The sequence below is a fragment of the Mesobacillus zeae genome (assembly GCF_003570705.1).
Classification (GTDB): domain Bacteria; phylum Bacillota; class Bacilli; order Bacillales; family Cytobacillaceae; genus Mesobacillus_C; species Mesobacillus_C zeae.
On sequence record NZ_QWVT01000012.1, the window covers coordinates 1 to 81,868 of the forward strand.

Annotated in this window: 72 protein-coding genes, 3 tRNA genes and 4 pseudogenes; 60 read left to right on the top strand and 19 right to left on the bottom strand. The window is 41.3% G+C overall.

The genetic code is table 11. From position 1 onward, the window contains the following. Nucleotides 1–225 precede the first annotated feature (225 nt). The 8 genes from D1970_RS06505 to dnaA form a co-directional block, all read right to left on the bottom strand. Nucleotides 226–1,329, bottom strand: coding sequence for an HD-GYP domain-containing protein (locus tag D1970_RS06505; RefSeq protein WP_181213445.1), 1,104 nt, complete (start codon nucleotides 1,327–1,329; stop codon nucleotides 226–228). Nucleotides 1,330–1,460: 131 nt separating this feature from the next. After that, nucleotides 1,461–4,025: a DNA gyrase subunit A gene (gene gyrA, locus D1970_RS06510; RefSeq protein ID WP_119112086.1), complete on the bottom strand. Its 2,565-nt coding sequence runs from the start codon at nucleotides 4,023–4,025 to the stop codon at nucleotides 1,461–1,463. Between the two features lie 100 nt (nucleotides 4,026–4,125). Further along, nucleotides 4,126–6,048 (bottom strand): DNA topoisomerase (ATP-hydrolyzing) subunit B, encoded by a 1,923-nt coding sequence (gene gyrB / locus D1970_RS06515; protein ID WP_119112154.1) that lies wholly within the window; start codon nucleotides 6,046–6,048, stop codon nucleotides 4,126–4,128. 88 nt (nucleotides 6,049–6,136) lie between these two features. Then, on the bottom strand, nucleotides 6,137–6,379 hold the full coding sequence (gene remB, locus D1970_RS06520; protein WP_119112087.1) for an extracellular matrix regulator RemB: 243 nt from the start codon (nucleotides 6,377–6,379) through the stop codon (nucleotides 6,137–6,139). Between the two features lie 9 nt (nucleotides 6,380–6,388). Then, the gene (recF, locus tag D1970_RS06525) at nucleotides 6,389–7,507 is read right to left on the bottom strand and encodes a DNA replication/repair protein RecF (RefSeq protein ID WP_119112088.1); all 1,119 of its coding nucleotides are present in this window, start codon (nucleotides 7,505–7,507) and stop codon (nucleotides 6,389–6,391) included. Nucleotides 7,508–7,572: 65 nt separating this feature from the next. Continuing rightward, a complete protein-coding gene (gene rlbA / locus D1970_RS06530) occupies nucleotides 7,573–7,788 on the bottom strand; it encodes a ribosome maturation protein RlbA (RefSeq protein WP_119112089.1) in 216 nt (71 codons plus the stop codon). Between the two features lie 220 nt (nucleotides 7,789–8,008). Continuing rightward, entirely contained in the window at nucleotides 8,009–9,145 is a 1,137-nt protein-coding gene (dnaN, locus tag D1970_RS06535; RefSeq protein ID WP_119112090.1) for a DNA polymerase III subunit beta, read from the bottom strand. A 184-nt stretch (nucleotides 9,146–9,329) separates the two neighbouring features. Beyond that, a complete protein-coding gene (dnaA, locus tag D1970_RS06540; RefSeq protein WP_119112091.1) occupies nucleotides 9,330–10,673 on the bottom strand; it encodes a chromosomal replication initiator protein DnaA in 1,344 nt (447 codons plus the stop codon). A 631-nt stretch (nucleotides 10,674–11,304) separates the two neighbouring features. Between dnaA and rpmH the strand changes: the two genes are divergently transcribed. The 11 genes from rpmH (at nucleotide 11,305) to D1970_RS06595 (ending at nucleotide 21,794) form a co-directional block, all read left to right on the top strand. Then, nucleotides 11,305–11,439 (top strand): 50S ribosomal protein L34, encoded by a 135-nt coding sequence (rpmH, locus tag D1970_RS06545; protein WP_066059809.1) that lies wholly within the window; start codon nucleotides 11,305–11,307, stop codon nucleotides 11,437–11,439. 136 nt (nucleotides 11,440–11,575) lie between these two features. Continuing rightward, a complete protein-coding gene (gene rnpA / locus D1970_RS06550) occupies nucleotides 11,576–11,920 on the top strand; it encodes a ribonuclease P protein component (RefSeq protein ID WP_119112092.1) in 345 nt (114 codons plus the stop codon). A 289-nt stretch (nucleotides 11,921–12,209) separates the two neighbouring features. Further along, nucleotides 12,210–12,989, top strand: coding sequence for a YidC family membrane integrase SpoIIIJ (spoIIIJ, locus tag D1970_RS06555; RefSeq protein ID WP_119112093.1), 780 nt, complete (start codon nucleotides 12,210–12,212; stop codon nucleotides 12,987–12,989). After that, nucleotides 12,986–13,609 carry an RNA-binding cell elongation regulator Jag/EloR gene (gene jag, locus D1970_RS06560; protein WP_119112094.1) on the top strand — a complete coding sequence of 208 codons (624 nt, stop codon included), beginning with the start codon at nucleotides 12,986–12,988 and terminating at the stop codon, nucleotides 13,607–13,609. Before spoIIIJ ends, jag begins: the two co-directional genes overlap by 4 nt. A gap of 449 nt (nucleotides 13,610–14,058) precedes the next feature. Continuing rightward, nucleotides 14,059–15,444 carry a tRNA uridine-5-carboxymethylaminomethyl(34) synthesis GTPase MnmE gene (mnmE, locus tag D1970_RS06565; protein ID WP_119112095.1) on the top strand — a complete coding sequence of 462 codons (1,386 nt, stop codon included), beginning with the start codon at nucleotides 14,059–14,061 and terminating at the stop codon, nucleotides 15,442–15,444. 75 nt (nucleotides 15,445–15,519) lie between these two features. Continuing rightward, a complete protein-coding gene (gene mnmG, locus D1970_RS06570) occupies nucleotides 15,520–17,409 on the top strand; it encodes a tRNA uridine-5-carboxymethylaminomethyl(34) synthesis enzyme MnmG (RefSeq protein WP_119112096.1) in 1,890 nt (629 codons plus the stop codon). 28 nt (nucleotides 17,410–17,437) lie between these two features. Beyond that, complete coding sequence (gene rsmG / locus D1970_RS06575) at nucleotides 17,438–18,154, top strand: 16S rRNA (guanine(527)-N(7))-methyltransferase RsmG (RefSeq protein ID WP_119112097.1); 717 nt, start codon at nucleotides 17,438–17,440, stop codon at nucleotides 18,152–18,154. 107 nt (nucleotides 18,155–18,261) lie between these two features. Next, nucleotides 18,262–19,113 carry a nucleoid occlusion protein gene (gene noc / locus D1970_RS06580; RefSeq protein WP_119112098.1) on the top strand — a complete coding sequence of 284 codons (852 nt, stop codon included), beginning with the start codon at nucleotides 18,262–18,264 and terminating at the stop codon, nucleotides 19,111–19,113. Nucleotides 19,114–19,365: 252 nt separating this feature from the next. After that, nucleotides 19,366–20,127, top strand: coding sequence for a ParA family protein (locus tag D1970_RS06585; protein ID WP_119112099.1), 762 nt, complete (start codon nucleotides 19,366–19,368; stop codon nucleotides 20,125–20,127). After that, complete coding sequence (locus tag D1970_RS06590) at nucleotides 20,120–20,968, top strand: ParB/RepB/Spo0J family partition protein (RefSeq protein ID WP_119112100.1); 849 nt, start codon at nucleotides 20,120–20,122, stop codon at nucleotides 20,966–20,968. Before D1970_RS06585 ends, D1970_RS06590 begins: the two co-directional genes overlap by 8 nt. A 112-nt stretch (nucleotides 20,969–21,080) precedes the next feature. Then, nucleotides 21,081–21,794 (top strand): DUF554 domain-containing protein, encoded by a 714-nt coding sequence (locus D1970_RS06595; RefSeq protein ID WP_119112101.1) that lies wholly within the window; start codon nucleotides 21,081–21,083, stop codon nucleotides 21,792–21,794. 150 nt (nucleotides 21,795–21,944) lie between these two features. On the opposite strand, the gene yyaC is transcribed toward D1970_RS06595, so the two are convergent. After that, complete coding sequence (yyaC, locus tag D1970_RS06600; protein WP_119112102.1) at nucleotides 21,945–22,568, bottom strand: spore protease YyaC; 624 nt, start codon at nucleotides 22,566–22,568, stop codon at nucleotides 21,945–21,947. Between the two features lie 277 nt (nucleotides 22,569–22,845). On the opposite strand from yyaC, the gene D1970_RS06605 reads away from it, so the two are divergent. The 24 genes and pseudogenes from D1970_RS06605 to rlmH all read left to right on the top strand — a co-directional run bounded on the left by D1970_RS06605 (nucleotide 22,846) and on the right by rlmH (nucleotide 45,946). Continuing rightward, entirely contained in the window at nucleotides 22,846–23,727 is an 882-nt protein-coding gene (locus D1970_RS06605) for a mechanosensitive ion channel family protein (RefSeq protein WP_119112103.1), read from the top strand. Nucleotides 23,728–23,757: 30 nt separating this feature from the next. Next, nucleotides 23,758–23,955: a DUF951 domain-containing protein gene (locus tag D1970_RS06610; protein WP_119112104.1), complete on the top strand. Its 198-nt coding sequence runs from the start codon at nucleotides 23,758–23,760 to the stop codon at nucleotides 23,953–23,955. 66 nt (nucleotides 23,956–24,021) lie between these two features. Continuing rightward, a pseudogene (locus tag D1970_RS06615) lies at nucleotides 24,022–26,008 on the top strand (molybdopterin-dependent oxidoreductase). A gap of 165 nt (nucleotides 26,009–26,173) precedes the next feature. Beyond that, the gene (ychF, locus tag D1970_RS06620) at nucleotides 26,174–27,274 is read left to right on the top strand and encodes a redox-regulated ATPase YchF (protein ID WP_119112105.1); all 1,101 of its coding nucleotides are present in this window, start codon (nucleotides 26,174–26,176) and stop codon (nucleotides 27,272–27,274) included. A 241-nt stretch (nucleotides 27,275–27,515) separates the two neighbouring features. Continuing rightward, nucleotides 27,516–27,803 carry a 30S ribosomal protein S6 gene (rpsF, locus tag D1970_RS06625; protein WP_119112106.1) on the top strand — a complete coding sequence of 96 codons (288 nt, stop codon included), beginning with the start codon at nucleotides 27,516–27,518 and terminating at the stop codon, nucleotides 27,801–27,803. A 73-nt stretch (nucleotides 27,804–27,876) separates the two neighbouring features. Continuing rightward, entirely contained in the window at nucleotides 27,877–28,389 is a 513-nt protein-coding gene (gene ssb / locus D1970_RS06630; protein WP_119112107.1) for a single-stranded DNA-binding protein, read from the top strand. 54 nt (nucleotides 28,390–28,443) lie between these two features. Next, nucleotides 28,444–28,686 (top strand): 30S ribosomal protein S18, encoded by a 243-nt coding sequence (gene rpsR / locus D1970_RS06635; protein ID WP_119112108.1) that lies wholly within the window; start codon nucleotides 28,444–28,446, stop codon nucleotides 28,684–28,686. A 164-nt stretch (nucleotides 28,687–28,850) separates the two neighbouring features. Continuing rightward, complete coding sequence (locus D1970_RS06645; protein WP_119112110.1) at nucleotides 28,851–29,798, top strand: YybS family protein; 948 nt, start codon at nucleotides 28,851–28,853, stop codon at nucleotides 29,796–29,798. A gap of 20 nt (nucleotides 29,799–29,818) precedes the next feature. Then, nucleotides 29,819–31,792, top strand: a complete 1,974-nt coding sequence (locus D1970_RS06650; RefSeq protein WP_119112111.1) for a DHH family phosphoesterase — start codon at nucleotides 29,819–29,821, stop codon at nucleotides 31,790–31,792. Then, a complete protein-coding gene (rplI, locus tag D1970_RS06655; RefSeq protein WP_119112112.1) occupies nucleotides 31,789–32,238 on the top strand; it encodes a 50S ribosomal protein L9 in 450 nt (149 codons plus the stop codon). Before D1970_RS06650 ends, rplI begins: the two co-directional genes overlap by 4 nt. Before the next feature lie 160 nt (nucleotides 32,239–32,398). Further along, entirely contained in the window at nucleotides 32,399–33,763 is a 1,365-nt protein-coding gene (gene dnaB / locus D1970_RS06660) for a replicative DNA helicase (protein WP_119112113.1), read from the top strand. A 243-nt stretch (nucleotides 33,764–34,006) separates the two neighbouring features. Continuing rightward, nucleotides 34,007–35,299, top strand: a complete 1,293-nt coding sequence (locus D1970_RS06665; RefSeq protein WP_119112114.1) for an adenylosuccinate synthase — start codon at nucleotides 34,007–34,009, stop codon at nucleotides 35,297–35,299. Nucleotides 35,300–35,898: 599 nt separating this feature from the next. Beyond that, nucleotides 35,899–35,974, top strand: a tRNA-Lys gene (locus tag D1970_RS06670). An 11-nt stretch (nucleotides 35,975–35,985) separates the two neighbouring features. Then, nucleotides 35,986–36,057 (top strand) — tRNA-Glu (locus D1970_RS06675). 65 nt (nucleotides 36,058–36,122) lie between these two features. Further along, nucleotides 36,123–36,195: transfer RNA gene (locus D1970_RS06680), tRNA-Phe, on the top strand. A gap of 386 nt (nucleotides 36,196–36,581) precedes the next feature. Further along, nucleotides 36,582–38,054, top strand: a complete 1,473-nt coding sequence (locus tag D1970_RS06685) for a M23 family metallopeptidase (protein ID WP_119112115.1) — start codon at nucleotides 36,582–36,584, stop codon at nucleotides 38,052–38,054. Nucleotides 38,055–38,259: 205 nt separating this feature from the next. Next, the gene (yycF, locus tag D1970_RS06690) at nucleotides 38,260–38,970 is read left to right on the top strand and encodes a response regulator YycF (protein ID WP_119112116.1); all 711 of its coding nucleotides are present in this window, start codon (nucleotides 38,260–38,262) and stop codon (nucleotides 38,968–38,970) included. A gap of 3 nt (nucleotides 38,971–38,973) precedes the next feature. Continuing rightward, entirely contained in the window at nucleotides 38,974–40,800 is a 1,827-nt protein-coding gene (gene walK / locus D1970_RS06695; RefSeq protein WP_119112117.1) for a cell wall metabolism sensor histidine kinase WalK, read from the top strand. Next, on the top strand, nucleotides 40,797–42,122 hold the full coding sequence (locus tag D1970_RS06700; protein WP_119112118.1) for a YycH family regulatory protein: 1,326 nt from the start codon (nucleotides 40,797–40,799) through the stop codon (nucleotides 42,120–42,122). The genes walK and D1970_RS06700 overlap by 4 nt, the downstream gene beginning before the upstream one ends. Next, nucleotides 42,103–42,891: a two-component system regulatory protein YycI gene (locus tag D1970_RS06705; protein ID WP_119112119.1), complete on the top strand. Its 789-nt coding sequence runs from the start codon at nucleotides 42,103–42,105 to the stop codon at nucleotides 42,889–42,891. Before D1970_RS06700 ends, D1970_RS06705 begins: the two co-directional genes overlap by 20 nt. A gap of 6 nt (nucleotides 42,892–42,897) precedes the next feature. After that, nucleotides 42,898–43,692: an MBL fold metallo-hydrolase gene (locus D1970_RS06710; protein WP_119112120.1), complete on the top strand. Its 795-nt coding sequence runs from the start codon at nucleotides 42,898–42,900 to the stop codon at nucleotides 43,690–43,692. Between the two features lie 116 nt (nucleotides 43,693–43,808). Continuing rightward, the gene (locus tag D1970_RS06715; protein WP_119112121.1) at nucleotides 43,809–45,032 is read left to right on the top strand and encodes a S1C family serine protease; all 1,224 of its coding nucleotides are present in this window, start codon (nucleotides 43,809–43,811) and stop codon (nucleotides 45,030–45,032) included. Between the two features lie 182 nt (nucleotides 45,033–45,214). Beyond that, nucleotides 45,215–45,376 (top strand): CxxH/CxxC protein, encoded by a 162-nt coding sequence (locus D1970_RS06720; RefSeq protein ID WP_119112122.1) that lies wholly within the window; start codon nucleotides 45,215–45,217, stop codon nucleotides 45,374–45,376. Nucleotides 45,377–45,466: 90 nt separating this feature from the next. Further along, the gene (rlmH, locus tag D1970_RS06725; RefSeq protein WP_119112123.1) at nucleotides 45,467–45,946 is read left to right on the top strand and encodes a 23S rRNA (pseudouridine(1915)-N(3))-methyltransferase RlmH; all 480 of its coding nucleotides are present in this window, start codon (nucleotides 45,467–45,469) and stop codon (nucleotides 45,944–45,946) included. Nucleotides 45,947–46,170: 224 nt separating this feature from the next. Here rlmH and D1970_RS06730 read toward each other — a convergent pair whose 3' ends face one another. Both D1970_RS06730 and D1970_RS06735 read right to left on the bottom strand, forming a co-directional pair. Then, nucleotides 46,171–46,635 carry a DUF8821 family protein gene (locus tag D1970_RS06730; protein WP_119112124.1) on the bottom strand — a complete coding sequence of 155 codons (465 nt, stop codon included), beginning with the start codon at nucleotides 46,633–46,635 and terminating at the stop codon, nucleotides 46,171–46,173. A 22-nt stretch (nucleotides 46,636–46,657) separates the two neighbouring features. Beyond that, entirely contained in the window at nucleotides 46,658–47,137 is a 480-nt protein-coding gene (locus D1970_RS06735; protein ID WP_119112125.1) for a GyrI-like domain-containing protein, read from the bottom strand. Between the two features lie 110 nt (nucleotides 47,138–47,247). Between D1970_RS06735 and D1970_RS06740 the strand changes: the two genes are divergently transcribed. The 3 genes and pseudogenes from D1970_RS06740 to D1970_RS06750 all read left to right on the top strand — a co-directional run bounded on the left by D1970_RS06740 (nucleotide 47,248) and on the right by D1970_RS06750 (nucleotide 51,457). Continuing rightward, the gene (locus D1970_RS06740) at nucleotides 47,248–48,210 is read left to right on the top strand and encodes a helix-turn-helix transcriptional regulator (RefSeq protein WP_119112126.1); all 963 of its coding nucleotides are present in this window, start codon (nucleotides 47,248–47,250) and stop codon (nucleotides 48,208–48,210) included. A 657-nt stretch (nucleotides 48,211–48,867) separates the two neighbouring features. Further along, nucleotides 48,868–50,484 (top strand): lactate permease LctP family transporter, encoded by a 1,617-nt coding sequence (locus D1970_RS06745; RefSeq protein WP_119112127.1) that lies wholly within the window; start codon nucleotides 48,868–48,870, stop codon nucleotides 50,482–50,484. A gap of 31 nt (nucleotides 50,485–50,515) precedes the next feature. Beyond that, a pseudogene (locus D1970_RS06750) lies at nucleotides 50,516–51,457 on the top strand (L-lactate dehydrogenase). 218 nt (nucleotides 51,458–51,675) lie between these two features. Here D1970_RS06750 and brnQ read toward each other — a convergent pair. Next, entirely contained in the window at nucleotides 51,676–53,028 is a 1,353-nt protein-coding gene (brnQ, locus tag D1970_RS06755) for a branched-chain amino acid transport system II carrier protein (protein WP_119112128.1), read from the bottom strand. Nucleotides 53,029–53,219: 191 nt separating this feature from the next. Between brnQ and helD the strand changes: the two genes are divergently transcribed. The 6 genes from helD (at nucleotide 53,220) to D1970_RS06785 (ending at nucleotide 58,650) form a co-directional block, all read left to right on the top strand. After that, nucleotides 53,220–55,568 (top strand): RNA polymerase recycling motor HelD, encoded by a 2,349-nt coding sequence (gene helD, locus D1970_RS06760; RefSeq protein WP_119112129.1) that lies wholly within the window; start codon nucleotides 53,220–53,222, stop codon nucleotides 55,566–55,568. An 11-nt stretch (nucleotides 55,569–55,579) separates the two neighbouring features. Next, nucleotides 55,580–55,771: a hypothetical protein gene (locus tag D1970_RS06765; RefSeq protein WP_142920997.1), complete on the top strand. Its 192-nt coding sequence runs from the start codon at nucleotides 55,580–55,582 to the stop codon at nucleotides 55,769–55,771. Between the two features lie 133 nt (nucleotides 55,772–55,904). Further along, entirely contained in the window at nucleotides 55,905–56,675 is a 771-nt protein-coding gene (locus tag D1970_RS06770) for an isocitrate lyase/PEP mutase family protein (protein WP_119112131.1), read from the top strand. A gap of 29 nt (nucleotides 56,676–56,704) precedes the next feature. Next, complete coding sequence (locus tag D1970_RS06775) at nucleotides 56,705–57,274, top strand: bifunctional transcriptional activator/DNA repair enzyme AdaA (protein WP_119112132.1); 570 nt, start codon at nucleotides 56,705–56,707, stop codon at nucleotides 57,272–57,274. After that, nucleotides 57,261–58,178 (top strand): DNA-3-methyladenine glycosylase family protein, encoded by a 918-nt coding sequence (locus tag D1970_RS06780; RefSeq protein ID WP_119112133.1) that lies wholly within the window; start codon nucleotides 57,261–57,263, stop codon nucleotides 58,176–58,178. The genes D1970_RS06775 and D1970_RS06780 overlap by 14 nt, the downstream gene beginning before the upstream one ends. Beyond that, the gene (locus tag D1970_RS06785) at nucleotides 58,162–58,650 is read left to right on the top strand and encodes a methylated-DNA--[protein]-cysteine S-methyltransferase (RefSeq protein WP_119112134.1); all 489 of its coding nucleotides are present in this window, start codon (nucleotides 58,162–58,164) and stop codon (nucleotides 58,648–58,650) included. Before D1970_RS06780 ends, D1970_RS06785 begins: the two co-directional genes overlap by 17 nt. A gap of 179 nt (nucleotides 58,651–58,829) precedes the next feature. Here the strand turns inward: D1970_RS06785 and D1970_RS06790 are convergent. After that, a pseudogene (locus D1970_RS06790) lies at nucleotides 58,830–59,321 on the bottom strand (GntT/GntP/DsdX family permease); the annotation flags it as partial. Between D1970_RS06790 and D1970_RS06795 the strand changes: the two are divergent. Continuing rightward, nucleotides 59,230–59,679 carry an FCD domain-containing protein gene (locus D1970_RS06795; protein ID WP_246370290.1) on the top strand — a complete coding sequence of 150 codons (450 nt, stop codon included), beginning with the start codon at nucleotides 59,230–59,232 and terminating at the stop codon, nucleotides 59,677–59,679. The pseudogene D1970_RS06790 and the gene D1970_RS06795 overlap by 92 nt on opposite strands. A 56-nt stretch (nucleotides 59,680–59,735) precedes the next feature. On the opposite strand, the gene D1970_RS06800 is transcribed toward D1970_RS06795, so the two are convergent. Then, nucleotides 59,736–59,900 carry a class II fructose-bisphosphate aldolase gene (locus D1970_RS06800; RefSeq protein WP_259339588.1) on the bottom strand — a complete coding sequence of 55 codons (165 nt, stop codon included), beginning with the start codon at nucleotides 59,898–59,900 and terminating at the stop codon, nucleotides 59,736–59,738. 342 nt (nucleotides 59,901–60,242) lie between these two features. Here D1970_RS06800 and D1970_RS06805 point away from each other — a divergent pair, with 342 nt between their 5' ends. The 5 genes from D1970_RS06805 (at nucleotide 60,243) to D1970_RS06825 (ending at nucleotide 65,614) form a co-directional block, all read left to right on the top strand. Further along, the gene (locus D1970_RS06805; RefSeq protein WP_119112135.1) at nucleotides 60,243–60,890 is read left to right on the top strand and encodes a TetR/AcrR family transcriptional regulator; all 648 of its coding nucleotides are present in this window, start codon (nucleotides 60,243–60,245) and stop codon (nucleotides 60,888–60,890) included. Nucleotides 60,891–61,013: 123 nt separating this feature from the next. Further along, nucleotides 61,014–62,270, top strand: coding sequence for an MFS transporter (locus tag D1970_RS06810; protein ID WP_119112136.1), 1,257 nt, complete (start codon nucleotides 61,014–61,016; stop codon nucleotides 62,268–62,270). 1 nt (nucleotide 62,271) lies between these two features. Next, nucleotides 62,272–64,611 (top strand): ABC transporter permease, encoded by a 2,340-nt coding sequence (locus D1970_RS06815; protein ID WP_119112137.1) that lies wholly within the window; start codon nucleotides 62,272–62,274, stop codon nucleotides 64,609–64,611. A 10-nt stretch (nucleotides 64,612–64,621) separates the two neighbouring features. After that, nucleotides 64,622–65,389 (top strand): ABC transporter ATP-binding protein, encoded by a 768-nt coding sequence (locus D1970_RS06820; protein ID WP_119112138.1) that lies wholly within the window; start codon nucleotides 64,622–64,624, stop codon nucleotides 65,387–65,389. A 24-nt stretch (nucleotides 65,390–65,413) separates the two neighbouring features. After that, entirely contained in the window at nucleotides 65,414–65,614 is a 201-nt protein-coding gene (locus D1970_RS06825) for a hypothetical protein (protein ID WP_119112139.1), read from the top strand. 1,416 nt (nucleotides 65,615–67,030) lie between these two features. Here the strand turns inward: D1970_RS06825 and D1970_RS06830 are convergent. From D1970_RS06830 to D1970_RS06840, 3 genes are all read right to left on the bottom strand, one after another. Further along, nucleotides 67,031–68,419, bottom strand: coding sequence for an MFS transporter (locus D1970_RS06830; RefSeq protein ID WP_119112140.1), 1,389 nt, complete (start codon nucleotides 68,417–68,419; stop codon nucleotides 67,031–67,033). 98 nt (nucleotides 68,420–68,517) lie between these two features. Then, nucleotides 68,518–69,234 (bottom strand): purine-nucleoside phosphorylase, encoded by a 717-nt coding sequence (gene deoD, locus D1970_RS06835; protein WP_119112141.1) that lies wholly within the window; start codon nucleotides 69,232–69,234, stop codon nucleotides 68,518–68,520. A 287-nt stretch (nucleotides 69,235–69,521) separates the two neighbouring features. Then, a complete protein-coding gene (locus tag D1970_RS06840; protein WP_119112142.1) occupies nucleotides 69,522–70,262 on the bottom strand; it encodes a GntR family transcriptional regulator in 741 nt (246 codons plus the stop codon). A gap of 928 nt (nucleotides 70,263–71,190) precedes the next feature. Between D1970_RS06840 and D1970_RS06845 the strand changes: the two genes are divergently transcribed. Further along, nucleotides 71,191–72,387: a class I SAM-dependent rRNA methyltransferase gene (locus D1970_RS06845; protein WP_119112143.1), complete on the top strand. Its 1,197-nt coding sequence runs from the start codon at nucleotides 71,191–71,193 to the stop codon at nucleotides 72,385–72,387. Here D1970_RS06845 and D1970_RS22830 read toward each other — a convergent pair. Next, nucleotides 72,368–72,496 (bottom strand): hypothetical protein, encoded by a 129-nt coding sequence (locus D1970_RS22830; RefSeq protein WP_259339589.1) that lies wholly within the window; start codon nucleotides 72,494–72,496, stop codon nucleotides 72,368–72,370. The two genes, D1970_RS06845 and D1970_RS22830, sit on opposite strands and share 20 nt — an antisense overlap. Before the next feature lie 120 nt (nucleotides 72,497–72,616). Between D1970_RS22830 and D1970_RS06850 the strand changes: the two genes are divergently transcribed. From D1970_RS06850 to D1970_RS06880, 7 genes and pseudogenes are all read left to right on the top strand, one after another. Further along, complete coding sequence (locus D1970_RS06850) at nucleotides 72,617–72,808, top strand: hypothetical protein (protein WP_119112144.1); 192 nt, start codon at nucleotides 72,617–72,619, stop codon at nucleotides 72,806–72,808. A 371-nt stretch (nucleotides 72,809–73,179) separates the two neighbouring features. Next, complete coding sequence (locus D1970_RS06855; RefSeq protein WP_119112145.1) at nucleotides 73,180–74,409, top strand: FprA family A-type flavoprotein; 1,230 nt, start codon at nucleotides 73,180–73,182, stop codon at nucleotides 74,407–74,409. Nucleotides 74,410–74,432: 23 nt separating this feature from the next. After that, nucleotides 74,433–75,655 (top strand): annotated as a pseudogene (locus D1970_RS06860) (NAD(P)/FAD-dependent oxidoreductase). 22 nt (nucleotides 75,656–75,677) lie between these two features. Then, nucleotides 75,678–75,842, top strand: a complete 165-nt coding sequence (gene rd / locus D1970_RS06865) for a rubredoxin (RefSeq protein WP_119112146.1) — start codon at nucleotides 75,678–75,680, stop codon at nucleotides 75,840–75,842. A gap of 263 nt (nucleotides 75,843–76,105) precedes the next feature. Then, nucleotides 76,106–76,825, top strand: a complete 720-nt coding sequence (locus D1970_RS06870; RefSeq protein ID WP_119112147.1) for a Crp/Fnr family transcriptional regulator — start codon at nucleotides 76,106–76,108, stop codon at nucleotides 76,823–76,825. A gap of 389 nt (nucleotides 76,826–77,214) precedes the next feature. Beyond that, nucleotides 77,215–78,096 (top strand): hypothetical protein, encoded by an 882-nt coding sequence (locus D1970_RS06875; RefSeq protein WP_119112148.1) that lies wholly within the window; start codon nucleotides 77,215–77,217, stop codon nucleotides 78,094–78,096. 242 nt (nucleotides 78,097–78,338) lie between these two features. Next, a complete protein-coding gene (locus D1970_RS06880) occupies nucleotides 78,339–79,577 on the top strand; it encodes an MFS transporter (RefSeq protein WP_119112149.1) in 1,239 nt (412 codons plus the stop codon). 5 nt (nucleotides 79,578–79,582) lie between these two features. Here the strand turns inward: D1970_RS06880 and D1970_RS06885 are convergent, their stop codons facing one another. Beyond that, complete coding sequence (locus D1970_RS06885; protein ID WP_246370289.1) at nucleotides 79,583–80,422, bottom strand: AraC family transcriptional regulator; 840 nt, start codon at nucleotides 80,420–80,422, stop codon at nucleotides 79,583–79,585. A 638-nt stretch (nucleotides 80,423–81,060) separates the two neighbouring features. Between D1970_RS06885 and D1970_RS06890 the strand changes: the two genes are divergently transcribed. Together D1970_RS06890 and D1970_RS06895 are read left to right on the top strand one after the other, a co-directional pair. After that, the gene (locus D1970_RS06890) at nucleotides 81,061–81,492 is read left to right on the top strand and encodes a hypothetical protein (RefSeq protein WP_142920998.1); all 432 of its coding nucleotides are present in this window, start codon (nucleotides 81,061–81,063) and stop codon (nucleotides 81,490–81,492) included. A 93-nt stretch (nucleotides 81,493–81,585) separates the two neighbouring features. Next, the gene (locus D1970_RS06895) at nucleotides 81,586–81,846 is read left to right on the top strand and encodes a hypothetical protein (RefSeq protein WP_142920999.1); all 261 of its coding nucleotides are present in this window, start codon (nucleotides 81,586–81,588) and stop codon (nucleotides 81,844–81,846) included. Nucleotides 81,847–81,868 lie beyond the last annotated feature (22 nt).

The following is an 81,868-nucleotide window of genomic DNA, read 5'->3' on the forward strand; positions in this document are numbered from 1 at the left end:
ACGCTTGTTTGTTTAGTTTTCAAAGAGCAATTTACTCTGTCGCCCGTAAGCGACTTTAATAATATAACATTTTCATAGTGCCTAGTCAACAACTTTTTTAGCATTCCCTTAAATCGTGTTGATTTAAGCAGCTGACTTTGAAGATTATAACAGTCATTTCTATATTCGGCAATAGTTCTTGCCAACTTTTTAACCGTCCAGCGGATTTTTTTAGGAAAAGACTGGTCAATGACCAGCCTGATAAATGATATCCTCAATAAAAAGGTGGCGGTTCTTCTCAAGAGAGAGAATTGTGTTTGTTTCCGAAAGCTTCACAAGCGGCCTGGCAGGACTTTTTTCTTCTACGAACAAGATCTCTGCTTCCTGGCCATCAGAAAGCCTGACAATGCTTCCCGTTGTATAGTTCAGAAGGGCTGAATTCAATGCTTTTACGGCACAGATGTCAAACTCCCCGAAATGGTCCTCATTAATGATTTCAAGCACTCTGAATGGTGACAGTCTGGACTTGAAGGTCCTGTCCGAAGTCATTGCATGGTAAGCGTCAGCCACAGCAATGATTTTTGAGAAAGCGTGGATTCTCGCATCCTTTTCGCCAAATGGATATCCGCTTCCGTTCAGCCGCTCATGATGCTGGATAATCGCAATTTTCGCAGAATCCTTCAGCAAAGGACTGTTCCGAACCATTTGATAGCTGTAGGTTGGATGTTTTTTAATTTCTTCATAATCTTCCACAGAAAGAGTTGTTCGCTTGTTCAGTAACCGGCTGCTGACCTTTGCCATTCCGCAATCAGCCAGGCTCCCGGCAAGCCCCACCTGGATGGTGTCACCTTTGCTGTAGTTCATCTTCCTGGCAATATAGCCTGAGAGAATGCCAACTGCAAGCGAATGGTGGAATAAGTAATCATCATTTGTTGAGAAGTGGTGCAGGCGGAATATATTCGATGAGTCTTTTTCAAGCATGTCCATCAGTGGCAAAAGGAGACTCCTTATTGCCGATATATCGACAGGCAATCCGGACTGCCATGAAAAAAATTCTTTTTCAAATGATTTCTTCGCCCTTAAAAACAAGTCAACGAAGTTCAGTTCTTCTTTATCAGTATCTTTATCAGCGTCTTTTTCTTTTTCTTGAATCACCGTGACTGGAATAAAAGGCATTCCGGTTACAAGCGTCTTTTCCACTTCCGCTTCCTTGACCACGAATGCTTTCAGGACGTCGATCAGTTCTTTTGTCAGGACCGTCTGTTTACCGACAATTGGCCGGCTTGTCTTGCTGAAAACATCCTCTGCGAGAATGCAGCCCTCTTGAAGCTCATCAATATGTACACGCACGATTCCCACCCCGGATTAAAAAATTCTTATACAGAATATTTTACTTCATGGAATAAAAAAAAAGGAGCACAATTTTGTGCCCCTCAGATCATTTCAGAATAAAGGAGGTTGAAACCTTCATTTTCTCTCTTTTATGCTTCTCCGTCATCCGAATCCTTCGCTTCAGCACTTTCGGTTAAAGGCTGTCCTGCCTCTTCCTCGGCACCTGCAGCTGCGTCTGTTCCGCTTTCCGGAAGTTCTTCAAGCTCATCCTCTTTGATATCCTCTTTATCAACCTTGGCGACAGTTGCGACATATTCGTCTTCTGCCTTATTCAGGCTGATCAGTTTGACACCCTGAGTGTTCCGGCCAGTGACAGAAATTCCGCTGACTGGAATCCTGATAAGGACACCGCCAGTTGTGATCAGCATTAAGTCTTCTTCTCCCTGAACAACCTTCACCGTAACAAGGCTGCCATTCTTTTCGGTAATATTGCAGGTTTTGATTCCTTTTCCACCGCGGCCCTGCCTTCTGTACTCTAATGCAGGTGTGCGCTTGCCAAAGCCGTTTTTCGTAACGACAAGGATTTCAGCGGTTTCATCCAGGACTTCCATGCTGATTACTTCATCATCACGATCAAGGGAAATTCCTTTAACACCTGTTGCTGTCCGTCCCATTGAGCGGACATCCGTCTCTGGGAAACGGATCAAAAGGCCGTTTTTCGTTCCGATGATAATTTCCTTGCTACCGTCGGTAAGGCGGACGGAAATCAATTCGTCGCCTTCACGGAGGTTAAGGGCAATCAGTCCGTTGTTGCGGATGTTAGCAAACGAAGTGAGCGGCGAGCGCTTCGAAACGCCTTCCTTCGTTGTAAAGAAGAGACTGCACTCTTCAGTAAATTCTTCGATTGGAATGATTGCATTGACCCATTCACCTTTTTCCACGCCAAGAAGATTGATGATTGGAATCCCTTTTGCCGTACGGCTGAATTCAGGGATCTTATACCCCTTTGTCCTGTATACTTTTCCTTTATTCGTAAAGAACAGGATCGTATCATGCGTGGAGGTCGTAATCAAGTGTTCGACGAAGTCATCTTCGTTCGTCCCCATACCCTGAATTCCGCGTCCGCCCCGTTTCTGGGCACGGTACGTAGACACAGGCAGGCGCTTGATATAGCCATTGTGTGTAAGCGTTAAGACAATGTTTTCTCTTGGAATCAAGTCTTCATCCTCGATCATTTCAAGGCCGCCTGCCATAATCTCAGTACGCCTTTTGTCATTGAAACGCTCTTTAATTTCCACGAGCTCTTCTCTGATGATTTCAAGGATTTTTTCTTCATCTGCAAGAATTGCCTTCAGTTCAGCAATCAGATTCATCAGGTTTTGGTATTCTTCCTCGATTTTCTCCCGCTCAAGTCCTGTTAGGCGCTGGAGGCGCATATCGAGAATAGCCTGAGCCTGTTTCTCGGACAAACTGAATTCCGTCATCAGGCCTTCGCGGGCGATGTCGGCTGTCTGCGAGTTACGGATCAAGGCAATGACCCTGTCAAGATGATCCAGTGCGATTCTCAAACCCTCAAGGATATGTGCCCTGGCTTCAGCCTTCCGCAATTCAAACTCTGTCCTGCGGCGGATGACAACCTTCTGGTGGTCAAGATAATACTGCAGACATTGCTTTAGGTTGAGAACCTTTGGCTGCCCGTCAACAAGCGCAAGCGTGTTGATCCCAAAGCTTGTCTGAAGGGCAGTATGCTTGTAGAGATTGTTTAACAGGACGTTTGCATTCGCATCCTTGCGCACTTCAATGACAATCCTGAGCCCATCGCGGTCTGATTCATCACGAAGGTCCGTGATTCCGTCAATCTTTTTATCGCGGACAAGTTCGGCAATTTTTTCAATCAGCCTGGCCTTATTTACCTGGTACGGAATTTCGTTGACAATGATGACTTCCTTGCCGTTTGATTTTTGCTCTATGTTAACCTTTGCACGGAGGATAATCGAGCCGCGCCCTGTTTCGTAAGCTTTCCTGATTCCGCTTCGTCCGAGAATCATTCCGCCAGTCGGGAAGTCCGGCCCTGGTATAACATCCATTAGTTCCTGGATCGTCATATCAGGATCCTTGCTGATTGCCAGCACGCCGTCAATCACTTCACCAAGCTGGTGGGGCGGAATGTTTGTTGCCATTCCGACTGCGATACCAGATGTTCCGTTTACAAGCAGATTAGGGAATCTGGCTGGAAGTACCACTGGCTCTCTTTCCGAACCGTCATAGTTGTCTTGGTAAGTAATCGTGTCTTTATTGATATCACGAAGCAGTTCCATCGAAATCTTGGACATTCTGGCCTCTGTGTAACGCATAGCTGCCGCAGAATCTCCATCAATCGAACCGAAGTTTCCGTGTCCATCAACAAGCATGTAGCGGTAGTTGAAATCCTGTGCCATACGAACCATTGTTTCATAGACAGCAGAATCACCATGAGGGTGATACTTGCCTATTACTTCGCCGACGATACGCGCCGACTTTTTAAAAGGTTTGTCGGAATGCATGCCAAGGTCATGCATGGCATACAGGATCCGGCGGTGTACTGGTTTTAAGCCATCGCGGACGTCGGGCAATGCCCGGGCAACAATGACACTCATCGCGTAGTCCAGGAAAGATGTGCGCATCTCCTGGCTAATATTGATCTCTTTCACGCGGGGATTAGGCGTCTCAGCCATATGGAAGAAACCTCCTCTAGGTGGCCGATGTCAATACCGGCCTGTTAGTTTAAAATCGGTAACAAAAAAGTAAAGCAGGATAGACTATCCATCTATCCTGTTAAATATCAAGGTTTTTGACGTACACGGCATTTTCTTCGATAAACTGCCGTCTTGGCTCTACCTTGTCGCCCATCAGCATTTCGAAGGTTTCATCCGCTTCGATCGCATCTTCAAGGCTAACTTGTAAAAGGAGACGGTTATCCGGATCCATCGTGGTTTCCCAAAGCTGGGTCGGATTCATCTCGCCAAGACCTTTGTAACGCTGTAAGCCTGGCTTGGGATGTGACGGCATTTCCGCGAGCATCTGTTCAAGCTCCCGGTCATTATACGCATATTCAATCCTTTTTCCCTGCTGGATCTTGAACAATGGCGGCTGAGCAATATAGATAAAGCCGGCTTCAATGATCTGTCTCATATATCGGTACAGGAAAGTCAATAATAAGGTCCGGATATGAGCGCCGTCGACATCGGCATCCGTCATGATGACAACCTTATGGTAACGGGCTTTCGAAAGGTCGAAATCCTCTCCGATTCCCGTTCCGATAGCAGTAATCAGCGCCCTTACCTCATTGTTTGAGAGAATGCGGTCAAGCCTTGCTTTCTCGACATTCAGGATCTTACCTCTCAGCGGAAGGATCGCTTGGAAGTGACGGTCTCTGCCCTGTTTTGCCGAACCGCCCGCAGAGTCACCCTCAACGATGTACAGTTCGCTGATCGAAGGGTCTTTTGAAGAGCAGTCCGCCAGTTTACCCGGAAGACTTGATACCTCAAGGGCACTTTTCCTTCGCGTCAATTCGCGTGCCTTTTTAGCTGCGAGCCTTGCACGCGCCGCCATCAAGCCTTTTTCAACAATCTTTCTTGCAACGGAAGGGTTTTCCATCAAATACTTTTCAAAGTGTTCCGAGAATGATGTATCAGCGACATTCCGGACTTCCGAATTGCCGAGCTTTGTTTTCGTCTGGCCTTCGAACTGGGGATCCGGGTGCTTGACAGATACAATGGCTGTCAAACCTTCACGGACATCTTCTCCGGACAGGTTATCATCACTCTCTTTAAAAATGCGGTTCTTCCTCGCATAATCATTAATCACCCTCGTAAGGGCTGTCTTGAATCCGGATTCATGTGTTCCGCCTTCATAGGTGTGGATATTGTTCGCAAAGGAATAAATATTGCTGGCAAAGCCGTCGTTGTACTGAATGGCGACTTCAATCGTAATTCCGTCTTTTTCACCCTCGATAAAAATTGGTTCATCGTGAAGAACTTCACGAGTACGGTTTAAGTGTTCTACATAAGACTTAATTCCGCCTTCGTAATGATATTCGTTCTTTTTATCTTCAATCCGCTTATCCTCAATCGTAATCTTAATGCCCCTGTTGAGGAATGCAAGCTCACGGAGCCTTGTTGCGAGTATATCGAATTCATATTCCCGTGTTTCAGTAAAAATTTCGCTGTCAGGGACAAAATGGACAGTCGTTCCAGTCCTGTCTGATTCCCCGATGATTTCAAGATCCGCCGCCGGTACGCCTCGCTCGAATTTCTGGTAATAAATATGTCCGTCACGGTGGACAAACACTTCCAGAATGGTAGAAAGCGCGTTTACGACTGATGCGCCCACGCCGTGCAAACCTCCGGAAACCTTATAGCCTCCGCCGCCGAACTTTCCTCCGGCATGGAGGACCGTCATAATGACCTCAACTGCCGGCCTTCCCATTTTCTCGTGGATCCCGACAGGTATTCCGCGCCCATTATCTATTACGGTAATGCTGTTATCACTTTCGATGATGACATTGATTTCATCACAAAATCCTGCCAGTGCCTCATCGATACTATTATCAACAATCTCCCAGACAAGATGGTGCAAGCCTTTCGCACTCGTTGAACCGATATACATTCCGGGACGTTTGCGGACAGCTTCCAAACCTTCAAGGACCTGTATTTGATTTTCATCATACGCTTGGCCTTGCATATTTTGCTGTTCCATTGCCACACCGATCACCTACACTTTCCTTTTTGCAAATCTTTTAAAATCAGCGGCCATTCCTGCGCCGGTAATTGAACCAGTTGATCTATTAAAATTCCTGTGAGGATATTTTTTTTGAACGTTTTTTTAATGTTCCAGAAGCAAGAGGGGAATAGTAAATCTTATCACACGTCACAACGATGGATTTGTACTCGGCTTTGGAAAGGTTGACCGCTTCCTGGCCTCGAAGAAACTCTTCCAAAATAGGGGAGGAGCTTGCGCTTTCTTTATCCAGAATGGCAATGACATCTCTGGTCCTGACGAGAGTATCTTCTCCTACATGCAAATACATGGATTCACCTCATTGGATTCTTTCCATTGTGCCTGTTTCGACCCGGTAGGCTGCTGCCTCTTTGAGGGTTTGATGATCAATTCCATCTACGCTCGTCGTTGTGACGAATGTCTGCACTTTTCCCTGTATGGTATTCAGCAAATGGGACTGGCGATAGTCATCCAATTCCGACAGGACATCGTCCAGCAGAAGGATAGGGTATTCGCCAATCTCTTTGTTGATCAGTTCAAGTTCGGCAAGTTTGACTGACAGGGCGGTTGTCCGCTGCTGTCCCTGTGACCCATATGTCTGCACATCCCGTCCATTAACGAAAAAGACAAGGTCATCCCGGTGCGGCCCAAACATAGTGGTTCCCCGTTCAATCTCCCTGTTTTTTATTTTATCAAACTTTTCTTCATAAACTTTAATCATTTTCGACAAATCTTGCCCTTCTGATACATCAGCGGATGGCCTGTATCGTATTTCCAGTGTTTCAAGCCCCCTTGAGATCCCATTATGGATAGGTTCAGCCCATTGCTGGAGCAGTCGAAGGAATTCAAACCTTTTCGCAGCAATCTTGGCAGATGCTCCGATGAATTGTTCCGTCAGGATATCAAGCATGGCCATATCAGTTTGTTTCCTCACTTGCAGCTGTTTAAGGTAATGATTCCGCTGCTGAAGGATTTTCTGGTACTGGCTGATATCATGCAAATAGACAGGGGAGACCTGGCCGATTTCCATGTCAATGAAGCGGCGCCTCACTTGGGGGCTACCTTTGACAAGATGGAGGTCTTCGGGTGCGAACATGACAACATTCATATTGCCGACATACTGGCTGAGCCTGCGCTGTTCGATATGGTTGCATTTCGCGCGTTTTCCCTTTTTCGAAATAACGAGCTGCATCGGCAAGGGACCCCGGCTTTTTATTACCCGTCCTTCTATTTTAGCATAATCATCGTCCCAGCGAATAAGTTCTTTATCGTTTGATGTCCGATGCGATTTGGCCATCGCCAGCACAAAGATCGATTCCATCACATTTGTTTTGCCCTGGGCATTTTCCCCGAGGATCACATTGACTTTATTTTCAAAGTGAGCCTCGAGCTGCCCGTAGTTACGGTAATTTTTCAATAACAGTTCTTCAATATACATTGAACGGACCATCCTCTGGTTAAAGCCGTCAGCAAAATCGCCAGGCTTTTTTGCTTATCAGGCCTTCAGGATGAAACAAGGAATTCACCGAAACCTGGAATTCTCACAGTGTCTCCGCCGCGAAGCTTCCTGCCTCTTCTCTGATCCTGCTCTCCATTGACATACACTTCGTGTTCACTTAAAAACCATTTAGCCATCCCGCCGGACTGGATGATTTCGGCGAGTTTAAGGAACTGGCCCATTGTAATGAATTCTGTATTAATTTTAATTTCATTTTGCACATGCTCACCCTCTTCCAATAAGCATCCAATACTTTATTTTACTAAATAATAACGTTCTGACAAAGTAAAACCTTACCAGTTTGTTTATTATGCCCTTGTAGCCGCGTAAAAATTTACCAAGATTTCGCCCGGGAAAGGGGAGATTGGAAAAAATGCCGCCAGTTCTTCTGGCGGCGGTTTTAAAACAGCTGGGTGTCTGACTCTTTGTTATTTGCGGTGTTTAATAAGTTCTCACAGGCACAATCAGCTGAAGTGTAGTTTCGTCATTGATTGGACGGATGACGAATGGCCTCATGGCTCCAGTGAAACTGATTTTGATTTCACTGCCCTCAAGCGCCTTTAGTGCATCCATCATATATTTGGCATTAAAAGAAATGCTTAGTTCTCCGCCATTAACCAACTGGCATTGGACTTCTTCGGTAACCTTTCCGATTTCCGGTGTATTGGAAGAGATTTCAACGGCTTTTTCCTCAATGGTTGAAAGCTTAACCACATTATTTCGTCCTTCTTTTGCAAGGAGCGATGCACGGTCAATCGAATGCAGGAATTCTTTTGTATTGAGAATCACATCCGTTTTGCTTTCAGCCGGAATCAGCTTACCTGTATCAGGATAGTTTCCTTCCAGAAGCCTTGAGAAAAACAGCAGATGTTTTGCTTTAAATAGCACCTGATTCTCAGTGATGACAATTTCAACCGTTTCTGTTGAATCATCCAGAATCTTGCTAAGCTCTGTAAGGCTTTTGCCTGGAATGACCACATTATAGGTACCTGTGCCCGATGTTTGGACTGCAGCTTTCCTTAACGCTAGGCGGTGACTGTCTGTTGCAATACAGATTAACTGCTCATCTTCGACCTTCCAGTTTACACCTGTCAAGATAGGGCGTGTTTCTGAGGTGGACACTGCGAATACCGTCTGGCGGACCAAGGCTTTTAACAGATCTGTCGGAATCCGGAATACATTTTCTTCAGCAAGTTGCGGAAGATGCGGGTATTCATCGGCATCAAGGCCATTTAGGTTGAATTCTGATTTTCCAGAGCGAATGACAGTTTGTAAATTATCCCCTGCATCGATTTCAACTGTATCTGTAGGCAGTTTCTTAACGATTTCGCTAAAAAAGCGGGCTTGAAGCACGATGCTTCCAGCTCTTTTGACTTCAACGATTTCATCGCCTTGCTCTTCTTTCGGGATGAAAGATTCTATGGATATATCGGAATCGCTTCCTGTTAAGGTGACACCATCTTCAGTTGCGACAATTTTAATCCCTGTAAGAATTGGAATGGTTGTCCTGCTTGTGACTGCTTTCATGACATCCTGGACGCTTTGCAATAGATGGTCCCGCTGGATGATAAATCTCATTTTTTCATCCTCCGTTTAGGTATATTTTTTGCTTAAAAGCATATTTATTATTTTTTAAAAAGAATAGTACAAGTACTAGTAGGCCCTGTGAATATGTGGATAAGTGAGAAAAAGAATGGAAACACAGCCTATCCACATGTGGACAGACTGTGTGTAAGCTCTGACAAGTTATTCACACTATCCCCTAACGCAATTGTTCATGGATATCCTTCAGCTGCTTCTGGAGCTGTGAATCGCTCGCAAGCAGCTTTGAAATCTTTTCATGCGCATGGATGACAGTCGTATGGTCTCTGCCTCCGAATTCTTCACCGATTTTCGGAAGTGAAAAATCAGTAAGCTCTCTCGAAAGGTACATCGCGATCTGCCTCGGAAAGGCAATCGACTTTGTCCGTTTTTTTGCTTTGAAGTCTTCAAGCTTTATATTATAGTTCTGGCCTACCACCCGCTGGATATCAAGGATGGTGATGACCTTTGGTTTTGAGCTTGGGATGATATCCTTCAATGCTTCTGCTGCAAGGTCTGCGTTGATATCTTTGTTGGTGAGGGAAGAGTACGCCACTACCCGGATCAATGCACCTTCAAGTTCACGGATATTCGTGTCAATTTGGTTCGCTATGTAAAGCATCACCTCATTTGGAATATCAAGACCTTCTGCTTTTGCTTTTTTCCTAAGAATTGCAATCCTTGTTTCAAGGTCAGGAGGAGTGATGTCAGTGATCAAACCCCATTCAAACCGTGATCTAAGCCGATCTTCGAGTGTTGGTATTTCCTTTGGAGGTCGGTCACTGGAAATAATGATCTGCTTGCTTTCTTCATGCAGCGTATTGAAAGTATGGAAAAATTCTTCCTGGGTTGATTCTTTTCCAGCAAGGAATTGAATATCATCAATCAGGAGCACATCCACTTTCCTGTACTTGTTCCGGAATTCTACCGCTTTGTTGTCACGGATGCTATTGATGAATTCATTCGTAAATTTCTCGGAAGACAAATAGACCACTTTTGCCGAAGGGTTATGTTCCTTTACATAATGACCGATGGCATGCATAAGATGCGTCTTTCCGAGTCCGACTCCTCCATAGATAAACAGGGGATTATAGGCCTTTGCCGGCGCCTCGGCCACTGCAAGCGATGCTGCATGGGCAAACCGGTTGCCGGAACCAATTACGAATGTATCAAAGGTATACTTCGGATTTAGCATGTTGATCGGAAGCTCTTGATGTTCTTCGTCTTTTCTGTTCCTTTTAGGAGGCAGGGGCAAGTCGAGTTCCTCGTCCTTTTGGTTTTGCGGAATGATAAATTTTACAACCAGGTCCTCACCGGTAATATCGTAAAGTATTTCGGTGATCAGCTGGGAATATCGTTCTTCAAGCCAGTCGCGTGCAAATTCATTGGGTGCAGTAACCGTCAGCGTATCTCTTTGCAGCGAATGTGCTTTTGTCGATTTTAGCCATGTATCGTAACTTGGCTTGCTGATTTTTTTTTCTATTTTGGACAAGGCTTTATTCCAAAGATCCGCAATATTTTCCAATCGTTTTCCCTCCTTTTTCTGAAAATTGCCATGGCAGCCCGGGGTTATACAAGCTGTACAACCCTGAATTTATAATTATACGAAACTATAAATGTGGAAAAATATATAATAAGGAAGAATAGGGGATGTTCGACAATATCCACCTACTGTGGACAAACTTTTTATACAGGGCTGAATAACCTGTCCACAGGTTATCCACAAATTGTGGGTAACTAAGAAATGCTATGATTGTTATCAAGAGTGAAAACACAAATATAATATCAAAAAACCGTGCATGGTGCAACGGTTTTTCCTACTTTATCCACAATAGTGTAACAGTGTGGAGGAAAATTGTCCACAGGGGTTGGTTGTGTGAAAAAGCTGTCAATAAGCTCTGTGGATAATAAAAAGGTTGTCGTTTTTTGTCCACAGGCACTTTCTGAACAGCCATGTATAAAGCTTTCCAGTTAAAAACAGGTCCATTCCAAAAGCTTCTCCAGTGGATCGGGACATACACACTTAGGGAGAGATGTAAAAGTTCCCAGCGTGGTAATCGCGGTTTTCTCGCTGTTGCTATTGACAATTTCCCGGGCACATCCTTATAATTAGTAAGACTGTCTGAAACAGCTATTCCTCAGGGAGGTGTCATATAATGAAAAGAACTTATCAACCAAATAAACGTAAGCACAGCAAAGTTCATGGCTTCCGTAGCCGCATGAGCAGCGCAAACGGCCGCAAGGTTCTTGCACGCCGCCGTCGCAAAGGAAGAAAAGTATTATCAGCTTAGACCACTGAACTGTCAGTGGTCTTTTTTCTCTTTGGTCAATACAGCATGGATATCGCCAGCCGCTTTAGCAGCGGATGGCGGTATCCCTTTTTAACAAAATGATTGAAGCAAGAGCTGGATACGAAGGTGGATCGAGATGAGAAAAGAGCTCCGCATAAAGAAAAACAAAGAATTTCAGGAAGCTTTCAAAAAAGGGAAGTCTTTTGCAAACCGTCAGTTTGTCGTTTATGTTTTGAAAAAAGAAGGGCAGGAAACCTTCCGAATCGGCCTGTCTGTCAGCAAGAAAATTGGAAATGCGGTCGTAAGGAACCAGGTTAAAAGGTATATCCGCCAAACTTTCCATGAACTGCAGGACAGGATACATACAGGTAACGATTATGTCATCATTGCCAGGAAGCCAGCGGCTGCTATGGATATGCATGAAGTCAAGAAAAGCCTTGAACATGTTCTTAAAATAGCCAAAGTGATAAAAAAAGCGTAGAAACCTTGAACAGCCCCAGGGGTAGAAGCTGGAGCTGGACAGTTTATCGAAAATAAAATAAATTTGTACTATTATCTTTCAGGAAAAGGGCCATAATGAGTAACGGTTATGAGATGGGAAACCGTATTTATTTTAAAGCGCTTTCGGCAAAAAAATGATAAAATACATTTGAATTAGCAAAATAATGCCTAATTAAAGGCCAAGCCTTCAGACTTGGTCAAGTTTGCCTTTTTGAAAGAGAAAAATATGCTATCAACGTGAACATTTCACGGTCAGGAGGAATAAAAGCTTGAAAAGAAGACTATTTTTAATAGCCGGCCTGTTTTTTCTCATGGCGGTACTGACGGGATGTACTGAATACAACAAACCGATCACTGCCGAGAGCTCAGGTTTTTGGAACGAGTACATCGTTTATCCGCTTTCCATGCTGATTACGAAAATGGCTGATGTGCTTTGGGGAAGCTTCGGGCTTTCCATCATTGTCGTTACGATCGTTATCCGGTTAGCCATCCTGCCATTGATGATCAAGCAGACTAGAAGCTCTAAGGCAATGCAGGCGTTGCAGCCGGAAATGCAAAGGCTGAAAGAGAAGTACAGTTCAAAAGACCAGAAAACACAGCAAAAACTCCAGCAGGAAACTATGGGCCTTTTCCAAAAGCATGGTGTCAATCCGCTTGCTGGCTGCTTTCCAATCTTTATCCAAATGCCGATACTGATCGGTTTTTACCATGCAATTTCCCGGACGAGAGAAATTGCCGAACATAGTTTCCTTTGGTTTGACCTTGGCGAGAAGGATCCATATTATATTCTGCCGATTGTTGCGGGGATCACAACCTTCATTCAGCAGAAAATGATGATGGCCGGAACGGCAAACCAGAATCCGCAAATGGCGATGATGCTATGGCTCATGCCGATCATGATTGTTGTCTTTGCGATTAACTTCCCGGCCGCCTTGTCATTGTACTGGGTAGTAGGAAATCTCTTTATGATTGTCCAGACTTATTTCATTAAAGGTCCGGATCTGAAAACACAAACTTCATCCGGCAGCTCGGGGGGAGCAAAGAAGTGAAACAGGTAACTGCTACAGGACAAACTGTCGAAAAAGCAGTAATATCAGCACTATCTCAATTAGAAACAAGCCAGGACCGCATTGAAACCCAAGTTATTGACGAAGGAAAGCGGGGGATTTTCGGAATTTTTGGTTCCCGGCCGGCCATCGTTAAAGTTACGGTGAAAATAGATCCTTTCGAGGAAGCGATTCAGTACTTGAAATCCATTGGCGAACAGCTTGGCGCTCCAGTTGAGGTCGAAGTAAAAAAAGAAGGAAAGCTTGTTCAGTTTATTTTAACCGGTGATAAGATCGCACTTTTAATCGGAAAAAGAGGACAGACGCTCAACTCCCTTCAATATTTGACTCAGCTTGTGATGAATCGGCATTCCAGCCAGTTTTATACTGTTCTTGTTGATGCCGAGGATTATCGGAATCGCCGTAACGATACATTGATCCAGCTTGCAGGCCGCCTTGCCCAGAAAGCAGTGAAGACCGGCCGCGATGTTGCGCTGGAACCGATGCCTTCCTATGAACGGAAAGTGATCCACACGGCATTAATGGGGAATAAGCAAATTAAAACCTATTCAGATGGCAGCGAGCCGCACCGCCATATCGTTATTTCCCCTGTGAAAAAATAGCCATAACATCCTTTAGTTCTATAAACTTGTTCCTTTGAATCGGTCCAGGCTATCAAGGGCGAACAAATAAATAAAGTAAGAAATTCAAGGCAGCCCTCTTTGAGAAGGCTGCTGTTTTTTTTGAGGAATTTTATCTTGATTTGGTCTTTTAGTTTGCATATAGTTACAATTTGGATTCAAAAACAGCTGCTGGGGATATATTGGCGCTAATCAGGAATAGATGTTTTCATTTCGTTTTATTGTTATTCACATGTGGATAAGTTAAAATGAACTATGTTTGTTCTCAATGTTTGTGGATAAATCGGGCCAAAGAAAGCTGTCTTTTTAGAGAACGATGTGGTATCCTGTAAATTTGTAAAATCCACAGAGCAACAGAGGATGATAACGGGAAATCCAGGGATGCTGGATTTACATAGAGTGAGACTTTAACTTGAAACGGGGTGAAATAAATGGAATTCGATACAATAGCAGCTATCTCCACGCCGATGGGGGAAGGGGCAATCGCCATCGTCAGGCTGAGCGGGGACGAAGCGATCTCTATCTCTGACAGGCTCTTCAGGGGTGTTGGAGGGAAGAAGCTGTCAGATATGCCGTCGCATACGATTCATTATGGGCATATTATGGATCCCGCAACAGATCAAGTCGCCGAGGAAGTCATGGTGTCATTGATGAAAGGGCCAAAAACATTTACGAAGGAAGATGTGGTAGAAATCAACTGTCACGGCGGACTTGTTTCCGTGAACAGGGTTCTCCAGTTAGTGCTGGTTCAAGGGGCTAGATTGGCTGAACCGGGAGAATTCACTAAAAGGGCGTTCCTTAACGGACGGATTGATTTGTCCCAGGCTGAGGCGGTAATTGATTTGATCAGGGCCAAAACAGACAGGGCCATGAATGTGGCGCTCGGCCAAATGGAAGGGCGGCTGTCGAGGCTGATTAGAAAACTTCGACAGGAAATACTTGAAACGCTTGCCCATATTGAAGTGAATATCGATTACCCTGAATATGACGATGTGGAAGAGATGACTCATCAAATGCTTCTTGAAAAAGCAGGCTACGTTCAGAAGGAAATTGAGAAGCTCCTTCAGACATCGCAGCAGGGAAAAATTCTCCGTGAGGGATTGGCGACCGTGATTGTGGGCCGTCCAAATGTCGGTAAATCATCTCTCCTTAACAGCCTCGTTCAGGAAAATAAAGCGATTGTTACGGATATTCCCGGAACGACAAGGGATGTCATCGAAGAGTACGTCAATGTAAGAGGCGTTCCTCTAAGGCTTCTGGATACTGCAGGAATCCGTGAAACTGAGGATATTGTCGAAAAAATCGGGGTTGAACGTTCCCGGCAGGTATTAAAAGAAGCCGATTTAATCCTGCTCGTTCTGAATTATTCGGAAGAACTTATGGAAGAAGACCGGAATATTTTCAAGGCAGCGGAGGGCATGGATGTCATTGTGATCGTCAATAAAACGGACTTGCCGCAGAAACTGGATCTTGATGAAGTGAAGCAGCTTATTCATTCCTATAAAATGGTGACAACATCCCTTAAAGAGGACAAGGGTGTTGATGAGCTTGAAGAAGCCATTGCTTCCCTGTTTTTTTCCGGTGAAGTCGAAGCAGGGGACATGACCTACGTTTCGAATAGCCGTCATATTGCTTTATTAACACAAGCCAAGAACAGCATTGAAGAAGCAGTCAGGGGAGTGGAAGCAGGTACGCCGATTGACATTGTCCAAATCGACCTGACCCGTTCATGGGAGCTGTTGGGTGAAGTCATTGGCGATAGTGTCAATGAAAGCTTGATCGACCAGCTGTTTTCGCAATTTTGCCTTGGAAAATAATCATTTATGGTCATCTAAACAAAGCTTTGGAAAGAAAAGACGATTTATATATTGAGTTAAAAGGAGGCAGCCAGTATGCAATATAATGCGGGAAGCTATGACGTCATTGTCATTGGAGCAGGCCACGCAGGCTGCGAATCAAGTCTTGCGGCCGCACGCATGGGAGCAAAAACACTCATGATTACCATCAACCTGGATATGGTTGCATTCATGCCATGCAATCCTTCTGTCGGAGGCCCGGCAAAAGGAATAGTGGTAAGAGAAATTGACGCGCTCGGCGGTGAAATGGGACGGAATATTGATAAAACATATATCCAAATGAGGATGCTGAATACAGGGAAAGGTCCTGCAGTAAGGGCGCTGCGTGCACAGGCAGACAAGTTCAGCTATCAGCATGAAATGAAAAAGACAATGGAGGATGAACCGAATCTGACATTGATCCAGGGAATGGCAGAAAGACTTTTGGTTGAGGATGGAACCGTAAAGGGAATCATCACCAACACGGGTGCTGTTTACCATGCCAAAACTGTCGTCATTACAACGGGAACTTTCCTGCGGGGAGAAATTATCCTTGGCGAGTTGAAATATTCGAGCGGCCCGAACAACCAGCAGCCTTCAATCAGGCTATCGGAGCATCTGGAAGAGCTTGGATTTGATCTGGTTCGCTTTAAAACCGGGACACCGCCGCGTGTCCACGGCAATACGATCGACTATTCAAAGACGGAAATCCAGCCAGGCGATAAAGTGCCTCGGGCTTTTTCCTACGAAACAACGAAATTTATCACTGACCAGCTTCCGTGCTGGCTGACATATACGAATGAACGAACGCATGAATTGATCGACAACAATCTCCACCGTTCGCCGATGTATTCAGGCATGATCAAGGGGACAGGCCCGCGTTACTGTCCATCAATTGAGGACAAGGTCGTCCGTTTCAATGACAAACCGCGGCACCAGATTTTCCTTGAGCCGGAAGGCCGGAATACACAGGAGGTCTACGTGCAGGGGCTTTCAACAAGTTTGCCTGAAGAAGTCCAGCAGCAAATCCTCAAAACAGTACCGGGCCTTGAAAATGTCGTCATGATGCGACCAGGCTATGCAATTGAGTACGATGCGATTGTGCCGACACAGCTATGGCCGACGCTTGAAACAAAGCGGATCAAAAACCTGTATACGGCCGGCCAGATCAACGGCACATCTGGATACGAGGAGGCTGCAGGCCAGGGTCTTATGGCAGGCATTAATGCTGGAAGAAGGGCGCTGGGAAGAGAAGAAGTCATCCTGGGCCGTTCCGACGCCTATATTGGTGTCCTTATTGACGACCTTGTGACAAAAGGGACAAATGAACCTTACCGCCTTCTTACTTCAAGAGCGGAGTATAGGCTTCTTCTCCGCCATGACAATGCTGATTTAAGGCTGACAGAAATGGGCCATGACATTGGATTGATTTCCGATGAACGGTTTGCACGGTACCTTCAGAAAAAAGAAGAAATCGAAGCAGAGAAAAAACGATTGCATGCAATCATCTTAAAGCCTACCAAAGAGATTCAGGAGCTGATCCGTTCCCTTGGTGGAAGCGAGCTGAAGGATGGCGTAAGGGCTACGGACTTCTTAAAGCGTCCAGAAGTGTCATATACTGATCTGATTCAATTCGCACCGCTGGAGGTTCCTCTTGATTCGGAAGTATCCGAGCAGGTTGAAATCCAGGTGAAATACGAGGGTTATATTGAAAAATCTCTTCAGCAAGTCGATCGCCTGAAGAAACTTGAGAACAAGAAAATCCCGGAAAATATTGATTATGATGCTATAACAGGGATTGCGACAGAAGCGAAACAAAAGCTGAAAAAAGTGCGCCCGCTTTCCATTGCCCAAGCATCAAGGATTTCAGGGGTCAACCCGGCAGATATCTCCATTTTGCTTGTCTATATTGAGCAGGGGAGAGTCGCCCGCATTTCGAACGAATAAGTGCAGACCATGCAGAAAGGAACAGCAGATGAATCCAGATCAATTCCAGGCCATGCTTGCCGAAAAAGGGCTTTTGCTTTCCGGGGAACAGATGGACCAATACCGGACCTACTACCACACCCTGATTGAGTGGAATGAAAAAATGAATCTGACAGCGATTACGGATGAAGAAGATGTGTATTTAAAACATTTTTACGATTCCATATCGGCAGCGTTTTACTTTGATTTCAGCAAACCGGTTTCAATTTGTGATGTCGGGGCTGGTGCCGGTTTCCCGAGCATCCCCTTAAAGATTGCTTTTCCTCACTTGAACGTAACGATTGTTGATTCACTTAATAAGCGGATTTCTTTCCTTGAGCACCTATCCGGTAAGCTGGGGCTTTCAGGCACCCGTTTTATCCATGACCGCGCGGAAACATTTGGGCAGAAGGCTGAGCATCGGGAACAGTATGATGTGGTTATGGCAAGGGCTGTAGCCAGGCTGTCTGTCCTAAGCGAACTTTGTCTGCCGCTGGCCAAAATCGGCGGTTCATTCATCGCAATGAAAGGCGCCCAGGCAGAAGAAGAACTTGAGGCAGGAAAGAAGGCTGTTTTTGTTCTTGGCGGAAGCTTGTCCTCAGTGTATCCATTTACCCTGCCTGTTGAAGACAGTGAGCGGAATATTGTTTTGATAGCGAAAGACAAGAAAACACCAAAGCAATATCCGAGGAAGCCTGGGACTCCAAACAAAACACCAATTGAATAGGGTTACTTTGATTGTGCGAATTAGGTTATAATGGGAACTGCAGGCAGGAAATTGCCATTCATATAGAGAATATGTTACAGGGAGTTTCATAAAGGTGGTGCAGGGGAATGAAGCCTTCTTTTTCGCGTTTTTTTGGCCTTGGAGAAAAGGAAGAACCGCTACAGGCAGACAGACCGACTGAAAATGAAGAAATTAGGAAAATCCCAATAAATGATATCGTCCCAAACCGATTCCAGCCAAGATCGGTATTTGACGATGAAAAAATTGATGAACTTGCCAGGACAATCCGTACGCATGGAATCATCCAGCCGATTGTCATCAGGGAATATGAACAGGGCAAGTACGAAATCATTGCCGGAGAACGCCGCTGGAGAGCAATGAAATCGCTAGGCTGGGAAGAAGCGCCGGCAATCATTAAAAATTTAAATGATACGGAAACAGCATCCGTTGCCTTGATTGAAAATCTTCAGAGGGAAGAGCTATCCCCGATTGAAGAGGCAATTGCTTACGGAAAGCTGCTTGAAATCCATGACCTTACACAGGAAGCACTTGCACAGCGCCTTGGTAAAGGGCAATCCACGGTTGCCAATAAGCTTCGGCTGCTCAAGCTTCCGCAGGAAGTGCAAGAGGCTTTATTGAATAAATTAATCACAGAGCGCCATGCCCGTTCCTTGATTGCCCTGAAGGACAATGAGAAACAGGTGACGCTTCTTGGCGAAATCATCGAGAAGTCCCTGAACGTCAAACAGACGGAAGACAGGGTCAATAAAATGCTGAATGCATCTGACCAGAAACCAAAGCCAAAGCGTAAAGCGTTCAGCAAGGATATGCGGATAGCCGTGAATACCATCCGCCAGTCTTTATCAATGGTTTCGGATTCTGGAATCAATCTTGATGCGGAAGAAGAAGATCTTGAGGATTTCTATCAATTTACCATTCGGATTCCTAAGAAAAAATAACGGTAGGGGAGCAGAACATTCTGTTCCCTATTTTTTTGCATAAGAAAAAAGCTAGATTGCTAGTTTATGTCTTTTTGCGAAAAACTCCTACCTATTTTAAAATTTCTGCTAAAATAGAATACATGATTGTATTTTTCGTTCCGTCATTGTTTTATTTCCTATAAACATCAGGAAAATGCTCCAATTAGATTAAGATTCGGCATGGGCTTACACCTATGCTTATTAACAGAGGGTTCGAAGGTAGGTGGTATTGTGGGCAAAATTATTGCAATTGCAAACCAGAAAGGCGGTGTCGGCAAGACTACGACATCGGTTAACCTGGGCGCCTGCTTGGCATACATAGGAAAAAAAGTACTGTTGGTCGATATTGACCCTCAAGGCAATGCAACGAGCGGGGTAGGGATTGAAAAAGCGGATGTGGACCAGTGCATTTACGATGTGCTTGTGGATGATGTAGAAGCAAAAAAAGTCATTCATCCAGCTTCCGTAGAGAATTTGTATACAATCCCGGCTACCATTCAGCTTGCCGGAGCGGAGATTGAACTCGTCCCGACTATTTCCCGGGAAGTAAGGCTGAAGAGAGCGCTTGAGGAAGTGAAAGCCGATTTTGATTACATCCTGATCGACTGTCCTCCTTCGCTTGGCCTTCTGACTATCAATGCTCTTACCGCTTCAGATGCAGTCCTGATTCCTGTGCAATGCGAGTATTACGCCCTTGAGGGCTTGAGCCAGCTTTTGAATACGGTCAGGCTTGTGCAAAAACACTTGAACCATGATTTGAAAATTGAAGGTGTCCTCTTAACCATGCTGGATGCACGGACAAACCTAGGCATCCAGGTTATTGAGGAAGTGAAGAAGTATTTCCAGGACAAGGTGTACAGGACCATTATTCCGCGCAATATCCGCCTTAGTGAAGCCCCAAGCCATGGAGAACCGATCATCATTTATGATCCAAAGTCCCGTGGAGCAGAGGTTTATCTAGATCTTGCAAAGGAAGTGGCTGCAAATGGCTAAAGGCTTAGGAAAAGGATTAAACGCTTTTTTTAATATGGAAGCGGAGAAGGAAGAAACTGTACAGGAAATCAGCATCAAAGAAATCCGTCCGAATCCTTACCAGCCGCGAAAAGTATTCCAGAAAGAATCGATAGAAGAATTGAAGCTGTCCATCATGGAACACGGAATTCTGCAGCCAATCATTCTCAGAAAAAGCATCAAGGGTTATGAGATTTTGGCAGGGGAGCGCCGTTTCCGGGCTGCAAAGGAAGCGGGGCTTGAAAGAGTGCCGGCAGTTGTCCGCAATTTCACCGAGCAGCAAATGATGGAATTGGCCTTGCTGGAAAATCTTCAGAGGGAAGACCTGAACCCGATTGAAGAAGGAACAGCCTACCAGACGCTGATGGAAAAACTCAAGCTTACACAGGAAGAACTGGCGAAGCGCCTTGGGAAGAGCAGGCCGCACCTTGCCAACCATATCAGGCTGCTTTCACTTCCGCCGAAGATACAGGAATTGATTTCCGAAGGGAAAATCACGATGGGACATGGACGTGCCCTGCTTGGATTAAGGCAAAAGGACAGGCTCCCTGCGCTTGCAGAGAAAACGGTAAAAGAAGGCCTGAACGTCCGCGAGCTTGAGCAGCTCATCCAACATTACAATGAAGTTGTTCCACGTGAAACAAAAAAGTCAAAGGCAGTGAAGGACGTCTTTATCAGAGACCGTGAATTTTCGCTGCGTGAGCGGTTCGGAACAACAGTAAATATCAAAACTTCAAAAAACAAAGGCAAGATCGAGATTGAATTTTTCTCCAATGATGACCTTGAACGGATTCTGGAAATTCTCGATCAACAGAAACCTTAAGCTATCAGCATATGATGGCTTATTTTTTTGCTGGCAAAAGCGTCGTAATTCATGGTAATTTAGGAGTATTGAATTTTCACAATTCTAAATAAATAGCCAGTGGGTGAACATCATGTTTTTGTTAGGCACGCTTGTGAACGGACTCCTGATTATCATTGGTGCAATTCTCGGAAGATTTCTTCACCGGATTCCGGAAAGCATGCGGACAACAGTCATGTATGGAATCGGGCTTTCCGTCATTGTCCTTGGCCTCCAGATGGGCTTTAAAAGCGCTAATTTCCTCATTGTCATCCTCAGCCTTGTAGCAGGGTCGGCAATTGGTGAATACTTCAAGCTTGAGGACAAGCTGAACTCCGTCGGAAACTGGCTCGAAAATAAATTCGGTTCGGATGGAAATGGAAGCATTTCGCAAGGGTTTGTGACTGCAACGCTTATTTTTGTCATTGGAGCGATGGCGATCATTGGCGCTCTTGACAGCGGTATCCGGGGCGACCACGATGTCCTTTATACAAAAGCCATCATTGACGGCTTTACGGCACTGGTATTAGCAACGACGCTTGGTATTGGCGTCATTTTCTCGGCAGCTCCCGTTATCCTGTACGAAGGATCCATCGCCTTATTTGCCACCCAAATCGACAAATTCATTCCGAAAGAGCTGATGGACAGTTTTATCCTTGAGTTAACGGCGACAGGCGGCCTGATGATTTTTGCCCTCGGTCTGAACCTGACAGGACTGACAAAGATCCGCGTTGCCAATATGCTTCCAGGGATTCTGGTCACAGCCTTCCTTGTCCTCATTCTGTATGGCTACCGGATGTATTTCTAGGCAGAAGGTGTTTATTAATAGTCCCTGGACATGCTTTTGCAACAGATTATAATATGTATTTAAATTCTATATGTGTAAAAATATACTTAGTAAACAATGAAAAACCGGCTGCACGATGAGGAGTACAGCCGGTGTATGGGTGCTATTTTTTTAGTGCATTTGTTCCTTTTCGATCTCCCATTTAAGAGCAGTAAAAGAAGGCTTTACAGGGAGTTGGCGGCTCGCTGTATGTATACCCCCGGCAATTGCTTTTGCCATATTCATGACAAGGTTGAGGCGGGTATTCTGCAGTACGAAGAACTCCATAAATCCGCTGACATTGACTATCCCGGTTATATGCATTTCGCCAACCTCCGGCAAGTCTTTATTCACACCGGCTCCAGGTTTGACCGGACCTCCAGAAACATGAATGCTCCCGACACTTTTCAGCCTTCCAAGGCAGGCATCAATTCCGATCATATAGGGATTGAAGTGCTTTTTCTTTATTTCCTCAAGCTTATCAGCAAGGTTTACTGCATGAATGGGATCGTCCAATGTTCCGTATACATGGAAGGGGGAAATCTCTTTTTCTTTCAGCAGAGTGCCGACGAGCGGACCCAATGAATCGCCTGTTGACCTGTCCGTCCCAATACAGACAAATACAATCGGGCGTGTCGTAAAGGCAGGTATACGTGAGAGGAGCCCTTCCGCGAGTTTTTCCGCTGATTGCTCTTCCTCATGTCCGACTTTGGCTACAGGGCCTTTTTTGTCAAAAAACTGGGGTTTGAGATTCATTGGCTCCACTCCTTCATATTCGTAGTATCAGTATACGGAAAATTTTTGTAATCTATACATACCTGAAATGAGAAAGATTGAAACGGGTATTTTTTGCCTTTCCCAGGAAACAGCCGGTTTTTCCGAAGCAGGCAAATTCCGCGCGGATAGGAATAGTCTGGTGATACAATGAGATTTAATCATGGAATAAAAGGGAATGGTAAATTCAATGCCTTTTATCTCATTATAAAACTTGTTAAAATAAATTTGTTTTAATTGAATTATGGTAGGTGAGTCTATGAAAAAAACAGAAATCCTTGTTCAAAACACAACAGATACTATTCTCGATGAACGTTTATGGCTGGCCTTAGGTAAAGGGACCTTGAAAATCGTTCTGATTCTATTGCTCGCAGGGCTCGTCATCAAGGTTGGAAAGCTGGCAATCCAGAATTTCTTTAAAATGAGGATAAAAGCTCCGTTGGCCCTCGTTTCCGAACGCCGTGAGGCAACGCTGGTCAAGTTGCTGGAAAATATCCTCACATATGTCGTTTATTTCATTGTCATCATGACGGTGTTATCCATATTAACGATTGATGTTAAAGCAATGCTGGCAGGTGCAGGGATTGTCGGCTTGGCTGTCGGCTTTGGAGCACAGAGTCTTGTAAAGGATGTTATTACAGGTTTCTTTATTATCTTCGAGGATCAGTTTTCTGTAGGCGACTTTGTCAGGATTGGCCAATTTGAAGGCACTGTGGAAGAAATTGGTCTGAGAACGACGAAGATTAAGAGCTTTACAGGTGAATTAAACATCCTGCCGAACGGCAGCATCGTTGAAGTTACTAACTTCTCCCTATATAACAGCGTTGTAGTTCTTGATATTGGTGTATCGTATAACAGTGATATTCAATACACAGAAAGAGTTTTACAGGAATTGCTCGATAAGCTTCCCGAGAAATACGAAGAATTGGTGAAGCCTCCTGAATTGCTTGGAGTCCAGAACTTTGGCGCATCCGAGGTAGTATTGAGAATTGTGGCAGAGACGGTTCCAATGAAGCACTGGTACATTGGAAGGGAACTGCGAAAGGAAATAAAGCTCGTCCTAGACGAGCATGGCATTGAGATTCCGTACCCGCATATGGTCATGTATTCAAAGCAGGAAAAGAGTACTGGAAAACAGTAATATCAATGATGGCAACTGGAGGTAAAGAATTTGGAGCAGAAGGAATTCCAGCTGAACGATGTGGTCGAAATGAAAAAATCCCATCCATGCGGGGCCAACAGGTGGAAGATTATCAGGATGGGAATGGATTTCCGCATTAAATGTGAAGGATGCGGACACAGCGTCATGATTCCTAGAAAAGAGTTTACCCGAAAGGTAAAAAAGATTCTCGAGAGGCAGGGAGATTAATCCTGCTTCTTTTTTTAACAGTTACCGGAGAAAATGAAAGAAGAGGCAGAAAAAGGAGGGGTGGAGATGGCTGAGGTATATCATTCAGCCTGTCCGCTGAACTGCTGGGACAGCTGTGGATTTAATGTAACGGTCGAGGACGGAAAAGTCACCAAAGTGGAAGGCGATCCTGAACACCCGATCACGAAAGGGAAAATATGCGGCCGGGGAAGAATGCTTGAACAAAGAGCAAACTCAGATACACGGCTTTTATATCCATTAAAAAAAATAAACGGGAAGTTCGAGCGGATTTCATGGGAAGCAGCACTTGATGAGATTGCAGCAACAATGAAGCAGAATAAAGAGAAGTACGGTTCAGCCTCCATCCTGCACAGCCATGATTATGCCAATGGCGGATTGCCTGTCCAACCTTAACAGCCGCTTCTTCAACTGTTTTGGAGGTGTGACAGAACTGACCGGTTCGATTTGCTGGGGGGCGGGGGTCGAAGCACAGTGCCGGGATTTTGGCGATGCTTACAGCCATGCACCCAGTGATCTTGCCTATAGCAGGAACATAGTGATTTGGGGCAGGAATGTCGCCAGGACGAATATGCATCTCTATGAAAATCTTCGAAAAGCAAAAGCAGACGGCGCAAGACTGTTGGTGATCGACCCAATTTTCAACAGCACGGCCAAAATGGCCGATGAATATATCTCAGTCAAGCCGGGGTATGATGGATTACTGGCGGCAGGAATCCTGAAGGAACTGCTGCGCCTTGGCCTTGAAGACCGGGAATTCATCGAAAACCATATGAAAGGGTCTACGGATCTCTTTGAGCTGATTAACAGCATTTCGCTTGAACGAATCAGTGAAATGGCCGAAGTCCCTATGGAATCCATCACCATGCTCGCAAAAGTATACGGGCAGCCTCCCGTGTCAACCATGCTTGGTCTTGGTATGCAGCGTTACCGCAACGGGGGGAGCACCATCTCCCTAATTAGTGCCCTTGCTGCAGTAAGCGGAAATGTCGGCATACAGGGCGGAGGAGCGAACTATGCAAACAGGCAGGTAGGGCAGAGTTTTGATTATGAACCGCTCACCATGCCGCATCGGAATACCGGAGGGCGGAGCTTCACGATGATGAAGCAGGCCGAAGGGATACTCACGGCAAAAGACCCGGAGATCAAAATGGCGTTTGTGACATGCGGGAATCCGCTGACCCAGCTTCCAGACACAAACAAAGCGGCCAAGGCATTCTCGTCGATTAAAACGCTCGTTGTTGTGGACCAGTTCATGACCGATACGGCAGAGCTGGCGGATTATGTCCTTCCGGCAGCTGCACCCTTTGAGATGGAAGATATATATTATTCCTCGATGTACCACCATTATGTTAACCATGGACCAAAGCTTGCCGACCCGCCGGGGGAGGCTAAACCGGATGCATGGATATGGACTGAACTCGCTGCAAGGCTTGGTATGCGGGATGACTTTTCTTTTTCAAGGGAAGAAATGCTGAAGCTTGGGATGTCATCCATGGAGAAGCATGGAATCAATCTGGATCAACTAAGATTGGAGAAATATGCGGAGCTGCCTGTTGATGTTGTTCCTTGGCATGACCGTAAATTTAAAACAAGGAGCGGTAAGTATGAGTTCAGCTACTCAGGAAAAAGTATTTCTTTATTACTCCCAAATGAGACGATATGGAGTAATCCCGTTCTGGCTGAAAAATACCCTTACTCTTTGCTAAGCATCCACCCGCTACGTTCCAACCATTCGCAGCATTATCACTTATTTTCACCAGAGCCATCCGTCAAGGTAGAGGTCTCAGCAGATGTGGCGGCTGAAAAGGGGATTTCAGAAGGGGATAGAGTGCGAGTGTGGAATGGTCGCGGGGAGCTTGAGGGAAAAGCATCCATCATGAAAAAAGCCCACCGCGGAACAATCAATGTGGATGAAGGCCTCAGCAGAAGGTTTGGAGGCCCTGTCAATGTTCTTACTCCCGATCTTGAGAGTGATAATGGAATGGGAAGCACACTGTACGATTGCCTCGTCAATATTGAAAAAATCGGCTAGTCTATACAGGGCAGCCTCAAGCTGGATTCGGTCTGCTCCAGTCCATATGCTGCTAGACGGGCGCTTGTCTTTTTGACAGGGACTCTCTATAATTGTGAGAGGCAAAATTGTTCCGAGCTATTACCAGGTTATAATAGATAAACTTTTACTAGAGGAGTGACAAGGATGGCCTTGACAGCAGGTATTGTTGGACTTCCAAATGTAGGGAAGTCCACATTGTTCAACGCAATAACTCAGGCAGGTGCGGAGTCTGCTAACTATCCGTTCTGTACGATTGACCCAAATGTAGGGATTGTTGAAGTTCCCGACCACCGATTGAATAAACTGACGGAGCTAGTCCAGCCAAAGAAGACGGTTCCAACAGCATTTGAATTCACTGACATCGCCGGTATTGTAAAAGGCGCGAGCAAAGGAGAAGGGCTAGGAAACAAATTCCTATCCCACATCCGTGAAGTGGATGCTATCTGCCAGGTTGTCCGCTGCTTTGCGGACGATAATATTACCCATGTCTCTGGAAAAGTGAATCCGATTGATGATATAGAAGTAATCAATTTGGAGCTGATCCTTGCAGACCTTGAATCCGTTGAAAAGCGGATTGGCCGGGTTGGAAAAATGGCGAAACAAAAAGACAAGGATGCAATGGTAGAGTTTCCTCTTTTGACAAGGCTGCAGGAAGCACTTGAAAACGAGAAGCCTGCCCGCACAGTTGAATTTACCGAAGAAGAGGCAAAAGTCATCAAACATCTTCACTTGCTCACAACAAAGCCGATGCTTTATGTAGCAAATGTCGGTGAAGATGATATTGCGGATCCTTCTGAGAATGAGTACGTGAGCCAGGTGCGCGAGTTTGCCCAAAAAGACAACGCCGAAGTGATTGTCGTCTGTGCCAAGATCGAAGAAGAGATTTCAGAATTGGAAGGCGAAGAAAAAGAGATGTTCCTATCAGAACTCGGCATTGAAGAGTCAGGGCTTGACCAGCTGATCAGGGCGACATATAGCCTGCTTGGCCTTGCAACATACTTTACTGCAGGTGTGCAGGAAGTCCGCGCCTGGACATTCCGCCGCGGCATGAAGGCTCCTCAATGCGCAGGGGTTATCCATTCTGACTTCGAGAGAGGTTTTATCCGCGCAGAGACTGTTTCTTATGATGACCTTTTGGCAGCCGGCTCAATGGGCGCTGCAAAAGAAGCTGGAAAAGTCAGACTCGAAGGAAAAGAATATGAAGTGAAGGATGGAGACATCATCCATTTCCGCTTCAACGTATAATCTATGCCGCACTCGCCCCTGAATTGGGGCGTTTTATTTTTTGATTCATACGATGATGAAATGGACAAAAAAGCGAACGTATGTTAGTGTTTTAGGTGAGGGTAGAAGAGGAAATCTTTCATTTTGCATCCTTTAGTAGATTGCTTTCCCGGAAAACGTATGATATAATTTCAAATTGTGAGTAATGTACAATTGCTCCTTGCCCTTAAGTGGGCCGTCAGACCAAAAGGAGGTGACAGTGATGAGAAAGTACGAAGTTATGTACATCATCCGACCAAATATTGAAGATGAGGCTAAAAAGGCTCTAGTTGAGCGCTTTGCCGGAATCCTTACAGATAATGGTGCGGAGATTACAGAAGCGAAAGACTGGGGCAAGCGCCGTCTTGCATACGAAATCAATGATTTCCGCGATGGCTATTACCAACTAGTTCGCATCAGTTCTGAACCAGCAGCGGTTGAAGAATTCTCCCGTCTTGCTAAAATCAGCGAAGATATCATTCGCCATATTGTTGTTAAAGAAGAAGAATAAAACTATTTTCAAATATAACTTTCAGCTTTGAATGTTTCACGTGAAACATTGCTGGAGGAAGGAGTTGATTCTGATGATGAACCGTGTAATTCTTGTCGGCCGCTTGACGAAGGATCCGGATTTGCGCTATACACCCAATGGCGTTGCTGTCGCATCCTTCACCCTTGCCGTAAACCGCCCGTTTACGAACCAGCAGGGAGAAAGGGAAGCAGACTTTATTAACTGTGTTGTTTGGCGTAGACCAGCTGAAAACGTTGCGAACTTCCTTAAAAAAGGAAATCTCGCAGGCGTTGATGGCCGTGTCCAGACTCGCAGCTACGAAGGACAGGACGGAAAACGTGTATATGTGACGGAAGTGCTCGCCGAGAGCGTCCAATTCCTTGAGCCAAAAGGCCAGGGTCAGGGGACAGACCGGGGATCGCAGCAGCAGCCATCTCGCCAGGGAGGGCAGGATTTCCCGTTTGGAAATCAGAATCAACGCCAAAACCAGAATCAAAACCAAAACCAGGGTTATACCCGGGTAGATGAGGATCCATTCGCAGGTGGCGGACAAATCGACATCTCGGATGATGATCTCCCATTTTAAAACGTTTTTAATGAGCGTAAGTATATAATCATTTCATAAAGGAGGGAATCTATCATGGCAGGTGGAGGACGCAGAGGCGGACGTGCAAAACGCCGCAAGGTTTGCTATTTTACAGCAAACGGAATCACTCGCATCGATTATAAAGATCTAGATCTTCTTAAAAAGTTTATCTCTGAGCGTGGTAAAATTTTACCACGTCGTGTAACTGGCACAAACGCGAAGTATCAGCGCAGACTGACAGTAGCAATCAAACGTGCCCGTCAAATGGCATTGTTACCATACGTTTCAGGTGAATAGTTCATCAATGGCTATAAAAAGGCAGTGGGAGACCCCGCTGCCTTTTGTCATATTCTTTTGGTCAGGTTCCCTGTTGAATGTATGGAGAGGACTCGTTAAAATAACGTTATGGGCATCCGGAACAGTGCCCTTTTGCATGAAAGCTTGATAAAAGAGGTGAAGTCTTGAAAAATACATACAAATTGACTGAAGGGGCGGCCCTGCTGGCAGTTTTTTCGGTGCTGCTGTTAATGACCCTGTACATCCCGGTGGTTGGATCGATAACCTCACTTTTCCTTCCGCTCCCATTTATCATGTACGCTGCTAAAAGCGGCTGGAAGAGCTCGGCTGTTTTTATGATAGCTGCAATCCTGCTCTCCCTTATTATCGGGTCATGGCTCGCTATTCCATTTACATTGTCGCTTGGACTGACAGGTATTGTCATGGGTTTGGCCATAAGGGAAAAGAAAAGCCGCCAAATGGTATATGTGGCAGGCTCGCTCGTTTTCCTCGTCAACATTGTCGCAATATATGGCATCTCCGTCAAGTTCTTTGATATCAATTTCATTAAAGAAATGATGGATGCACTCAGACGGTCAATAGACATGTCTATCGGTATGCTTAAAGGGATGGGGCAGCCTGCCGATGAGAAAATGATTCAGCAGTGGACTGATTCAATCGATTTATTGGAAGTCCTGCTGCCAAGCCTATTCGTCATTTTTGCATTCGTAAATGTGCTCATCACCCAGCTCGTCTCCTTTCCAATCCTCAAGAGATTTGGGATCCAGATTGCAGGCTGGAAGCCATTCAGGGAAATTACGGTTCCCAAAAGCGTGCTCTGGTATTATTTACTGACACTTTTAGCTTCGATGCTATTCAAACCTGAAGAGGGAACATACTGGTATATTGCACTTGCCAATCTTGTATTTATCCTGCAGTTCCTCATGGTTATTCAGGGTCTGTCATTCCTGTTCTATGTCGCCTATTTTAAAGGGTATTCGAAAGCATGGGCTGTTGCCGCAGCTTTCCTTGCTTTTCTGATTCCGATTGTTTTTTATATCATTAGGATATTAGGTATAATTGATATAGGTTTTGACTTGAGAAAAAGGCTGGGGAGAAATGATCAGAAATAACTGCACTGGGAGCTGAGCAAATGCCTTCATATTTGGAAAGGCGGCAAATACGCTATCCCATGTACGGATTAATGGCTGTTACCCTGTTTATTCTGGGAGGACTGTCTTACTATAATCTCGCGCTTGGGGCAATAGGATTCGTTATTACCGCCATCCTGATTTACTTTTTGTTTCAGGTTAATTTTAAATTCAGGAAAGAAACGGAAGAGTATATTTCAACCTTGTCCTACCGCGTCAAAAAGGTAGGGGAAGAAGCTTTAATGGAGATGCCGATTGGAATCATGCTGATCAATGATGATTATTTCGTTGAATGGACCAATCCGTTTATGGCTTCATGCTTTCAGGAGGATACTCTTGTCGGCAGGTCGCTGTATGATGTAGCTGAAGCTGTTGTTCCATTAATCAAGCAGGAAGTGGAAACGGAAATCATTTCACTTCATGACCGCAAATTCCGGGTGATCCATAAAACGGAAGAGCGCCTCCTGTACTTTTTCGATGTAACGGAACAGACAGAAATTGAAAAAATGTATAATGATGAACGGACCGTCATATCCATCATTTATCTTGATAACTATGATGAACTCACGCAGGGTATGGATGACCAGACACGAAGCAATTTGAATAATATTGTCACATCCATTCTCAATAAATGGGCCACGAATAATGGCGTTTTCCTTAAACGTATTTCCTCTGAACGCTATATTGGCGTCTTCAATGAGAGCATTCTCCATTTGCTTGAAAAGGGAAAATTCACCATACTGGATGAGGTAAGGGAGACCACTTCCAAGCAGAATGTGCCGCTGACGCTTAGCATAGGTGTTGGCACAGGCGTCTCGTCGCTGCCAGAACTGGGAACGCAGGCGCAATCCAGCCTTGATTTGGCTCTTGGCAGGGGCGGAGACCAGGTGTCCATCAAGCAGCCAAACGGGAAAGTCAAGTTCTACGGCGGGAAGACCAACCCGGTTGAAAAACGGACCAGGGTAAGGGCAAGGGTGATTTCCCATGCGCTGAAGGAACTGATTACCGAAAGTGACAAAGTGCTGATCATGGGCCATAAGAACCCTGATATGGACGCAATCGGGTCCTGCATCGGGATATTAAAAGTAGCGCAAATGAATAAGCGTGATGGCTATATTGTCTATAACAAAAATGAAGCGGAATCAGGCGTACGGAGAATGATGGATGAGATCAGGAATAACGAAGCTTTGTACGCTCGCTTTATAACGCCTGAACAGGCTTATGAGCTTTCCACGGACGATACGCTTCTCGTTGTTGTCGATACGCATAAGCCATCTCTTGTGATGGACGAAAGGCTGCTTAACAGGCTGGAAAAAGTGATTGTCATTGACCATCACCGCAGGGGAGAGGAATTCATCAAAAACCCGATGCTGGTTTATATGGAACCTTATGCCTCCTCGACTGCGGAACTGGTAACTGAACTGCTCGAATACCAGCCGAAAAACGGTAAAATTCAAATGCTTGAAGCAACGGCGCTGCTTGCCGGCATCATTGTGGATACAAAGAGCTTTACGCTGAGGACCGGTTCGAGGACGTTCGATGCCGCTTCCTATTTACGGAGCCATGGAGCTGACACTGTCCTAGTGCAAAAGTTTTTAAAAGAGGATATCAAAACGTACATCAAACGTGCTAAAATCATCGAAAATGTGTATTTTCACCGTGATGGAATTGTCATCGCAAGAGCTGACGACGATCAGATATGCGATCAGGTACTGATTGCCCAGTCAGCAGATACGCTCCTGACAATGGATAGTGTAACCGCATCCTTTGTCATCTCGAGGAGAGCTGACCAATTGGTTGGGATTAGCGCGCGCTCACTGGGAGAGGTCAATGTCCAGGTCATCATGGAACATTTGAATGGCGGCGGCCATTTAACCAATGCGGCGACACAGCTTGCCGATATGTCGATGGACGAGGCTGAGGAAATGCTGAAAACGGCCATTGATGAATATATAGAAGGAGGAACAAAAGAATGAGAGTCATTTTCTTGAAAGACGTAAAGGGAAAAGGTAAAAAAGGGGAAGTTAAAAATGTAGCGGACGGCTATGCGCAAAATTTCCTGCTCAAGCAAGGCCTTGCTTCCGAAGCAACAAACTCTGCAATGAGCTCATTGCAAGCGCAAAAGAAAAAAGAGGAAAAGTTGGCTGAGGAAGAACTTCAGCAAGCAAAAGCGCTTAAAGAGAAGATTGAAAACCTTACAGTGGAGCTTTCGGCTAAATCTGGTGAAGGCGGCCGCTTGTTTGGGTCAATCACAAGCAAGCAGATTGCCGAAGAACTGCAGAAAAAGCACGGAATCAAGCTCGACAAGCGGAAAATCGAGCTAGAGGATGCCATCCGTTCACTAGGCGTGACAAAGGTTCCTGTTAAGCTGCACACAGAAGTGACAGCAATAATGAATGTTCATGTAAAAGAAACCCACTAAAATTGGCAGTTCATTTCAAACATAAACATGATAAAATAAAATAAGCACGGGAAACGCGTATAACTGTTTTCCATGAGATGCGAAAAAATGTGATTGGTCTTTTAGCTGATCACTTTTTTTCTTGATATAGGAAAAACCCTCTAGTGAAGGAGGTTTGCGGATGAATGATCTATATGCAGACCGGATGCCCCCCCAGAATATTGAGGCCGAGCAGGCGGTTCTGGGCGCCATTTTTCTTGAGCCGTCAGCGTTGACGGTGGCTTCCGAAGTGCTGATACCGGAAGACTTTTACCGGGCAGCCCATCAAAAAATATTTGACGTCATGCTGATTCTCAGTGACCGCGGCAAGGCGGTTGACTTGATTACCGTAACGGAAGAACTCGCCGCAGCCAAGCTTCTGGAGGATACTGGCGGTGTCAGCTATCTGAGCGAGCTGGCTGCTTCTGTTCCGACTGCGGCCAATATAGAATACTATGCCCGGATTGTCGAAGAGAAATCGCTTCTCAGGCGTCTAATCCGGACGGCAACATCCATTGCCTCGGATGGTTACTCGAGAGAAGACGAGGTTGAAGCGCTCTTAGGTGAAGCGGAAAAGAGCATCCTTGAAGTTGCCCAGCGGAAAAATGCAGGGGCTTTCCATAATATTAAAGATGTTCTTGTAAGGACATACGATAATATCGAACTTCTCCATAACCGAAAAGGCGATATTACCGGAATTGCAACAGGTTTTTTTGAGCTTGATAGAATGACAGCAGGTTTTCAGAGGAACGACTTGATCATCGTGGCAGCCCGTCCATCAGTGGGTAAAACGGCATTTGCCCTTAATATCGCCCAGAACGTAGCGACAAAGACAGGGGAAAACGTGGCTATTTTTAGCCTGGAAATGGGGGCGGAGCAGCTTGTCATGAGGATGCTCTGTGCTGAGGGGAATATCAACGCCCAGAACCTGAGAACAGGCTCATTGACGGATGACGATTGGGGAAAGCTGACGATGGCCATGGGAAGCCTATCGAATGCTGGAATTTTCATTGATGACACGCCAGGTGTCCGCATTAGCGAAATCCGCTCAAAATGCAGGCGGCTTAAGCAGGAGCGGGGCCTCGGAATGATCCTGATCGACTATTTGCAGCTGATCCAGGGAAACGGCCGTTCCGGCGAAAACCGTCAGCAGGAAGTCTCCGAAATTTCGCGTTCCCTTAAATCGCTGGCAAGGGAGCTTGAAGTGCCTGTCATTGCGCTTTCCCAGTTGTCCCGGGGTGTGGAGCAGAGGCAGGACAAACGGCCGATGATGTCCGATATCCGTGAATCGGGGAGTATCGAGCAGGATGCCGATATCGTGGCATTTCTTTACCGTGATGATTATTATGATAAAGAATCAGAGAATAAGAATATTATCGAAATCATTATTGCCAAGCAGCGGAATGGTCCGGTTGGCACAGTCCAGCTGGCATTCGTGAAAGAATACAATAAGTTCGTCAATCTTGAAAAACGTTTTGACGACTCGGCGGTTCCTCCGGGAGCATAGCCTAAAGCCTTGCCCATTGGGCAGGGCTTTTTCCATGGGATGAAACAGTTTTTTACCATGGTACTTTTATGAATGACAGGAAATAAAAGCGGGAATCCTATACATATAACGAACGTACAATGTTTTTTTAATATTATTGTTCGGGTTTTGTTGATTTTTTTTCTGTTAACTGTTAAAATTGATTTGTTTCAGTCGGAAAAAAGTAATTTTATATACAAAGTAACTTTGGAGGTGCTTCTGAACATGTCATCAGTAGTAGTTGTTGGGTCACAATGGGGAGACGAAGGAAAAGGCAAAATTACCGACTTTTTATCGGAAAATGCCGAAGTGGTAGCCCGTTACCAGGGCGGAAACAATGCAGGCCATACAATTAAATTCAACGGAGAAACTTACAAGCTCCATTTGATTCCATCCGGCATTTTCTATCAGGATAAAATTTGTGTGATCGGCAACGGAATGGTTGTCGACCCGAAAGCACTTGTTAAGGAACTAGCCTATATCCATGAAAAAGGTGTCTCTACGGACAATCTGCGCATCAGCAACCGTGCCCATGTCATCCTTCCGTACCATTTAAAACTTGATGAGGTGGAAGAAGCTCGAAAAGGCGACAACAAAATCGGTACGACCAAAAAAGGAATCGGACCGGCTTATATGGATAAAGCAGCCCGTATGGGTATCAGGATTGCTGACCTACTTGACCGCGAAACATTCGAAGAAAAGCTTGCACGCAATCTTGAAGAAAAAAACCGTCTGCTTGAACGGATGTATGAGACAGATGGCTTTAAACTCGAAGATATTTTTGAGGAATACTATGAATACGGACAGCAAATCGCTAAATACGTTTGCGACACATCTGTTGTCTTGAACGACGCGCTTGATGACGGCCGCAGGGTGCTGTTCGAAGGTGCGCAGGGTGTCATGCTTGATATCGATCAAGGTACTTATCCGTTTGTTACATCGTCCAACCCTGTTGCCGGCGGAGTCACAATTGGATCCGGTGTAGGACCAAGCAAGATCACTCATGCTGTCGGCGTCTGCAAAGCCTATACGACAAGAGTGGGAGATGGCCCGTTTCCGACAGAGCTTAACAACGAGATCGGCAACCAAATCCGTGAAGTGGGACGCGAATATGGCACAACAACTGGACGCGCCCGCCGTGTCGGCTGGTTTGACAGTGTCGTTGTCCGCCATGCCCGCCGTGTGAGCGGCCTTACCGACCTGTCACTGAACTCAATTGACGTGCTGACAGGCATTCCAACATTGAAGATCTGTACAGCTTACCGCTACAAAGGCGAAATCATTGAAGAGTTCCCGGCAAGCCTGAAGGTACTCGCAGAGTGTGAACCAGTTTATGAAGAGCTTCCAGGCTGGACAGAAGACATCACAGGCTGCAAGTCACTGAGCGAGCTGCCTGAAAATGCCCGCCACTATCTTGAGCGTGTAACACAGCTTACAGGCATTCCATTGTCAATCTTCTCAGTAGGCCCTGACCGCAACCAGACAAATGTGGTCCGCAGCCCATGGAGACAAAACTAAATTTATGGTAGTTAAAAGGAACCCCGTTATGCAGGGTTCCTTTTTTTATTTGTTCGATAAATTTTTTGCTGCCTGGAACTTGTACTTTTCCCTTTGAAAAAGCGGGTGCTGAAAGAGTGTTGGTTGCCATATATTGTCTAATTGTCCGAATCAGCCTGTTTCTTGTCCTAGTCACACGAATTTTTGTCCGAATCAACTGTTTTTTTGTCTTAATCTCTCTGATTTCTGTCCGAATCACGTTATTTCCCGAGAGAAAGATACTATTTCCCGAAAAAATACTCCTTTCCTCCAGGAAAAGGGAGCAATTATAGATGAATTTATTGCTTCTACTTTATTTTTAATAAAACTCAAAGAGTGGAAGGTAAATTTACCGTATCAAACGGGCGCTTTCATGCATCAAAGAAATGTCATATTTTTACAAATAGATGGATCGTGAAGTAAAAAAGGGGGTTAATCTCTTATTCTTGTGAAATAGATTAAAAAAGGATATATATTTTTATAAAAAACCTTGTACATAAATTAGTCCCTATGTTAATATAAAAAAGTCGTTTCCGAAAGGCTCGCTTTTAGTCGAAACATGACACAATCTCATATTTTATGAGCCATTAGCTCAGTTGGTAGAGCATCTGACTTTTAATCAGAGGGTCGAAGGTTCGAGTCCTTCATGGCTCACCATTTCTTTCTGTGGCCCCTTGGTCAAGCGGTTAAGACACCGCCCTTTCACGGCGGTAACACGGGTTCGAATCCCGTAGGGGTCACTTTACATATTTTTCACTGGGGCGATGGTGATCACCCCGCGATGTAAAGAATTGAATATTGTTATGGCTTGGTAGCTCAGTCGGTAGAGCAATGGACTGAAAATCCATGTGTCGGCGGTTCGATTCCGTCCCAAGCCATTAAAAAAGGGAGCGTGTAATCAGTACATGTTCCTTTTTTTCTATTTTTGTAACACTTCTGTAATCAAACAGTAAATAATACTATTAACCTCTGTATAACAGTAGTTACTAAAATACCCTCTCTCTTTATCCTCATTATGCAACGCAGACCCTTGCTACTTCTCGTTTTTTCGACTATTTTCTACAATTTTCACATTTAGCCTTTTTCCTGCTAATTGTTAGAAAAAGCAGGTTCATGTCAGCTATTATACATTTTTGTTACATCATGAAGACTGGTAATCTTTTTAAACAAGGATATGGTAATGTAATAGGGGATTGATTTTTTAAAATATTAGTCAATTGGTACTAGCCTATTACTGTGTTTACTGTACCTGCAGGAGGATAAGATGGTGAGTTTGATTAAAAAATTGTCCGAGCTAAAGGACAAAGCAACCAGCCAGATAAAACCGACATTAGGAAAAGCCTTGATGGCTGCAGTCGCAATCTCTGCCCTATCGGTCGGAACAGCAAATGCAGCAGCTTCCGATACGGAGCTTACAACAGTGTATTACGTATATATGAATGATGAATTCCTTGGAACCATCAATAATAAAGAAATGATCGAAAAACTTGTAGAAGAAAAGACGGATGCCGCTAAGCTGGTATACAAGGATCTTGATGTCACGCTTGGTCCGGACTTGGCGTTTGTACCTGAGCAGGTGTTCGAGTCAGCAGTTTCTTCCGATGAGGCGGATATCGCCAAACAGGTTGAAAGTAAGTTAAGTATCATGGCGAAAGCAACGGCCATCAATATCGACGGCAAAGCCGCAGCCTATGTAAAAGATCAGGCAGCATTTAAAGAAGTAATCAGGCAGATGAAGCTAAGCTATGTCACCGAAAAAGAGCTAGCCGACCTTGAACAGCGGAAGAAATTGAAACCGGCTTCGTTGCCGGAATTGAAAGAAAATGAATCCCGCCTTTTGGATGTCAAGCTGACAAAGAACATGGCCGCTTCGACAGAAGAAGTAGCCCCTAATAGAGTCCTATCGGCCGAAGATGCGGTGAAGCTTTTGAAAAAAGGCACATTGGAAGAAAAGAAATATAAAGTTCAGGAAGGCGACGTTCTTGGCTCTATCGCAAATAGTCATGGACTGGAGCTGGCCGAACTGCTAAAACTGAATCCCGGCCTTACAGAAGACTCACTCCTTAAACAAGGACAAGAAATGAATGTTACCGTCCTGAAGCCGCTTGTTGAAGTAGCTGTAGAAAAAGAAGTTTTCCAAAATGAAAGCATTCCTTTCAGCAGGGAAGTCGAAGAAGACTCATCCATGCCAAAAGGTGATTCGAGAGTGAAACAGGCAGGCAAGGATGGTGCCAAGTCCGTCATCTATAAAGTCTCCGAAGTGAATGGGGGGACTGCCCGAAAAGAAACAGTCAAGACGATCGTGAACGAAGAGCCTGTCAGTGAAATTACCATAAAAGGAACAAAAGAAATTCCTTCACGCGGCAGCGGAGCACTGATATGGCCAGCATCAGGCGGCTATGTCTCAAGTGAACAGGGCTATCGCTGGGGGAGAATGCATAAGGGAATCGACATTGCCCGCCCAGGAGACCGGACGATTAAAGCAGCCGACAATGGAATTGTGGTTTCGGCAGGTATGGACGGATCTTATGGGAATAAAGTGGTCATTGACCACCAGAACGGTTTCCGCACGGTTTATGCCCACCTTGATTCCATCAGCGTCAGCTCAGGCCAGACAGTTGAAGCCGGCTCGCAGATTGGCGTGATGGGTTCTACCGGAGATTCAACAGGCGTGCATCTGCACTTCGAGGTTTATAAAAACGGCCAGCTTGTGAACCCGAGGGAATACATTCGTTAAAGGATATCTAAAGTCTCTAGGCAAACTAGAGGCTTTTTCCTTTATATGCCCTGTATATACCTGTATTGGCAGTGAAGAATATTGCCACATACTGCAGAAGAATTCAGTTTTTGCGCGTAATAAAGTAAAATAAGAAGGATAGGATTTTTTTTGCAGGATAAAGCCGTTTATATAAAAATATGACCTCGAAAAAAGGAGACTTTGTATGGATAAGAAAATACTCGTTGTTGATGATGAAAAGCCAATCGCAGACATTCTGCAATTCAATCTGAAAAAAGAGGGATTCGATGTGTACTGTGCGTACGATGGCAACAGTGCGGTCGAAATGGTCGAAGAAATCCAGCCGGATTTGATTTTGCTCGATATCATGCTACCGCAGCGCGACGGAATGGAAGTATGCCGCGAGGTTCGCAAAAAGTACGAAATGCCGATCATCATGCTGACAGCGAAGGATTCTGAAATCGATAAAGTTCTCGGCCTTGAGCTCGGGGCCGATGATTATGTGACAAAACCGTTCAGTACGCGCGAACTAATTGCCAGGGTAAAAGCAAACCTTCGCAGGCATCAGGCAGCCGCCCAAAAAACGGAGGAGGAAGAAGAGACCAATGAGATTGTAATTGGCTCCCTGACCATCCATCCGGATGCATATGTCGTGTCCAAACGCGGCGAAACGATCGAACTCACGCACCGCGAGTTTGAGCTTCTCCACTATTTGGCGAAGCATATCGGTCAGGTTATGACGAGGGAACACCTTCTCCAGACTGTCTGGGGCTATGATTATTACGGCGATGTCCGAACAGTGGATGTTACCGTTAGACGCCTTAGGGAAAAAATCGAGGACAACCCGAGCCATCCGACATGGATTGTGACCCGAAGAGGAGTCGGCTACTATTTAAGGAATTCAGAGCAGGAGTAAACAATGAAAAAGGTTGGCTTTTTTCGGTCCATCCATTTAAAGTTTGTCATCATTTATGTGCTCCTGATCCTTGTCGCCATGCAAATTATCGGCGTCTACTTTGTGCGCAAACTTGAAGATACGCTAATGACCAACTATCAAAATTCATTAAAACAGCGCGTGAACATGCTCGTTTATGATATTGAAGAAGAAATGGACAAGGAGCGCGGCAAACAGGATGCCACAAAGGAAGAAGGTATCAGGAAAATTCTCCGGGACTACAAGTCCTCTGATATATCCGAGATCAGGGTAATTGATGGGGGAAGCTTGCGGATCATTGGTACTTCGGATCAGAATAATCAGGGGATTGTAGGACAGAGGACAACCGAACTGAAAATCAAGCGATCCATTGTCGTCGACAAGGATGAGGGAGACATTGTGCTTGATGCAAAAACAGGGAAGAGGGTCTGGGTACAATCCACCCCAATCCATTCCGATAAAGAAGTAATTGGTGCCGTTTATCTTGTCGCAAAGGTTGATAATATCTTTTCACAAATGAAAGAAATCAATAAAATTCTTGCAACAGGGACCGCGCTTGCGCTCCTGTTTACTGCCGTGCTGGGAACGCTTTTGGCCCAGACGATCACAAGGCCGATTTCCGATATGAAGAAACAGGCGCTTGCAATGACACGCGGCAATTTTTCTCGCAAGGTTAAAGTGTATGGCTACGATGAAATTGGTCAGCTTGCTTTGACTTTTAACAACTTGACGAAAAAGCTGCAAGAGGCACAGGCAACGACTGAAGGTGAAAAGCGCAAGCTAAGCTCTGTTATTTCTTATATGACAGACGGTGTCATTGCCACCGACAGAAAGGGACGGATCATCCTTGTCAACGACCCTGCTGCCCAAATGCTGGATGTTTCACGTGAAACAATCCTTTCAGCTCCGATTGTATCGGTGCTCGGCCTTGAAGAAGACTACACACTTGAAGACCTTCTTCAGGAAAAAGAATCCGTTATCCTTGATTACAGTACGAAAAACGAGCCATTCATCCTCAGGGCGAATTTTTCGGTCATCCAAAAGGACAGCGGTTTTGTTAACGGCTTAATAGCGGTCCTCCACGACATTACCGAGCAGGAAAAAATCGATATGGAGAGACGGGAATTCGTGGCCAATGTTTCACATGAGCTGCGGACCCCGCTGACAACGATGAGGAGCTATCTGGAGGCGCTCACTGATGGAGCGTGGAAAGACGAAGAAATAGCTCCTAACTTCCTTCAAACTGCCCAGACGGAAACGGAGCGGATGATCAGGCTTGTCAACGATCTGCTTCAGCTATCAAAGATGGACAGTACAGATTACCATCTTTCCAAGGAGTGGGTCGATTTCCCAGTGTTCTTTAACCGGATTATTGACAGGTTTGAACTGACGAAAAACCAGAATGTCACGTTCATCCGTAAAATACCGGATAAAACGACATTCGTTGAGCTGGATGAAGATAAAATCACACAGGTACTCGACAATATCATTTCCAATGCAATGAAGTATTCACCAGAGGGCGGACGGATCACTTTCAGGACAGAGGAAAGAGACGAACAGATCATCATCAGCATATCCGATGAAGGCGTAGGCATCCCGAAAGACAACCTAAAGAAAATCTTTGACCGTTTCTACCGGGTGGATAAGGCACGGACGAGGAAACTTGGTGGAACAGGCCTCGGGCTTGCCATTGCCAAGGAGATGGTTAATGCGCACGGAGGCGATATCTGGGCGAAAAGCATCGAAGGCAAAGGGACGACCATCTTCTTTATGCTTCCATATGATTCGACAGCGGAGGATGAGTGGTCATGACATACGATAATATTAAAACAGGCATTTTAGTCGTATTGGTGATTTTAAGCGGAGTCCTTACATGGAGCATCTGGACCTTTCAGCCAATGTACGAAACGATGGAAAATGAAAAGACTGCCAACGAAGTGGCACTGGGTGCAAAGCGGGAAATCAAGAAAATTGTCAGGCCTCAACAGCTGATGATCAACACAGGCGGAAAGCATTACGGCACGACAGACAACTACGATATTGACAAGGCTGTCACATTGCTGAGTAAGTGGAAATTCTACAATGCCCGGAAGTTTTCAGGAAGGTTTTCCGAATTGAATGAAATGATATCCCGGCAGGCGAACACGGAAATTATTTTCCCGGCTGGGGTTCCAGCTGAATTATATAATCGCGTGCTGAGCTTTGAAGAGGAAAACCTGCCCAAGTTCGAGTTTGACCGGATTATCGTTCCGGCACAGACTCCACAGAAGCAGGAAGGAATCGTGTATTTTTATTCTGCGAAGAATCAGAGTGCTTATGTTGCAAATGTAAATCCTGCTGCGATTCAAGAGTTTTCAGCGCTTTTCCATAAAAGTTACGCCAGGATGGGAGAATATTTCCCTTACAAGGCGGGCAGCAACAAGGTGATCTATTTACCGGAAGAACAGACGGAAATGGCTAAATATACTTATTACAGCAATCCGCTCGAACCTGAAAAATTGATGAATGCCCTGTTTGCCGACCCAAGCTTTGTTCAGAAAAGTCTTGTAGCGGAGGGGGAAGAATATACGGATACCTCTAGAAGGATGATTGTAAATACAGGGACAAAGATGATTGACTTTGTTAATTTGCTTAGTGAAAGCGAATCTGTAATCGGAACATCCGGAGTTTTACAGAAAAGCATTGATTTTGTCAATATGCACAGCGGCTGGACAGATGCCTACCGTTACGAGTATAAAGATGATTTTAACCACCGTGTTGTTTTCAGGATGTACAGCAAGGAAGGCTATCCGGTTTTTAACAAAAACGGGATGTCAGAAATCAGGCAGTCATGGGGGCAGACAGAAATCAGCACATATGAGCGCCCTAGCTTTAACCTAGAGCTGCCAATCAATCCCGACCCTACGAAGGCCATTCTTCCTTCAGGCAGGGAAGCTGTTACACTCCTGAAGGAAGTGCAGGGAATCAGGCCGGAACTCGTTACGAACTTGGCCCTCGGCTATTATATGTCAATGGATCCTGATGACGCTTCGTTAATTTTGCTTGAGCCTGGTTGGTTCTACGAATATGACGGAGACTGGCGGGCGCTTCATAAAGGGGAAGGAGGAAGGAAGAATGGACTGGAGCAGAATTAAGACCATTTTTATACTATCCTTTCTCGTCCTTGATATTTATCTTGTCTATCAGTTCCTTAACACAAAGGATGAGGCCACATATGAACTGCTGAAGGAAGCGTCGATCGAGGACAAACTTAAGAACGAGGACATTCAATATTCCGAGCTGCCTAAAGTTCTGCAAAAAGAACGCTATATCAGCGTGAAGCCAAAGGTTTTTTCTAAGGATGAAATGCCTTCAGGGAAGCTTCCACAGGCAGGCGGGGATGGGACAACCTTAAGAGTCACGCTGGAAAAGCCAATCAAACTGAGTGGGAAATTCGATCCGTCAGAGCTTGGCCCTTATATAAAAGGCTTCGTTGCCTATGGAGCTGAATATCAATTCTGGGAAAAGGATGATGCAACTAAGACGATCATCTATTACCAGCAGTATAAAGATAAGACGATGTATCACAATCTGAACGGAAAGCTGACTTTCCATCTTAATGCCCAAAATGAGGTCTATGCCTACGACCAAACCTACCTCGTATTTCAGGAAGAACTGTCAGAACGGCAGGAAGTGCTTCCGGCGCTAGGAGCGATTGAAACACTGTATAAAAAAGGATTGTTGAAGCCAAAGAGCAAAATTAAGGTTGAGCTGGGCTATTCGACGCTTGTCCAGCTGGCAGCATCACAGGTGCTCGCCCCTACTTGGCGGATCATCGTCGATGGCAAGGAAAGCTTGTTCGTCCAAGGCTTTGAAGGCCAGGTTATCCAGTTTGACAGCGAAGAAAATAAAGCAACGGAGTGAGAGAATATGACTTTGCATTTTAGTGTTCTCGCGAGCGGGAGTACGGGAAATGCGATCTACGTAGAGAATGGGGAACATTCTTTTCTGGTTGACGCAGGACTGAGCGGGAAGCAGATGGAGTTGCTTTTCAAGGAAATCGGGCGCGATATAAAGGATTTGTCTGGACTTTTTGTGACACACGAACACAGCGACCATATTAAAGGAATTGGCATCCTTGCCCGAAAGCATAAGCTGCCCGTGTATGCGAATGAAAAAACATGGAAGGCGATGGACGGTTTGATCGGTGAGGTTCCGGTTGACCAGAAGTTCACTTTCGATATGGAAACGGTCAAAAGTTTCGGTTCCCTCGATATTGAATCATTCGGAGTTTCGCATGATGCCGCTGAGCCAATGTTTTATGTTTTTCACCATGAAGGGAAAAAGCTTGTGCTGGTAACTGACACTGGCTATGTAAGCGACAGGATGAAAGGAATTATCTCCAATGCTGATTCCTATGTGTTCGAAAGCAATCATGATGTCCAAATGCTGAGGATGGGCAGGTATCCATGGAATATTAAGCGCAGGATATTGAGCGATGTTGGCCATGTATCGAATGAAGATGCCGCACTCGCGATGAGTGAGGTAGCAGGTGATCGTACGAAGAGCTTTTACCTTGCCCATCTCAGCCTCGATAATAATATGAAGGATCTTGCAAGAATGTCTGTCCAGCAAACGCTGGAAAGCAAGGGCATCATCATCGGGGAACAGTTTAGCCTCTATGATACCGATCCAAAGATCCCTACCGCTCTTACAGCAGTCTAGCAGGCTCGCGGGAAGGCGAAAGGGTTTTCGGTAGATTTTTGCTGATATCATTGTATAATGTGGTTAAGAAGAGAGTAATCTACAGTCGTTGTTTACAATGAAAGGGCTGATATAATTTGGGTTATTATGATCAAGAGGACCAAAACCGCTCACAGCGGCAAAAAGGAAAAAAGGGCGGCATCTTTTTGGCGGGTCTTGGCGGCGCGCTGGTTGGCGGCCTTCTAGTGATATCTTCCATTCCAACACTATCTAACATGGATTTTCTTCCGTATGATGTAGTGCCGGATAATCAGTCAGCAGTTGTCCCAAAGGACAAACAAAAAAATGGAACATCTCAAAATGTTTCTCTTAACGTGCAAACTGACATTACGAAGGCAGTGGACAAAGCTGCACCTGCTGTCGTAGGCATTACAAATATCCAGCAATCTAATTTTTGGGAAGAAGGCGCACAGGAAGGGGCAGGTGCTACCGGCTCTGGTGTTATCTATAAAAAGGAAGGCAACAAAGCCTTTGTTGTCACGAACCACCACGTAATCGAAGGTGCGGCCAAGCTTGAAGTTACCCTGAAAGACGGGACAAAACTACCTGCGAAGCTGCGCGGCAGCGACCGTTGGACCGATCTTGCCGTTTTGGAAGTGGCAGGCGATAAAGTAAAGACGGCCGTGGAATTTGGTGATTCAGAAGCTTTGAAGGCAGGCGAACCTGTCATTGCAATCGGCAATCCGCTTGGATCGACGTTTTCAGGTTCAGTCACCCAGGGGATTATTTCCGGACTACAACGGACCATTCCGGTTGATATCGACCAGGATGGCGTTCCTGACTGGCAAGCTGAGGTTATCCAGACAGATGCAGCGATCAATCCTGGAAACAGCGGCGGCGCATTGATCAATATTGCCGGCCAGCTTGTCGGGATTAATTCCATGAAGATTGCCGAGCAGGCTGTCGAAGGTATTGGCCTCTCCATACCAATTAATTACGCCCAGCCGATTATTGATGACCTTGAGAAGTTTGGCGATGTCAAACGCCCTTACATGGGTGTCGATATGCGTGCTGTGAACGAAATCCCCGCCTTCTATCAGCAGGAAGCATTGAAGCTGCCGAAGGATGTTGACTACGGGGTCGCCTTGAGGAGCATTGTGCCAGGATCACCGGCGGACAAAGCAGGCCTCAAGGAGCTCGATGTTATTGTAGAGATGGATGGCGAGAAAATGAATGATGTCATTGATCTGCGTAAGCATCTGTACAATAAAAAGAAAATCGGCGATAAGCTTGAGATTAAGTACTACCGTGAAGGTAAGCTGAATAAAACCACAATGACGCTTGTCGAGAATGTCGAGTAGGCAGTCTGTGGATAAAGGCAGGGGGCAAAGGCTCCCTGTTTTTTTGTGGATATCCGCAGGTTACGGAGATAATAACAGTGAAGGTTTATGTTAAAATGATTGTGGATAATTTAATTTATGAAAAAGCGGTTTGGATCAGGGCGAAATGAAAATTATAAATGAATGAAAAGGAGGAGGAAGAAATGAAGTATTGCTGCGAAGAACATGTCGAATTGGCGCTGGATGAAGCGGTAGATGAGTATGAAACAGCTCCAAAGCTTGAGAAAATCAAGGACGTGGACAACGAGAACGCCACTTGTGGATATTGTGGACAAGCTGCTGTATATATTGTGGCGAACGGATGATCGCATACCAAATGTGGATAGCGATGTGAATATGTGGATAACTTCTGTGGATAACGTGTTTGTAAACTGTTTGTAAAGTGGGGACGACTTGTGAATATCTCAATCGTTACGGTTGGAAAGTTAAAAGAAAAGTATTTAAAGCAAGGAATCGATGAATATTTAAAGAGACTCAGCGGCTATGCGAAGGTGGAAATCATCGAAGTCTCGGATGAAAAAGCGCCAGAAGAGCTGAGCGAAACGGAAATGGAGCAGGTCAAAAATAAAGAAGGAGAGCGAATCCTGGCAAAAGTCTCCCCGGATGCTCATGTCATCGCCCTGGCGATCAACGGAAAGCAAAAGACATCGGAAGAACTAGCAGAAAGCCTCGACAAACTTGCTACATACGGCAAAAGCAAAGTCGCCTTCATCATCGGCGGCTCCCTCGGCCTAAGCGCCCAAGTCCTCAACCGGGCCAACGAGCACCTCAGTTTCTCCAAAATGACCTACCCCCACCAGCTCATGCGCCTCATTCTTGTGGAGCAAGTCTATCGGGCTTTTAGGATTAATCGGGGGGAACCGTATCATAAGTAAATGAGGTTTTTGCAAAAAAAGTAACAGCACCCTCTAATTTGATGGAGAGGTGCTGTTTTGTTATTTGAATGCCTAGATGAACACTTGTTGCATGAATGGTTGTTTTTGCTATTGCGATGAATTTAATTTTTTTTGCTCAATCAGGATTTTCTTATCCAAATGAAGAAAAAGAATGACCAAGTACAAAAAATGGCCGGATTCCTCCACTTGCGCTTTTGCTTACTTTAATATTCTCCTTTAATTACAAAATACGAGCCCCGAATTGTTCCAGCTAGTTTCGACTTCTGCCTAGCAAACTTAAACTTCCCTTCTAGCTCCTTTGGTACCTCCATCCCCTCAGAAAGCTTAAAACCAACGGCCCGCTTCTTAGGGTCATCAACTGTATACATAACGTTGACCGCAAGACCATCCTCATAAAAGACGTAGGCAAATTTGATATTTTCCACTTGAAAACGCGACGTTTCTAAAGGTTTGGCCGCAAACTCAATATCACGTTCTTCTTTCAAAATTCGGTTCACATAATCAAGGGTCTCGCAGGTCTCGCTAGCTGGTACAACCGTAAATTCATGCTTGTATTTGTTCATAAAGTAACGGGCTTCATTAGCACGTAAACCAGCAAGCGCTTCTACTACAGATGAAGGCTCTAAACCAACTGTAGAAACATTTTTAAAATCAACGGTATAGGACAATTCCATCTCTCCTTATATTTCTTTATTTCCTAACAACCGGAATCCACATTTCACCAAATACTAAGCTGTTTCGCTGCCCCATCTCAACCGACGTATTTGGTCCGCCAACATAGGCAAAATTCTTTGCTTCTGGCAAGACTTGACTAAAGGCAATACCAGTAAGCATATTACTCAATTCACCAGCCGTCGCTGCTTCCCCTTTTACAACCAGGTATTCTCCTTTAGGAAATTGAATCACTCTGGATGCTTCTGGTAATGATGCCTCTGTCATGACGCCAGCATAATGCATCATCTTGTTATTCACGGCTTCATTTACGGTAAAAATGTAGTCATTTGTGGCTACGGCTTTTAACATGTTAAGCCTTCCATCTTGGCTGACGGCCTGCCAAAAGTCTGCCTTTTCCTTGTTTATTCCAGCATAGTCTGTGTAATCGCTCTTAAGCTCAGTTCCAATACCTAAAACGGTAAAACTGTCTTTTTCTTCAAGGGTATAATTTTCCATATTCAAAACCTTCCTCTTTTTTAAATTAATCAAATGATTTGTCTTTTCACTTGATGAGTTTATAATAGCCTTAAATCATGTCAAAAAATGATACTGTTTAGGAGGTCCCGATGAAAAAAGTTGAACGGATTAATATCATCATGCGGTATATCAACAACCGCGCCCACTTTACAATTTCTGAAATCATGCAAGAATTTAACATCTCACGTTCGACAGCTATTAGAGATATCAGAGAAATTGAGGCAATGGGGATGCCACTTGTCGCTGAAGTTGGAAGGGATGGGGGGTATTTTGTCATGCATAACTCTGTCCTGCCCGTTGTCCGCTTTACCGATAATGAGGTCAAAGCTCTTTTTATTGCCTTTATGGCCACAAGAAATCAACAACTCCCCTATCTAAAGAGTCGTCATTCGTTATCTGAAAAATTATTAGGCCTCCTCTCAAAGAACCAGCAAGATGACCTTGTTCTTTTAAATCAAATCTTGCTTTTTGAAGGGACCAACCCCAATAATCCTGACCTGCTTGATCTTTCAGACCTCCCCCATCCCATGTTAGAAAAACTCATCCAAATCCTTCTTTTGGATAGCTATTTATTGATTACCATCAAAGAAGAGAAGGTAATAAAGTCTTATCCAATTTATCTTTTGCACCTTTATCGTGAAAAAAGCCTTTGGCTGATTGAAGGCTTTGACTTGAAGGAAGAAAAGAAGCAGATTTTTCCTGTCGACAATCTCACCAATGTCGAACTGTACCCGACGAAAAAAAGATTAAGTAGGAAAAAGATTTTCGAAAAACTAAGTAAGCAGGAAGAAGTAATCAACCTTGTCCTTGAACTTGGTCCAAAAGCGATTGCCCAGTTCAAAAAATACCATCCTTTAAAAGTTTCAATTTCCTATACGAATCCTTACCAAACCACAGCCATTCTAAAGACTTTTATCAATGTTAATAACCCCGAAGAATTGACCGAAATAACAAATTGGCTACTTTTCCTAGGTGGGGATATCAAGGCCAGGGAAGTTCCAGAAGAAGTCTTAGAAGGTTTACAAGAGAGAGTATGCTTATTCTGCCCATAAGCAGTGCCAGTTAAAACCCAAATAATTTTGAGCTTGGCCAGTTGCCAGTTACCCTTTATTTTCTCACACCCAGAAAAGATAAGGATTTCTGAATGTTGTAAATACTTTAAAAGGGTAATAGCATTTTTATACAGTACTGTTCTTTATTGAATTTCTATTAAATTCATTTTGGTAAATAAAGGTTAAACCTCATTTAGATGTGTTACGGTGAACCGTACCATAAGTAAATGAGGTTTTTTGTCATTAAATTCAAACAAAGAAACAAAGGGTGAAAGTCCTTTGTTTTTTTGTTTTTCAGTCTTTATTTAGTACTTTCCTCGCTAGTGGAATTTTATTGAAACTAAAAGAGATGCCGCAAGGTATTGAAAAGGATTGTTTCACCCTGAATAAAAACTTCTCCCTAAAATTCATTTAAGGTGAAGAAGATAACAGCTGCCAATAATTAATAGTTCATAATTTATTCATAAATAATGTGAAATAATCCACAAACATGATGTTGAACCAACGTTGTTACCGTAACAATAGTAAAACCAATATTAATAGAGAAAATAAAACTATTTTTTGATTTAATTGTGAAGTATTTTACAGTATGAATCATTGTTTTTTATTAGTTGGTAATAATAAAAAGGATTCATTATTAACTGGGAGTTGAACAGCATGAATGTATGGGAGCAAGTATATAATCCATTGAGTAACATTTGGTTGTCAGCTATAATAGCTGCCATTCCAATCCTCTTTTTTATTGTAATGCTGACAGTTTTTAAATTAAAAGGGTATATTGCAGGACTCTACAGCATAATTGTAGCAGGAATTGTTGCAGTCTTTATTTATAAGATGCCTATTATTTTAGTTCTGATGTCTGCTGTATATGGCGCTTTAGCCGGTATATGGCCGGTAGCATCAATTGTGTTTGCTGCCATTTACCTTTATAAAATAACCGAAAAAACAGGCAAATTTGCAATTATAGAAAATAGTATATCTTCTATAACAGCCGACCAAAGATTGCAAGCTCTTATTGTTGCCTTTTCATTCGGAGCATTTTTGGAAGGAGCTGCAGGATTTGGAGCACCTGTTGCGATAACAGCAGCCATTTTAGTAGGACTTGGATTTAGTCCTATATATGCAGCAAGTCTTTGTTTGATTTCAAACATTGCTGGGGGTGCATATGGAGCAATGGGTATTCCAGTAACTGTCCCCTCACTCCTTACAGGTTTAGATGCTCTTGTTGTTGGAAGGTATACGGCATTAGTCATTCCCATATTAAGTATTGTAGTTGCATTCTTACTAATATTTATCATTGATGGGTTGAAAGGGATTAGACAAACATTCCCGGCAGTTTTAGTCAGCGGTGTTTCATTTGCAATTACACAGGCAATGGTTCTAACTTTCTTAGGTGCAGAACTAGCAGACATCTTTGCTGCAATTGTGAGCTTAGTTGCACTAGCGCTTTTTTTACAGGTATGGAAACCGAAAGAGATTTTCCGTGTAAATAAAGTGAAGACGGTTGATAGGCAGGTTAAGTACTCTTTTGGGAAAATTGCTTATGCTTGGATGCCTTTTGTATTTTTAACCCTATGTGTTACTTTGTTTAATTTACCATTTTTCAAAAATTTATTTATACCTGGCGGCCCTTTAGAAAAGTTAGTCTTATTGCTGCCCATTCCAGGATTAAACAACACAGTCATCAAACATGCACCAATAGTTCCACAAGATACACCATATGCTGCAGTATTTAAATTAGATTTATTTTCATCTACTACAACAGCAATTATCCTTACAATCATTTTCGCAAGCATTCTCTTTCGCTGCAGCAGTAAGTTACTGTTGGACACTACAAAAGAAACTGCAAAAGAATTATTGTCACCAGTCCTAACCATTTGTAGTGTACTTGCTTTTGCTTACATTTGTACTTACTCTGGTATGTCATCAACACTCGGTTTAGCATTTGCTTCAACAGGTGCAGTATTTCCATTATTCTCGCCAGTGCTAGGATGGTTAGGAGTATTTTTAACAGGCAGTGTTGTAAACAGCGGTTCCTTATTTGCGCCACTTCAATCTGTCACTGCTTCACAAATTGGCATAGCACCTGAAACAATGGTTGCTGTCAATGTAATGGGGGGTACAATGGCTAAAATGATTTCGCCTCAATCTATCGCTGTTGCAGCCGCAGCAGTTGGAATAGCAGGAAAAGAAAGTGAATTATTTAAAGTGACAATTAAATATAGCATAGGCTTACTTGTAATAATTGGAATAATCAGCTGGTTAATATTCTAAATTTTTTTCACTCAAAGGGAGATTTATGATTATGAATAAAGAAAAAGTAAATCGAGTTGTACTAGTTGAAACAGGTGCTGTAGGTTGCAGTTTTGCGTATTCATTGATTAACCAGGGAGTAGCTGAGGAATTAGTCCTCATTGATGTAAATGAAGCAAAATCTGAAGGTGAAGCGATTGATCTTAATCATGGAATGCCGTTCGCACCTTCACCAATAAACGTATGAAGTGGATCATATCAAGATTGTGAAAGTGCGGATTTAGTTGTTATTACTGCAGGTTTGGCACAAAAGCCAGGTGAAACACGATTAGAATTAGTTGAAAAAAACACGAAAATATTTAAACAAATTGTAAAAAGCATTATGGAAAATAGATTCAATGGAATCTTCTTAGTGGCAACAAATCCAGTAGATATCTTAACGTATGTAACGTGGAAAGAATCAGGATTACCAAAAGAACGTGTAATCGGTTCAGGGACGGTATTAGACTCTGCACGGCTAAGGTTTGCACTAGGGAAGTACTTCAATGTTGATACAAGAAATGTTCATGCAGCTATTATTGGTGAACATGGAGATACAGAGCTTCCTGTTTGGAGCCATGCCATGATTGGAATTGAGCATGTCGATACGGTTTTGGAACGGAAGGGAGATTTAAAAAAAGAATGTCTAGATGACATTTTTGTTAACGTCCGTGATGCTGCTTATCAGATTATTGAGCGAAAAGGTGCAACGTATTATGGAATAGGAATGTCACTTGTTCGGATTACAAAAGCAATTCTTAATAATGAAAACAGCATCCTGACAGTATCTGCCTTTCTAAACGGAGAATATGGACAAAAGGATGTGTATATTGGAGTACCAGCTGTAATTAACCGTGCTGGCATCCGAGAAGTAGTTGAAATTGAGCTAAATGAAAAGGAAAAAGAACAATTTAACCATTCCGTTTCAGTGCTAAAAGAAACGATGAGCCTGTAATTTAATGAATTGAAGTAAAGCCACTTTCAATTAAGTTAAGATATACGATCACAGTATTACTAAAGGGGAAATTTATATTAGATATAACCTCATTTAGATACATCACGGTGAACCGTATCATAAGTAAATGAGGTTTTTTTACACTAGGAATTAAAATACGGAGAATAGAAAATAAGGAACCAGTTTAGGAGCTATTCTAAGCTGGTTCCTTTCTTGGGTTATTGAACAGCAGTTTTTTTATCGCTCGATGGCCAAAAAAAACCGATAAACGCACCAACTAGAGCTGGTAAAATCCAGCCAAACCCAATATCGTAAAGTGGTAAATAATCCATGTAGAATAATTTAATGGATTCGAATAAGGGGAGAGACGCTCCTGGTAAACTGCCGACAAACGCGCTGTAACCGTCAAAGAAACTTACACAAAAAGTAAAGAATATTGTGGTTGCGTAAACACTCTGCTTATGGCCGAATAAAGATGAACAAAGGGCTAATAAGATCAGAACAATGGCTAAAGGATACATAAACATTAATACGGGTACCGCATATTGAATGATATTGTTTAGACCGAAGTTGGCAATGAAAAATGACATAAGACATAGTACTAGAACGTACAATTTATAGCTTATTTTTGGAAATATATGATTAAAAAACTCGCTGCAAGCCGTAATAAGTCCGATGCTCGTTTTTAAACAAGCTAGAACGATAATAATTGCTAATAAAATGGAGCCGAATGATCCGAAATAATGCTGAGCCACTGCAGCAAAGATTAAACCGCCGTTATCGTATGTCCCGATGGCCGACACGCTCGATGCCCCCATATAGGTAATGAGTCCATAAATCAGCATCATCAGTACCATGGCGAAAATGCCTGATTTCCAAGTGGTTTTCGCGATCTCTTTCGGATTGGTGATGCCTTGTCCCTTAATCGCCTGGATGACAACAATGCCGAATGCGAGTGACGCAAGAGCATCCATCGTGTTATACCCTTCTTTAAAGCCCGTTATAAAGGCTAAGTCGCTATAGTCACCAGTTGGCTTACCGAAGTGCCCCATCGGTTTGACGATGGCAATGACAATTAAGATGAATAAAAACACTAAAAACGCAGGGGTTAAATATTTGCCGATATAGTCGATAATTTTTGCTGGATTCAAAGAGAAAAAATAGACGATGGCAAAAAACACTAAGCTAAAGAGCCCGAGATATAAACTGCCATGTACTGGATTGATATACGGTTCAAAACCGACTACGAAAGGTACCGTTGCTGTCCGTGGAATCGCAAAAAACGGTCCAATGGTTAAGTAAAGTGCCACTGAGAAGACGACTCCAAATAGTGGATGGACTAGACCTGCTAAATTACGTAATCCATTACTCCCAGATAAACCAAATGCTAAAATCCCCATGAAAGGCAGTCCGATTGCAGTTATAAGGAAGCCAATTAATGCCGGCCAAAAATTCGTGCCAGCGAGTTGCCCCATTTTAATCGGAAAAATTAAATTTCCCGCACCGAAGAACATTCCGAATAGCATCGTACCAATGATGGCATAGGTAGAAAATGATATTTTTTGTTGCATACTTGTGCTCCTTCTAGTTGTTTTGGACAAAAAAAATACACCTGCCAAATACATTGAAAAAAATGCAGACACGTGGTAAATTTATATAGATATGCACAAACATTTTACTTAAGTGTATATTATCCCTATCTTAATTATACAGGATATTTATTCATTAGTCAACTCTTAAATTTTTTCGAGGAGTGAATGTTATGAATGTAGATTTCCAACAAGAACAAAAACGATTGAATGGTGTCATGAAAGTAATTACAGAGCAAATACTTCAACTGGAATCGGAAACGTCGGAGCTCCGAAACGAAGTGGTAAATATTCGCAAGCATTTTTGGGATGAAATCAAAGTGAATACAGATACATTTGATGATTTTCTAGAAACTGTTATTAGCTTAAGACAAGAAGCACAAGCGTTGTCCGTCAGCCAAAGTACGCATAGTCGCGTAGCAAAGCGATTAGCTACGTTACGCCGCATGCAGACAGTGCCTTATTTCGGACGAATTGATTTTCTTGAAGAGGGATATGCAGCGCAGGAACAAATCTATATTGGCATTTCTTCTCTTATGGATGCAAGTGGAGAGGACTTCCTCATTTATGATTGGAGAGCGCCGATTTCAAGCGTATACTATGATTACGAGCCAGGTGCTGCACAGTATACAACACCTGGGGGCAAGATTTACGGAAAGCTAGAGAAAAAGTGGCAATATGTTATTCGTGACGGTGAACTCCAATCTATGTTCGATACGAGCCTCACGATTGGTGATGATATTTTGCAACAGGTGCTCGGAAAAGGCACGGATAAGTATATGCAAAGTATCGTAGCAACTATTCAACAGGAGCAAAATCGTATTATTCGCCATGATCAAGGGCGTTTGCTTGTTGTGCATGGTGCAGCTGGCAGTGGTAAAACATCTGCAGCGCTTCAGAGAATAGCATTTTTATTATATAAATATCGTGATCGTTTAAAAGCGGACCAAATTATATTATTTTCGCCGAACGCTATGTTTAATAGCTATGTTTCCAACGTGCTACCAGAGCTTGGTGAAGAAAATATGCAGCAGGTTACATTTCAGGAATATTTGGATCATCGTTTGAGTAAAGAATTCCAAATAGAAAATCCATTTGACCAATTGGAGTATGTGTTAACGGCAGCGAATACCTCTTCGTATGATGCAAGGGTTAAAGGTATCCAATTTAAAGCATCTGGTCGTTTTTTTGAGGTGATCAAATTATACAGAGAAGCATTAGAAAAATCAGACATGCTATTCAAAGATGTAAAGTTCAGAGGGAAAATAATAGTTTCGGCGCAACAATTAGCAGAGAAATTTTATAGTGGCGATATTTCATTCGACTTTCATAGCAGACTGGAAAAGCTAAAGGATTGGCTAATGAATCAAATAAAAGAAATAGAAAAGATAGAACGTAGGCAGTCGTGGGTAGAGGAGGAAATCGAGCTACTTAGCAATGAGGCTTATCATAAAATTCACAAGTATTTAGCGGAGAAAAATGGCTTTGAGCGAGAAGAGCTGGCTGATTATGAGATGGATCATGAAGCGCTTATTCGAGTAATCGTTCGCCAAAAATTGAAGCCATTAAGAAAACAAATTCAAGCGCTCGACTTTATTGATATAGAAGGGATATATAAGCAGCTTTTTGCAGACTTATTATTGATTCAACAGTGGTTAGAAGGAGAAGTACCTGAGGAGTGGGTAGAGATTTGCCAAGCTACACTTCAAATGCTAGAAGCGGGTAAACTGTATTATGAAGATGCGACGCCATTTTTATTGTTGCAGGAATTGATTCAAGGCTTTCAAACGAATCGTTCGATAAAGCATATCTTCATTGATGAAGCTCAGGATTATTCACCATTTCAATTTGAGTTTTTAAAGCGGTTGTTTCCTTCTGCAAAGATGACAGTACTAGGTGATTTTAATCAAGCCATTTTTGCCCATGCGAGTGAAGTAGTAGATTTCCAAGTTCTTAACCACTTATACGGAGAGGATCAAACAGAGGTAATCAACATAACGCGTAGTTATCGTTCGACGAAGCCGATTATCGAATTTACACGTAGTCTCATTGTGAATGGTGAAAAAATTATTCCATTTGAACGTGCTGGTGAGCTGCCAGTACTGACACAAGTGAAGAATCATACAGAATTGCACCGTTGCATTATGTCTAAAGTGGCGGCATTGCAAAGTCAAGGCTATAAAAGTATTGCGATCATTTGTAAATCAGCGGAGGAAAGTAAGGCCGCATTTGAGGCCTTGGCCAAAATCGACGATATCAAGCTCTTGAAATATGGCTCAGCAGAATATGAACAAGGGGTTGTGGTTATCCCTTCTTATTTAGCAAAGGGGATCGAATTCGAAGCGGTCATTATTTATAATGTATCTGCGCAAATATATGGTGACGATAGCTTGCGTAGAATTTTATACACGGCCTGTACGAGAGCGATGCATGAACTGCAGCTTTATAGCGTAGGAAAACCGAGCCTATTTATGCAAAAGGCGTTGCAGGAAAATTTCATCTGTATTAAGTCGAATTTCTAATTTTGGGTATAGTGAAAAGAGTAAACAACAAAGAGAATAGGAGCGTTCATGATGCAAAAGAAGCCGATATGTATAAGATTTTAAAAGAATTATACATTAAGGTGGGTAAAGATTTAGAGGTAAATTATGCTACAGAAGATAGTTTGGGCATATACGGAGTACAAGGAAATATGGTAGTTAGTGATGAGTGTATAGTGAAATAGACTTAAAAGTGAAGCACCATGTAGCTTCATTTTTTTTTGTCCTCTTAAAGACAGACCATAAGAGCAAGAATGAGGACGAAATGGATTTCAATTACTTGTTAAAATGGGTCCAATAACATTAGGAGGAAATAAAATGAACAAGATTCAGAAATTCAATGAGTTGCATTCTTCAAAGGAAATATTATTTCTAGGAAACGCCTGGAATTTGCTTTCCGCCTTAACGCTTGAAAAAGCAGGTTTCAAAGCAATTGGTACGACCAGTTGGGGAATTGCTAACTCACTAGGATATGCAGATGGAGAATTGATTGATTTTGACAGACATTTAGAAATCATCAAAACCATAGCAGGGAATGTGAAAATTCCTGTTTCCGCTGATATTGAAGCAGGCTATGGAGAAGATATCCAAACGATTGTTGATCATGTTTTAAAGACAGCTGATGTAGGGGTTGCAGGAATCAATATTGAGGATTCGTTTAAAAAACAAAAAGGATTAAAAGAGATAACTTGGCACTGTGAACTTTTAACAAATATCAGAGCAGCGTTAGATCATAATGGCTATAAAGATTTTTATATTAATGCCAGAATTGATACTTATTTACAAAAGCAAAATCCTCTATTTGAAACAATTGAACGAGCAAAAGCGTATGTTGAGAGTGGTGCAAGCGGGATTTTTGTTCCTGGTTTAATAGAGCATGATGAGATTAAAGAAATCACAATGGATGTAAGTGCTCCACTAAATGTATTGTCTTTACGTGGACTAACGAATTGTACTAAGCTTAAAGAATTAGGAGTGAGACGTTTTAGTTTTGGAAATGCCCTATCTGATAAGGTGATTGCTTATTTAGAAAAGAATGTTGGTGAATTAGTAGAGTTTATGGATACTTCCCATTTGTATGTGGACTAGCACTAGTACAGAAAGGATAGTGGAGTGTCATGGCTAATATCAATCTTTCATTCGAAGAGATGTGGGAGAAAATCATCGCGTGTGATCGTAAATATGATGGTCTATTTTTTACAGCAGTAAAAACAACGAAAATATACTGCCGTCCTTCCTGCAGATCAAGAAAGCCGAAAAAAATGAATGTAGAATTTTACTATGATATCACTGAAGTTGAAAAAGCCGGTTTTCGCGCTTGCAAAAGATGTCAGCCAGAAGTTGAGCAATCCCCGCATATTGAGGTTGTTAGAAATGTCATTGCATTCCTAATCAATCGTTATAAGCAAAATTTGATATTAAAAGATATAGCCGATCAAGTAGGTTTAAGTCCCTTTTATTTGGAACGCTTATTTAAACAAGAAACTTCTGAGACTCCACGTACTTATTTAGAAAAAATACGCATCGATAAAGCAGCTCACCTTCTTAAAAGCACACCCTTGACGAACCTTGAGATTTGCTATGAGGTGGGATTCCAGAGCCCTTCCAATTTTTATAAAGTGTTCCGAAGCTTAAAACACTGTTCACCTAGTGAATATCGAAAGGAGTACCTAAATGAATTGGATTGATCATGAATCTTATATGGAAATTTATCCTCCTAAGGAATTTAATTTTAAAGAGTGTTTAATTTTTTTAGACAGGTCTAACCTGGAAGTGCTTCATCAAATTAAAGAGGGGTCTGTATATAAACTAATAAAAGTTAAAGAATCTTTGATATTATGTAAGATTGGATTTATCAATAATGTCATAAAAGTTGAATTCCCAATAGGACCCCCATCCATTCATTTTCGCAAAAAAGCAGCAGAGTATATTTGGGAATGGTATGATTTGGATCAGGATTTAGGGGCATTTTATCAAGTAGCTAACCAGGATAAAGTTTTGAAGAATCTTGCTCATAAATATTATGGGTTACGTATTATGTGTATTCCAGATTTATTTGAGGCGTTAGTGTGGGCGATTATGGGACAGCAAATTAATTTAACATTTGCTTACACATTAAAGAAACGCTTCGTCGAACAATTTGGCGAAAGTCTGACATTCGAAGGAGACACGTTTTGGTTATTCCCCTCATTTGAAAAAATAGCTTTAATAAACGTAGATGATTTAAGGAAACTTCAATTTACTAGTAGGAAGGCAGAATATATTATTGACATTGCTAAGGCTATGATAAACGGCGAATTAACAAAAGAATTATTGCTCCAGAAAAAAGATGATCAACAAATACAATGGTCATTAATGAGGATAAGAGGTATCGGACCATGGACAGCAGATTATGTGATGATGAAATGCCTGCATTATACCTCTTCCTTCCCTGTTGCAGATGTCGGTCTTCATAATGCATTGAGGAATCTATTAGATCTTGAGAGGAAACCTACTATAGAAGAAATAGAAAAATATGCGGCAGATTGGGAAGGTTGGCAGGCGTATGCTACCTATTATCTTTGGAGGTCCTTATATGACAAAAATATATAAATTAGACTATGAATCACCGATTGGCGTGATAGAAATAATCGGTACTGATAAAGTGATCATTTCCATTATGTTCTCTGAGGAGAATAAAAAGGGGAATTTATTACATGCTGAAACTCCTCTGGTTTTAGTAGAATGCTATAACCAACTTGACGAATATTTTAAAGGAGATCGCCATGAATTTACATTCTCTTATCAATTTGAAGGGACTGACTTTCAAAAAACTGTATGGGAAGCTTTAAAAGAAATCCCCTACGGGGAAACGGGATCTTATAAGGATATTGCCGTTTCCATTGGGAATGAAAAAGCTATCAGAGCTGTAGGGAGTGCGAATGGAAAAAACAAGTTAAGCATTGTCATTCCTTGTCACAGAGTAATCAGTTCAAATGGGAAATTAACTGGTTATGCAGGAGGTCTGTGGAGAAAAGAGTGGCTGCTTCAACATGAGAAATCTTGTAACAAGGAACATAAGTAAATTTTATGAACTCAAAAGTACCTCATTTAGATACACTACGGAGAACCGTATCACAAGTAAATGAGGTTTTTCGATTAAAAAGAATGAAACCTTACCATAAGTGATGGCGAAAAATCGGTTTAAAGATAGGCTTTATGCAAAAAAGGCATTGTTCCGAAGAACAATACCTTTTTTATAAGTTATATAAACATATCCAGGATTAGGACACCAGCAAGTCCAACTAAAGAAATAATCGTTACCATGATAGACCATGTTTTAATGGTTTTTCCAATGGTTAGGTTAAAGTATTCTTTGTAAATCCAGAAGCCTGCGTCATTCACGTGTGAGAAGGTAACACTTCCCGCACCAGCAGCTAGTACCATCAATTCTGGGCTTGCACCAGTTGAAGCGACAAGAGGTGCAGCAATACCAGCGGCTGTCATACCTGCTACTGTTGCAGAACCTACAGCAATCCTTAGGATTGCTGCGATTAGCCAAGTTAGAAGCAGAGGTGAAAGAGTAGAGCCTGCCATAATGTCCGAAATATATTTGTCGATGTGGCTGTCAATGAGAATTTGTTTAAATGCACCGCCAGCAGCAATGATTAACAAGATCATCCCAATTCCGCTAACGGCTTCAGTAAGTGATTGCATAACTTCTGGCATTTTTTTACCTAAATTTAGACCAAAGGTGCTAGAAGGATACTCAGCACGATGTGCGGCAAACTTTTTAAAAGAGAATGAAATTGAAAAACTTTACGAATATGTAAAGATTGGCAGAAAGGGCACTAAAGAAGAAATTATGTCTGCCAATGAAAGTTTCCATAAAGCAAGTAATAATCCTGTCATGATTGATATCATAGATCGGATGCAGGCCATTATTTATCTGTTTAGAAAAACTGTTGTTATCTATAATCGTCCGCATCTTATTGATGAGCATGAAGAAATTTATAAGGCAATCAAGGCAAGAGATGGGGAAAAGGCTGAAATCTTGATGAAAAAACATTTAGAAACTGACTTGAACTTTTATCTGCACGTAATGAGTAAATGAATAGTAGCTTCAGCACACTATTGATGGATCAAGATCATATTTAGATCCGTCGTACATTACAGCGGTGAAACCAGCTCGGATTGCTCGAATAATGATTCTTTTTCATGGGCATGATCAAGATGCAGTGAAACCGGAACTTTTTCCGCTATTGCTTTGATCATAGTAGAAAAACCTTCAACATCTACTGTAGGAAAAAAACGTTCTCCTAGAGCGATAATCACAGGTGTACCTTCCTGCTCGCACACTTGTTAGATTCAATGTGGTGAACCATACCATAAGTAACGATTTTTAAAATCAGAGGAATGATTACCTTCCACTTCTTCTGATATTTTTTGTTTAGCCCATTAAAAAATGAGAGTATTCATTATCAAAACAATAACGTTGTCTAGTTAAGTACTGATAATTGATGTATAGTTTAGTTAATTTTCATATTAAAGGATGGAAAAGTGCAAAATTTTTTACGTTTCCCTATAAATTTTAGGTAAATAAAAATGCATTTTTTTAGAGGTTAGGCATATAATGAAAATAGACCGGTAGTCGGTCTGGCGTGGAGGGCTTTATTTATGAGAATTGTAAAAGGGCATGAAGAGCGGAAAAATGAAATTCTGGATACTGCAGAAAAATTATTTGTTTCTAAAGGGTATATGAAAACCACTGTTAATGATATTTTACGGGAGATAGGTATTGCAAAAGGAACATTTTATCATTATTTCAAATCAAAAGAGGAAGTAATGGATGCTATTATTTTGAGAATTGTAGATGCAGATGTAGCGGCAGCAAGAAAGATTGCCTCAAATCCCGATATTCCTGTTATTGATAAATTGCACCAGATTCTTTTAGCGCAGTCGCCGAAAACTGGAAGCAGCAAAGAAAACATGATTGAACAAATTCATCAGCCAAACAATGCAGAAATGCATCAGAAAAGCTTAGTACAATCTATTCTACATTTAACACCAATATTGACAGATGTAATTAAGCAGGGGATCGATGAAAATATTTTTGTGACAGCATACCCACAGGAAACAATGGAGTTCTTGCTTGCTTCTGCACAAGTAATATTTGATGAAGGACTGTTTCAATGGCAGCCACATGAAGCGATGAAAAGGGCAAAGGCGTTCATCAGCATTATGGAGACTACTCTTGGAGCTAGAAAAGGAAGCTTTGATTATATCCTAGATATCTTGATGGGACAGTCTCCAAATGATGAATAAGTTATGAAGAAAATGTAGAGCAGGTTTATTCATAAGTATGGATATGCTTGTTTCTACACTTATTTTTGGAAGATAATAGACCGACAGTCGGTCTATAAAACTGAGTGGAAGGTGCAAATACTTATGCAAAATAAAGTCAATCGCAAACCTTTTCCTAAAGATTTTTACCTAATGGTACTCGGGCAAATAGTGTCTATCCTAGGTTCTGCCCTATTGCGTTTTGCCTTATCACTCTATGTATTGGATAGTACAGGAAGGGCAGATCTTTTTGCTACATTGTACGCTATATCCAATATACCTATTTTGTTTTCGCCTCTAGGCGGGGCTATCGCTGACAGGTTTAACCGTCGGAATTTAATGGTGATCTTTAATTTTAGCAGTAGCACCATTGTATTCTGCTATTTTTTATTATTATTTTCTGGTACCAATTCCTTAATCCTTATTGGTGTTGTTATGGTTCTGCTGGCGATGATTAGCGCCATGTATTCACCAGCTGTTATGGCGAGCATTCCACTGCTTGTTGCGGAAAACAGACTGGAACAGGCAAATGGTATTGTGAACGGTGTTCAAGCACTGTCAAATGTTACGGCTCCCATTTTAGGAGGTGTATTGTACGGTTTTGTCAGTTTAAAAGCACTTGTTGTAATAAGTGGTATCTTCTTTTGCTTATCTGCAATATTAGAAATGTTTATAAAGATACCATTTATTAAAAGGGAACAGCATAGGCATATTATACCGACAATTGTAAAAGACCTGAAAGCTGGGTTTATCTATGTTGTCAGACAGCCTTTTATCCTAAAATGTATGACGCTTGCGGCGTTGCTCAATCTTATTTTAACACCGTTATTTGTTGTTGGTGTCCCTATCATTTTACGGGTCATAATGCAAAGTAGCGATACGTTATATGGTATCGGGATGGGAATCATCTATTTTGCAACCATTTTAGGTGCATTGTCCATTGGCTTTTTTGCAAAAAAAGTGCACATAAAAAAATTGTATCTTTGGTTTTACATGATGGCTTTATTGATTGTACCAATGGCTTTATCTATTACACCTCTTATACTTGGAATTGGATACTATCTGTCATTCATACTATTTATACTGTGTGCCATTTTTATTGCAATGGCAATGACCATTATTTCTATTTTTGTCATTACTGTTGTGCAAAAGAAAACTCCAAATGAACATTTAGGGAGAGTCATGGCGATTATTACAGCTGTTGCACAATGCATGGCACCAGTAGGTCAGGTCATATACGGTGTTGTATTTAAAGTCTTTAGTATAAGGGTTTACCTTCCTGTGCTAGTTGTAAGTGCCGCGATGATTTTAATGGCAGTTGTAGCAAAGAGGATATGGCAAAATGAGGGGGAAAGTGAATAATATGATTGGAAGAATGCTTAAAAAAGACCTATTACGAAATAGAATTATAACCTTAACCTTGTCCGCTTTCATTATGCTATCGTCCTTATTAATTGCCAGTGCTGTCGGTATTATGGTAGATCTGTTTGTTTCCATGGATAAATTATTTCAAAAATCAAACGCCCCCCATTTTGTACAAATGCACTCCGGAGAAATCGATCAGAGGTTGATTGACAAATTTTCCTTCGACAATGAGCTTGTCAAAGAACAGCAAACCGTTGAGATGATTAATATTGATGGTTCTAATATTTTTCTAAATGAAAGTCAACGTGCGGAAAATGAAAGTGTGATGGATATAAGTTTTGTGAAACAGAACCCTTCTTTTGATTTTTTGCTGAATTTAGAGAACCAGGTTATAAAGGTTTCGCAAGGTGAGATTGGTGTGCCCATCTATTATATGCAACAAAATGATTTGAATATTGGAGATAAGATATGGGTTGCAAATGGTAACTTTAAAAAGGAATTTATGATAAAGGCATTTGTTCGTGATGTTCAGATGAATCCTTCTATTGTCAGTTCCAAACGATTTGTAATAAATGATCAGGATTGGAATATTGTAAAGGCCAATATTGGCGAAAGTGAGTACCTTATTGAATTTCTGTTAACTGACTTAGATAAGATCACAGAATTTGAAAGTATGTATCAGTCAGCGGATTTACCGCAAAAAGGACCTAAAATTACCTATTCCCTTTTTAAGACATTGAATGCTTTGTCTGAAGGCATCGTAGCATTGGTAATTGTTTTAATAAGCCTTTTGCTGATTGCCATAGCTATCCTTTGTATCAGATTTACTATGATGACCACTATGGAGGAAGATTACCGGGAAATTGGTGTAATGAAGGGCATTGGTATCCAAAGCAAGGATATTCAAAAGCTCTACCTGACGAAGTACATTGTCATTGCAGCAGTAGCCAGCATAGGAGGATTTGTTCTTTCCATATTTGTTGGTCATATATTTACTGCTAATATAGCGCTGTATATGGGGACAGCGGAAAAAACTGTTTTGCATTATTTTGTACCATTAATCGGTACGATGGTGGTATTTATAGCAGTTCTTTTTTACTGCCAGCTGGTTCTAAGAAAATTTCGGCGTATTACTGCTATAGAAGCTCTGCGGGCTGGAAGTTCTCTAGATAATCGACAGAGCTGGAGAGTATTCAAGCTTCAAAAAAGCAAATTTCCAAATGTGAATGTATTTCTTGGCATAAAAGATGTGTTTGAACGGTTTAAAGTATATGGATTAGTATGCTTCGTTTTTATTCTTTCCACATTTATTATCATTGTTCCGGTGAATTTTCTCAATACAGTTGAATCTCCCGGGTTTATTACTTATATGGGAGCTGGGAAGAGTGATATACGAATAGATTTACAGCAATCTATGGATGTGGGGCAAAGATTTACTGACATGCAATACTATATTGAAAATGACAGTACAGTAGAGAAATATTCTGCACTCGTAACAAGCACGATTAAGATATTGAATAGTGAAGGCACCTATGAAAATATCAATGTGGAAATTGGAGATTTTACTGTTTTCCCATTGGAATATTTAAAAGGTTCAGCACCAAAGCATAAGAATGACATTGCCCTTTCTTATATGAAAGCAAATGAACTGGAGAAGAATGTAGGAGATGTGTTGGTACTCATAGTAAATGGGCAAAAACAGGAGTTAACCATATGCGGCATATATCAGGATATATCCAATGGTGGAAAAACGGCTAAAGCACTTTTGCCCTATGATTCTAAAAATATCCTTTGGTATGTGGTGAACTTAGATGTGAAAACCGGGGTCGATGTTAACGAAAAAATAGAAGAATATAAGAAAGTATTTTACCCAGCAAAAGTGACGGATATGGATGAATATTTATCACAGACATTAGGGACGACTATCAATCAGCTAAAAGTTGTTACAGTATCTTCCATTGTAATAGCTATCTCAATAGCTGTATTGATTACTGGTATGTTCTTTACCATGTTGATTGCAAAAGACGCTATCCAAATCACTATAATGAAAAGTCTTGGTTTTTCTAACAGAGATATCCAGGTGCAATACATTACCCGTTCACTTTTAGTTCTACTCATCGGAATTGTATTCGGAACGTTTATTGCGGGTACACTTGGGCAAGAGCTAGTTAGTCTATTAGGTTCATTCATGGGTGCTTCAAATATTAAGTTTGTTGTCAATTCATTAGTCTCCTATATTTTATGTCCACTCTTACTCATTATAGCGGTGACGATTACAACACTGATAAATAGTATGGAGATCAAAAAAAGAGGGGATTTCAAAATAAAGGCGGAGTAGGTGATGAATAATGAAAAACATCCTGGAAGTAAAGCATTTAAATAAAACGTATTCAATAGGGAAATTGGAATCACAGCATGTTCTAAAAGATATTAATTTGGAAATCAAAGAGGGAGAATTTGTATCTGTTATGGGACCATCAGGCTCTGGTAAATCCACGCTACTCTATAATATTAGCGGTATGGACAAATTTTCCTCAGGAAGTGTGGTATTTGCTGAAAAAGATATTTCTACTATGTCTGAAGAAGCATTATCAAAATTGCGCTTAAATACAATGGGGTTTATTTTTCAGCAAAGCAATTTATTAAAAAACTTGAATGTTTTCGATAACATCATTCTGTCTGCTTATCTAGCAAAATCTGAAAGTCGGAAAAAAATAAACAAACGAGCAATTGAGTTGATGAGGAAGACAGGAATTGCAGAAATTTCAAATCATGACATAACACAGGCGTCTGGAGGCCAGTTACAAAGGGTATCCATTTGCCGGGCTCTCATCAACAATCCAGATATTATTTTTGGAGATGAACCAACAGGAGCTTTAAACACAAAAGCAACTAATGAAGTCATGGAAATTTTAGCTGACATAAATCAATCCGGAACAACGATTATGTTGGTAACTCATGACGTGAAAGTAGCAGCTAAGACGGAGCGTATACTCTTTATGCTAGATGGTCAAATTGTTTCTGATAAGTATCTTGGGAAGTATGAGAAAGGAGAAAATGACATCAAAATACGAGAAGAAAGGCTCTTAATGTGGCTTTCTCGAATGGGATTTTAGGTATTTAACCCAAGATGGAATTCTTTGGAATATAGACTTTTTATTGTCTCAAGAAAAGAATTGCTTTCTAGTATTAATAAATATATTCAGGAAGAATGGAAAGTCTCTATTTCTCCCCTTTTAGTTTTGGGCTTTATATCGAAAAATGAAATTGATATTGAACTGGTTGAGTTTTTTGAGAAAATACATCAATTTGTTATAGGAAGTAATAAGGGAGGATTATAAAACCTCATTTAGATACGCTACGGTGAACCGTACCATAAATAGTGGTAAAACGTAGAATTGAATAGAAGGTAGATGCTTTAATGCTAAATCTCCAGAGCGATGCTTAAAATACACTTGTCACATGTTGAATGTTGTCCAGTGTTGGTGAGGGAAGCTTGTAGAATGTTGAAGGGGAGAGGTTTGATATCATCCCATGCCTTAGGGGCAGGTAAGTATTATAGGAGTTAATCTTGATGCTGTTAGAAAATATTGTGAAAAAGAGGGTATCTCAAAAGTAATAGCTTTTGAAATGCCCCTTTTAGTTATGGAAAAAAGGAAGCTCGAGCCTCTGACCTCTACGACGTCAGAGGGATTCTAGTTAATAGCCTATGTTAAATAGATAAATTGAAATTAACAAACCCTTCAGTATAGGGGTTTTATACTATAAAAAGAAAATCTAAAATGATCTATATAAAATCATCCTTGGTCTCAAAGCTTACCATCCATTCTAAATAAACCACATAATGCCGGTCTTGCCTCAGTGAGAGATCCAGAAGCTCCACCCCCACACATACTTCAGTATTGCTTCCAAATTGTTACGCTAGCAAACGTTTCACACAAATAGCGTTTAAAAAGGGAATAAAGAAGGAATCGTGGAAGAAATCATTACTTCTGTGGAGATTGCGAAGCAATCGAATCTCAGCCAGTTACCTCAAACCTTAGTTCAAGGAAATTGTGTATTAATATTTGAAGGCCATCCATGTAGTAAAACTTCACCAATAATGATGAAAATGTTTATTTTCATGGGAGTAAGACCTCCTATTAATTGCAGTTTCACTTTATTGGAATTATTATGCCCAATAGTAAGAAAAACATAAAAGTCGGATTTTCTACGATAAGAGAGATATTGGGTGTAAGTGAAGGACCCGATTTAAAATGACGAGACGAAGTGAGCATTTTTGCATTTAAAGGGGAGATTTTTTTAGAGGATGACAAGATTAGGGTGATAATGTCGAATAATCGATATATTTAAATTTTCGCCGATATAATCCCAATATTGCCGATAAAAATCAGGGGACAAATTCCAAATAGGAGATCCGTGTTTAAATTTACGATGAAAAACAGACCAAAATGTAGCCCATACTGAGCTGGCTTCTAGCATTTAGGGGGCTTAGCTGTAACCGCTAAACTAGAGAGAGCACGAAAAAAATAGAAATTTAGCGAAAAAAATGCATGAAATCATTAGAAAAGGATGCCGCCAGAGAATTGCTCATCCTTCAAAACGGAAAAAAAAGCGAAAGAAGAAAAATGTCATTTTTTTCTCCTTTCGCTTATATTTTAAGGACTGATAGGACAGCTCCTTCTTATGAATGAAGGTTTAAATAGGAAGGGTTCCTGGAAATGGTAATTTAAAATTCTTCAAATGATAAAGGTAATCTATCTCTTCACTTTTCGTCCTACTGTTATCCAATATAGGAATAGGCTGAAAGCGGTAATTAGTACGAGTACGAATAGGACATTACTGTACATAGAAGCATCCGGATTGCTGATGAACCCTAGGAAACTTTGTCGCATTTCGGAATGGTCCATCATTGCTGCTGTATAGGCAATTCCGATCGACATAGCGACATTAAGCGTTAAATTGTAAAATCCAATAGCTGTTCCTGATCTTTCTTTATCAATCGTGCAAATGCAAGAATCAAGCAATGGTGCATACATGAACGCGAATGAACTAGAGAATAAAATCATCGATAGCACGAAAACAACAATAGAAGTTTGTATAAAGAATCCGCCTAATAATAAGCTAATGATAATACATGACATGGCGATTGTAATACATTGTCTGCTTCCCATAACCTTCGCAATTTTTCCGGAAAGAGCTCCGACCGTAGCAGCTGATACATATGCTGGGATCAATAATAGCGAAATAGTATCGAGCCTCAAGCCGTAAAGCTTTTCAAGCAAAAACGGAAATAAGAAAATATAGGCTAACTGTACAGAGTAAATAACAAAAGCGACTCCAAGCAAGGAAATAAACTGCTTATTTTGAAAGAATGTTATTCCGATAAAGGCTTTAGAGTTCTTACTAATATATACAAGGAACAAGACAACGGTAACAATAAACAAGAGAAGATACATCCAATTGAAATCGGTAATATACAATAGTAGAGATGCTGCAATGACACCAACTAGAAACAATCCGATTACATCCACATTACTGTTTTTCCCCTCTTCCTTAGGAAGATATTTTAAAATATATGGAAGAGTGATAAGAGTAACTAAAGGAACTAAGAAAAGAGTTGTCCAATGTAAATATGTGGAGATATATCCACCTGTTAATGACCCTATAACAAGTGAAAGGGCAAAACTACTTGTACTTAATCCTAAAAATTTCTTTTGTTCATTTGCGGGTAAATATTTTGTTACAAATATAATATATAAGGTTTCGGCTGATGCCAAACCAGCAGTTTGGATAATTCGTGAGATAACAACCATTAAGAACGAGTGTTGAAAAATATACCCCATGACTGAACCGACACATATTAGAATAATTCCGACACTTAAAAGTCTTCTTATACTAATAGAATCCGCCAATGCTGCATAAACTACTGCCCCAATTCCAATCACAAGGCCGGCTAAAGTTGCCTGCCAGCTAACCGTAGTTGCCGAAATATGAAAATCCTTTGCCATATCAACAGAAATAATTTTAAACGAATTATCAATTACTAAACATAGTAGAAATAACAATAACATAACAGGTACAGCTTTTTTGACATTATATTCTTTCGTTTCCTTCTTGCTAGAATTGTCAAATATTGTAGTCATAACTAATGTATCTCCCCTTTTATTATTCAGGAAATCGTCTTCCTGAGTCATGATAGTCTGATTTCTAATCAAATGCCTGACTTATATGTTGTCATTACTTAAGCTAGTTCCAAGGCAATTTCCATCATATTTGTAAAAGCTAATTGTCTTTCTTCTGGTGTGGTTTGTTCATTTCTAATAATATGATCACTTACCGTTAAAATCGTAAGAGCATTAACTCCCGCGTAGGCTGCATTCATATAAAGACCGGCAGTCTCCATTTCCGCACATAGAATCCCCATTTTCCGCCATTTTTCCATAGCTGTTTCATCTGCATTATAAAAAATATCGCTAGTAAGGACATTTCCGACATGTACTGGTAATCCTTTTTGATCAGCTGTTTTTTTCGCTTTTTCCAATAATGCAAAGGAGGCAATATTGGAATATTGTCCTGGAAGATTATATTGATGAACATAATTAGAATCAGTAGAAGCTCCCATGGCAAAAACGATATCATACAGATTCATATGGTCCTGAAGGGCACCACATGTACCAATGCGAATTAAATTCTTCACACCGAATACATGAATGAGTTCCCATGAATAGAGACTCATGCTCGGCATGCCCATACCTGTTCCCATAACAGATATTTTCTTGCCTCTATAAGTTCCTGTATACCCGAGCATATTACGAACGGAATTGAATTGAACTGCGTCTTCTAAATAGGTTTCAACAATAAACTTTGCTCTTAATGGATCCCCTGGTAAAAGGATGGTTTCAGCAATCTCTACTCCATTTGGCTTGATATGCGGGGTTTCCTTTTGTTTAAATGTCATTTTGTTTTCTCCTTCTCAATAATGTTTAATGGGAGTATTTACATAATTAAGGAAAAATATTTACCCTTGTTTCCGCTTTCATTTTATTTTGTGATATTGTTCACAAAATAACGTAGTTGTATAGTTGTATAAATACTTGTATACATTAGAACAAAAAAAGAATATCACACATTTCATTTGCTTACAATCCATCATTTTATGGAAATCCGTTCTTTCATAATAAAAAAGCATTGTATTTCAAACGAAATACAATGCTTTAAATTTAAAATGACTGCTTATTTATTCAATTATTTGAATCTGTTAATCTTAATTTGACTAAATTCTGTTGGAATATAGTATTTATTATAAACCACGGGGTATTTATCACTAATATATACACTTTCTAAAATCAGTTCACATTCCTCGCCACAGAAAATTTGATATTTTAATGACGGAGTATTGACAGAATTAGAACGTTTGATTTCAATAGTAGAGGAATTGGCCAGTTCATATACTTTCTTCTCTAACATTTCTAATAATTGCTTTTCGTTTTGTAAATCAAGATTTAACTTGGAAACATCTTCTATTGGTAGCATGGTAAAAGCATAAGCTACTACTCTATCATTACTTTTATACCAGCGTTCCACCGCAACAACTGCAGTCATTTCGCGATTTAGTACTTGCATAGCATAGTCTGTTACTAAGTCAATCCGGAAATTAAGTTCGATATTATCTATTTTTCCAGTATAACACTTATATAAGGGATTCCCTAATTTTTCTAATCCATCGATACTTTCATTGTGATGAAATTTTGTAATGAAATTTCCTTTTCCATGGATATTCTTAACTAATCCATCTTCCTGCAAGAGTGCTAGAGCATGTCGCAATGTCATTCGGCTGACACCAAATATTTTAGCTAATTCAGGCTCTGATGGAAGCTGGCTGTCAGGAGGAAACGTTCCATCCATTATTAGTCTATACAATTGGTCATATACAATGACAAATAACGGTTTTTTTGATTTATAGAGTTCATGAAGTTTATTGTTCATTCTTATACACCTATTGTTTTTCAAATTCATTGCTACTCGTTTTAGCAGATTGTATCCTTTGTTCCATTTTAACTTACTTTCATTTAAAGATAAAAATTCAAAATCGCTATTTAACTAGTTTAGGAATATCTAATAGAAATCGCTTTCATTAGTGAAGTTAAGTATACACCATTTGTATTTAAACGCAAGGTGAAAAAATATATAAACTCACCCTAATCATGGTTTTTTAATTTTGTAAAATAACTTCTTTTAACGTTTGACTCCTTCGAGATCAACACTATTTTTTTTAATACCAAAAAATATTTTGAAACAAAGACCTCCAAAATTAATAACAGACTTTAAAAGATTTTCCTCCTACACCGTAGGTCATCTTTTAGCAGCATAGGCTCTTTTTATTAAACTGTCCATAGTATGGGGTACAGTTCATCGTCAATAGGGCGATCTTTTTCTTAGGTAGTTTTTTCTTGAGATCATATTTGGTAAGTAAATCTTTAATAAAAATTCAAACGAATATTTAAAGTTTATTTAGATACACCACGGAGAACCGTACCATAAGTAAATGAGGTTTTTATGTAAGACACGTATATAAATAATATGTATAAGGATACTTCACTTAAACTCATAAGGAAGTTCGACAAGTAAAGAATCCGGATTGGATTTACTTCTAGATAAACACATTCCATGTCTGTGGAGTGTGTTTTTGGCCATTTAATCGCTTCATTAATGGATTGCCATAAATAACAGGGTGAAAAAAATAAAAAAGTGGTTACAATGGTTAAAGAATTATACGGAAATGAATACGTACAAATTTATATGTAAATGATTTTACTATAAATGATATGATGATCTAGTGTGTTCAGCATGGTTACCTCGCGAAATGATGGTATATTATTTTGGGTGCGATAATAAATTTTGATAGGATGACAAGATGAAAAAGGATGTCGCTTTAACGGTAAAGGGCAAGTTTGTAAATAAATATAAAAGTGGTTATCCGCTCATATCAAAGGAAGCCATAATTAATTTGAACGAAGGTACTGAAGAAGGAACCATTATCCGTCTCGTTGATGAAAAAAATAAGTTTATAGTAAAAGGCTATTTTGGAAAACAAAACAAAGGTTACGGCTGGATCCTTAGTAGAAACGAGAATGAACAGATCGACCAAAGATTTTTTGTGAACAAATTGAAAGATGCGATTAACTTTAGAGAGCCGTTTTTTAATAGCCCGGATACCAATGCCTTTAGAATAGTAAATGGAGAAGGCGATGGTTTAGGCGGATTAACCATAGAGTATTTTGATGGCTACTATTTAATCAACTGGTATAGCAAAGGAATTTACCGCTTTCGGGAGTATATTATAAATGCTTTGAAAGAATTGGTTGAGTTTAAAGCAATTTATCAAAAGAAGAGATTTGATGTCAGTGGGAAATATATTGAAGAAGATGATTTCGTAATGGGGGAAAGAGGAACCTTCCCGATTATCGTAAAAGAAAATGGAGTAAACTTCGCTGTTTACTTAAATGAAAGTGCGATGGTTGGTGTATTTTTAGATCAAAGAGATGTAAGAAAAAGAATCCGGGATGCTTATGCGGAAGGAAAGAACGTACTGAACACCTTTTCCTACACAGGCGCGTTTTCAGTATTTGCTGCCGTAGGAGGCGCAGTTAAAACGACAAGTGTGGATTTAGCAAATAGAAGCTTAAACAAGACCATTGAGCAGTTTAGTTTGAACGGGCTAGATTATGACTCACAGGATATCATCGTTGAAGACGTGTTCAATTACTTTAAGTATGCGGTGAAGAAGCAGCTAACGTTTGATATGGTTATACTGGATCCCCCAAGCTTCGCAAGGTCAAAGAAGATGGTATTCAGCGCTGAAAAGGACTATAAAAATCTTTTAAAGGAAGCTATTTCCATAACAGAGGATGAAGGGATTATCGTTGCGTCCACTAATTCTAGCTCTTTTAATATGAATAAATTTAAAAGTTTTATTGATCAGGCATTTAGAGAAACAAACAGAAAGTATCAGCTAGTTGAGGAATTTTCCCTTCCGAAAGACTTTAAAACAATAAAAGAATTCCCAGAGGGCAGCTATCTTAAGGTTGTGTTTATAAAGAAATTGCTGTAAAAGAGAAAATGATATCAATCCAGAAAAGCATAGGAATGGCATAACGATTGGTCATTCCTATGCTTTTCAGCAGCGCCTGTTTACCATTCACACCATTACTATTTGCCATTTACGTCCTCTAAAGGAAAGGCACATCCAGCTGTCCAACAAAATGCTGGAATGTTTATTTTGACATGATCAAAGCTATACCTGACGGATATATCTAAGATTAGAAAGGTGTTAATAGAAAATGAAGTTTATCAAATCTCAAATGAAAAAGCTGATCAAAGACAATGAGGAATTGCAAATGCGTTTAAAAGAGCTGATGGAAGAACACAAGCTTGAGAAAAACTTTGCCCTCAAGGCTTTGTACCATACAGAGGTTGCTGAGGGCGGGAAGTACCAACTAGCATACCAAGCACTTGACTTGCCCAAAGGGTAGGTCATTTTTTATTAATTCATACTAAGTTCATCGGGTGAAAGATAATAACCTCACTTAGATTCAATACGGGAAACCATATCATAAATAGAATCAGTTTTATACAGGTACACAAAACGTACTATTAAATAGTAAAAAAGTAGAGCATGAGTCCAACCGGTTCCATATACATAAGAAACTCCATATCAATAGTTACTAATTCATTAAAAATGACTAAGGATGATTTATTCCTTAGTCATTTTTTATTATGGCAAGGGGCCTTCTGCTTAAAAATTTCCTTCAAAATGTGATTGTAATCCTGATTTGATTTTTTTAAGTGTTGTACGATGAATTCAGTTGAGAAACACTTTCAGTAAATCAGGAGGAGAATATAAATGAATAAAGTGATGTTAGCAAAGGATACCTATTGGGTAGGAAAAATTGACGATAGAGAAGTGCCATTTCATAGATTAATTTTAGCAAAAGGAACCACCTATAATGCCTACTTGCTAAAGACAGAAAAGCCAACAGTTATTGATACGGTGGACATGGAGTTTGGGAGAGAATTTGTAGAGTATTTAAGCAAATTAATCGACCCAAAAGAAATCCAATATATCGTCATTAATCATACGGAACCAGACCATTCAGGCGGTTTAGCAGCTTTAGCGGGGAGAGCGCCTAATGCAACCATTGTCTGTACAGAACCTGCAGTATATGAACTAAAAGAAATGTACAAGCTTCACGGAAGAAATTTCCTTGTTGTGAAAGACGGAGATACATTAGATATCGGTGGGAAAACCTTGAAGTTCAAAGAAACTCCCTATCTTCATACAGAAGAAACAATGATTACTTATTGTATAGAAGATAAAATTCTATTCCCTTGTGATATCTTTAGCACTCATGTGGCCCATAACACGTTTTTCGCAGATGAAGCAGGCTTTGATATTACAGAAGACTTTATTGGGTACTATAATGCGATCATTCATCCGCATAGAAGATATGTAAGAACATTAATCGATGCATTACAAGATCTAGATATTCAAATGATTGCCCCATCCCATGGCTTTATATTACGGGAAAACATCCAAAAGTATATTGATTTATATGAAACAATGAGTGCCGATACGATTGATAATAAAAAAGTTACGATCGTGTATACAACGATTAGGAATAGTACGAAAAAGGTAGCAGACAATTTAAAGAAGATTTTTGAAGAAAATAATATCCAAGTATCTGTTTTCAATGCGGATAAGTCAGATAAAAATGAAATCCTCCAAAGTATTAAGGAAGCAGACGCTGTGTTCATTGGAAGTTCTACTAAATATGCTGATATGATTGGCAATCTTGAGGATGTACTTAAAGATATGAAAGAGATGGACCTTGAAGGGAAAATTGGTGCTGCCTTTGGTTCATATGGCTGGAGCGGAGAAGCGATCGAAGTCATCCAAGATTACTTAAATGAGACAAATATGGATGTTCAAAGTACATCGCATGTAATTAAAACAACTGGCATGACTCATGTGGAATTCCCTGTGAGAGTGAGGTTCGCTCCTAAAGGGGATCAATTAAAAAAAATTGAGCATTCTGCGATATACGTAGCTGATTTACTTCTAAGTGCACTTTAATAACTCAATAAGCGGGTGAAGGAATGAATAAGAATTATTGCATCATTGGAACAGGTGTTGCGGCGGTAAATGCAGCGAAAGCAATAAGAGATCATGATAAGGAAGCCAACATACTTTTATTTGGGGCTGAAAAATCCTTACCCTATAACAGAATAAAATTATCAAAGGAATTATTTTCAGACTTAAGCAGTGAGAAGGTTTTGATTAAAAAGGAAAAGTGGTATCAGGCCAATAATATTCAAATCATCCCTCATACAAAGATAGAGAACATTGATTCAGAAAATCACACCATCATTACATTAACGGGTGAAATCATTAGTTATCACAAATTACTTATTTGCACTGGGGCTAAGAACAAGAAGCTTCCCATACCTGGGGCAGATAAAGAAGGTGTCTTTACTATTAGAGAAATGCAGGAGGCAGAAGACATCAAGGCATTTGTAAAGGATAAAATGAGTATTGTCAATGTTGGCGGAGGCATTCAAGGATTAGAAACATCTTGGTCCCTCTATCAGGCTGGTAAAAAAGTTTCGATCGTGGAAGCTGCTCCAAGATTAATGGCTAGACAGCTAGATGAAAAGATGAGCACTTTACTAAAGAATAAAATTGAACAAGCAGGGATAGATATCTACTTAAATAGCTCTATTAAGGAGATTAAGGGTGAAAATCAAGTAGAAGGTATCATCATTGATGATCAAACGATTCCATGTAATAGTGTCATCTACTCAATCGGCGTCACTCCAAACATTGACTTAGTAGAGAATACGTCAATCCATACTAATAGGGGAATTGTTATAAACGAAAAAATGAAACGAATGTTGAGGATGTTTATGCCGCTGGCGATGTAACGGAACTAAACGGTGAAGTAGAAGGTCTATGGAATCGAGCTATAGATCAAGGAAAAGTTGCTGGTAAGAATATGGCGTCTACTTCTGGAATTTATCAGAAGGCAACTCCGTTTACTGTATTTAACGCATTTAATCTCGCTCTGTTTTCAATGGGAGTAATCGATGAAAGCCATTGTGATGCAACGATCACTGAAGGGGAGGGAGATGACAAATATACTAGATTGTTTATTAATGATAATAAAATCGTAGGTGTTATTTCCCTTGAGGGCGTAATGGCCGCAACAAAGTATAAAACAGCTATTGAAAGCCAAGTATCATTAGTTGGTTTGGATATAAATAATATGACAATAAGAGATTTATTTAATGAAATAAAAGAAAGACTTGCAATAACAGCTTAAAATCTAGGAGGCCTATTTAATAATGAAAAAATATATTTGTTTACCATGTGGTTATATATATGATCCAGCTGTTGGAGACCCCGATGAAGGAGTTGAACCAGGAACAGCCTTTCAGGATTTACCAGAGGATTGGTTGTGCCCTGTTTGTGGCGAAGACAAAGATAAATTTGCTGATCTAGAAGAATAAGAACTAAAGAATAATAGAGAGAAAGATTAATTACTAAGTTCTTTCAATTATTTACTTCACCACAGCTTTTTGGGCTGTGGTTCTTTCGTATAAACGGATGTGATTTACCACACAATATCCCCTTTTAAGCTGTGGTATGGTTTTACCATTGATAATTATTATCAATGGTAAAACCAGCGGCGGGAGGCTGTTACATCAACCACCTCTGTAGGTAATTGTGTTGTTGAAAAATAAAAACAAATAATTTTTTATGAGGTGATCGTATGAAGGAACATAATTGTAACCATGATACTCATAAAATTAAAGAGCCTTGTCCAAAAAATGTCCCCATATTTGGGGGACTATCTAATGAAGAAATCCTCAAAGTTTCTAAAATGACAAGGCATATCCAATACAAAAAGGGACAAATGCTTCTGCACGAGGGAGAGAAGTCAGATAAATTATTTATTGTAAGGAAAGGACAAGTAAAAGTATCTAAATTTACAATGAATGGGAAAGAGCAGATTTTATATATTTTAACAAGCGGTGAATTTTTTGGAGAACTGCATCTTTTTAATAGTGATGAATTCAATAATTTTAGTGTTTATGCTATTGAAGATACAGAGATTTGCCTATTAACTAAAAATGATCTTGATTATATAATGAAGGAAAATCCAGAAATTTCATTAAAGATTTTAAAAGCTGTGATAAAACGGTTGGCACATACAGAAAACTTGGCACAGACCTTAGCAACTAAAGATCCTGAAGTAAGAATTGCACATCTGATTTTGGAATTCTGCCAAAAGTTTGGAAAAGAGAAAGATGAGGGAATTCTTATTGAATTACCCATTACACGAGAAGAAGTGGCAAGTTATGTAGGTGTTACAAGGGAAAGGATAAGCCGAAAATTTAGTAAGTTTGAGAATTTAGGTCTAATATCTTTATCTGGTAATAAACAGCTTTTTGTTAGAAATCAGTTAGCTTTAAGAGAATATATACAGTAGGCCCTAAAATAAGAACGTTGTGTACTTTTGAAGTGTTTTGCAATGCTTTTTTTATCAAAAAGAAGTGGAGGATATGTATCAATATCGTGATTCGATATTTTTTCTTATTGTTACTTTCAAAGAAAACCGCATCATGAATAGAGGCGGTTTATTCTTAAATAAAGCGGATGGTTATACGGAGTTTTTGAAAACTCGGGTATGATTTTTCCGTGCTTCTTGTCTCCCATAGCCCACTAGTTACTTCTTAAATAATAGTTTTTGGAGTCCTCAAGGTTTAATTGAACAATAGGAATTTCACTACCTGCCAAAATTGAAACCTTCTCAACCTAAAAAGAAAAGAAAGACAGATTTGTTTTCTAGCATATGTTGATCATAGGAGGGGAAACAAAATGAAGAAATTAAAATATTGGGGAGCGGCTGCGGTAATTGGGTTGCTGATTGGTGTAGTATCTCGGTGGGCAACAACCGAGATGAAAGACCGAAAGGACTCGCTGAACAAACCTGATGCGTTTATGTACAAGGATAACGGCATACTTTATTGGTTCGAACTAACAAGCCGAAGAGGAAAAGTGGAAGGCCAACTTCATCAACAGAAAATCATAGAAGAAATCGGGGAAGTACCGTTTATTAAAGAAAAAAAGTACCCTTTGAATGGGGACACAACGGAAAAAGGATATGAATTTAAGGTAAATAGTGGTGGGAAAATGATGACGTTTGACGCTTGGTTTTCTGGGGGGAATCTTTTAGTACAAGAACAAGGGAAGAAAGACAACAAATTATTCAGAGCTGTTGACCAAGAAGAACTCGATCAATATGTAAAAGCGATACAACAAGAGTTGGAAAGTGCCATCTATCATTCGGAAGAAAAAGAAAAAAGCCGTATAAGAAAATTTTTCTCTGAGCTTGATAGTGTTTACGGATATCTTTACTTCGAGGAGAACGAGCCGTTCCAGCTGTTCCTAACAGTTGATGAGTCTACTCTCGAAGGCGACGTCTCAGGTTCTCTACTTATGATGACTGACACGGGGGATAAAAACAAACCGTACGAAGAAACCAAATATGAGGTGGTCGGAATAACAGACGGACTTATGTTGGAGTTATTCACCACCGTGGACGGAAGGAAAACCAAGGTGAAAGGGAATTTTCATGGGGATGCAACTGAATTTGACCTGTCGTTTTGGACGACTGACCAAAAACTGCCGTTTCATGCTGTAACGGAAGAAGAATTTAAACAGAGTTATGAGGAATTTAAAACGAAGGCACAAAAATAGACAATGACAAACAAAATGAAGTCGTTCGACACTTTATTTTAATCGACTACAAGCCAATATATGATCTATTTACAAAGAAAGGAATGATTTAATTAATCATTTCTGAGTTTGTCTGAGAAATCCATTAACGGATTTCTTTTTGGAATGGGCTGACGTTATTGATTATTTACGTCTCAATATCGCAAATCTGGACAAGCAAAAATATTTCTCTCTTTCTATAATTTACGTTAGGGGGAGAAGCAATGCATCTATTGCATCTATTAATGAAAAAGGATTCATTTAAAGTTTATATTTATACATGCTTTTTTTCAGAGTTATTTTTTGCGTTTATATTCACTGTGAATTTGTTATATCATGTCAAAATAGTGAAGCTTGATTCACTGCAACTTGTATTAGTTGGAAGTGTCTTGGAGTTAGTAGTTTTCCTTTTTGAAATTCCCACGGGACTGGTTTCGGATGTGAAAAGCCGGAAGCTTTCAGTCATCATTGGTTACTTTTTAATTGGAACTGGTTTTTTAATTGAAGGAAGTTTTCCGTATTTTGCAGCTGTTATATTGTCCCAGGTGGCATGGGGAATCGGATATACATTTACTAGTGGTGCTCATCAAGCTTGGATTGCCGATGAGATTGGAGAAGAGCGAGCTTCATTAGCATTAGTCAGTGGTGCGAAGGCTGGTAATTTTGGCAAAGTCATAGCGATTCCTTTAAGTATTTTGACAGGTTATTTCATGATTAGTCTCCCAATTATAATCGGGGGAATATGCATGAATGCATTAGCCATTTTTTTAATATTCTTTATGAAAGAGGAGAATTTTCAACCAGCCGCTAAGGGAGAAGCATCATCAAGGAAGATCATGCAGAGTAATATTAAGGGAATTGTCCATTATACCAAGGCTAGTTCTTTAATGCGGCTTCTTTTCCTTATTGCATTGATTTTTGGATTATATAGTGAAGGTTTCGATCGTTTGTGGATTTCCCACTTCATGGAGGAAACTCATCTATCTTCATTGACAGAGGGAAACTTAGTAGCAATCATGGGAGGCATTCAATTTGTCGTGGTGCTTTTTTCTTTTGCAGCACTCTATTTTATTAGTCGAAGTTCCCTACATCAGCAGCTCAGGCGTATTTATGTAGCCTTGTTTATCGGAAGTTTCCTTATTATCACTTCATTAATAGGTTTTGCTTTATCTCATCATATCATCGGTTTGTTGGCTTTTTATATTATCATTCAAGTTTCGAGATCGGTCATGTCTCCATTAGAGGATATTTGGCTGAATAAAATTATCCCAGATTCCTCCACACGCGCTACGTTTTTTTCAGTAAAAGGTCAAGTAGATGCCATTGGTCAGATAAGTGGTGGGCCCGTGATTGGTCTGATTGCATCCTCCTATACGATCAAAACAGCCATTACAGCGAGTGCGATTCTTTTAACGCCTGTTCTTTTCTTATATATTCTCATCTTGAAAAAATTTCGAGGGTGATGCTTTCACCCTCTTTCTTTTATTGGAATGTGGATTTCCATAAATATTTTTTCAAAATCCCAGTAATGGCAGTGTTCGTCATAGTATTCAAAGTCAAAACATGCTTCGTCCACTTCGTATGATGATTGGGGGAACCAATCCTCCAGGATATATCTCCAAGTCCCTTCAATGGAATAAGCGAATTGGTCGACCTCAACAAGTGGGGTTCTAAATACGGCATAGGTAGCATCAGGAATCTGAAAGGTGGTCAATCCTTCAGGAAGGGAAATGTCTCCGTCATAGTCTACAGCAAACAAATAGTTGAATTTGCCTTCATCATGGGCGCTGCTCAAATTGATACAATATTCCCCGTGTTTTTTCGGAGATAATGATTTATAGAGAAATCTTTCAACGGATCCATCTGTTAATCCCTCTTGCTTCCAATAGGCTGGTGCATCTCTTGTATAAATGACGTTTTCCCTATTAAATTCAAATAGTTTACCAGCAACGGAAAAGGCACGTCTTTTCATAATCTTTGGCTGCATGACAATGCCACCAGTACTTTTTTGATGAAGGCTCATTAAATCTAATTTTTGTGGCAACGATTTTGGACAATGCTGCTTATACAGGCTGGGTGGGCTTCCAAAACATTTCTTAAAGGCTTTTGTGAAACCAGAATGCGTTTCGAACCCGTAATCCAGAGCAATTGGAAGAATCTTTTTGCCGTTCACTAATTCATGCAAAGCAAACTGGAGTTTTCTTTTTAAGACATAATCCATCACGGTATAACCGGTATGCTTATAAAAAATTCTGGAAAAGTGATAGGGGGAATACCCAACCAATTTTGCCAGTTTCTCAGAATCCATTTCATCTTTGATATGTTCCTCTATGTAATCAATTACTTTCTGCAGTAAAACGATTTGCTGGATTGGACTCACCACTTCCATCTCATTTATTGTGTCAGTTGCATGTAGGACACAAAAATCTTACTCCAGAATTCATTATCCAAAACATAATAACACACGATTAACAATAATGGTAAAATTATACTAAGGTGGTATAAGTACAAAAATTACGCTGCCTCTTTAGGATTGCTGCCCATCTCCTATGCGGCGACGTCCTTGTTCTTAAATCTTTATGTTGAAATCCAGCATATCATGGTCTGTTGGTTCAGCTACACTATTCTGCATTGTCGCATCATTGTTTATGAATAAGCAGCTTCGTTCTTTTCACTAGCGAGATAAGGGATGTGTAAAAATGGACACAATCATAGAATTACAGAATGTAACCAAAACATTCAAAAACAAATCCGTCCTGGAGAGGGTGTCCCTCTCGATTCCATTTAACCAGGTTACGGCTCGTTTACGTCGTTCGTGCTGTTTTTTGTGATGGGCTGGGTCCGATAATTATTTTACACGCGGAGGACGAAGGACAAAAACAAATTACCATTATGCATGCCAAAAATAAAAGAGCGTATTACCTCGCACTCGTGATAAATTGTGCCTTGGCCGGTCTGATCCTGAGCATGGCAGCTGTGGCTTACCCTATCGTTTTTCATGCCTTTACGCCTATGTTACATACCGTCCATATTGTGATCGGGTTTTTGGCTCATTTTAGTCTTGCCATCCTTTCAATTGCGCTGTCCTTATTTTTCACGAGGGAGCTCGTAAAAAGCAATGCAACTCGTGGTGGGGCGTTATCAGTATTCTTTATTGTTTCCTTAGTTATAGCAGTGACGAAAGCAGAGATTCTAAAAATAAAGCTATTAAACTGGCTTCTGCCGCCACTGCATTACTCCCTGGAAATCATGAGTGTTGGCGATCAGATTACCTCCATCCCTGCACAAGTTTACAGGCAGTTTGGCTGGTTCTTTATCTACAGCTTAATTTTGATTGCGATATTTATAGCCGTCGTCCAAAAAAGGCGGATACGCTAAATTGGGAACAGCGATGGAAATCTATTCAGTTAACATTCAGAAAAAGGAGGTATTAACATAAATAAATATATCTGTATTTTTGCGGTACTATTCTTGATTACCTTAGAGTTATCTGGTTGCAGCCTAGAATCAGCTGAAGATGTAATGCCTATCGACCAAATTAGTGATGAAAAGGTTATAGAGGGCTTTGTTAAAAAAAATAAAGGAGGAAACTACTTAATTATTTGTGATCCTAATTTAAATTTAGAAAACATAATGAATTTATCGATACAAGAATTAATAGATAAGTATAGTGAAGTATATATATTTTCGACTAATAAAGAAGAGTACAGAAGACTATTAAAGAGAGCGTAAAATATCTTGTGTAAATGAAAAA

Coding starts and splice junctions, on each gene's coding strand:
- D1970_RS06705 (WP_119112119.1), top strand. CDS start 42,103: ATGGACTGGAGCAGAATTAAGACCATTTTTATACTATCCTTTCTCGTC.
- rpsR (WP_119112108.1), top strand. CDS start 28,444: ATGGCAGGTGGAGGACGCAGAGGCGGACGTGCAAAACGCCGCAAGGTT.
- D1970_RS06700 (WP_119112118.1), top strand. CDS start 40,797: ATGACATACGATAATATTAAAACAGGCATTTTAGTCGTATTGGTGATT.
- D1970_RS06590 (WP_119112100.1), top strand. CDS start 20,120: ATGGCTAAAGGCTTAGGAAAAGGATTAAACGCTTTTTTTAATATGGAA.
- D1970_RS06875 (WP_119112148.1), top strand. CDS start 77,215: ATGAAGAAATTAAAATATTGGGGAGCGGCTGCGGTAATTGGGTTGCTG.
- D1970_RS06850 (WP_119112144.1), top strand. CDS start 72,617: ATGAAGTTTATCAAATCTCAAATGAAAAAGCTGATCAAAGACAATGAG.
- ssb (WP_119112107.1), top strand. CDS start 27,877: ATGATGAACCGTGTAATTCTTGTCGGCCGCTTGACGAAGGATCCGGAT.
- D1970_RS06795 (WP_246370290.1), top strand. CDS start 59,230: ATGATTAACAAGATCATCCCAATTCCGCTAACGGCTTCAGTAAGTGAT.
- mnmE (WP_119112095.1), top strand. CDS start 14,059: ATGGAATTCGATACAATAGCAGCTATCTCCACGCCGATGGGGGAAGGG.
- brnQ (WP_119112128.1), bottom strand. CDS start 53,028: ATGCAACAAAAAATATCATTTTCTACCTATGCCATCATTGGTACGATG.
- D1970_RS06785 (WP_119112134.1), top strand. CDS start 58,162: ATGACAAAAATATATAAATTAGACTATGAATCACCGATTGGCGTGATA.
- D1970_RS06745 (WP_119112127.1), top strand. CDS start 48,868: ATGAATGTATGGGAGCAAGTATATAATCCATTGAGTAACATTTGGTTG.
- D1970_RS06820 (WP_119112138.1), top strand. CDS start 64,622: ATGAAAAACATCCTGGAAGTAAAGCATTTAAATAAAACGTATTCAATA.
- rplI (WP_119112112.1), top strand. CDS start 31,789: ATGAGAGTCATTTTCTTGAAAGACGTAAAGGGAAAAGGTAAAAAAGGG.
- rsmG (WP_119112097.1), top strand. CDS start 17,438: ATGAATCCAGATCAATTCCAGGCCATGCTTGCCGAAAAAGGGCTTTTG.
- D1970_RS06665 (WP_119112114.1), top strand. CDS start 34,007: ATGTCATCAGTAGTAGTTGTTGGGTCACAATGGGGAGACGAAGGAAAA.
- D1970_RS06805 (WP_119112135.1), top strand. CDS start 60,243: ATGAGAATTGTAAAAGGGCATGAAGAGCGGAAAAATGAAATTCTGGAT.
- D1970_RS06870 (WP_119112147.1), top strand. CDS start 76,106: ATGAAGGAACATAATTGTAACCATGATACTCATAAAATTAAAGAGCCT.
- D1970_RS06650 (WP_119112111.1), top strand. CDS start 29,819: ATGCCTTCATATTTGGAAAGGCGGCAAATACGCTATCCCATGTACGGA.
- recF (WP_119112088.1), bottom strand. CDS start 7,507: ATGTATATTGAAGAACTGTTATTGAAAAATTACCGTAACTACGGGCAG.
- D1970_RS06770 (WP_119112131.1), top strand. CDS start 55,905: ATGAACAAGATTCAGAAATTCAATGAGTTGCATTCTTCAAAGGAAATA.
- D1970_RS06740 (WP_119112126.1), top strand. CDS start 47,248: ATGAAAAAAGTTGAACGGATTAATATCATCATGCGGTATATCAACAAC.
- remB (WP_119112087.1), bottom strand. CDS start 6,379: ATGTATTTGCATGTAGGAGAAGATACTCTCGTCAGGACCAGAGATGTC.
- deoD (WP_119112141.1), bottom strand. CDS start 69,234: ATGACATTTAAACAAAAGGAAACCCCGCATATCAAGCCAAATGGAGTA.
- yyaC (WP_119112102.1), bottom strand. CDS start 22,568: ATGAATCTCAAACCCCAGTTTTTTGACAAAAAAGGCCCTGTAGCCAAA.
- helD (WP_119112129.1), top strand. CDS start 53,220: ATGAATGTAGATTTCCAACAAGAACAAAAACGATTGAATGGTGTCATG.
- walK (WP_119112117.1), top strand. CDS start 38,974: ATGAAAAAGGTTGGCTTTTTTCGGTCCATCCATTTAAAGTTTGTCATC.
- D1970_RS06885 (WP_246370289.1), bottom strand. CDS start 80,422: ATGGATTCTGAGAAACTGGCAAAATTGGTTGGGTATTCCCCCTATCAC.
- gyrA (WP_119112086.1), bottom strand. CDS start 4,025: ATGGCTGAGACGCCTAATCCCCGCGTGAAAGAGATCAATATTAGCCAG.
- noc (WP_119112098.1), top strand. CDS start 18,262: ATGAAGCCTTCTTTTTCGCGTTTTTTTGGCCTTGGAGAAAAGGAAGAA.
- D1970_RS06855 (WP_119112145.1), top strand. CDS start 73,180: ATGAATAAAGTGATGTTAGCAAAGGATACCTATTGGGTAGGAAAAATT.
- D1970_RS06845 (WP_119112143.1), top strand. CDS start 71,191: ATGAAAAAGGATGTCGCTTTAACGGTAAAGGGCAAGTTTGTAAATAAA.
- D1970_RS06710 (WP_119112120.1), top strand. CDS start 42,898: ATGACTTTGCATTTTAGTGTTCTCGCGAGCGGGAGTACGGGAAATGCG.
- D1970_RS06720 (WP_119112122.1), top strand. CDS start 45,215: ATGAAGTATTGCTGCGAAGAACATGTCGAATTGGCGCTGGATGAAGCG.
- D1970_RS06605 (WP_119112103.1), top strand. CDS start 22,846: ATGAAAAAAACAGAAATCCTTGTTCAAAACACAACAGATACTATTCTC.
- dnaN (WP_119112090.1), bottom strand. CDS start 9,145: ATGAGATTTATCATCCAGCGGGACCATCTATTGCAAAGCGTCCAGGAT.
- D1970_RS06735 (WP_119112125.1), bottom strand. CDS start 47,137: ATGGAAAATTATACCCTTGAAGAAAAAGACAGTTTTACCGTTTTAGGT.
- D1970_RS06810 (WP_119112136.1), top strand. CDS start 61,014: ATGCAAAATAAAGTCAATCGCAAACCTTTTCCTAAAGATTTTTACCTA.
- D1970_RS06815 (WP_119112137.1), top strand. CDS start 62,272: ATGATTGGAAGAATGCTTAAAAAAGACCTATTACGAAATAGAATTATA.
- ychF (WP_119112105.1), top strand. CDS start 26,174: ATGGCCTTGACAGCAGGTATTGTTGGACTTCCAAATGTAGGGAAGTCC.
- D1970_RS06840 (WP_119112142.1), bottom strand. CDS start 70,262: ATGAACAATAAACTTCATGAACTCTATAAATCAAAAAAACCGTTATTT.
- rpmH (WP_066059809.1), top strand. CDS start 11,305: ATGAAAAGAACTTATCAACCAAATAAACGTAAGCACAGCAAAGTTCAT.
- rd (WP_119112146.1), top strand. CDS start 75,678: ATGAAAAAATATATTTGTTTACCATGTGGTTATATATATGATCCAGCT.
- gyrB (WP_119112154.1), bottom strand. CDS start 6,048: ATGGAACAGCAAAATATGCAAGGCCAAGCGTATGATGAAAATCAAATA.
- D1970_RS06685 (WP_119112115.1), top strand. CDS start 36,582: ATGGTGAGTTTGATTAAAAAATTGTCCGAGCTAAAGGACAAAGCAACC.
- dnaB (WP_119112113.1), top strand. CDS start 32,399: ATGAATGATCTATATGCAGACCGGATGCCCCCCCAGAATATTGAGGCC.
- D1970_RS22830 (WP_259339589.1), bottom strand. CDS start 72,496: ATGGCAAATAGTAATGGTGTGAATGGTAAACAGGCGCTGCTGAAAAGC.
- D1970_RS06595 (WP_119112101.1), top strand. CDS start 21,081: ATGTTTTTGTTAGGCACGCTTGTGAACGGACTCCTGATTATCATTGGT.
- rnpA (WP_119112092.1), top strand. CDS start 11,576: ATGAGAAAAGAGCTCCGCATAAAGAAAAACAAAGAATTTCAGGAAGCT.
- D1970_RS06780 (WP_119112133.1), top strand. CDS start 57,261: ATGAATTGGATTGATCATGAATCTTATATGGAAATTTATCCTCCTAAG.
- rpsF (WP_119112106.1), top strand. CDS start 27,516: ATGAGAAAGTACGAAGTTATGTACATCATCCGACCAAATATTGAAGAT.
- D1970_RS06830 (WP_119112140.1), bottom strand. CDS start 68,419: ATGACTACAATATTTGACAATTCTAGCAAGAAGGAAACGAAAGAATAT.
- D1970_RS06880 (WP_119112149.1), top strand. CDS start 78,339: ATGCATCTATTGCATCTATTAATGAAAAAGGATTCATTTAAAGTTTAT.
- D1970_RS06775 (WP_119112132.1), top strand. CDS start 56,705: ATGGCTAATATCAATCTTTCATTCGAAGAGATGTGGGAGAAAATCATC.
- mnmG (WP_119112096.1), top strand. CDS start 15,520: ATGCAATATAATGCGGGAAGCTATGACGTCATTGTCATTGGAGCAGGC.
- yycF (WP_119112116.1), top strand. CDS start 38,260: ATGGATAAGAAAATACTCGTTGTTGATGATGAAAAGCCAATCGCAGAC.